Source organism: Starkeya nomas, from assembly GCF_902703545.1.
GTDB classification, from domain to species: domain Bacteria; phylum Pseudomonadota; class Alphaproteobacteria; order Rhizobiales; family Xanthobacteraceae; genus Ancylobacter; species Ancylobacter moscoviensis.
Map to the genome: position 1 here is coordinate 3,147,420 of NZ_CACSAS010000001.1, position 114,345 is coordinate 3,261,764.

Sequence of the window (114,345 nt, forward strand, 5' to 3'; positions counted from 1 at the left end):
TGCGCGAGCTCCACGAAGAAACCGGGATCGAAGCGGACGCGCCGCGCCTCATCACCGTGCTCGATTTCATCCAGCACGATTCGGCCGGCGTGCTCGCCCATCATTTCGCGATGATCGCCGTTCTCTGCCGCTGGCGCTCCGGCGAGGCGGTGGCTGCGGACGACGCGCTGGAGGCGCGCTGGTTCGATCGCCCGGCTCTGGCCGCGCTCGGCGCGAGGGCCAGCCTGAAGGTCGAGTATCTCGCCGAACTGGCGCTCGCCATGGCGCCGGAGCCAGATTCGACGGCCGACGCCTGATCCGCTCCACGCGCACGAAAAAGGGGCCCCGAAGGGCCCCCAAGTCGAGAAGGTATCCTGTCCGGAAGGCCGCTTGAGCCTTCCGTGCCGGTGGCCGCTTCGGACCGCCGGCGATCAGGCATGCGCCGAGGCGGTCTTCTGCTCCGTCGGCGAGGTCGCCGAATTCGCGACGCCCGAGCGGGCCACGTGGGCCGAGAGCACCCTCGGCAGGAGCGTGATCGCGAGGAACGCCGCGAACAGGTCCATGGCGGCGACGGTATAGAGAACCGACGACCACGTGCCGGTGGCCTCCATCAGCAGGTTGCCGACCGGCACGAACAGCGCGCCGATGCCCTTCGCGCAGTAGAGCACGCCGTAGATCTTGCCGATGTGCTTGGTGCCGAAGGCGTCGCCCGCCAGCGCCGAGAACAGCGAGTAGACCTCGCCCCAGGCCAGGAACACGACGCCCGAGAGGATGAGGAACGCCCACGGATTATGGCCGAAATAGCCGAGCGCGATGATGCCGAGGCCTTCGAGGGTGAAGGCGATCACCATCGTCTTCTCACGGCCGATATGGTCGGAGATCCAGCCAAACAGCGGACGCGAGATGCCGTTCATGACACGGTCGAGCATCAGCGCGAGCGGCAGGGCGGCCATGGTGAAGAAGTACAGGTCGACCTTGAACTCCTTCACGCCGAGGTCCTGGGCGATGACGCCGAGCTGGGCGACGGCCATCATGCCGCCGGTCACCACGCAGGTGAACATGAGCAGCATCAGCCAGAACAGCTTGGTGTTCAGCGCTTCCTTCAGCGTGTAGTCGCGCCGGCTCTGGCTGAGCTTGTCGGACGCCTTCACTTCGCCGGTCTTCGGCGCGCGCAGGAACCAGGCCGCGAGGAAGGCGAGGCCACCCTGCAGCAGGCCGAAGAAGAAGAAGGTCTGCTGGAAGCCCGACGTCTCGATCATCGAGGCGATCGGCAGGATGGTGAGGGCCGAGCCCGCGCCGAAGCCGCCCGCCGTGAGGCCGACGGCGAGGCCGCGGCGATCGGGGAACCACTTGAGGGCGTTGTTGATGCAGGTGGCGTAGATGCAGCCCACGCCGATGCCGCCGACGGCCGCGCCGACATAGAAGCCCGTCAGGCTGACGGCCTGCGAGTTGAGAACCCAGGCCGTGCCGATCATCAGCGCGCCGAAGGCGACCATGATGCGGGGACCGAACTTGTCGATGAAGTAGCCTTCAATCGGCGCAAGCCAGGTCTGAACGAGCACGAAGATGGTGAACGCGATCTGGATCGACGCGCGTTCCCAGCCGAAGGTCTGCTGGATTTCCGGAACGAACAGCGTCCAGGCGTACTGGATGTTCGCCGTTGCCACCATACAGACGATGCCGACGATCAGCTGCAGCCAGCGGCGGCTTTCCGAAAAATCCTGTCCCGGCCCGACGGCCGCAATAGTCTTGGACGTACTCAAGGGGCGATCTCCTCTCCCAAATCGATCTTTGCCGCGGATCGGCTTTTTATGGCGGTCGCTCCTTGCCCCTGGCTGGGGGCGGGCGCCGGCTTTTCGTTGATCACGGGCCGCTCTCCCTGCGTCCCGTGACGACCGCTCCTGCGGCGTATGCTTCCCAATAGGCTGTGCGGCTTCCGCTCCCCTGGCGCCCGTACCGGTCGCTTTGATCCATGTCTGACGCAGGGTTGCGGAACCGACCCGCTGAGTAAGGATCATAATCGACAATATTATGTATGCCAATTGGCATTTATGACTCGAGAACCTCTCCGTAAGCGTCAAGACGACGTACACTTTCGACTTAACAAACGGACCTGAACAGAAAGATGTCATATCGCTGACATCCCATTCCCCTGCGATAGCTTAAATCCTTTCGGCAGATGACAAACAGGAACCCTGAGGAAGGTAAACTCTGGAACGTCCATAAATAGGAGGCGAACATCCCGAATCCGGGCGCACCTTCTCCATCCACGCACCCAAGGGAGACCCGCCATTACATCGGAAATGCTGGACGACTAAAGTCGCAGATCATTGCGAATATTCGGTATTCTAATACCTCTCATCGGTAAAAGAAAAAGGGCGCGCCCGAAGACGCGCCCTGAACAGAGCCGGTGAAAGCCCAGGCGGACTATTCGGCGGCGACGGCCTTGGCGGCCCCTGCGGCCTCGGCCGAGCGGCGGCCATGGGCGGCAGCCAGCGGCTTCAACACCAGCAGCGCCATGACGGCGGCAACGATGTTGAGTACCGCGGCCGAGATGAATACCGCATGCCAGCTCCCCGTCGCGGTGGTCAGAATGCTGGTGAACGGCACGATCAGCGCCGCCGTGCCCTTGGCGGTGTAGAGCAGGCCCGCATTGGTGGTTGCGAACCTCGAGCCGAAGGCGTCGCCGCACATCGCCGGGAACAGCGAGTAGATCTCGCCCCAGGCGAAGAAGACGAGGCCGGTCAGGATCACGAACAGCACCGGGTTGGAGCCGAACACGCTCAGCGCGTAGATGCCGACGCCCTCGATGGCGAAGGCCAAGAACATGGTGTTCTCGCGGCCGATCTGGTCCGACACCCAACCGAAGAACGGACGGGTAAGGCCGTTCAGCACGCGGTCGATCGCGGCGGCGAAGGTGAGCGCCGGCAGGGTGATGCCGATCAGGCTCACCGGCACGTCGGCGATGCCGAAGTCCTTGGCGATGGGGCCGAGCTGGGCGGTCGCCATCAGGCCGCCGGCGGCCATCATGACGAACATCGCGTACATGACCCAGAACAGCGGCGTGGAGAGCATCTCCTTCGGCGAGAAGTCGCGGGCCGACTGGGCGACCTTGGCGACCACGTTCTTGGCGAAGGCCGCGATCTGCTCCTTCTTGGGGGCCATCAGGAAGAGCGCGATCACGCTGATGACGATGCCCTGCCCGACGCCGAAGTAGAAGAACGCCGCCTCGTAGCCCTGGTTCTTGATCATGTTCTGGATCGGGATGACGGTCAGCGCCGAGCCCGCGCCGAAGCCCGCGGCGGTGATGCCGGCGGCCAGGCCGCGACGATCCGGGAACCACTTCAGCGAATTGCCCACGCAGGTGCCATACACGGCGCCCGCGCCGATGCCGCCCAGCGCCGCGCCGATGTAGAGCGTGGTGAGCGTGGTCGCGTAGGAGTTCAGCACCCAGGCGAGGCCGCACAGGATACCGCCGAACAGCACCACGACGCGCGGGCCGTACTTGTCGACGAACCAACCCTCGACCGGCACCAGCCAGGTCTCGGTGACGATGAAGATGGAGAACGCCACCTGGATCGCCGCGCGATCCCAGCCATGGGCCTCCTGCATCGGATTCACGAAGAACGTCCAGCCATACTGCATGTTGGCGATCATGCACATGCAGATCACGCCGAACACGAGCTGGAGCCAGCGCGTCCTGTTCAGAGATGACGTTGCGTCAGTTGTCATTGTATCCTCGAACGTTTCCCAACGTAAAGAGCGCGATTAACTTCTGCTTTTCTTATTGAATGCGCCGTGGCCGCGCCGGATTCGCAGGGGCAGCGACCAGCCATTGCCGACACCATACTATGATTTTTCAGTTATGCAAAATTTTGCATACCAGAGAAACAGGCTATGTAACAGAAACATGTCTTCCCTAGCGTCACATTACGATAGGGAATATTTGACGAATATTACCTAACGTCACGAGCCGATGCCGGAGGAGCGCCGAGCTCCCCGCGAGGCATCCGGACGGGCAGCGAAAGGCGCCGTACCGGCCTTTCCGCGGGCCTCCGGGACCGGTTGCCGCCTAGCCATGGGGCGCATGGACATTCGGTATGTGATATACGATCCTCTTTCGGCCTGTTTCCCGAAGAGAATCGCCAATGATCGGGTGAGCGGGCCCGTAATCGTCCGGGCGACCGGGCGCCTCGCGTCTGTCGCGCGGGGGCAACCAACAAGAACAACAGCCTTGACGAACTGACGAGGAAGCCACCCGTGGAAAGCGCCGACACCCAGACAAGACTGAACATCGCTCCGCTGGCCGCGAATACCAGCCTTCGAACCTTGGCCTACGACGCCATCAAGAAGGCGATTACCGAAATGGACATGTACGGCCAGGAGAGCGAGATCCGTCTCGACGAGCGCCAGCTCTCGCACGACCTCGGCGTCAGCCGCACACCCATCCGCGAGGCCCTGACCGTCCTCGAACAGGAAGGCTTCGTGCGCTCGGTGCCGCGCCGGGGCATCTTCGTGGTGCGCAAGTCCAAGCGCGAGATCATCGACATGATCATCGTCTGGGCGGCGCTGGAGAGCATGGCCGCCCGCCTCGCCGCCTCCCGCGCGAGCGACCGCGACCTCGCCGAGCTGCGCGACATGTTCCACGACTTCGAGGAAGAAGCGCCGTCCGAGCACATGAACGAGTACTCGAACGCCAACATCCGCTTCCACCAGACGATCATCCGGCTGGGCGGCTGCGAGATGATCGCCGAAATGACGGCCAATCTCTTCATTCATATCCGCGGCATCCGCGCCGTGTCGGTCCGGCAGGAGAACCGCTCCCAGCGCTCGCTGCAGGAGCACCGCGCGATCATCGCCGCGCTCGTCGCGCGCGACGCCGACCTTGCCGAGCGCCTGGTGCGCGAGCACACGCTGGGCCTCGCCGCCCATGTGGAGAAGCACGGCAGGTTTCCGTCCTGAGGTTTCGAGCCCCGGTACAGTGCCGTGCCGCCGTTCGGCGGCTGCAAGAATCTGCCCGGCGTCGCCTCGACGGCATCAGATGAAGCGCCGCCTCGCCCAACGGGGCTCTCCAACCGGCCCTCGGGCGCTTCCGGGCGAATCGGGGGCACCGTCGCTCCCGAGCCGTCACGAGAATCCGGGCCTCGGTAGACCGGATCACTCCCGCCGCCCATGACAACCCGCCGCCCGGACCGCTCGTCACCGGAACCGGCAGGCGCACACGTCCAGCCCGTTTTCGCCCCACCTTCGGCCCTTCCCGCCGAACGTCGACGGAGCGCCAGCCCGCCCTCTCCGGCAGCATAAACCGCCACGCCGGCACTGTTCCGTCGCGCCGCGCCCGCCCCGTCAGGCGAGCCATGCCCGAACTTTTGCTCACAGGCCGCCGCTATCTGTTCAGTTGGTCTCGCCAACCCGCTTTCGTCTGTGGTATATTGCATACGCAAGTTCGGCGAACAGCTCGCAAAGCCTCCAGGAGAGAGGCGCGGCGCCGACAGTGACGAAAGGGAATGAGGAGCGCCGTGGCCCCGGGATCGGGGACATCCGAATTGACATGTTGGTATTTGGTATGCCAATTTTTCGGAAATCCCCGGCGGATTTTCCGCAGAGGACACTTCCGTGAGCAGCAAGGCAGTTGTGAGCAAGCGCTGGCAAAGCGGTGACAATGGCCTGACCATCGAACGCCTGCCGGCCAAGGAGAGCTTCAAGAGCAAGGCCTACGCCGCTCTCAAGGAAGCCATTACCCACATGAATATCTACGGCTCGAGCGAGCCGTTGCTGCTCGACGAGCGGGACATTTCGGAGCGTCTCGGCGCAAGCCGGACGCCCATCCGCGAGGCGGTCGCGATGCTGGAGCAGGAAGGCCTGCTCCGCGCCGTACCCCGGCGGGGCATTATGGTGGTACGCCGTTCGAAGGCCGAGATCATCGAGATGATCGAGGCCTGGGCGGCGCTGGAAAGCATGGCGGCCCGCCTCGCCACGCAGCGCGCAAGCGACGAGGCGATCGCCGGGCTGAGGACTTTGTTCAAGGAGTTCGATCTCACCCGGATCGAGCGTGACCGGTGCGACGAGTATTCGACGGCGAATATCGCGTTTCACCAGGCGTTGATCCGGTTGAGCGGCTCCAGGCTGCTCGCAGCGATGACGGAAAACCTGTTCTTCCACGTACGGGCCATCCGCCATCGCACGATCTTCGAAATGGACCGGGCGCAGCGTTCGGCGTCCGACCATAAGGAGATCATCCTTGCTCTCGAGGCGCGGGACGCGGACCGCGCCGAGCGTCTGGTGCGAGACCATACGCTCCGGCTCGCGCGGCACGTCGAGAGCCACGTAGACCTAGATTAAGGCGGCAGAACCCGCCGAAGGACGTTTTGGGAGGGAATACGGGATGTCCGCAGTCGCACAGGTAATTGACGTAAACGCGGCCGTTGAAGCCGAGCAGGAGCTCACCGACGGCTTCCACCTCGTCATCGATGCGCTGAAACTCAACGGTATCGAGACCATCTACGGCGTGCCGGGGATTCCGATCACGGATCTCGGCCGCATGGCGCAGGCCGAAGGCATCCGCGTCGTGTCGTTCCGCCACGAGCAGAACGCCGGCAACGCCGCCGCCATCGCCGGCTTCCTCACCAAGAAGCCGGGCGTGTGCCTCACCGTTTCCGCGCCGGGCTTCCTCAACGGCCTGACGGCGCTGGCCAACGCCACCACCAACTGTTTCCCGATGATCCTCATCTCGGGCTCCTCGGAGCGTGAGATCGTCGACCTGCAGCAGGGCGACTATGAGGAGATGGACCAGCTCGCCATCGCCAAGCCGCTCTGCAAGGCGGCCTTCCGCGTGCTGCACGCGGCCGATATCGGCATCGGCGTCGCCCGCGCCATCCGCGCGGCCGTGTCTGGCCGTCCCGGCGGCGTCTATCTCGACCTGCCGGCCAAGCTGTTCTCCCAGGTGATGGACGCGGCCGAAGGCGAGAAGTCGCTGGTCAAGGTCATCGACGCCGCCCCCGAGCAGCTCCCGTCCCCGGCCGCGATCAAGCGCGCCCTCGACGTGCTGAAGTCGGCCAAGAAGCCGCTCATCATCCTAGGCAAGGGCGCGGCCTACGCGCAGGCCGACGAGGAGATCCGCTCCCTCATCGAGACCTCCGGCATTCCGTTCCTGCCGATGTCGATGGCCAAGGGCATCCTGCCCGACACCCATCCGCTCTCGGCCGGCGCCGCCCGCTCGACGGTGCTGAAGGATTCGGACGTCGTCCTGCTGATCGGCGCGCGCCTCAACTGGCTGCTGTCGCACGGCAAGGGCAAGACCTGGGGCGACGCCCCGAAGAAGTTCATCCAGGTCGACATCGAGCCGAAGGAGATGGACTCCAACGTCGAGATCGCCGCGCCGCTGGTCGGCGACATCGGTTCGGTCGTCGCGGCCCTGAACCAGGGCATCAAGTCCGGCTGGCAGGCGCCCCCGTCCGAGTGGACCGAGGCGATCAACGCCCGCAAGGAAGTCAACATCTCGAAGATGGCCCAGCGCCTGCTCAAGAACTCCTCGCCGATGGACTTCCATTCGGCGCTCGGCGCTCTCAAGCAGGTCATCAAGGAGCGTCCGGACGCGATCCTCGTCAACGAGGGCGCCAATACGCTCGACCTCGCCCGCGGCGTCATCGACATGTACCAGCCGCGCAAGCGCCTGGACGTCGGCACCTGGGGCGTGATGGGCATCGGCATGGGCTTCGCCGTCGGCGCGGCTGTCGAGACCGGCAAGCCGGTGCTGGCGGTCGAGGGCGACTCGGCCTTCGGCTTCTCCGGCATGGAGGTCGAGACGATCTGCCGCTACAACCTGCCGGTCACGGTCGTCATCTTCAACAATAACGGCATCTATCGCGGCACCGACACCGACCCGACCGGCCGCGATCCCGGCACCACCGTGTTCGTCCCGGACAGCCGTTACGACAAGATGATGGAAGCCTTCGGCGGCGTTGGCTACCACGTCACGACCCCGGACGAGCTCAAGCGCGCCGTGGACGAGGCGATGGACAGCGGCAAGCCCACCCTCATCAACGCTGTGATCGATCCGGCGGCCGGCAGCGAGAGCGGCAATATCGGCAGCCTCAACCCGCAGAGCGTTGTGAAGAAGAAGTAAGTCGAGCCGAGACGGGCGGGGTTTCCCCACCCCGCCCGTCTCATTCCGTATCAACGATATAACGGCGTAAAAACGCCGAGCTTAACCTCGAGAGGAACCCCATGGGAAAGGCTTTGGACGGCGTTCGCGTCCTCGATTTCACCCATGTTCAGTCCGGCCCCACCTGCACGCAGCTTCTGGCGTGGTTCGGTGCCGACGTGATCAAGGTAGAGCGTCCCGGCGAGGGCGACGTCACCCGCGGCCAGCTGCGCGACGTCCCCAATGCGGACAGCCTCTACTTCACCATGCTGAACTCCAACAAGCGCTCCATCACGCTCGACACCAAGAACCCCGAGGGCAAGAAGGTCCTCGAGGAGCTGGTGAAGATCTGCGACGTGATGGTGGAGAATTTCGCTCCCGGCGCGCTGGACCGCATGGGCTTCACCTGGGAACGCATCCAGGAGCTGAATCCGCGCATCATCCTCGCCTCGGTGAAGGGCTTCGGCCCCGGCCCGTTCGAGGACTGCAAGGTCTATGAGAACGTCGCCCAGTGCACCGGCGGCTCGGCCTCGACCACCGGCTTCCGCGACGGCCTTCCTCTCGTCACCGCCGCGCAGATCGGCGATTCCGGCACCGGCCTGCATCTGGCGCTCGGCATCGTCACCGCGCTCTACCAGCGCACGCTCACCGGCCGCGGCCAGAAGGTGCTCTGCGCCATGCAGGACGCGGTGCTGAACTTCTGCCGCGTGAAGATGCGCGACCAGCAGCGCCTCGATCGCGGCCCGCTGCGCGAGTACAGCCAGTTCGGTGAGGGCCTGCCCTTCGGCGACACGGTTCCGCGCGCCGGCAACGATTCCGGCGGCGGCCAGCCGGGCCGCATCCTGAAGTGCAAGGGCTGGGAGACCGATCCCAACGCCTACATCTACTTCATCACGCAGGCACCGGTCTGGGCCAAGATCTGCGACGTGATCGGCGAGCCCGAGTGGAAGACCGATCCGAACTACGCCACGCCGGCGGCGCGCCTGCCGCACCTCAACGAGATCTTCACCCGCATCGAGGCGTGGACCATGGCCCACACCAAGTTCGAGGCGATGGAGATCCTCAACGGTCTCGACATTCCCTGCGGGCCGGTGCTCTCCATGAAGGAGATCGCCGCCGACGAGTCGCTCTACGCGACCGGCACGCTGGTGGAGCTCGATCACCCGACGCGCGGCAAGTACCTGACCGTCGGCAACCCCATCAAGCTCTCCGACAACGACGTCGAGGTCGAGCGTTCGCCGCTGCTCGGCGAGCACACCGAGGAGATCCTCGCCGAGGTGCTCGGTCTGAGCGGCGACGAAATCGAGCGCATCAAGACCTCGGGCGCCGTCGGCGAGACGGTCCGCCTCGCAGCCGAGTGACGGCAAAGCATCCGCCCTTCGCGACGCGCGCGGCAGCGCGACGACAGGATGCATGAAGGATACGGCCCGCCACGCGGCGGACCGGGACGAGACGGTTCGCCGGGCTGCGCATGTCGCGTGCGCCCGGCGGATTGTGACACCAGGGTGAGCGAGAAGAAGTCGCAAGTATTTTCGAAGTCGATCACCACCTGGGAGTTGCTCGCGCTTTCTTCGTGAAGCGGAGCATGGGGAGAAGGAAAGCTTTTCCATTCAGAACGGATGGAAAATCTCATTGCGGCGGCAGGGTGAGCCTCCGTCGAATGGTTAACGCTTAAAAGGGAAGTCGACCACGATGTCTAAGCCCCTCGAAGGTATTAAGATCATCGATTTCACGCACGTTCAGGCTGGTCCGGCCTGCACGCAGCTCCTCGCCTGGTTCGGCGCCGACGTCATCAAGGTCGAGCGCCCCGGCGCGGGCGACGTCACGCGCTCGCAGCTGCGTCACGTCAAGGACGCCGACGCGCTGTACTTCACCATGCTGAACTCCAACAAGCGCTCGCTGACGCTGGACACCAAGACGGCGCAGGGCAAGGAAGTCCTGACCAAGCTCATCAAAGAGTCGGACGTCATGGTCGAGAATTTCGGCCCCGGCGCTCTGGACCGCATGGGCTTCACCTGGGAGCACATCCAGTCGCTCAACCCGGGCATGATCCTCGCCTCGGTGAAGGGCTTCTCGGAAGGCCACGCCTATGAGGACCTGAAGGTCTACGAGAACGTCGCGCAGTGCGCGGGCGGCGCCGCCTCCACCACCGGCTTCTGGGACGGCCCGCCGACCGTGTCGGCTGCCGCGCTCGGTGACAGCAACACCGGCATGCACCTCGCCATCGGCATCCTCACGGCGCTGCACCAGAAGATCAAGACCGGCAAGGGCCAGAAGGTCGCCGTGTCGATGCAGGACTCGGTGCTCAACCTCTGCCGCGTCAAGCTGCGCGACCAGCAGCGTCTCGACGCCCTCGGCTATCTCGAGGAGTACCCCCAGTATCCGCATGGCGAGTTCTCGGACGTGGTGCCGCGCGGCGGCAACGCGGGCGGCGGCGGCCAACCGGGTTGGGTGCTGAAGTGCAAGGGCTGGGAAACCGACCCGAACGCCTACATCTACTTCACCATCCAGGGCCATGCCTGGGCGCCGATCTGCAAGGCGCTGGGCAAGCCGGAGTGGATCGACGACCCGGCCTACAACACCGCCGAGGCCCGTCAGGACAAGATCTTCGACATCTTCGCCTTCATCGAGAGCTGGCTCGCCGACAAGACGAAGTTCGAAGCCATCGACATCCTGCGCAAGTTCGACATCCCCTGCGCCCCGGTGCTGTCGATGAAGGAGATCGCCAACGACCCGTCGCTGCGCAAGAGCGGCACCGTGGTCGAGGTCGATCACCCCAAGCTTGGCAAGTACCTGACCGTCGGCTCGCCGATCAAGTTCTCGGACGTCGAGGTCGAGGTGACCGCCTCACCGCTACTCGGCCAGCACACCAACGAGGTGCTCGCCCAGCTCGGCTACTCGCAGGAAGAAATCGCTGCGATGCACGACGCGAAGGCGGTCTGATCGACCGTCCCGCCGGGCGGCGCCCTGCGCGCCGCCCTCCCCTCCGCGGGGGCAAGCGCGGAACGATCGGCCCCCGCTTCAAGGCTGCGCGGCATATCCGCGGCGGACGGGCGGGCCACAGAGCCTCCCGGAGCGGAACGAAGGGTTTGCCCGACGTTCGGTTCCTCCTAGGCGACTGGTGCCGGCGCGGCTTCGCGCCGGCATTTTTTTATGCGGTGAAAAAAGCTCGGGGGCTCATCGCCCCGAATATTGCGTCGTCAGCCGCCGCGCCGCCTCGCGCACCCGCGCGCCGAGATCGGCGATGCGCTCGGGCGGCATGCGGACCGTCGGCGCCGAGATCGAGATCGCGCCCACCGGCTCGCGCCATTCGTCGAGCACCGCCGCCGCCACGCAGCGCATGCCGGGCGTGTGCTCCTCGTCGTCGATGGAATAGCCGCGCTCGGCGATCTCCGCGAGATCGGACTGCAGCGCCCGCCGGCTCACATGGGTGTGCTCGGTGAAGCGCTGGAGCTGGTCGCCGCCGAGCCAGGCGCGCCGGGCCTCCGGGTTCATCCCTGCCAGGATCGCCTTGCCGCCGCCGGAGGCATGGATCGGCAGGTCGCCGCCGATGCGGAAGAAGGCGCGCACCGCCGCGTGGCTCTCCACCTGCGCGACGCAGATGAGATGAGGCCCCTCGATCAGCGACAGGTTTACCGTCTCGTTCACCCCGTGCGACAGCTCGCGCAGCAGGGAGCGCGCGATCTCCGGCAGCTTGCGGATGCGCAGGTAAGCCGAGCCGACGCGGAAGAGCCCGATGCCCACCATCCACTGCCCCGTCGCGGGGTCGTGGCCGACGAGACCGCGCCGCTCCAGCGTGGTGAGCAGGCGGTGCACGGTGGAGGTCGGCAGCTCGGCCGCCCGCGCCACCTCGCTCAGCGTCAGGCCGTCCTCGCGCGCCAGCACCTCGAGCAGCGCGATGGCGCGGTCGAGCGACTGGACTTCCCCGCCGCCCTCCGCCCCGCCCGTCGAGGAAGGGCGGCCGCGACGGCGCACGGTCGGGACAGCCTGGTTCATCTGCAACTCACCTCCGAAGTCGGGCAGCGGGAACGGGATACCCGATCCCGGCGCCACCCGCCGTCTGCCGATCTTATGCCATCGGTCGGCACGTACCCTTCCTAGCATAAAGGCGCATTCGTCTAATTTTCGCAAATCAGAAATATATCCCGTATTGCGGAAATGGGGGTGACGTGGCATGTTTTCCGCGATTTCGGAAATTCATCCCGCAACGCGGGAAGAATCATGCCGCTCCGCAGCATGGCGCCCGGTTGATGAAACCCCGGCGCCGCGCGCCTCGGCGGCCACCGGAACCGGAGATTTTGAACAGAGTTCGAAAGCCGGCCGAGCGCCGCCAGCCCTGCGATCCAGGGCGACGCTCCGCCGGCGACAACGACGCCAGGAGGAGTTGCCATGGCCAAGATGCGTGCTGTCGATGCCGCAATCCGGGTTCTCGCCAAGGAAGGGGTGACCACCGCTTTCGGCGTGCCCGGCGCCGCGATCAATCCGCTCTATTCCGCGATGCGGGCCCATGGGCAGACGCGCCACGTGCTGGCGCGCCATGTCGAGGCAGCCTCGCACATGGCGGAAGGCTACACCCGCGCCAAGGCCGGCAATATCGGCGTGTGCATCGGCACCTCGGGCCCGGCGGGCACCGACATGATCACCGGCCTCTACTCGGCTGCCGCCGATTCGATCCCGATCCTGTGCATCACCGGCCAGGCGCCGCGCGCGCGTCTCTACAAGGAAGACTTCCAGGCGATCGACATCGAATCGATCGCCAAGCCGGTCGCCAAGTGGGCGGTGATGGTGCGTGAGCCGGCGCTGGTGCCGATGGTGTTCCAGCAGGCGTTCCACGTCATGCGCTCGGGCCGCCCTGGCCCGGTGCTGATCGACCTGCCGATCGACGTCCAGCTCGCCGAGATCGAGTTCGATGAGGACACCTACGCCCCGCTGGAAGTCTACAAGCCCAAGGCGACCCGCAAGCAGGCCGAAAAGGCCATCGCCATGCTGAACGAGGCCGAGCGCCCGCTCATCGTCTCCGGCGGCGGCATCATCAATGCGGACGCCTCCGACAAGCTGGTCGCGTTCGCCGAACTCACCGGCGTGCCGGTCATCCCGACCCTCATGGGCTGGGGCACGATCCCGGACGACCACGACCTGATGGCCGGCATGTGCGGCCTGCAGACGTCGCACCGCTACGGCAACGCCAACATGCTCGCCTCGGACTTCGTGTTCGGCATCGGCAATCGCTGGGCGAACCGCCACACCGGCTCGGTCGAGGTCTACACCAAGGACCGCAAGTTCATTCACGTCGACATCGAGCCGACGCAGATCGGCCGTGTCTTCGGCCCCGATCTCGGCATCGTCTCGGACGCCGGCGCGGCGCTCGACCTCTTCATCGAGGTGGCGAAGGAATACAAGGCCGCCGGCAAGCTGAAGGACCGCTCGGCCTGGGCCAAGGAATGCCTCGACCGCAAGAAGACCATGCTGCGCAAGACGCACTTCGACAACGTGCCGCTGAAGCCGCAGCGCGTCTATGAGGAGATGAACGAGGCGTTCGGCCGCGACACCCGCTATGTCTCGACCATCGGCCTCAGCCAGATCGCGGGCGCGCAGATGCTCCACGTCTACAAGCCGCGCAACTGGATCAACTGCGGCCAGGCCGGCCCGCTGGGCTGGACCCTGCCAGCGGCGCTCGGCGTGCGCGCGGCAGATCCCGATGCCGAGATCGTGGCCCTGTCGGGCGACTACGACTTCCAGTTCCTCATCGAGGAGCTCGCGGTCGGCGCCCAGCACAAGCTGCCCTACATCCATGTGGTCGTGAACAACTCCTATCTGGGCCTGATCCGTCAGGCGCAGCGCGGCTTCAACATGGACTTCGAGGTCTCGCTCGCCTTCGACAACATCAATGCCGACGAGAATGCCGGCTACGGCGTCGACCACGTGGCCGTCGCGGAAGGCCTCGGCTGCAAGGCGGTGCGCGTTTCCTCGCCCAACGAGTTCAAGGACGCCTTCGTGCGCGCCAAGGCCCTGATGAAGGAACATCAGGTTCCGGTGGTGATGGAGTTCATCCTCGAGCGCGTCACCAACATCGCCATGGGCACCGAGATCGACGCGGTCAACGAGTTCGAGGAAGTGCTCGACCTCCCGCTGGAAGGCGTCACGGAAAAGGCCTGATCGCGCGGGGTGGCGCGCAGCCCGGCAGTGGCCGGCCGCCGCCCCGTCCGTACTTCGGCGGAAGCCGCGTACTTCCGCCTTGCGCGCTTTCATGCCATCGAGGCGGCGCGCCCATACCGTCGGGGCATGGCCTTCACCGGCCCTGCCCCGCGTCAAACAAACCTGTCCCTGCCTAGGAGCGGTCCATGCCCCGTTTTGCCGCCAATCTCACCATGCTGTTCAACGAGGTGCCCTTCCTCGACCGGTTCGAGAAGGCCGCCGCCGCCGGCTTCACCGGCGTCGAGTACCTCTTCCCCTATGACTTCCCGGTCGAGGAGCTGGTGGCCCGCCTGAAGGCCAACGGCCTCAGTCAGGTGCTGCACAACCTGCCGGCCGGCAACTGGGGCGGCGGCGAGCGCGGCATCGCCATCCTGCCCGACCGCGTGGAGGAATTCCGCGCGGGCGTCGGCAAGGCGATCACCTACGCCACCGCGCTCGGCTGCCCGCAGGTCAACATCCTCGCCGGCATCGTGCCCGCCGGGGTGGACCGCGCCGTGCTGCACAAGACCTTCGTGGAAAACCTGAAATACGCCGCGCCGCGCATCAAGGATGCCGGCCTCAAGCTGCTGATCGAGCCGATCAACACGCGCGACATCCCGGGCTTCTTCCTGAACTACACGAAGCAGGCCAAGGACATCATCGAGGAAGTCGGTTCCGACAACCTCTTCATCCAGTACGACATCTATCACATGCAGATCATGGAAGGGGATCTCGCCCGCACCATCGAGGCGAACCTGCCACTGATCGCGCATATCCAGCTCGCCGACAATCCCGGCCGCAACGAGCCGGGCACGGGCGAGATCAACTACGAGTTCCTGTTCCGCTACCTCGACTCCATCGGCTACGCCGGCTGGGTCGGGTGCGAGTACAAGCCGAAGGGCGACACCGAGGCGGGCCTCGGCTGGCTCAAGGCGCTCACCGGCGCGGCCTGAGCCACGTCCGGTCAAGAAACGACATTCAAGAATACCGTCTGGGAAAACGAGGAAAAGACGATGGCGAAGGTTGGATTTGTCGGTCTGGGCATCATGGGCGCGCCCATGGCCGGTCACCTCATCGACGCGGGCCACACGCTCTATCTCTATGACGTCAAGCCGGTGTCGGCCGAGCTGACGGGCAAGGGCGGCATCGCCTGCGCCAGCGGCGCCGAGGTCGCCAAGAACGCCGACATCATCATCACCATGGTGCCGGACACCCCGCATGTGAACGCCGCCCTCTTCGGTGAGAACGGCATTGCGTCGGGTCTTTCGGCGGGCAAGATCGTGGTGGACATGTCGTCGATCGCGCCGGTGGAGACGAAGGAGTTCGCCGCGAAGATCAACGCGCTGGGCTGCGACTATCTCGACGCGCCGGTGTCGGGCGGCGAGGTCGGCGCCAAGGCGGCCTCGCTGACCATCATGGTCGGCGGGCCGGAGGCGGCGTTCGCGACGGTGAAGCCGCTGTTCGAGAAGATGGGCAAGAACATCACGCTGGTGGGCGGCAATGGCGACGGGCAGACCACCAAGGTGGCGAACCAGATCATTGTGGCGCTGACCATCCAGGCGGTGGGCGAGGCGCTGTTGTTCGCCTCCAAGGCGGGCGCCGACCCGGCGAAGGTGCGCGAGGCGCTGATGGGCGGCTTCGCCAATTCGCGCATCCTCGAGGTGCATGGGGAGCGGATGGTGAAGCGGACCTTCAACCCGGGCTTCCGGATCGAGCTGCACCAGAAGGACCTGAACCTCGCTCTGACGGGGGCGCGGCAGCTTCAGATGGCGCTTCCGGCGACGGCGCTGGCGCAGCAGCTTTTCAGCGCCTGCGCGGCGAATGGCGGGGCGGCGTGGGACCATTCGGCGCTGGTGAAGGCGCTGGAGATGCTCGCCAACCACACCGTCGCTCCCGATGCCTGACGGGAAGTGAATTCATAATTCAGAACACCTTTCGGGGGCGCTCAGGCGCCCCCGATCTGTTTCTGCCAGAATAAGTAAGGATTGCTGCCCCGGTAGTGGAACCCCGCTGCCGGGGTAGTCTTTTGCGTAGTCAGACAGACAATTGTTCTGGCCTATACACCGTGGACAAGCCGGCATTCGCCGAAGTAACTTATAAGACACGTCGCAAACACGCCCCGCAGGACACGCGAAGCGGCACAACATGCGCGACGTATTATCACGCCCTTGAATTCGCCCTTGACGAGGGACCTGTCGTCCCCAATCATGGCATACAAAATACCAAACAAGTTCCGGGCACCGCGGGGGTAGCCCGGACGCAGGAGGGAGTCCCATGAAGGTCTGCATCTACGGTGCCGGCGCGATCGGCGGCTATGTCGGCGTCCAGCTCAAGCGGGCGGGTGTCGACGTGAGCCTCGTCGCCCGCGGTGCCCATCTCGAAGCGATGAAGCGCAACGGCCTCAAGCTGCTCATCGACGACGAGGAGCGTGTCGAGCACATTCCCTGCTCCGACAACCCGGCCGACCTCGGCCCGCAGGATTACGTCATCGTGGCGCTCAAGGCCCATTCGGTGCCGGGCGTCGTCGACGCCATGCAGCCGCTGCTGGGCAACGACACCGCTGTCGTCACCGCGGTGAACGGCGTGCCGTACTGGTACTACTACAAGCACGGCGACCAGCTCGAAGGCCGCACGCTGGAGAGCGTCGATCCGGGCGGCAAGCAGTGGAACGGCCTGCGCCCCGAGCGCGCCATCGGCTGCATCGTCTATCCCGCGACCGAAGTGATCGAGCCGGGCGTCATCAAGCACGTCTACGGCGACAAGTTCCCGCTGGGCGAGCCCTCCGGGGAGATCACCGAGCGCGCCACCAAGCTGTCCGAGGCCTTCGCCGCCGGCGGCATGCGCGCGCCGGTACTGCCGAACATCCGCGACGAACTGTGGCTGAAGCTGTGGGGCAATCTCTGCTTCAACCCGATCAGCGCGCTCACCCACGCCACCCTCGACGTGATCGCCTCCGATCCGGGCACCCGCGCGGTCGCCAAGGCGATGATGCTCGAGGCGCAGGAGATCGCCGTCCAGTCCGGCGTGAACTTCCGCGTCGGCGTCGAGCGGCGCATCGACGGTGCCGGTGCGGTCGGCGCGCACAAGACCTCCATGCTGCAGGACCTGGAGCGTTCGCGCGCCATGGAGATCGACCCGCTCGTCACCGTGGTGCAGGAGATGGGCCGTCTCGCGGGCATCCCGACCCCGACCATCGACGTCGTGCTCAGCCTGGTCCGCCAGCGCGCGCAGATCGCCGGCTGCTACAACTGAGTTCGACGAAAAATGGCACATTGGGTTCGTTTCCAGCGCTCGGGCGCGGCCGGCTTCGGCACGCTCGAGGGCGACACCATCACCGTTCACAGCGGCAACATGTTCAACGGCGCGACGCCGACCGGGGAGCGCGTCGCGCTCGCCGAGGTCGAGTTGCTCAGCCCCACCGAACCGACCAAGGTCATCGCGCTGTGGAACAATTTCCACGCCCTCGCCGCGAAGCTCAATTCGCCGGTGCCGGCCGATCCGCTCTATCTGCTGAAGGCCGGCTCCAGCCTCACCAGCCCCGGCGCCACCGTACGCCGGCCGGCCTCCTATGACGGCAAAATCGTCTATGAGGGCGAGCTGGGCATCGTGATCGGCCGCAAGGCGACCGCGGTGTCCGAGGAGGAAGCCGGCGACTACATCTTCGGCTACACCTGCGTGAACGACATCACCGCCGCCGACATCATCAACAAGGACGCCACCTTCGCGCAGTGGGTGCGGGCCAAGAGCTTCGACGGCTTCGGCCCCTTCGGCCCGGTGGTGGCGACCGATGTCGACCCCGCCAGCCTCGTCGTGCGCACCGTGCTCAACGGCGAAGAGCGCCAGCGCTACCCGATCAGCGACATGGTATTTCCCGCGCAGCGGCTGGTCAGCCGCATCTCGCACGACATGACGCTCAACCCCGGCGACATCATCTGCTGCGGCACGTCGATCGGCGTCGGCACCATGAAGGCCCCGAGCAACACGGTTGAAATCGTGATCGAGGGCATCGGGACGCTCAGCAACACTTTCGTGCAGTAGCGCCCCGGCGCGCGAGCGCCTATAGGGAAATAGGATACGCCAATCGACGGGAAGGCCAAGGGCTTCGCGCCATGCGCTTCAGGCCCTATGCCCTCCCGGCCGTCCGGTTGTGGAGGAGCGGATTTAATGAATATCCATGAATACCAGGCCAAGGGGGTGCTCCGCGAATTCGGGGTCCCGGTGCCGAACGGCGTTGCCATTCTTGCGGCGGTCGAAGCCGAGGCCGCGGCGGCCAAGATTCCCGGTCCGGTGTGGGTGGTGAAGAGCCAGATCCACGCCGGCGGACGCGGCAAGGGCAAGTTCAAGGAAGCCGACGCGGGCGAGAAGGGCGGCGTGCGCGTCGTCAAGTCCGCCGCCGAAGCCGCCGCCAATGCCAAGCAGATCCTCGGCAAGACGCTGGTGACCATCCAGACCGGCCCCGCCGGCAAGCAGGTCAACCGCGTCTACATCGAGGAAGGCTCCGACATCGACAAGGAGTTCTACCTCTCCGCCCTCGTCGACCGCGCCACCTCGCGCGTTGCCTTCGTCGTCTCCACGGAAGGCGGCATGGACATCGAGGAAGTCGCCCACTCGACCCCCGAGAAGATCCACACCTTCTCGGTCGATCCGGCCACCGGCGTCATGCCCCATCACGGGCGCACCGTCGCGCAGGCGCTCGGCCTCACCGGCGATCTCGCCAAGCAGGCGGGCGATCTCGTGACCAAGCTCTATGCCGCCTTCGTCGGCAAGGACATGGCGATGCTCGAGATCAATCCGCTGGTCGTCACCAAGGACGGCAAGCTGAAGTGCCTCGACGCCAAGATCTCCTTCGATTCGAACTCGCTCTACCGTCACCCGGACGTCGTCGCCCTGCGCGATGAGACCGAGGAGGACGCCAAGGAGATCGAGGCCTCGAAGTACGACCTCGCCTATATCGCCCTCGACGGCACCATCGGCTGCATGGTGAATGGCGCCGGCCTCGCCATGGCCACGCTCGACATCATCAAGCTCTACGGCGAAAGCCCGGCGAACTTCCTCGACGTGGGCGGCGGCGCCACCGAGGAGAAGGTGACGGCGGCGTTCAAGATCATCACCGCCGACCCGAACGTGAAGGGCATCCTCGTCAACATCTTCGGCGGCATCATGAAGTGCGACGTCATCGCGCGCGGCGTCATCGCCGCGGTGAAGGCGGTCGGCCTCCAGGTTCCGCTGGTCGTCCGCCTCGAAGGAACAAATGTCGAGGAAGGCAAACAGATCATCCGCGACTCGGGACTGAACGTCATCCCGGCGGACGATCTCGACGACGCCGCCCAGAAGATCGTCAAGGCCGTGAAGGAGGCTGCGTGATGTCGGTTCTGCTGACCAAGGAAACCAAGATCATCACCCAGGGCTTCACCGGCAAGAACGGCACCTTCCACTCTGAGCAGGCACTCGCCTATGGCTCGAAGGTGGTCGGCGGCACCTCGCCGGGCAAGGGCGGCACCACCCATCTCGGCCTGCCGGTGTTCGACACCGTCGCCGAGGCGCGTGAGAAGACCGGCGCCGACGCCTCGGTCATCTACGTGCCGCCCCCGGGCGCGGCCGATGCCATCTGCGAGGCGATCGCGGCGGAGATCCCGCTCATCGTCTGCATCACCGAGGGCATTCCGGTGCTCGACATGGTGAAGGTGCGCCGCGCGTTGGACGGCTCGAAGTCGCGCCTCGTCGGCCCGAACTGCCCCGGCATCGTCACCGCTGGCGAATCGAAGATCGGCATCATGCCGGCCAACATCTTCAAGAAGGGCTCGGTCGGCGTGGTCTCGCGCTCGGGCACGCTGACCTATGAGGCGGTGTTCCAGACCTCGCAGGAAGGCCTCGGCCAGACCACCGCGGTCGGCATCGGCGGCGATCCGGTCAAGGGCACCGAGTTCATCGACGTGCTGGAGCTGTTCCTCGCGGACGACGCCACCGAGTCGATCGTCATGATCGGCGAAATCGGCGGCTCGGCCGAGGAAGAAGCGGCCCAGTTCCTCAAGGACGAGGCCAAGCGCGGCCGCAAGAAGCCGATGGTCGGCTTCATCGCCGGCCGCACCGCTCCTCCCGGCCGCCGCATGGGCCATGCCGGCGCCATCATCTCCGGCGGCAAGGGCGGCGCCGAGGACAAGATCGCGGCGATGGAAGAGGCAGGCATCGTGGTCTCCCCCTCCCCGGCCCGTCTCGGCAAGACGCTGGTCGACGTGCTCAACAAGCGCGTCGCGGCCTGACGCCGCGGCCTCCAGGCCGACACCACCAACAGAAAGCCCCGCGGCAGCGATGCCGCGGGGCTTTTCGTTTCAGGCCGGGTAGCATTCCGGTGGAAGGCCTGCGGTCTCTTCGTTCTCAAGCGTTTCGGCGATCAGGATCGTCATCCACGCATGGCAAACGATGAGCAGCGGCAGGACGGGAAACACCGTCTCGAACATGCGCTTTCTCCGATCATCCGTCTGTTGCAGCGCAACATAACGGAGGCCTCGGGTATCTGGTATACCTAATGCCAGATGGTGCCCCTGCGCGTCGCGCATGGCAAAGGACATGAAGCGGGGCTGAATCTCGCAAGCGTCGACGGCGCCAAACGACGCCGCACGGAGCGTCAGTTGTTTTCCTGCTCCGGCGGCACGGCAAGCCCCCACTCGGTGAAGGCCTTGCGGAAGGCGGCGTTGCCCGCGGCCCCCTTCTCCAGCACCAGAATGGCGCGGCGCCCGTTCTCGAACACGATCGGCAGGTCGAGCCAGTTCCGCGTGATCAGGAAGGCAAGGTTGCGCTGGATATCCGCATCGAGCGCCGAAAGACCGATCAGGAAGAAGCCCGGCGCCACCCGCACCGCGAGGCCCACCAGCGGCGCGCCCTGGGCGCCTTCCGAAGCCTTCGCCCGCATGCCCGGCACGTTCGACACATTGCCGAGGTCGAAGTTCTGCGGCAGGCGGAACTGCACCTCGATGATGTGCGACGCCGGAATGCTGGGATCCTGGTTGCGCCGCAGCGTCAGCGTCACCGCGATGTCGCGGGCCGGAATGGTGATGTCGCCACGAATGCCGATATCCGGCGCCTGCCCGTTGCTCGCGGGGCTGGTCTCGGTGCTCCACTTCACCGTGCCGACATATTGCTGCAGCCCCTGCTCGCCGCCGCCCGGGCTCTCCTCGAACAGCACCGCGCGCTGCGGCGCGTTGATGTCCTGCTCGCTGGGGGCATTGCCGGGGGCACTCGTCGCGGGACGCGACGAGTCGGGCGCCTGCGTGATGCGGTCGGTCGACTTCTGCGTCTCGGGCGTAGCCGGGCGCGCCGGCGCCTGCGCGGCCGGCCGCGGCGCCGTCTGGCCGCCGACGAGCGCGAGGATGGTCTCGCGCTGCGTGTAGCCGACCGCGCCAGCCGCAATCAGCAGCAACAGGAAGGCGAGAAGCGCGACCAGCTTGCCGCGACCGCCGCGGGCGGGCGCCGCTTCTTCCTGCTGAGGCTCGCCGATGTCGTTCTCGGCTACCTCGGTTTCATCGGCGTATTCCGTTGCGCTGGCCTCGCGGGCGCGCACCATGCGCGCCGCGTCGCTGCGCCAGTCATGGCGCCCGGCCGCCCCGACCTCTGGCGCCTCTGCGCCTTCCGGAGCGGGCTTCGCGGCGGAGACCTCGGGCGCCGGCCGCGACACCGGTGGAACCGGAGGCACGACGGGCGAGGAAACCGTTTCCCCGCTGCCGGCATGTTCCGCCTCCAGCCGACCGATGGCATTCTCCAGCGCCTGCTGCTCGCGATGGACATCGTCCTCCGGCAGCGGCGGATCGACCGCGCGGAGCTGGGCGAGCAGCGCCCGGCGCGCCCGCTCATAAACGGCCTTGCGCGCCTCCCCGGATTTGTCGGGAAGGCCGCCGATGGCGCGTGCAAGAAGCGGGTAATAGTCGGCCATAATGCAATCAGCTGGCGGGGATCAGGGAGCGATCACGATTCGAAGGGATTCTGTACCAGGATCGTATCATCACGCTCCGGGCTGGTTGACAACAACGCCACCGGGCAACCGATCAGTTCCTCGATGCGGCGCACATATTTGATAGCCTCGGCCGGCAGGTCGACCCACGAACGGGCGCCGGCGGTGGATTCGGTCCAGCCTTCGAGCGTCTCGTAGACCGGCTCGACCCGTGCCTGCGCATCCTGGCCGGCAGGGAAGTAGTCGATCTCCTGGCCGTCGAGCCGGTAGCGCGTGCACACTTTCAGCTCCTTGAAGCCGTCGAGCACGTCGAGCTTGGTCAGCGCGATGCCGTTGATGCCGGAAGTGCGCACGGTCTGGCGCACCAGCGTGGCGTCGAACCAGCCGCAACGGCGCGGACGGCCGGTGACGGTGCCGAACTCGTGGCCCCGCTCGCCGATCCGGCGGCCGGTGTCGTCGTGCAGCTCGGTCGGGAACGGCCCTTCGCCGACACGGGTCGTGTAGGCCTTGGTGATGCCCAGCACGTAGCCGATCGCGCCCGGCCCGAGGCCCGAGCCCGTCGCCGCCTGCGCCGCCACCGTGTTGGAAGAGGTCACGAAGGGATAGGTGCCGTGATCGACATCGAGCAGCGCGCCCTGCGCGCCCTCGAACAGGATCTTGGAGCCGTGCCGGCGCTCATCGTCGAGCAGCGCCCACACCCGGTCCATGAAGGGCAGCACCTTGGGCGCCACTTCCAGCAGCTCGGCGCGCAGCCGCACCCCGTCCACCTCATCGATACCAAGCCCGCGCCGCAATGCGTTGTGGTGCGCCAGCAGCCGCTCGATCTTGGCATCCAGCGAATCGGGGAAGGCGAGGTCCATCAGGCGGATGGCGCGCCGGCCGACCTTATCCTCATAGGCGGGACCGATGCCGCGCTTGGTGGTGCCGATCTTGGTGCCGGCGCTCGCATTCTCGCGAATCGCGTCGAGCTCGCGGTGCAGCGGCAGGATGAGCGCGACGTTCTCCGCCACGCGCAGCCGCTCGGGGCTCACCTCGACGCCCTGGTTGCGGATGCGGCCGATCTCGTCCACCAGCGCCCACGGGTCGAGCACGACGCCGTTGCCGATCACCGAGAGCCGCGCGCCACGCACGAGGCCCGACGGCAGAAGGGAAAGCTTGTAGGTGGTATTGCCCACCACGAGCGTATGCCCGGCATTATGGCCGCCCTGGAAGCGAACGACGACGTCCGCCTGTTCGCTGAGCCAATCGACGATCTTGCCCTTACCCTCGTCGCCCCACTGGGAACCGACGACGACCACATTCGCCACGAGCCACGCTCCTGATTGCGAGCCGGGGGCCGGCATGGTGCCGTGCCCGCCGCACAGACAAAACCCCGGCGAAACGGTCCGACCGGGGCTGCATCGTCTTAAGGGATGACTCCGGGTCAGGCAAGGACAGCCCATCCGCGACGGCAGGCCGCAACCGGGAGATCAACCGGGTCGGCAGGTATGACAGGAGGCAATTGCACCCGCGCAAGCGGAGGACGATTGCGCACGGGCCCGTCCCGCACAACTTTATGCAAACGGCGGAACTTCCGCCGGAAGGAGCCGTCATGACCACCATCACCGCCGATGCCGGAATCGTCGCGCCCCTCGCCGAGGCGCCCTCCCTGCCTGCCACCCTGCACATGGGTGCCGTGCGCCTGCGGGTGCGTGATGCCGCGCGCTCCATCGCCTTCTACACCGGCACGGTCGGCCTCACCCTTCTCGGTAGGACCGCCGAGGGCATCGTGCGCCTCGGCGCCGGCGACGAGGTCGTCGTCGAACTCGAGGAGGCGCCCGAGGCGCGTCCGCGTCCGCGCGGCACCACCGGCCTGTTCCACGTCGCCATTCTCGTGCCGGACCGCCCGTCCCTCGCCGTCGTCCTCAATCGCCTGATCGTGCAGGGCGTGCGTATCGGCGCATCCGACCATCTGGTCAGCGAGGCGCTCTATTTCGACGATCCGGACGGCAACGGCATCGAGATCTACCGCGATCGCCCGGCCGGCGAATGGAACTGGGACGGCCGCACGGTCGAGATGGCGACCTACCCGCTCGACCTGCGCGGCCTGCTCGCCGATCTCCCTGCCACGGCGACTGTCGGGACACCCATGCCCGCCGGCACCCGTGTCGGTCATGTCCATCTGCAGGTCGGCGAGATCGCCCGTGCCCGTCATTTCTATGTCGACCTCCTCGGCTTCGAGCTGACGACCGATCGCTATCCGGGCGCGCTGTTCGTCAGCGCCGGCCATTACCACCACCATCTCGGCCTCAACATCTGGCAGAGCCGGGGCGGCGGGCCGGCTCCCGCCGGCAGCGTCGGTCTCGTTCATTTCGAGGTGGTTCTTCCCGATGCCGCGGCGGTCGAGGCGCTGCGCGCGCGCATCCTCGCGGCCGGAGAGAGCGTCGTGCCGGTGGAAGGCGGCTTCGCCATCGCCGATCCCTGGGGCACCCGCCTGCATGTGCTGAGCCGCGTCTGAAACCGGGCGCGTGCGGCGCGTCATAAGCCGCCCGCGCCGGGCAATCAGATTAATTCATGGATCGGCCGGTGCCACAGAACGTGGAAATGCTCTAGAGCATTTGCGCGCCAACGACCTCGCACCCGGTCCCGCCATGTTCCGCCGCCTGCTGGACGCGCCTTACTTGCTGCTCACCCTGGTACCGCTGTTCTGGGCGGGCAACATCGTGCTCGGCCGGCACATCGCCGGGCATGTGCCGCCGGCGACGCTCGCCTGGCTGCGCTGGGTGCTGGCCGTGCTCATCCTGCTGCCCTTCGCCTGGCGGGCGATGCGCACGGAATGGCCGCTGGTGCGCCGTCACTGGCTGCTGGTCGGCGTGCTGTCCTTCACCGGCATCACGCTGTTCAACACCATGCAGTATCACGCGCTAGAGTTCACCCCGGCGCTCAACGCGCTGCTCATCCAGTCCACCGGACCGCTGCTCATCGCCTTCTGGGCGCTGGTGCTGAACGGCGATCGGCTCTCGGCCGGACAGGCCGCCGGCATCGGCCTGTCCCTGCTGGGCGTGCTCACCATCATCTGCCGGGGCGATCCGGCGGTGCTGGCGAACATCGAGTTCAACCAGGGTGACCTGTGGATGATCGCGGCGATGATCATCTACGGCATCTATTCCGCGCTGCTGGCCCGCCGCCCCGGTTTTTCCCAGCTCGGCTTCCTCGGCTACAGCCTCGCCATCGGCGCGCTGCTGCTCACCCCGCTTTTCGTCGCCGAACGCATGGTCAGCCCGCCCGTCACCTTCGACGCGCAGGCGATCGCCGCCATCGTGTACGTCGCCATCTTCCCCTCGGTGCTGGCCTATCTGTTCTTCATCCGCGGCATCCAGCTCGTCGGGCCGAACCGGGCCGCGCCGTTCTTCCACCTCATGCCGGTGTTCGGCTCGGCGCTGGCGATCGTGTTCCTAGGGGAGCAGCCCTTTCTCTACCACGCGGTCGGCTATGCGCTCGTGCTCCTCGGCGTGGTGATCGCCACCCTCTGGTCACCCAGGCGCGTCAGCCCAGCTCGAAACTCGTGACGCCGTAGAGCTTCTCCAGCGCCACCGGCCGGACAGCGCCCCTGTACATCCGTGCCGTCTCGAAGACCGGAGCAAGACCGTGGCGCCGGGCCAGTGCCAGGGCCGCCGGGTTGGGCTCGGGCACGTCGAGCACGATGTCGTCGGAACCCGCCGCCGCCCGCAGCGCGCGAAACACCGCCTCGGCCGCCGCCTCGTCCTCGGCGACCAGCGGCCCGATCTTCCGGCCCGCCGGCGCCGGACGCACCACGCCCCAGCCCGCGAGCCTGTCGCCCCGCAGCAGCCCGCGTCCGATATGCCCCGGCGCCGAAAGCCACGCCTTCAGGAAGGCGGCGCGCGGCGCCGGAAAGATCTCGCCGTCGCTCGCCTCGATGAGGCCGAAGGGCAGGTCCGCGAGATCGACCGTATCCCCTGCCTCGCCGGTGGCCGGGTTCCCGGCGAAGCGTATGTTGCGGTAGGCGAGCGCGAAGCCCTGCTTCGCATAGTTCGCCTGCTGCGCCGGCACGCCGTCGAGCCCGACGCTGCGCCCGCCCGCGTGGGCGAGGCCCGCCTGCCAGAGCTTCCAGCCGATGCCGCGCCCGCGCAGGTCCGGACGCACGATATAGAAGCCGAGAAAGGCGAAGCGCGCGTCGTAGTTCACCACCGAGATGGTCGCCGCGGGTTCGCCGTCGAGCTCGGCGAGAAGGAAGCCCTCGGGGTCGACCACGCCGAAGCAGGCCGCGTCGGCGAGACCGGGATTCCACCCCTCCTGCGCCGCCCAGTCGACGGCGAGGCATATTTCGTTCGCCCCGAGAGGCCGGATAGTGATCGTGCCGGTCATGGCGCGCGCCGCCGATTCGTTATGGGAGCACCATCATGCTGAATGAAATGATCGTCGGCATCGTCATGAATCTTCTGGTGATGCTCGTGCACCTCAGCGCCACCATCCTGCTGATTCTGATGGTCACTCCCTTCGAGAAATGGCTGGTGAAACGCCCCTATCTGCGCCTCATGGTGGCGCTGATCATCGTCAACATCGTGCTTCTCGCGGCCCATATGGTGGAGGTCGGCCTCTGGGCCGCCGTCTATGCCATTCGCGATCTCGTCGCCGATCCGGCCGATGCCTACTACTCCGCCTTCGTCAACTACACGACGCTCGGCTACGGCGACGTGCTGCAGGGCACCCGCACGCGCCTGCTCGGCCCCATGACCGCCGGCAGCGGCATCCTCATGTTCGGCTGGTCGACGGCGCTGCTCATCTATGTGCTGCAGGGCCACCTGCCGCGCATCGCCCACAGCCGGATCGACAGCAAGAGCGACAATGAGACCTGAGAGCTCCCGGCGTCTCAGCCTCACTCCGGCTTGTGGTGGGCATGCCAGTGCCGGGCGATGTCGATGCGGCGCGGCACCCAAACCCGGTCGTGCTTCTCGATATGGTCGAGGAAGCGCTGCAGGCCGACGATCCTTCCCGGCCGCCCGACGAGCCGCCCGTGCAGACCGATGCTCAGCATCTTCGGCGCCTCCGCCCCCTCGGCATAGAGCGCGTCGAAGCTGTCGCGCAGATAGGCGAAGAACTGGTCGCCGGAATTGAAGCCCTGCGGCGTGGCGAAGCGCATGTCGTTGGTGTCGAGCGTGTAGGGGATGGAGAGATGCGGCCCGCGCGGCCCCTCGACCCAGAACGGCAGGTCGTCGGAATAGATGTCGGAATCATAGAGGAAGCCCCCCTCCTCCATCACCAGAAGCCGCGAATGCTCGGAGGTGCGCCCGGTGTACCAGCCGAGCGGCCGCTCGCCGACGAGTTCGGTGTGCAGGCGGATCGCCGTCTCGAAATCCGCCTTCTCCGCCGCGTGGGAATGGTTGCGGTAGTCGATCCATTTCAGCCCGTGGCTGGAAATCTCCCAGTCCGCTTCCTTCATCGCCGCCACCGCTTCCGGGTTGCGGGCCAAAGCGGTGGCGACGCCGTAGACCGTCACCGGCAAGCCGCGCGCGGTGAACAGCCGCCACAGCCGCCAGAAGCCGGCGCGCGAGCCGTACTCGTAGATCGACTCCATGTTCATGTGCCGCTGGCCCGGCCAGGGCTGGGCGCCGACGATCTCCGAAAGGAACGCCTCCGAGGCCGCGTCGCCATGTAGGATGCAGTTCTCGCCGCCTTCCTCGTAATTGACCACGAACTGCACCGCGATCCGCGCGCCGCCCGGCCATTTCGGGTCCGGCGGATTGCGGCCATAGCCGATCATGTCGCGGGGATAGGCGGAATCGATCTTGAACATGCGAAGCGTACTCGGCGGGTGGAAGCGGAACGAACGTCGTCCGTCCGTCAGGCTAATGCGTTACAGGCAAGGGCGGAACATTATCCCGCCCTTGTCGCATAAATCTTGCTTGGTCCTCTCGACAAGCCGGCTCCCGGTGGTCTTGATGGGCCGGAACAGTCACCAAGGTGCCCGATGTCGCTTCCCGATCCCAGCTTTCTCCTCGCCCGCGCCCCGGTCGTTCCCGTCGTCACCGTCCCCAGCGTGGCGACTGGCGTCAAGCTCGCCCGGGCGCTGACGGAAGGCGGCCTGCCGCTGATCGAGGTCACGCTGCGCACACCGGCGGCGCTCGAAGCCATCGCCGCCATCGCCGCCGAGGTGCCGGACGCCATCGTCGGCGCCGGCACGGTGACGCGGCCGGAGCTGATCCAGAAATCCATCGACGCCGGCGCGCGCTTCCTCGTCAGCCCCGGCTGCCCGACCGCGCTGGCCGAGGCGCTGGCCGAGGCGCCGGTGCCGGTCATGCCCGGCTGCGCCACCGCCACCGAGGCGATGACATTGCATGCCCTGGGCTTCCCGGTGCTCAAGCTCTTCCCGGCCGAATCGGTCGGCGGCGTCGGCCTCATCAAGTCCCTCGCCGGCCCGCTGCCGGACCTGCGCTTCTGCCCGACCGGCGGCATCGGCCCGTCCAATGTCGGCTCCTACCTCGCCCAGCCCAACATCCTCGCCGTCGGCGGCTCGTGGGTAGCGCCGAGCGAGGCGGTGAACATGGGCGACTGGGAGCAGATCGTGGCGCTGGCCAAGGCGGCCTCGAAGCTGCACCGGGCCTCCTTCCCGCTCTGACCGCTTCCGACCCCTTCGCAAACGAAAAGCCCAGCTGCGCGTACACGCGGCCGGGCTTTTTCTCTGGCTTCCACGGTCATCGCCCCGGGGAGACCCGCGGCCATGACCGTCCGGCACGCCGGCGTTCTCAGAACACCAGCGGCTTGGCCTGCTTGACCGAGGGGATCTGCTGCACCTTGTCGAGCAGTTCCGCCGGCACCTTGCCGTCCACCTCGACCAGCGCGATGGCGTCGCCGCCCTGGCGGTCGCGGCCGAGCGCGAAGGTGGCGATGTTGATGCCGGCGTCGCCCAGCAGGCTGGCGAAGCGGCCGACGAAGCCCGGCCGGTCCTCGTTGGTGACGTAGAGCATGGACGGCGCGAACTCGGCGTCGACCTTGATGCCCTTGATGTCGACGATGCGCGGGCGCCCGTCGGCGAACACCGTGCCGGAGATTGAGCGCTCCATCTTCTCGGTCACCACCGTCAGCGTCACCAGGCTCTCATAGTCGCCGGCGATCTCGCGGGTGGTCTCCTCCACCACGATGCCGCGCTCCTTGGCGATGCTCGGGGCGGAGACGACGTTCACGTCCTGCAGCGCCGGGCGCAGCAGGCCGGCCACCGCCGCCGAGGTCAGCGCCTTGATCTTCAGCCCCGCCACCGCGCCGTCATAGGTGATGCGCACGGTCTTGATATCGGTGTCGGTGAGCTGGCCCGCGAACGAGCCGAGCTTCTCGGCGAGCTCGATGAAGGGCTTCAGCTTCGGGGCTTCCTCGGCGGTGATCGACGGGAAGTTCACCGCGTTGGAAATCGCCCCGCGCAGCAGGTAGTCGCTCATCTGCTCGGCGACCTGCAGCGCCACGTTCTCCTGCGCCTCGGTGGTCGAGGCGCCAAGATGCGGAGTGCAGATCACGTTGGGGTGGCCGAACAGCACGTTCTCGGTCGCCGGCTCGGCGGAGAACACGTCGAAGGCCGCGCCCGCGACCTGGCCGGAATCGAGTGCCGCCGCCAGCGCCGCCTCGTCGACGAGGCCGCCGCGCGCGCAGTTGATGATGCGCACGCCCTTCTTGGTCTTGGCGAGCGCCTCGGCGGAGAGGACGTTCCGGGTCTTGTCGGTCAGCGGCGTGTGCAGCGTGATGATGTCGGCGCGGGCCAGCAGGTCGTCGAGCTCGACCTTCTCCACGCCGATGTCGAGCGCGCGCTCGGGCGAGAGGAACGGGTCGAAGGCGATGACCTTCATCTTCAGCCCGACGGCGCGGTCGGCGACGATGGAGCCGATATTGCCGCAGCCGATGACGCCGAGCGTCTTGGCGGTCAGCTCGACGCCCATGAAGCGGTTCTTCTCCCACTTGCCGGCCTGGGTGGAGGCGTCGGCGGCGGGGATCTCGCGGGCCAGCGCGAACATCATCGCGATGGCGTGCTCGGCAGTGGTGATGGAGTTGCCGAACGGCGTGTTCATCACGATCACGCCCTTGGCGGTGGCGGCCGGGATATCGACATTGTCGACGCCGATGCCGGCGCGGCCGACCACCTTCAGGCGCGTGGCGTTCTCGAGGATCTTCGGCGTCACCTTGGTCGCCGAGCGGATCGCGAGGCCGTCATAATTGCCGATGATCTCGGCGAGCTTGTCCTTGTCCTTGCCGAGGGCCGGCTGGAAATCCACCTCGATGCCGCGATCCTTGAAGATCTGCACGGCGGCGGGCGAAAGGGCATCGGAAATCAGAACGCGGGGAGCCATGATTTTCGTCCAGTCAGACGGTTGATGTCGACCCGCCTCTGGCGGGAGGGCAAAGGGTCCCGCCGCTGGCGGGAGGGGACGACGAAGCGTTCGTCGGGCGCATGCTCGGAAAAAGGTTCGACGGCGAGACGCGGCCGGGAGGAGAGAGCCAATTCGCCGTCGAGCCGGAAGCGGCCCCTTCGCCGTCCCCTCGCGTCAGCGGCGGGGGAACGCGCGGAAAGGATCAGGCGGCCTGCTTGAGGCCCGCCTTGGCGCTGGCGAAGGCCCAGTCGAGCCAGGGCAGCAGCGTTTCCAGGTCGGACGTCTCGACCGTGGCGCCGGCCCAGATGCGCAGGCCCGCCGGAGCGTCGCGATAGGCGCCGACGTCATAGGCGACGCCCGCCTTCTCCAGCGCGGAGGCCAGCGACTTGGCGAAGGCCGCCTGCGCGTCGGCGGCGAGCGCCTTCACCTCGGGGTCGGCGACGACGAGGCACACGCTGGTGTTGGAGCGCGTCGCCGCGTCCTTGGCCAGGAAGTCGATCCAGGGCGTCTTCGCCACATAGTCGGCGAGCACCTTGAAGTTCGCGTCGGAGCGCGCGCGCAGGCCCTTCAGCCCGCCGATCCGCTTCGCCCAGTTCAGCGCGTCGATGTAGTCCTCGACGCAGAGCATGGACGGGGTGTTGATCGTCTCGCCCTCGAAGATGCCTTCGATCAGCTTGCCACCCTTGGTCATGCGGAAGATCTTCGGCAGCGGCCACGCCGGCACGTAGCTCTCCAGGCGCTCCACGGCGCGCGGCGAGAGGATGAGCATGCCGTGCGCCGCCTCGCCGCCCAGCACCTTCTGCCAGGAGAAGGTCACGACATCGAGCTTGGCCCAGTCGAGATCCTGCGCGAAGGCCGCCGAGGTGGCGTCGCAGATGGTCAGGCCCTTGCGGTCCGCCGGAATGAAGTCCGCGTTCGGCACGCGCACGCCGGAGGTGGTGCCGTTCCAGGTGAACACCACATCGTGGTCGAAATTCACCTCGTTCAGGTCCGGCAGATCGCCATAGGGCGCCTTCAGGACGCGGGCGTCCTTGAGCTTGAGCTGCTTGACGACGTCCGTCACCCAGCCTTCGCCGAAGCTTTCCCAGGCGAGCATGTCGACCGGGCGGGCGCCGAGCAGCAACCACAGCGCCATCTCGACCGCGCCGGTGTCGGACGCGGGAACGATGCCGATGCGGTAGTCGGCGGGAATTTCGAGGATTTCGCGGGTGAGGTCGATGGCGAGCTTCAGCTTCGCCTTGCCGACCTTGGCACGGTGCGAGCGGCCGAGCGGAGCATCGCTCAAGGCCTCCAGCGTCCAGCCGGGACGCTTGGCGCAGGGACCAGAAGAAAAATTGGGATTCGCCGGCTTCGCCGCCGGCAGAGCGATATTCGTCATTTTAGCCATCCTTCCAGATGGGTGCCCCTCGGTGGGGAGGGGTAGCCCGAGCGGGGATGTACTCCCGTCCCGAACCGAACGCAAGGGGCTTCGGAATTGTCCGGACCTCCAGATAATACCTGGCGCGAGGTACAGTATTCCTCAGTGGAACGTATCGGATCGCAAAGTCGTTCTCCCATGTCGTTGCAAAAACGGGAGAGTGTCATGAAGATGACCGCAATCGTTCTGGGAACGGCCTTCGCCGGCGTCGCGAGCGTCGCCTGGGCCGGTCCGTGCACCGAACGCATCACTACGTTGGAGAAATCGCTGTCGACCAGCGATGCCGGCTCCGGCCCGACCCGCTCGACCGACATGCCAACCACGGCGCCGAACGAGAGCGTGCCGAGGGCCGGCGAAACGCCCGGCACGGGCGGCACCGCCGGCATGAACGCCACGGTCGGCAACCGCGCGACCTCGCCCGCCGACGTCCGCGCGCAGACCAGCGGCTCCGGCACGGCGGCGCAGGGCGGCGCCTCGGCCGCGATGCAGCTCAGCGATGCTTTGAAGCGGGCGAAGACCGCCGATCAGGCCGGCGACAGCGCCACCTGCATGCGCGCCCTCGACGAGGCCGAGCAGTTGCTGAAGGGCTGACCCGGCGCGGCGGCCTCCCCCGGCCGTCGCCGTTCAGTCGATCAGGTAGCGAAGGCCTATGCGCACCTCATGGGCGCTCTGGCCGAAATCGAACCGGCCGCCGCCCGCTTCTTCGAGGTTGATGTAGCGGTAGCCGACATCGACCTGCCAGTTCGGCGCCACGGTCACCGCGGCGCCCGCCGTCAGTGCCCAGGCAAGGCCCCAGCCGCTGCTGTCGCCGGCGGGAAGACCAAGCAGCCGGATGTCGCTGGCGGAAACGTAGCCGCCGCCGATTCCCGCGCCGACATAGGGCGTGATGCCGTGCCAGGTGCCGAGGTCGGCATAGACATTGGCGAGCACGGTGGTGGCGCTGAAGTCGGCGGTCACGCCGGTCGCCGCATAGTCGGCGCTGGTGCGGTAGTCCGCCGTCACGTCGACGCGGAACATGTCGTTCAGCCGAACGCCGGCGCCGATGCCGACCAGCCAGGCGTCGTCGAGGGAAGAATCCCGCAACCCGAAGCCGGGGCGCAGGCCGTCGGGCGTCTCGTTGAAGACGTAGCCGACATCGCCGCGCAGATACCAGCCGCTGGTGTCCTCGATCTTCGGCGCCTTCGCCAGCAGATCGTCGTCGTCCATCGAGAGGCCCGCCTCGTCCGCCCGCGCGGAATGACCCGCGAGAAGGCTGGCGCCCAGGAGCCCCGTCATCAGGGCGAACGCCCCGTAGCGGGAAGACTTACGACAAGACGCGACGCGACGCATGGACCCGGCTTTCAGACATGCCGGGAGAGAGTCCCGGCAATCCTCGATCGCCGGGACCTTAGCCGCGAGTGCTTAAGGCGAGCTTAACCTTAACGATTAACCACGTTTGACTGTCGCCGCATGGCCTGCCCGAGCACGTCGGGCAGGCAAACCTCGGTACGGCTGGCGTCAGACCTGCCGTGCCGCATGCGCGGCGGCTTCAAGATGCGGCAGCAGCGCCGGATCGAGCTTCAGCGCCGTCGCCAGGCGGGCGAGGAAGGCCCGCTCGGCGGTGTTGTCGGCGTCGATGGCGAGCAGCGCGGCGATGTAGACCTCCGCCGCCGCCTCGGGGGCGGTGACCTCGCTCGCGATCTCCTCCACCGTCGCCGGGTTGGCCAGTTCCCCGCTCAGGAAGCGCTCGGCCGCGTCGAGCTGGGCACCGTCCTCGCTGAGCTTGGCGCCGATCGCCGCGCGCTCGACATCGTCGACATGCCCGTCCGCCAGCGCCGCCGCGATCATGGTGCGCAGGATCACGACCGGCAGCTCGGTCTGGCTGGCCTGGGCCGGGTGGAACGGCGACTGGGGCGGGGGAAGCTGCGCCGGCTCAGGCGGGGTCGCCACGTCCTGCGGCGCCTGCCCGCGCTGATAGTTCTGGTAGGCCTTGTAGGCGAGCGTGCCGACCAGCGCGATGCCCCCCAGCGCCACCGCGTTCGTGGCCAGCTTGCGTCCACCCTTGCTGCCGAGCACCAGCGTCGCCAGCGAGCCGGCCGCCGCACCACCCGCAAGCACGCCGCCATTGCGGGAGAGATAGTCCTTGATGGCGTTCACCACATCGGGATTGCCTGCGATCTCGCTCGTCAGCCCGGTGGGCGCGCCGCCGCCGAAATCGCCGAGCTGCGCCGGGGTCTGGCCACGGCGCCCGGCCAGCGCGTCGGCCGCGAAATCGCCGAGCGAATCGTCGCCCGAGCCCCGCGGCGCGCGTCCGCCACCGGCCGCGCCGCCACCGCCGAGGATGCCGCCCAGAAGGTCTTCCAGAGAGATGCCGCCGGGCAGCCCGCCACCACCGCCCGAAGGCGCGCCGCCGGACGCGGAGCCGCCGCCCGGCTGCGGCGCGCGTCCGGCCCCGCCCCCGAGAAGGCCGCCCAGCAGGTCCTCCAGCGAGATGCCGCCGGGCAACCCACCGCCGCCGCCCGAAGGCGCGCCGCCGGCGGAAGGCGCGGCGTTGCCCGGCTGCGACACGCGGCCACCGGCCGCGCCGCCGCCAAGAATCCCACCCAGAAGGTCTTCCAGCGAAATCCCGCCGGGCTGACCACCCGAGGGCGCGCCGCCCGAGGGAAGCGAGGCATCGCTCGGCTGGGCCACGCGGCCACCGGCACCGCCGCCGAGAATCCCGCCGAGCAGGTCCTGCAGCGAAATCCCTCCTGGCTGGCCGCCAGCCGGAGCGCCGCCCGCCGACGCCCCACCCTGCCGCGCACCACCGCCCAGGATACCGCCGAGAAGGTCGCCGAGCGGATTGTTGCCCGCGCCACCGCCGCCCGACCTCATGCCGAGCAGCTGGTCGACGAGCTGCCCTGCGTCGAAATTGCGTCCGTTGCTCATCGCTGCACTCCGCTCCTTGTCGCCGAGGCTCGCTGTCCCCGTTCCCAGGGAGTAAACGGCCCGATCATGTCCGGCGCAAGTCAGCGCACGCAGATGTCAGCGCGCAACGCGCTCCACATCACTGTCGCTTTTCATGTCGCATCCGTACAACGCCAGCGCCGAAACAGTGCTCGCTTCCATGGTGCCGCCGCGCAAGCATGCGACATCACGAAAGCGGGGCGCATCCCCGTCGGAGGCGAAGGTGCAGAAATTCTCCGGCTTCGAGCTGTTTCGCCGGGCTCTCGGCGGCCACAAGAGCTGGCAGCCGCAATGGCGCAGTCCCGAGCCCAAGGCCGAGTACGACGTGATCATCGTCGGCGCCGGCGGGCACGGCCTCGCCGCGGCCTATTATCTCGCCAAGGAACACGGCATCACCAATGTCGCGGTGATCGAACGCGGCTGGCTGGGCGGCGGCAACACCGGCCGCAACACCACCATCGTGCGCTCGAACTACCTGTTCGACGAGAGCGCCGCGCTCTACGAGCACGCGGTCAAGCTCTGGGAAGGCCTGTCCGCCGACCTCAACTACAACGTGATGTACTCGGCGCGCGGTGTGCTCATGCTGGCGCACAATCATCACGACGAGATCAGTTTCAAGCGCCACGTCCATTCCAACCGCCTCAACGGCGTCGACAATGAATGGCTGACCGCCGAGCAGGTGAAGGAATTCTGCCCGCCGCTCAACATCACCTCGATGCGCTACCCGATCATCGGCGGCGCGCTGCAGCGGCGCGGCGGCACGGCCCGCCACGACGCGGTGGCCTGGGGCTTCGCCCGCGCCGCCGACGCGCGCGGCGTCGACATCATCCAGAACTGCGAGGTGAAGGCCATCCGCCGCGGCCCCTCCGGCGCGGTCGAGGGCGTCGAGACGACGAAGGGCTTCATCCGCGCGAAGAAGATCGGCGTCTCCGCCGCCGGCCACACCTCGGTGGTCATGGCCATGGCGGGCCTGCGCATGCCGCTGGAAAGCTACCCGCTGCAGGCGCTCGTATCGGAGCCGGTGAAGCCGGCCTTCCCGACCGTGGTGATGTCCAACACCATCCACGCCTATATCTCGCAGTCCGACAAGGGCGAGATGGTCATCGGCGCCGGCACCGACGCCTACACCTCCTATTCCCAGCGCGGCGCGCTGCACATCACCACCCACACGCTCGACGCCATCTGCGAGCTGGTTCCGCAGTTCCGGCGCCTGCGCATGCTGCGCAACTGGGGCGGCATCGTCGACGTGACGCCCGACCGCTCGCCGATCATCGCGAAAACCCCTGTCCCCGGCCTCTATGTGAACTGCGGCTGGGGCACCGGCGGCTTCAAGGCGACGCCGGGCTCGGGCAACGTCTTCGCCCACACCATCGCCCGCGACGCCCCGCACCCGATCAACGCGCCCTTCACGCTGGAGCGCTTCCGCGACGGGTTCCTGATCGACGAGGCGGCGGCCGCCGCCGTCGCACACTGAGGAGGGCGATCCATGCTCATCATCGACTGCCCCTGGTGCGGCAAGCGGCCCGAGATCGAATTCCGCTACAGCGGCGAGGCGCACATCGCCCGCCCGGCCGACCCCTCCGCCCTTTCGGACGAGGAATGGGCGGAGTTCCTCTACAACCGCACCAACCCCAAGGGTCTGCACGCCGAGCGCTGGCGCCACATCCATGGCTGCGGCCGCTACTTCAACGCCGTGCGCGACACGGTAAGCGACTTCTTCGTCGTCACCTACAAGGCCGGCGAGCAGAGACCCGAAAACCTCGGCCCGGATGTCGATGGCGCCAGCATCGGCGGGGACAAGTGAGATGACCAACCGCTTCCGCACCCCCTCCGGCGGTCGCATCGACCGCGCCGCGCCGGTCTCCTTCCGCTTCGACGGCAAGACCTTCACCGGCTATCGCGGCGACACGCTGGCCTCGGCGCTCATCGCCAACGGCGTGCATCTCGTCGGCCGCTCCTTCAAGTATCACCGCCCGCGCGGCTTCATCTCCGCCGGCTCGGACGAGCCGAACGCGCTGGTGAACGTGGTGCGCGACGGCGCCCGTCAGGCGCCGAACCTGCGCGCCACCCAGGTCGAGATCTATGAGGGTCTGAAGGCGGAGAGCCAGAACCGCTGGCCCTCACTCGGCTTCGACGCCGGCGCGGTGAACGACCTGTTCTCGCCCTTCCTGCCGTCCGGCTTCTACTACAAGACCTTCATGTGGCCGGCGGGCGCGTGGAAGCGCTTCTACGAGCCGAAGATCCGCGCCATGGCGGGCCTCGGCGTCGCTCCCACCCTTCCGGACCCGGACCGCTACACCCAGAACTATGCCCATTGCGACGTGCTCGTCGTCGGCGCCGGCCCGGCCGGCCTCGCGGCGGCGCTGGCGGCGGCTTCGAGCGGCGCGAAGGTCATCCTCGTCGACGAGCAGGCCGAATTCGGCGGCTCGCTGCTCTCCGAGACCACTGCCATCATCGAAGGCAAGCCCACTGCGGACTGGCTCGCGGACACGCTGGCGAATCTCGCCGCGAAGGACAATGTGACGCTCCTGCCGCGCACCACGGCCTTCGGCTATTTCCCGCACAACCTTATCGCGCTCGCCGAGCGCGTGACCGATCATCTCGCCGCCCCCGGCGCCGACCTGCCGCGCGAGCGGCTGTGGCAGGTGCGGGCGAAGGAGGTCGTGCTCGCCACCGGCGCGCTGGAACGCCCGCTGGTGTTCCCGGAAAACGACCGGCCGGGTGTGCTGCTCGCCGATTCCGGCCGCACCTATCTCAACCGCTACGGCGTCCGGCCCGGCGAGCGCGCGGTCATCTTCACCGCCTGTGACGCCGGCTACCGCGCCGCGCTCGATCTCAAGGCCGGCGGCGTCGCCATCGCCGCCATCGCCGATCTGCGCTCCGAGCTGACGGGTGAATTGCCCGCCCATGCGCTCAAGGCCGGCATCGACGTGCGCCCCTCCACGGTCGTCACCGGCACGTCGGGCCGCCTGCGCGTCAGCGGCGCCAGCCTCGCCAAGGTGAAGCACGGCACTGTCGGCCCGTCCGAGAGCATCGCCTGCGACGTCGTGCTGATGTCCGGCGGCTTCACGCCGAGCGTGCACCTGTTCTCGCAGTCGCGCGGCAATCTGGTCTGGGACGGCGCGGCCGGCGCCTATCTGCCGGGCACCTCGGTCGAGCGCGAGCGTTCGGCCGGCGCCTCGCGCGGCCTCTCGGGCCTGCAGCGCGTGCTCGAAGACGGCTATGCGCAGGGCGAGGCGGCAGCGAAGGCGGCACGCAATTTCACCTCCCCGGCGCGCGGCCAGACGCCCGCTCCGGCTGAATCCTCGCGCAGCATCCCTGCCAGCGCCGAGGACCTCGGCACGGACGGCTTCATCGGCGCCACCCCGCACAGCCGCAACCCGGCCTTCGTGAAGGCCTTCGTCGACTGGCAGAACGACGTCACCGCCAAGGACATCAAGCTCGCCACCCGCGAAGGCTTCCGCTCCATCGAGCATGTGAAGCGCTACACCACCACGGGCATGGCGACCGACCAGGGCAAGACGTCGAACATGAACGCCCTCGGCATCGTCTCCGAGGCGCTCGACACGCCGGTGCCGCAGATCGGGCTCACCACCTTCCGCCCGCCCTTCACGCCGACCACCTTCGGCATCTTCGCCGGCGAGGCGCGCGGCAACCTGTTCGATCCGCTGCGCAAGACCGCGATCCACTACTGGGCCGCCGAGCACGGCGCCGCCTTCGAGGACGTCTCCCTCTGGAAGCGCGCCCACTACTTCCCCAGGGCCGGCGAGGACATGCATGCGGCCGTGGCGCGCGAGTGCAAGGCGGTCAGGGCCTCGGTCGGCCTGTTCGACGCCTCCACCCTCGGCAAGATCGAGGTGGTCGGGCCGGACGCCGCCGAGTTCATGAACCGCATCTACACCAATGCGTGGGCGAAGCTGGAGCCCGGCCGGTTGCGCTACGGCGTGATGCTGCGCGAGGACGGCTTCGTCATGGATGACGGCGTCGTCGGCCGCCTCGCGCCCGATCGCTTCCACGTCACCACCACCACCGGCGGCGCCCCGCGCGTGCTGGCTCATATGGAGGACTACCTCCAGACCGAGTGGCCGGACCTCGACGTGTGGCTGACCTCGACCACCGAGCAATGGGCGGTCATCGCCGTGCAGGGTCCGAAGGCCCGCGAGGTCATCGCCCCGCTTATCGAGGGCATCGACCTCTCGAAGGAGGCGTTCCCCCATATGAGCGTACGCGAGGGCCGCATCTGCGGGGTCCCCACGCGCCTGTTCAGCGTCTCCTTCACCGGCGAGCTGGGCTTCGAGATCAACGTGCCGGCCGAATATGGCCGCTCGGTCTGGGAAGCCGTCTATGCCGCCGGCGAGAGGTTCGGCATCACGCCCTACGGCACCGAAACCATGCACGTGCTGCGCGCCGAGAAGGGCTACATCATCGTCGGCCAGGAAACCGACGGCACCGCGACACCGGACGATGTCGGCCTCGGCTGGGCGGTCGGCAAGGCGAAGAAGGATTTCGTCGGCAAGCGTTCGCTCGCCCGCGCCGCCTTCTCCGCGCCCGACCGCAAGCAGCTCGTCGGCCTGCGAACCACCGATCCCAGGGTCGTGCTGGAGGAAGGCGCGCAGATCGTCACCGATCCTTCCGCGCCGATCCCGGTGCCGATGCTCGGCTTCGTGACCTCGTCCTACAACAGCGCCGTGCTCGGCCGCTCCATTGCCCTCGCCATGATCAAGGGCGGTCGGGCACGCATCGGCCAGAAGCTGACCGTGCCGATGGAGACCCACGCCATCGAGGTCGAGGTGGTGGAACCCATCTTCTACGATCCGAAGGGAGAGCGTCTCAATGGATGAGATCGCTTCGATCACCGCCCCCGCCACCACGGCTGCCGCCGTTTCGGTCAATCCGCTGCACGCGCTCGCCGCCGCGTCGCATGACGTCGCAGCTGCGCGACTTGTCCCGCTCGGCCCAGCCGCGCGCCTCGCCTTCCGGGGCCGCGAGGCGGCCATCGGCCCGGTCGGAGAGGCTTTCGGCGTCGCCCTTCCGCGCGAGGCCTGCCGGCGCGCTGAGGCGAACGGGCGCGCGGCGCTTTGGCTCGGCCCGGACGAGTGGATCCTGTTCGCTCCCGGCGCTGATCCCGCGCCGCTCTTCGCGGCGATCGACAGCGCCGCCGCCGGTCTGCCGCATTCGCTGGTGGACGTGTCCTCGCGCAGCGTGGGGATCGAGACCTCCGGTCCCCGGGCCGCCTTCGTGCTCAATCAGGGCAACCCGCTCGACCTGTCCCTTGAGAGCTTCCCGGTCGGCATGTGCACGCGCACCGTCTTCCACAAGGCCGAGATCGTGCTCTCGCGTGTCGCGCCGGAGACCTTCCACATCGACGTCTGGCGCTCCTTCGCGCCCTATGTCTGGGAACTGCTGGAAGAGGGCCGGCGCGAGCTGGCCTGAGATTTGCCGTCCCCCGGTGCCAGACCGGGGGACGTGCCAGACATGCGACAAGAAGAAGGGGCCGCAAAGGTCCTGCCAGAGGAACCGTCCGGCCGCACGCCTCACCCGCCTGCGCGACCGAGGGAATGTGATGCGCCCATGATCAGCGCGTTCGAGCTTTTCAAGATCGGCATCGGCCCCTCCTCGTCGCACACCGTCGGGCCGATGGTGGCCGCCGCCACCTTCGTCGACGAGCTGGCCGCGCGGGAGCTGCTGCCCCGCGTCGCCCGCGTCGAGACCGTGCTCTACGGCTCGCTCGCCTGGACCGGCAAGGGCCACGGCACCGACAAGGCGGTCGTCCTCGGCCTCGCCGGGCAGCGCCCGCAGACCATCGATCCCGACCGCGCCGACGCCCTCGTCGCCGAGGCCGCGCAGGATCGCCGCCTCTCGCTCGGCGGCCGTCACGGCGTGCGCTTCGAGCCGGAGCGCGACATCGTCTTCGACGGCGTCTCCCCCACCCCCGCGCACCCCAACACCCTCGCCTTCCGCGCCTTCGCCGCCGATGGCGAACCGCTCGCCGAAGCCCGCTGGTGCTCCATCGGCGGCGGCTTCGTCGTGCCGGAGGCGGAGGTCGGCCAGCCGGCGCGGGCCGATGACAGCGCCGTGCCCTACCCGTTCCGCAACGCGCGCGAACTGCTCGCGCTGGCCGAGGCGGCGGGCCTCACCATCGCCGAGCTGGTCGCCGCCAACGAGCGGGCCCGCCGGCCCGCCGCCGAGGTCGACGCCCATCTCGACCGCGTCGTCGACGCCATGATGGCCTGCGTCGACCGCGGCATCGCCACCTCCGGCGAGCTGCCCGGTGGGCTGAAGGTGCGCCGCCGCGCGAGGGCGATCCGCGAAAGCCTACTGGCACGCAACGCCCGCACCCCGCACGAGATCATGGACTGGGTGAGCCTCTACGCCATCGCGGTGAACGAGGAGAACGCGGCCGGCGGACGGGTCGTCACCGCCCCCACCAACGGCGCCGCCGGTGTCGTTCCCGCGACGCTGCGCTACTATCGCGACCACTGCCCCGGCGCCACCGCCGCCGGCATGCGGCTTTTCCTGCTCACCGCCACCGCCATCGGCGCGCTGTTCAAGATGAACGCCTCGATCTCCGGCGCCGAGGTCGGCTGCCAGGGCGAGGTGGGCGTCGCCTGCTCCATGGCGGCGGGCGGGCTCGCGGCGGCGCTGGGTGGCACCAACGCGCAGGTCGAGAACGCTGCCGAGATCGGCATGGAGCATCATCTCGGCATGACCTGCGACCCCATTGGCGGGCTCGTGCAGGTGCCCTGTATCGAGCGCAATGCCTTCGGCGCGATCAGCGCCGTCAACGCCGCCTCGCTGGCGCTCTATGGCGACGGCACGCACATCGTCTCCCTCGACAAGGTGATCGCCACCATGCGCGAGACCGGGCGAGACATGGCCTCGAAATACAAGGAAACCTCGCTCGGCGGCCTCGCGGTGAACCTGCCCGAATGCTGAACCGAAGGCCGATACGAGGACGTGACCCACGGGAACGGCATCATCCTTGCTACCGGAAGCGGCAAATTTGCTATGCTGCCCGTCGGAGCACGCCATGAACCAGCAGCGTCCTATACCCGCCGGACCCTCGCCCCTCGGCTCGCCAGCCTCCGGCAACGCGGCCGCCGCCGCGCCGGTGCTGAATGTCGGCTTCATCCTCGCCGACAATTTCACCCTCTCGGCTTTCTCGCTGATCGTCGATCAGCTGCGCCTCGCCGCCGATGACGGCGACCGCTCGCGGCCGATCCTCGCCCGCTGGCAGGTCATGTCCTCTCGGCCCGAACCGATCCGCGCGAGCTGCGGCGTCACCGTCTCGCCCTCCGGCCCGCTCGCCGACCCCTCGAACTTCCACTACATCGTCGTCGTGGGCGGCCTGCTGCATGGCGGCCAGCAGCTCGACGAGGAAAGCGTCGCCTATCTCAAGCGCGCGGCGAAGGTCGGCGTGTCGCTGGTCGGCGTGTGCACCGGCAGCTTCGTGCTCGCCCGCGCCGGGCTGATGACCGGCCGGCGCTGCTGCGTCTCCTGGTACCACTACCAGGACTTCCTCGAGGAATTCCCGCACCACACGCCTGTGGCTGACCGGCTCTATGTCATCGACGGCGACCGCATCACCTGCGCGGGCGGCGGCGGCGCGGCGGACCTCGCCACCGCGCTGGTGGAGAAGTTCCTCGGCCGCTCCATCGCCCAGAAGAGCCGCCACGTCTTGCTGCTCGACCGCCAGCGCCCGGGCACCGAATCCCAGCCGCACCCGCCCATCGCCGATCTGGTGGCGGACGACCGCGTGCGCCGCGCCCTGCTCATGATGGAGCAGCATCTCGCCGATCCGCTGCCCATCGCCGACATCGCCCGACGGCTGCAGCTTTCCACCCGCCAGCTCGAACGGCTTTTCCAGACCATCATGGGCCAGCGCCCGGCGGAATTCTATCGGCGGCTGCGGCTGCGCTACGCCCGCTTCCTGCTCGACACGACCGGCCGTTCCGTGACCGACATCGCGCTGGAGGCCGGCTTCTCGGACTGCGCGCATTTCTCCCGCCAGTTCAAGGCCCAGCACGGCTTCACGCCGTCCGACGCGCGCGCCCGTGCCCCCGGCCCGGCCGCCCAGAGCGTCGCCGGCCACCGCCTGTTCGAATAGGCGGTCCGGGGAAGCGGCGAATGTCGCTTCCAGCAAACTTCCTGTCGCTTCGGTGAAAGTCGGCGGAACGCTTCCGTCGAACAATTCCAGACGACAAGCGGGCCGGGACCCGCGAGGGAGAACAGACCCATGCTGGACACCACCGATACGCCGCTCAAGGCGCTGCTTCGCCGTCGCAAGCCGGGCTACAGCCTCGAAGCCCCGTTCTACACCAGCCCCGAGATCTTCGACGCCGACATGGAGGTCATCTTCGGCCGGCACTGGATTTTCGTCGGCGTCGATCCCGACATTCCCGAGCCGGGCGACGCGATGAGCCTCGACATCGGCAAGAACGCCATCATCGTCGTGCGCGACGACGACAACGAGGTCCGCGCCTTCCACAATGTCTGCCGCCACCGCGGTGCGCGGCTCGTGCTCGACTACAAGACCACGGTCGGCAACCTCGTCTGCCGCTATCACTCCTGGACCTACGGCCTCGACGGCAAGCTGCTCTTCGCCGAGCACATGGGCGAGGGCTTCAACGCCGCCTGCCACGGCCTCAAGCCCGTGCATGTGCGCTCGCTGGAAGGGCTGATCTTCGTCTGCCTGTCCGACGATCCGCCGGCCGACTTCGACGTCATGGCGGCGAAGATGGCGCCCTATCTCGCCCCGCACGACCTGAAGAACGCCAAGGTCGCCTTCGAGAAGGACATCATCGAGCCGGGCAACTGGAAGCTCACCATGGAGAACAACCGCGAGTGCTATCACTGCGCGGGCAACCATCCCGAGCTCACCGTGCCGCTCTTCGCCTATGGCTTCGGCTTCGCCCCCGAGGAGCTGGACGAGCATGAGCGCGCCGAAGCCGAGAGCTACGACAAGCTGCTCAAGGCCAGCCACCGCGAATGGGAAAGCTGCGGCTTCCCCTCGGAGATGATCGAGCATCTCGACGACATGGTGACCGGCTTCCGTACCGAGCGCCTGCCGCTGGCCGGCGACGGCGAGAGCCACACCTCGGACACCAGGGCGGCGTGCCGCAAGCTGCTCGGCCGGATCAACGATCCCAAGCACGGCGCGCTGCATTTCTGGACGCAGCCTAACTCCTGGCACCACTTCATGTCCGACCACGCGGTCGTCTTCTCGGTGCTGCCGCTCGACGCCGAGCGCTCGCTGCTGCGTACCAAGTGGCTGGTGCACAAGGACGCGGTCGAAGGCGTCGACTACGACGTCGAGAACCTCGTCGCCGTGTGGGACGCCACCAACGATCAGGATTCGACCCTCGTCGGCTATTGCCAGGAAGGCGCCCGCTCGCCCGCCTACGAGCCCGGCCCCTACTCGCCGCACACCGAGATGCTCGTGGACAAGTTCTGCAACTGGTACGTCGGCCGCATGGCCGAGCATCTCGGCCGCTGACGATGGACGCGTTGAGCCCGATGGCATCGCCCGATCCCGCCGCCCTGCGCCTGTCCGGCGCCCTGCCGGAATGGAACCCGGAGGCGGATGACGCCCTCATCGTCCGCGAGATCCGCGACGAGACGGCCGACGTGAAGACCTTCGTCCTGGCGCCGAAGCAGCCTTGCGTCTTCCGCTACCAGCCGGGCCAGTTCCTGACGCTGGATCTCGACATCGGCGGCGAGAGCATCAACCGCTGCTACACCATCGCCTCCACGCCGGCACGCCCCCACACACTCTCCATCACGGTGAAGCGCGTGCCCGGCGGCCCGGTGTCGAATTTCCTCCACGATCAGGTGAAGGTCGGCTCGGTGCTGCACGCCATCGGGCCGATGGGCGATTTCTCCTGCTTCATGCAGGGCGCGCCCAGCCCGAATCCCGCTTCGGCGCCGAAATACCTGTTCCTGTCCGGCGGCAGCGGCATCACCCCGCTGATGTCGATGGCCCGCACCTTCCACGACCTCGGCGAACCGCGCGACATCGTGTTCGTCCACGCCGCGCGCTCGCCGGCCGACATCATCTTCCGCGGCGAGCTGGAACTCATGGCGCGCAACCAGCCCGCCAGCTTCCGCTTCGCGCCGGTCTGCGAGGCGGACAGCCCGCGCGAGCCCTGGCACGGGCTGCGCGGACGGCTCAATCTCGGCGTGCTCAACCACATCGCGCCGGACTTCAAGCAGCGCGAGGTCTTCGTCTGCGGCCCCGCCCCCTTCATGGCGGCGGTGCGCGAGATGCTGAAGGGCGCCGGCTTCGACATGAGCCGGCATCACGAGGAGAGCTTCGATTTCGCCGAGCTGGCCCGGGCGGAGCCCGAGGTCGCGGCCGAGGTCGAGCTGGCGGAAGGCGTGCAGGCGGTTCAGGAGGCGGTCGCCGCTCCGGAGGTCGCGACCTACACCATCGAATTCGCCAAGCAGAAGCGCACCATCGAGTGCCGCTCCGACACCTTCGTGCTCGACGCCGCCCGCCGCGCCGGCGTGCGCCTGCCCTCCTCCTGCTCGAAGGGTCTGTGCGGCACCTGCAAGTCGAAGCTCATCGAGGGTACGGTCGACATGAAGCACGGCGGCGGCATCCGCCAGCGCGAAATCGACGCTGGCATGGCGCTGCTGTGCTGCTCGAAGCCGACGAGCAACCTGGTCGTCGACCGCTGAGGCACAGGCGGAGTCAGCGCAGGAAGTCGATCGCGCCGCTCGCCGCCTGCTTCATCGTATCGTAGGTGGCGCTGGCGCCTTGCACCGTGCGGTCGACGATCTCGCCCGCCGACGGCAGGGAGGGCAGGCCGAGGAAGCTCTCGTCCTCCTCCGCCCGCGCCTGCGGAGCCGTAGGCGCCGGGGTGCCGGACGCCGGAGCGCTCGCCGCCGGAGCGGGAGCCGAGGTCGACACCAGCACCGGATAGGAGCTGTGCGTGATCATCGGATCGCGCGTGTCGCAATTGCCCTCGCAGCGGTCGAAGCGCTCCACGCCGACCGGCAGCGACACCGGCGTCGCCACGGCGACCGTGCCGGCGGGCCTGGCCGGCTTCGCCGCGGCCTTCTCGGTCGGGCGATAGACGGCGCTGGGCTCGATGGCGCGGATCATCTTCGGAATATCGAGCTGGTCGCCCTTCTCGGTCGGCTCGGCGTCGAGCTCGATCGGCTGGGCGACGAGGCGGGCGAGGTTCTTGACGCTCTCCTGCGCGTTGGCCTGGTCGGTCTTGCCGCGCTGGTAACCCTCGCTCTCGGCCACCATATAGGTGCCGGCGGCGAGGATGAGGGCGAAGCCGACCGGCAGCATGACGCGGCCGGGCAGTGAGCCGCGAAAGCCGGAAAGCAAGGTCGTACGGGACCGCATGGAAGGATACCTCTCTGTTTCGAGGTCATTTCCCCCTGTTCCGGCGACAAATTTGCGGCACCATTCGCGCTGGCCCGTGACAAAGGCTAGGTATTTCTGCGCGATGTTGTCCGAAGATGGACCGTCGCAACATTCGGCAACGCAACAGTCTTCGGCTCCATCGTGCTCGATCTCGCCTCGCTCACGCGCATCGGCTTCCTGACCTTGCCGAACCACTCGATGATCGCCTGCGCCAACGCGCTGGAGGCGCTGCGCATGGCGAACTATGTGGCGGAGGCCGAGATCTATTCCTGGCGCATCCTCACGCTGGACGGCGCCCCCGCCGCCGCCTCCAACGGCCTCACCCTCTCGCCCACACTCGCCCTGAACGAGGCGGGGCCGCTCGACCTGCTGCTGGTCTGCGGCGGCATCGACGTGCGCCACGCCGCCACCCCGCCCATCGAGGACGCGCTGCGCCGGCTCTCCCGGCGCGGCGTTGCGCTCGGCGCGCTGTGCACCGGCAGCTTCGTGCTCGCCGACGCCGGCCTGCTCGACTTCTACCGCTGCGCCGTGCACTGGGAGAACCTCTCCGCCATCCGCGAGGAATTCCCCGACATCTCCTTCGTCGAGGAAGCCTTCGTCATCGACCGCGACCGCCTCACCTGCACCGGCGGCGTGGCGCCGCTGGAGATGATGCTGGCGCTGGTCGAGGCACGCGGCGGGCGCGCGCTGGCCGACAAGGTGTCGGAACAGTTCATCGTTGACCGCGCCCGCCCGCCGCACGCCAAGGTCGAAGCCCGCCCGCGCCCGGCGCTGCCCGATCCGACGCTCGCCCGCGCGGTGAAGATGATGCAGGCCGCCATCGAGCAGCCGCCCGGCATCGCCGCCATCGCCCGCCGCCTCGACGTCTCGCCCCGGCATCTGGAGCGGCTGTTCCGGCGCCATCTCGGGGTCACGCCCGCCGCCTACCATCTGGCGCTGCGGCTGGAGCGGGCGCGCGAACTGCTGCGCCTGTCGCCGCTGCCGGTCACCGATGTCGGCCTTGCCTGCGGCTTCCAGTCGGCGGCGCATTTCTCCACCGCCTATGCCCGCCATTTCGGCCGCCCGCCGAGCCGCGAGCGGGCGGCGTCCTCCCGCGATGCCGCGAAAGCGTGAAGTGTTCGCATGCCACGTAAGCGTTGTTTATTATGGCGCGACGCAACATCTGGTATTAAATACACACCGTCCGATTGCGTTTTCTGCATATCATACCGCCCGATGGACACGGCCTTCGCCGCGCCACTGACATGAATGCGCCTCTCAAGCCGACCAGCTACCGCCGCCATCTGGCGGAACGCTACACGCACCTGACTGCCGACATGCTGGCGCCCGAGCGCACGCCGCTCGCGGACGCGTGGCTCGGCCTGCCCATGACCTTTGTCGCCGGCGCCACCAATGCCGGCGGCCTGCTGGCGGTCGGCCAGTACACCTCGCACATGTCCGGCATCATCTCGGCGGCGGCGGACAACGCCGTCCTCGGCGCCATGGACCTCGTGCTGGCCGGCGGCGGCGCGCTCGTCGCCTTCGTCCTCGGCGCTGCCACCTCCGCCATCCTCGTCAACTGGGGCCGGCGGCATTATGCGGGCCGCGAATATTCCCTGCCCCTGGCGCTGGAGGCGTGCCTGCTGCTGACCTTCGGCCTGCTCGGCTTCTACACCCACCGCTCCAGCATCGCCCTCGGCATGGAGGTCGCGGTGCTGTGCTTCATCATGGGCCTGCAGAACGCCACCGTGACCAAGCTCTCCGGCGCGAAGATCCGCACCACCCACATGACCGGCATCGTCACCGATATCGGCATCGAGCTCGGCAAGCTGTTCTATTCCAACCGCCGCCGCCGCGGCACCGATGTGCCGCTGGTGCTGGCCGACCGCGAGAAGCTGAAGCTGCTGGCCTATTTCCTGTTCAGCTTCTTCGGCGGCGGCATCGTCGGCGCCATCGGCTTCAATTATGCCGGCTTCGTCTTCGCCGTGCCGCTGTCGCTGCTGGTCTTCGCGCTCGCCGGCCCCTCGGCGCTGCGCATCCTCGCGCGCTGAAACGCCCGCTTTCGCCGGCCCGCCCTCTTTCACCCGGGGGACGGTCGCAAGCCTTCCGGCGCGATGGCGCAAATCTTCTGTTCGGCATAGGCGCGCGCGACCTATCGTGCGACCATCGGGCCGGGAACCGGGCCGGCCCCGGACTCATGGTCGAAGGAGCGCGCGGCCATCATGATCGCCAATGCCGAGGCATTGCTGAAACCCTTGACCATCAAGGGCCTCACCATCCGCAACCGGGTGATGTCGACCTCGCACGCCCCCGGCTACGGCAAGGACGGCAAGCCGCAGGAGCGCTACCAGCTCTACCACATGGAAAAGGCCCGGGGCGGCATCGGGCTCACTATGTTCGGCGGCTCCTCCTCCGTGGCCATCGACAGCCCGGCCGCGCCCTGGGCGCAGATCTCCGTCGCCGACGACAGCGTCATTCCCTATTTCCAGCAATTCGCCGAGCGGGTGCACGCCCACGGCGCGAAGCTGATGATTCAGCTCACCCATATGGGCCGGCGCACGAAGTGGGATACCGAGAACTGGTTCCCCACCCTCTCCTCCTCGCCCCGGCGCGAGCCGGCCTCGCGCACCATCCCCCGCGCGATGGACAGGAACGACATCCGCCGCGTGGTGAAGTCCTTCGCCGAGGCCGCCCGTCGCTGCAAGGAAGGCGGGCTCGACGGCTGCGAAATCTCCGCCGCCCACGGTCATCTCGTCGACCAGTTCTGGTCGCCGTCGGTCAACGAGCGGACCGATGAATATGGCGGCAGCCTCGAGAACCGCATGCGCTTCGGCATCGAGGTGCTCAGCGCCATGCGCGAGGCGGTGGGCGATGATTACGTCATCGGCATGCGCATGTCCGGCGACGAGATGATCGCCGACGGCCTCAGCCACGAGGATTGCGTGGCCATCGCCTCGGAATACGCGAAAGCCGGCCTCGTCGACTTCCTCAACATCATCGGCGGCCAGGCGCGGGACGAGATGTCCCACGCCATTTCCCTGCCGAACATGTCCTTCCCGGTCGCGCCCTTCCTGTTCCTGCCGAGCGCCATCAAGCGCGAGGTGGACGTGCCGATCTTCCACGCCCAACGCGTCACCGACCTCGCCACCGGCGCCCGCGCCGTAGCGGAAGGCCATGTCGACATGATCGCCATGACCCGCGCCCACATCGCCGACCCGCATCTCGTCAGGAAGCTGATGGAAGGCCGCGACGACGACATCCGCCAGTGCGTCGGCGCCGGCTACTGCATCGACCGCATCTATGTCGGCGGCGATGCCCTGTGCATCCAGAACGCGGCCACTGGCCGCGAGGCGACCATGCCGCATGTCATCCCGAAGGCGGAGGTGGCGCGCAAGGTGGTAGTCATCGGCGCTGGTCCCGGCGGGCTGGAGGCGGCCCGCGTCTGCGCCGAGCGCGGCCACAAGGTGGTGCTGTTCGAGAAAGAGCCGGTCGTCGGCGGCCAGATCAACATTGCCGCGAAGGCGACATGGCGCGAGGCGCTGTCCGGCATTCCGCGCTGGCTCTACGCGCAGGCGCAAAAGAAGGGTGTCGACATCCGCCTCCGCCAGGAAGCCACGCAGGAGGACGTGCTGGCGGAAGCACCGGACGTCGTCATCATGGCGACGGGCGGCCTGCCGATCACCGGCCACGCGAAAGGCCACGAGCATGCCGTGACCACCTGGGACGTGCTCTCGGGCAAGGTGGAGCCCACCGGCTCGGTGCTGCTCTATGATGAGATCGGTGGCCACAACGCCGCCTCCACCGCCGAGGTGCTGGCGAAGAAGGGCTGCCTCGTCGAGATGGTGACGCACGATCTTCAGGTCGCGCAGGAAGTGGGCACCACCAACAAGCCGGTGCATCTGCGCGAGCTCTACAAGCTCGGCGTGGTGATGACCCCCAACACCGAGCTGATCGAGATCTACCCCGAGGGCAACCGCCTCGTCGCCGCCCTGCGCAACACCATGACCGACGCCGAGGAGGAGCGTGTGATCGACCGCGTGGTCGTCGATTACGGCACGCTGCCCGTCGACAGCCTGTTCGAGGCGCTGCGCGGTTCGTCGGTGAACGACGGCGAGACGGACCTCGAAGCGCTGGTCGCCGGCCGCCCGCAGCGCTGGACCGGCCAGCCCGGCTTCGCCCTCTACCGCGTCGGCGACGCCTGGACCGGCCGCAACATCCACGCCGCGATCTACGACTCGCTGCGGCTCTGCAAGGATCTGTGAGGCGATCGATCATGAACGCCGTCATCCTGAGGTGCCAGCGGAGCGAGCCTCGGAGGATGCTCGCCTCAAACACGTCATCCCCGCCGAAGCGAAGCGCAGGGCCGGGATCGCTCTCCCGTCCCGCGCACGATCCCGGATCGACCTGCCGGCGGTCCGGGATGACGGCGCCATACGTGAACGCCGTCATCCCCGGGCTCGCCCCGGGGATCCACGACTTCCTTCGCCCGCGAAAGACGTGGATGGCCGGGACAAGCCCGGCCATGACGGCCATCGAACGCGAACCGGCCATCGGACTGGGTTCGTCCATGCACCCTCCCCTCTCCCCGTTGAGGAGAGAGTTTTGGAGAGAACGATCCTTTCTCAACCTCTCCTCGTCGGGGAGAGGTCGGCCCAAAGGGCCGGGTGAGGGGCCGCCCGACGGCGCTCTCCGGGTACGCCCATGACTAACGCCGCGCCCGGCCTCTCGCTCGTCATCCTCGCCCTCGCGCTCATGGCGACGGCGATGATGGTCCGCCGCGCCCGGCTCTGGCGCATCGGCCGTCCGGCCAGCGTCGACTGGCTGGCCGGGCTCATGGCGCTGCCGAAGCGCTATCTCGTCGACGTGCACCATGTCGTCGGCCGTGATCCCTATGCGGCGCGCATGCATGCGCTGGCCGCCGGCGGGCTGCTCGGCGGCTCTGTCCTCGCGCTTCTCGCCCTCGTCCCTCCGCTCGGCGGCCTGCGCCTCGTCTGGGCCATCGTCGCGCTCGCCTTCGCCGTCGCCTTCATTGGCGGCACCATGGTCGGGCGGCGGCGCCTGCCGGTGAAGCCGGCCCGGCTCTCCGGCGGGCGCTTCCAGCGCCTGCCCTTCCTTCTCGCCGCCTATTCGGGCGGCGCCCTGCTCGTCGCCCTCGACGCCACGCTGGGCGGCATCCTTGGCCCCCTCGCCTGGGCCGGGCTGGCGCTGGCGGCGGCAGGCGGCCTCGGCCTCGTGCTGCAGATCGACCGCGGCCCGATGCGCCATGCCTTCGCCGGCGCGGCGCATCTCGTCGCCCATCCCCGCCCCGGCCGCTTTGTCGACGCGAAGATCGCGGGCGAGCGCGCCACCACCCTGCTCCCGCTCGACCTCGACAGCCCACGCCTCGGTGTCGCGACTCCGGCCGACTTCGCCTTCAACCGGCTGATCGGCTTCGATGCCTGCATCCAGTGCGGGCGCTGCGAGGTCGCCTGCCCCGCCTTCGCCGCCGGCCAGCCGCTGAACCCCAAGCGCCTCATTCAGGACCTCGCCGCCAGCCTCCAGCCCGGCGCCACCAACGCCGCCTATGCCGGCAGCCCCTACCCGCATGCGCGCGAGGTGGCGGGCGTGGGCGGACCGGACCGGCCGATCGTCGGCGCGGGCGCGATGATCCATCCGGACACGCTGTGGTCCTGCACCACCTGCCGAGCCTGCGTCGAGGAATGCCCGATGATGATCGAGCATGTCGACGCCATCGTGGAGCTGCGCCGCTTCCAGACGCTGGAGCTCGGCGCCACCCCGCCCAAGGCGGCCGCCCCGCTGATGGAGATGCGCTATGCCGACGAGCCGGGCGGCCGCCCGCTCAAGGCCCGCACTGATTTCGCCGCCGGCCTGACGCTGCCGCTGATCTCCGCCACGGGCAAGGCCGAGGTGCTGCTCTGGCTCGGCGAGGGCGCCTATGAGCTGCGCTACGGCCGCACCCTGCGCGCCCTCGTCACCCTCCTGCAGAAGGCCGGCGTCGACTTCACCGTGCTGGGCGAGGAGGAGCGCGACTGCGGCGACCTCGCCCGCCGGCTGGGCGACGAGGCCACCTTCCAGCGTCTCGCCCGCGAGAACGTCGCGACCCTCGCGCGCTACGCCTTCGGGCGCATCCTCACCGCCGACCCGCACGCCCTCCACGTCCTGCGCAACGAGTACCGCCCCTTCGGCGGCGATTACGAGGTGGTCCACCACGCCGCCTTCCTCGACGAACTGGTGGCCGCCGGCCGGCTTCCCGTCGCCACGCTGCGCGACGTGAGCGCTACCTATCACGACCCCTGCTACCTTGGACGCTACAATGGCGAGACCGACGCCCCCCGCCGCCTCCTCGACCGGCTGGGGCTGCAACGCCTTGAAATGGAACGCTCCGGCAAGCGTTCCATGTGCTGCGGCGGCGGTGGCGGGGCGCCGGTGAGCGACATCGAGGGCGACCATCGCATCCCCGACCTCCGCATGAATCAGGCCGCGGCCACCGGCGCCGCCATCGTAGCGGTCGCCTGTCCGCAGTGCTCGGCCATGCTGGAGGGCGTCACCGGCGAGCGCCCCGCCGTCCACGACATCGCCGAACTGGTGCTGATGGCGGTGGAGACGGCCGCGAGCCGGCAAGCGGAGGCGGTCGCATGAGCCGCATCCGCAAGGATCCGCGCACCGAGCGCGCCGCCCATCGCGTGGAGGGTAGCATCCGTCCGCGCTTCGACCTCGCCGCCGCGACAGGCCGTCCGCGACGCGATCCGCGTGCCGAAGAACGGCTCGCTCTCGTACCCGGCACCGTCCGCCGCCGTCTCGACCGTACCCAGCGCGTCGCGGCCGTCGGTGCCCTCCCCACTCCCACCACGCCGGCGGTGGAGACGCCTCCGAGGCTGCGAACGATCCCCGAGCCGGCCTGTCTCGTCGCCGTGGTACCAGACGCGCCGGGCGGTCGGCTCACCCCGCACGACCGCCAGCTCTTCGGCGCCGCGCGCCTGCTGGCCGATGCCGGCGGCGGAGCGGTGCTCGCGCTCGTCGAGAGCTGGAGCGACGAACTCGCCATCGCCGGCGCCGACCGCGTGCTGCCGCTTCCCGCTTCCGGCTACGATCCCGAGGCGAAGGCCCTCGCCCTCCTCTCCGTGCTCGACGGCCTCGTCGTCCGACACGTCCTGTTTCCCGAAAGCGCCGATGGCGGCGACCTTGCCCGCCGGCTTGCCGCCCTGTCGGGCGAGGCGCTGTTCGCCGGCGCGGAAAGCCTGTCGGCCAAGGCCGTGACCCGGGCTGCGCAGGGCCGGCGGATCGAGCAGCGCCGCGCACCGCCGCGCCTCATCAGCCTCGCCGCCGACGCAGTGGCGCCTCATGCCGGCACTTTGCACGAAGCGCTGCCGGTCGAATTCGCCTTTCCCGAGCCCACGGCCGGGGCCATCCTCTCCGCCGAGTACATTCCGGCCGATCCGGCGAAGGTGTCGCTCGCCGAGGCGGATTTCGTCACCTCCGCCGGCAACGGCGTCACCGATTTCGAGGTCTTCCGCGCTCTCGTGGCGGCGCTCGGTGCGACACCGGGCGCCAGCCGCATGGTGTGCGACGCCGGCCTGATGCCGCGCGCCGCACAGGTCGGCGCCTCCGGCACCGTGCTGGAGGCGCGCTGCTACTTCGCCCTCGGCATCGCCGGCGCCCCGCAGCACCTGCAGGGCGTGGCCCGCTGCGAGCACGTGGTGGCGGTGAACACCGACCTCCACGCGGCGATGATCGAGCGCGCCGGCCTTGCCATCGTCGCCGATGCGCAGGAGGTCATGCCGGCCCTGCTCCGGCTGATCGCGGAGGAAAAGCGCGGATGAGGATCGCTGTTCTCCTCTCAGCCGGCCGCCACCGGGTTTCCGCCCATCCCGCCCCCGTGCCGGTCGAGCTTCAGGCCATCCGCCTCGCCGCCGAGCTCGGCGGCGAGACCTTCGGCCTCCATGCCGGTCCCGCCATCGGGCCGCTTCACGACACACTCGGCCACGGCCTGCCGCGGCTCACGCATCTGCGTCTCGCAGAGAACGACGATCCCGCCCCGAGCCTTGCCGACGCGCTGCGCGAGGGAGCGTTCGACCTCGTGCTCGCCGGGCGGTCGGGCCAGGGCGGCGAGGATGCCGGCCTCCTGCCCTACGCGCTCGCCCGTACGCTCGGGCTGCCCATCGTCGCGGATGCCGTCGCGCTGGCGGAAGGGCCGCAGCCCGGCACGCTGCGTGTCGAGCAGGCGCTGCCGCGCGGCGCCCGCCGCCGGCTCGTCATCCGTCTGCCCGCGCTGGTGACGGTGCATCCGGCTGCGCCCGCCCCCCTGCCTTTCGCCTTCGCCGCCGCGCGGCGGGGCGATGTCGAGACACGGCCCGGCATCGCGGCTGCCTGCGCGCCCTCCGAGATGGAGGAGCGTCCCTATCGCCCCCGCCCGAAGCTCATCGCCAAAGCCGCCGGCGGCGCCTCGGCAGCGGAGCGGCTGAAGGCGGCCACGGAATCGGCGAGCGGCGGGGGAAAGCTGCTGGTCGAGCCCACGCCCGACAACGCCGCGCGTGCGATTCTGGCCCATCTCAGGGAAATCGGCGTCCTCGCCTAGCTCCGCGTCCAGACCCGCAATCCGCTCCCGATTCCGGCCCGCTTGTCAGGAACCCGTCAGGAAGCACGTGCAAGTTTGCCGCCGTGGACGCACGGGCATCCGCAACGCGGAATCTCCCTCCGCGCGGGATCGCGTTGCCCCCACACCCGGCCGATGGAGAGGCACGACGCGATTGGAACGGCGGCAATGAGCGAAGCGATCGGAGCCCCTCCCGAAGCGCTCTCCCCGTCCCATGCCGCGCCGTCGCGCGCCGCCGACATGACGACGGGCTGGCGCCTTCTGCTGCTCATCGCCCTCGTGCTCGCCAGCCTGCTGCCGGGCTTCTTCTCCATCCCGGTCGTCGACCGCGACGAGACCCGCTACGCGCAGGCCTCGCGGCAGATGGTGGAAAGCGGCGATTATGTCGTGCCGCGCCTCGGCGAGGCGAACCGCTTCAAGAAGCCTATCGGCATCTATTGGCTGCAGGTCGCCGCCGTGAAGCTCACGGGGCACGGCGCGGACGCGCCGATCTGGGTGTTCCGCCTGCCCAGCCTCGCCGCCGCCCTCCTCGCCGTGCTGCTCACCTTTGCCATCGGCCGGCGCCTGTTCGACGAGCGGACGGCGTTCTATGCCGCCGCGCTGCTCGGCACCTGCCTCGTTCTGGTAGTGGAAGGCCGGCTCGCCAAGACCGATGCCGCCCAGCTGGCGGCCGCCGTCGCCGGGCAGCTGGCGCTGGCACGCTTCTACCTCGCCGGCGCGCAGGAACGTCTGCGCCTGGGCTGGGTGCTGCTGTTCTGGGGTGCCATGGCCGCCGCCATCCTGATCAAGGGCCCCATCGTGCCGATGCTCGCCGCCCTGACGGCGGTGATGCTGGCGCTCTGGGACCGGCGCGCCGCGTGGCTGAAGCGTCTGCGGCCGGCCATCGGCCTGCCCTTCCTGCTGCTGCTGGTGCTGCCCTGGCTCATCGCCATCGCCGTGCAGGCCGGCCCGACCTTCTTCCATGAATCGGTCGGTGTCGATCTGCTCAGCAAGGTGGCGAAGGGGCAGGAATTCCACGGCGCCCCGCCGGGCGCGCATTTCGCCGCCTTCTGGGTCGCCTTCTGGCCGGGCGCCGCTCTGGTCGCCATCGCCGTGCCATGGGTCTGGGCCAACCGCACCAGCCCGGCCGTGCGCTTCTGCGTCGCCTGGCTGGTGCCGTTCTGGATCGTGTTCGAGCTGATCGCCACCAAGCTGCCGCACTACACGCTGCCGGCCTATCCGGCGCTCGCCCTTCTCGCCGCCGGCGGGCTGACGGCCCCGCGCGCCGGCCGCGATCCGCTCTGGGCCCGCCTGCTGGTTGCCGTGGCCGCCATCGGCGGAGGGCTGACCGCCATCGCCGGACCCGCGCTGCTCTATCTGCTGGAACAGCGCCTCCCGCTTCTGCCGCTGGCCGTGGCGGCACTCGTCGTCCTCATGGCCGGCTATGCCGTCCGGCGGGCCTTCGTCTCCGGCGTGGCGGCCGCCGTTCGTGTCCTGCTCGTCGAGGCGCCCGCCCTCTATCTGCTGCTCTTCGGTCTCGTCGCGCCGCAGGCGGACAGGCTGTGGATCGCCCCGCGCCTCGAAGCCGCCATCGCCCGCGTCGCCTGCCCCGGCCCGCATGTCATGGTCGCCGGCTTCAGCGAGCCGAGCGTCATGTTCGTGCTCGGCCAGGACGCGCAGACCGGCGACGGGGTGAAGGCGGCCGATTTCCTCGCCCAGCCCGGTTGCCGCGTGGTCGTGGTCGCCGACCATCAGCAGCAGCTCTTCGACATCCGCAACCAGGTGCTGGGCCGCTCCCCCACGGTCGCGACGACCACGAACGGCATCAACAGCGCCAATTCCCGGCGCCTGTCGTTCAACGTCTATGTCTCGCCGGAACAGAAAGGCTCCCAGCCATGACGCTCGCCAATGCCGCGCTGGTCAATCTGGGCGCGATCAATCCCTGGCTGGTGCTCGGCTTCGTCGGCCAGGGCCTGTTCACGGCGCGCTTTCTCGCCCAGTGGATCGTCAGCGAGCGGGCCGGACGCAGCGTGGTGCCGTCGACCTTCTGGCTGTTCTCGATGCTCGGCGGTCTGACGCTGCTCGCCTACGCCATCTACCGGCAGGACCCGGTGTTCATCTTCGGTCAGGCGGTGGGCCTGCTCATCTACGGGCGGAACATCTACTTCATCTCCCGCGAACGCGCCGCCCTGCGCGCCGATGACCGGGGCGAGCGATAGTCACAGGATATTTTCGCCAGCCTCCACCCCTTCATTCGGGCGTCATCGATTCATGATTTCTGCTTTCCTGCATTGCAGGCGGGGCAAAGCAGATTAAAATGAACAGGAACGGCAAAATATTTCATAATAAAATGGTTTACATTTCAAATAACCCTATCTCCTATTGCGTTATTTCGACATTCGTTATCTCGGCATTACTCTATCTCTTTCCGTTCATAGATCGATCCTTCTCGCATCTCTTCTACGTCCATGAGCAGGGCTTCCCGGCAGCGCGCATCGATGTCCTGCGCGATTTCCGCACGCTCGCCTCGCACCTGACGGTCGCCCTGCCGATCCTGCTGGCGCTCGCCATCGGCCTGAAGCTGCTCTATCCGGCCAAGCCGAGCCTCGTCTCCCCCCGCTTCTCGCTCTATTTCATCGCCCTGTTCTCCATCGGCCCGGGGCTGATGGTGAACGGCGCGCTGAAGAGCTTCTGGGGCCGACCGCGGCCGGTGAACATCGAGGAGTTCGGCGGCGCCTGGCCATTCCAGCCGGCCTGGGTGATCGGCCCGGAAGGGCTGCTCAACCGCTCCTTCACCTCCGGCGAGGCCGCCACCATCGCCTGCCTTCTGCCGCTCGCCCTGTTCGTGCCGCGCGAATGGCGGGTGCAGGTCGCGGCGATCCTGGGCGTGCTCGTCGCGGCGGTGTCGCTCAATCGCATCGCCTTCGGCGCCCATTTCCTGTCGGACGTGACGATCTCGATCGGGCTGATGCTGACGCTCGCCGCCGCGCTCTATCGGGTGATCTTCGTCGATTATGCCGAGACCTTCGCCGACGCGGCGCTGGAGGCGCGGCTCACCGCGTTCGGCGAGCTTTGGGCGGGTCGCCGCGCGGCCTTCCGGCGTAGCATCCGCGCGAGCCTCGCCGGAGCCGGCGCAGCCGTCCTCGCCCTGCTCGGCGCTCAGCGCGCCATGGCCCGGCGGATCGGCGCCTCGTTCATCGGGGCGGAGGCCGCCAGAGGCATGGGCGCGACGGTGCTGGTGCTCCTCTCCTCGACCACCGGCGGCAGCAGCGTGCGCCGCCTCAGCCAGACCACGCCGAACAGGTCGTAGAGGCCCACCAGCGCCCGGCCAAGATTGGTGTATTTCGACTGCCCCACGCGCCGCGGGCGATCCCCCACCGGCAAATAGGCCGGCTGATGGCCGTAGCTGAGGAACAGCGCCGGCAGGTAGCGGTGCATGGTCGAGAAATAGGGCAGGTCGAGAAAGGCGACGCGGTGGAAGGCCTTCAGACCGCATCCCGTGTCCGGGCAATCGTCGGCCAGCAGCCGGGCGCGCAGGCCGTTGGCGAAGCGCGAGGCCCAGCGGCGCGAGCCGGACGCCCGACGCTTCTGCCGGACGCCGCCGACCAGCGCCGGCTCCTGCCCTTCGGCTCCCAGCCGGGCCGCGAGCGCGGCGATGTCGGCAGGCGGGTTCTGGCCATCGCCGTCCATGGTCACGATGACCGGAAACACCGCCGCCCGCACGCCGGAACGCAGCGCCGCGCTCTGGCCGGCGCGGCGCTGGTGGCGGAGGCAACGCACGCGCGGATCGCCGACCTCCGCCACCTCGGCGGCGGTGGCGTCGGCACTGCAATCGTCGACGACGATGATCTCACCGAGCAGGGATGGCGGGACGACATCCAGCGTCTCGCGAACGAGAGCCCCGATATTGCCGGCCTCGTTATAGGCCGGGATCACAACCGAAACACGCATGGACCGATCCGGGTTCGCCAGCCCATCTGTCGCGTCGTCGGTGACGCACATATGAACCTGACCCGGCATAGAATCCCATGCCTGACAGTTGCCTTGCATCGCCGGCGATTTGGCGGTGCCCGGCGCTCCTAACGCTGCGCCACCTGCCAGTTCGGCGCGACGTAGTAGGGCGCGTTGGACGGGGCGAGCAGCGGCTTGCCGAGGATATGGTCCGCCGCCTTCTCCGCCATCATGATGGTCGGCGCGTTGAGATTGGCGTTGGTGATCGACGGCATGGCGGAGGAATCCACCACGCGCAGCCCCTCCACCCCGATCACCCGCATCTGCGGATCGAGCACCGCCATCGGGTCGGAAGCCGCGCCCATCCTGCAGGTGCAGGAGGGATGATAGGCGCTCTCGACCTTGGCGCGCACGAAGGCGTCGATCGCCGCGTCGTCGGTCACCTCCGCGCCCGGCTGGATCTCCCGCCCGCGATAGGGGTCGAAGGCCTTCTGCGCGAAGATCTCGCGGGTGAGCCGCACGCAGGCACGGAACTCCACCATGTCGTCGGGATGGGTGAGATAGTTGAACTGGATGCGCGGGGGCGCGGCCGGATCGGGCGAGTTGAGCCTCACCCAGCCCCGGCTCTTCGAACGCATCGGCCCGACGTGGGCCTGGAAGCCGTGCTCGCTCGCCAGCCCCTGCCCGTCATAGGTCACGGCCAGCGGCAGAAAATGGTACTGGATGTCCGGCGAGGCGATGCCGGCGCGCGAGCGGATGAAGCCGCAGGCCTCGAAATGGTTGGTCGCCCCGAGCCCCTCGCCGGTGAGCAGCCAGCGGGCGCCGATGAGCCCGCGCGCGAACAGTCCCATCTGCGAATAGAGCGTGATCGGCTGCGTGCAGGCGACCTGGAAGTAGAATTCGAGGTGGTCCTGCAGGTTCTCGCCCACCCCCGGCCGATGGGCGACCACATCGATGCCGAGCGCCTGCAATTCGTCGGCATTGCCGATGCCGGAAAGCTTGAGCAGCTGGGGCGAGTTGATCGGTCCGCCGGAAAGGATGACCTCGCGCGCCGCCCGCACCTCGTGCCTCTCGCTGCCCCGCGACCAGACGACGCCGACGGCGCGGCGCCCCTCGAACAGCACGCGCTCGACCCGCGCATGGGTCTCGACCTTCAGGTTCGCCCGCTTCATCGCCGGCTTGAGATAGGCATTGGCCGCCGACCAGCGCACGCCGTCCCTGACGGTCATGTCCATGCGGCCGAAGCCTTCCTGCTGGTAGCCGTTGACGTCCTCGCTCGCGGGATAGCCGGCCTGGCGCGCCGCCTCGATGAAGGCCTTGTAGAGCGGATTGGCCAGCGTGCCGTAGCGGGTGGCGAGCGGCCCGTCGGCGCCCCGATAGGCGTCTCCCCCGTCGCGGCGCGTCTCCGCCCGGCGGAAATAGGGCAGCACGTCCGCATAGGACCAGCCCTGCGCGCCCTCCTCCTGCCAGCGGTCGAAATCGGCCGGCGCGCCGCGCATATAGACGAGCCCGTTGATGGAGGAGGAGCCGCCGAGCACCTTGCCGCGCGGGCAGTGCATGCGCCGGCCGTCGAGCCCCGGCTCGGGCTCGCTCTCATACATCCAGTTGTATTTCTTCATGTTCATCGGGATGGAGAGCGCGCTCGGCATCTGGATAAACACGGAGCGGTCGGAGCCGCCGAATTCCAGCACCAGGACACGGTTCTTCCCGTCCGCGCTCAGGCGGTCGGCCAGCACGCAGCCGGCGGAACCCGCCCCGACGATCACATAGTCGAAGGCCTCCCCCGCGCCGTTCAGCATCAGTAGGGCGCCTCGACGCGGCCGAGATTGACGTAGACGCTCTTAAGCTGGGTGTAGTGCTCGATCGCCGCCTTGCCGTTCTCACGGCCGAGGCCGGACTGCTTCACCCCGCCGAAGGGCAGTTCGATCGGCGTGATGTTGTAGTGGTTGATCCAGCAGGTGCCGGCTTCGAGCTGTCCAATCACCCGATGGCCGCGCGCCAGATCGCGCGTGAAGACGCCCGCGGCGAGGCCGAACTCGGTGTCGTTGGCGCGGGCGATCACCTCGTCCTCGTCGGTGAAGGACAGCACCGCCATCACCGGGCCGAAGATCTCCTCGCGCACGATGCTCATGCCGTCCACGCAGCCGTCGAACACGGTCGGCGCGACGAAGGTGCCCTTCCCAAGCCCGTTCGCCACCACGCGCTCGCCGCCGACCAGCACCTTGGCGCCCTCGGCCTTGCCCTTGGCGATGTAGGAGAGAACCTTCTCCATGTGGTCGGGCGAAATCAGCGCGCCGACCTGCGTCGCCGGGTCGAGCGGATCGCCCACCACCATCTTCGCCACGCGGGCGACCAACCTGTCGAGGAAGGCCGCGCGCACCTTCTCATGCACGAAGACGCGCGTGCCGTTCGAGCAGACCTCGCCGGCCGAATAGAAATTGCCCAGCATCGCGCCCGAGACGGCGTCGTCGAGGTCGGCGTCGTCGAAGACGATGAGCGGCGACTTACCCCCCAGCTCCAGCGTGACGTATTTCAGCGTTCCCGCCGCATCCGCCATCACTCGTCTGCCGGTGCCGACCTCGCCGGTAAGCGAGACCTTGGCGATGGCGGGATGCCGGGTGAGCAGGCGCCCCGTATCGGCGAAGCCCTGCATCACGCTGAACACGCCCTCCGGCACGCCGGCCTCGACGTAGATTTCCGCCAGCTTGAGCGCGGTGAGCGGGGTCAATTCCGCCGGCTTGAAGATCATGGCGTTGCCGCAGGCAAGCGCCGGGGCCGACTTCCAGCAGGCGATCTGCAGCGGATAGTTCCACGCGCCGATGCCGGCGACGATGCCGAGCGGCTCGCGCCGCGTATAGCCGAAGGCGCTCGGGCCGAGATCGACATGCTCGCCCGACAGCGAGGCGGCAAGGCCGGCATAGTATTCAAGGCAGTCGGCCCCGGAGAGCACGTCGACGACGCTGGTCTCCTGGATCGGCTTGCCAGTGTCGAGCGTCTCCAGCCGCGCCAGCTCATCGTTGCGCGCGCGCAGCAGTTCCGCCGCGCGCTTGAGGATTCGCCCGCGCTCGGCGCCGGTCATCGCGGCCCAGCGCTTCTGCCCCTGCCGCGCCGCCGCGACCGCCGCCTCGACCTCCGGCTCCCCGGCGATCTCGATCTCGGCGAGCACCTCGCCGGTGGCCGGATTGCGGGTCTCGAAAGTCGCGCCGCCGGTCGGGCGGTAGTGTCCGCCGATATGGTTGGCATGGAGCGGGGGACGGCTGGTCATGAAAGGCGATCCATCAGTGGCGGGAGCCGGAGCGGAAAGGGAATCCCGGGCGGCGGTGATCTGGGCGTCGACGAAGAGCGAAGCGACCTGGCGGGCGCTCACGGAATCGGTCTCGCCGGCGGCGGAAAGGCTCGAGCGCAGCCACAGCCCGTCGATGACGGCGGCGATGGTGATGGCGACCCGGTGCACATCGCCGGGCGCGACGAGGCTGCGCAGGTCGTGGCGCAGATTGGCGAGCATGCGCGCCTGATAGATGCGCTGCACCCGCCGCAGCCGCTCGGAATGCAGGACCTGCCCCCAGAAGGCGAGCCAGACGCTGGAGGTGCGCTGGTCGAACTCCTCCGGCGCCAGATTGGCGTCGATCAGCGCCTGCACGCGCCCGCGCGCGTCCCCCGCCATCGCCAGCCGGGCCGCCGTGGCGCGGTAGAGCCGCAGCGAGAGCGAGCGCAGCGTCGCCTCCAGCAGCCCGTCCTTGTCACCGAAATAATGCGCCACGAGGCCGGGAGAGACGCCGGCGCGGCGGGCGATCTGCGCCAGCGTCGAGGCGTTGAAGCCGATCTCGGCGAGGGATTCGATGGTGGCGTCGATCAGCTGCCGCCGCCGGACGTCCTCCGGCTCGCGCCGGCGCGTCTCCTCCTCGTGCAGGGAATCGTCGCCCCGGTCGGAATGGACTTGCGCGTGCGCATTCGCCCTGGCCACCGGCCCCTCCTGATCGACTTATTGAATGAACATACAATACATCGATCCAATCGGGCCGCAAAGAGCCTCCCGCATCCCAACCTCTGACGTCGCAATGCTTCTGGCGCGATGGCGGATTCGGTCAAACTGCACCAAAACGGGACGAGAATTCGCAAATCTGGGCAAAAATTGCGCGTGACAAAATGCCCGATCATGTTTTGAATGACCATTCAAAAGAGCCTTCCAGAGGCCGCATCCGGTATCGGGTGCCATAGCGCGCCGCAGGTGCCGACAGGGTTGAGTACGTCCATCTCCGTCCGGCCCCGCACAGGGTTCCGGGCAGCATCGCTCTCTTTCGGGCGGCGGGCGGGACGTATCCGACTCCGACTTGTCGATTGAGGTCGTGCCGGACTTGGCGTCAGGCCATGCCGGTTCCATGATCCTGCCAGGATGCCAACCGGGAACAGAAACGATGCGCACCTTCAAACTCGCGGCCGCGGCCGCTCTCGGGCTGGCGCTGGCCGCCGCCCCGACGCTCCGCGACACCGCCCGCGCCGCCGAGCCTGCCGCCTGCAAGACGGTGCGGTTCGCCGATGTCGGCTGGACCGACATCACCGCCACCACCGCCATCGCCTCCTCGATCCTCGAAGCCCTCGGCTACACGCCGAAGACACAGGTGCTGTCGGTGCCCGTGACCTACAAGTCGATGCAGACCAAGGACATCGACGTCTTCCTCGGCAACTGGATGCCGACCATGGAAGCCGACCTCAAGCCCTATCGCGAGGACAAGTCGGTCGAGGTCATCGGGGTGAACCTCGAAGGCGCCAAGTACACGCTTGCCGTGCCGACCTATCTCTACGAGGAAGGCCTGAAGTCCTTCGCCGACATCGCCAAGTTCAAGGACAAGCTCGGCGGCAAGATCTACGGCATCGAGCCGGGCAATGACGGCAACCGTCTGATCCTCGACATGATCAAGGACGACAAGTTCGGGCTGAAGGGCTTCGATCTCGTCGAATCCAGCGAACAGGGCATGCTGGCCCAGGTCGAGCGCGCCTCCAAGCGCAAGGAAGCCATCGTCTTCCTCGGCTGGGAGCCGCACCCGATGAACGCCAAGTTCAAGATGAGCTACCTCTCGGGCGGCGACGACGTGTTCGGCCCGAACTACGGCGGCGCGACCATCTACACCAACACCCGCGCCGGCTACGCCACCGACTGCCCGAATGTCGGCACCCTCATCAAGAACCTGAAGTTCTCGCTCGACACCGAGAACGTCGTGATGGGCTACATCCTGCTCGACGGCATGGAGCCGTCCAAGGCGGCCGAGAAGTGGCTCAAGGCCAATCCCACCGTCTGGGAGCCCTGGCTCGCCGGCGTGACCACCATCGACGGCCAGCCGGCGGTGCCGGCGGTCAAGAAGGCCCTCAAGATCTGATGACCGCGCCGGCCTTCCGCCGCATCGGCGGCGGGAGGTCCGGCCGGCAACTTCGCGGCGAGAACCGGCTTTGACCCCGCCACCGCATGGGCGGGGGCCCCACCCGCACATCATCACACATCCACCTGCGCCGTCGGGAGTGCGCCATGTATGACTGGCTGACCGAGCACAAGATCCCGCTGGGGATCTGGCTGCGGGACTTCGTCGACCTGCTCACCACGCACGGTCAGGGGTTCTTCGATTTCGTCTCGCTCGTCCTCGGCGCGCTGATCGGGGGCTTCACCGCCGCCCTCCTCTGGGTGCCCCCGCTCCTGCTCATCGCGCTGTTCGGGCTCGGCGCCTGGCTGATGCACCGCTCGATCGGGCTGGTGGTCTTCATCGTCGGCGCGCTGCTGCTGGTCACCAATCTCGGCTACTGGCAGGCGACGATGGAGACGCTCTCTCTCGTCATCTGCGCCACGCTGGTCTGCGTCATCGTCGGCGTGCCCATCGGTATCGCCGCCGCGCACCGCCCCTGGCTCTACACCGCCATCCGGCCGATCCTCGACCTGATGCAGACCATCCCGACCTTCGTGTACCTGATCCCGACGCTGGTGCTGTTCGGGCTCGGCGCAGTGCCGGGGCTGATCTCAACCGTGATCTTCTCACTCCCCGCCCCGATCCGCCTCACCCATCTCGGCATCTCGTCGGTGCCGCCGGCGCTCTACGAGGCCGGAAAGGCCTTCGGCGCGACCAAGACCCAGCTGCTGTTCAAGGTGGAGCTGCCCTACGCGCTGCCCACCATCATGGCCGGCATCACCCAGTGCATCATGCTCAGCCTGTCCATGGTCGTCATCGCCGCCCTCGTCGGCGCCGACGGGCTCGGCAAGCCGGTGGTGCGCGCGCTGAACTCGGTGAACATCGCCATGGGCTTCGAGGCGGGCCTCGCCATCGTCGTGCTGGCCATCGTCCTCGACCGCGTCTGCAAGCGGCCCGAGCGGCGCTCGCGAAAGGGATAAGCCATGCCCGCCGTTGAATTCCGCAACATCGACATCGTGTTCGGCGCCGACCAGAAGGGCGCGCTGAAGCTGATCGACGAAGGCCGCTCGCGCGAGGAGATCCTCACCGCCACTGGCGCCGTGCTGGGCGCGGCAGGCGTCAGCCTCGCGATCGAGCGCGGCGAGATCTGCGTGCTCATGGGCCTGTCCGGCTCCGGCAAGTCCACCATCCTGCGCGCCATCAACCGGCTCAACGAGGTGGCGCGCGGCGAGGTGCTGGTCGAGCACAAGGGCAGCGCCGTGGACGTCGCCCGCTGCGACGAGGACACGCTGCGCGACATCCGCATGCACACCGTGTCCATGGTGTTCCAGCAGTTCGGCCTGCTGCCCTGGCGCACGGTACGCGACAATGTCGGCTTCGGCCTCGAACTGCGCGGCATGGGAGCCGCCGAGCGCCGGCGCATCGTCGACGAGAAGCTCGCCATGGTCGGCCTCACCAACTGGGCCGAGAAATACACCAACGAGCTTTCCGGCGGCATGCAGCAGCGCGTCGGCCTCGCCCGCGCCTTCGCCACCGATGCCGACATCCTGCTGATGGACGAGCCGTTCTCGGCGCTGGATCCGCTGATCCGCGACAAGCTGCAGGACGAACTGCTCGACCTGCAGCGGCGCATCCACAAGACCATCGTCTTCGTCAGCCACGATCTCGACGAGGCGCTCAAACTCGGCAACAAGATCGCCATCATGGAAGGTGGACGGATCGTGCAGGCCGGAACGGCAGAGGACATCCTGCTGCGCCCCGCCAACGCCTATGTCGCCGAATTCGTGAAGCACATGAACCCGCTCAACGTGCTGCGCGGCACGGCGGTGATGCGCCCGGCCGCGAGTCTGCGGCGCGAGGGCGACGCCGTGGTGCTCGACAAGGGCGGCCGGGTGAAGGTGAAGGTCGATGCCGACGGGCGGCCGGTCAGCCTCGATCTCAACGGCCGCGCCGGGCTGCTGGCGGTCGCCGACGGCGAGGCGGGCAAGATCGACGACAAGCTCGCCAGCGACAGCGACTGCATCGTCGCGCCGGTCGATCTCAAGCTGAAGGCGGCGATCGAGCTCAAGCGGCACACCGATCTGCCGATCCTGCTGGTCGACAATCTCGGCCGCCTCGCCGGCCTGTGCGACGACGACGAAATCTACCGTGGCCTGCTGCGGCGGCTGGACGGCTAGGGCCGCCCACCGACGCACGCGCCACGCACGCCGGATGTGAGCATTTCCCTTGGGATCGGACCTCAACAGTCGATTCGGGAAGTGCTTTCGGGCGCGGAGGGGGTCGCCCGGACCGGTCTCTCCTCACAAAGGAGAGGCCGGCACCCTCCTCGAGGAGAGCGCACGCGCCCGATCAGGCGGCGGCCTGCCCCACCGCCTCGACCACGTCGTTGACCACCGCCTCCACGAGATCGCGGTCATCGCCCTCGCCCATGACCCGGATCACCGGCTCGGTGCCGGAGGGGCGGATCAGCAGGCGCCCGTGGCTGTTGAGCTTCAGCTCCGCCGCGGCGATGGCCTTGAGAACCGCGTCGTTCTCCAGCGGCCGGCCATTCTTGTAGCGCACGTTCTTCAGCACCTGCGGCAGCGCGTCGAAGCGGTGGCAGACCTCAGACACCGGGCGCTGGCGCCGCTGCACCACGGCGAGCAGCTGCAGCGCCGCGACGAGGCCGTCGCCGGTCGTCGAATAGTCGGACAGGATGATATGGCCGGACTGCTCGCCGCCGACATTGAAGCCGTTGGCCCGCATATGCTCCAGCACGTAGCGGTCGCCGACCGGGGTGCGGTCGAGCGTCAGGCCGATCGAGCCGAGATAGCGCTCCAGGCCCAGATTGGACATGACGGTGGCGACGATGCCGCCGCGCGACAGCCGCCCGTCTTCCTTGAAGCTCTCGGCGACCACCGCCATCAGCTGGTCTCCGTCGACCAGATGGCCCTTTTCGTCCACGATCAGCACGCGGTCGGCGTCTCCATCGAGCGCGATGCCGATGTCGGCGCGCACTTCGCGCACCTTGGCCATCAGTGCTTCCGGCGCGGTCGAGCCGACCTCGCGGTTGATGTTGAAGCCGTCCGGCTTGTCGCCGATGGTGATGACCTCGCAGCCCAGCTCCCACAACGCTTCCGGCGCGACGCGATAGGCCGCGCCGTTGGCGCAGTCGACGACGACGCGCAGGCCGTCGAAGGACTGGTTGCGCGGCAGCGTGCCCTTGGCGAACTCGATATAGCGGGCGTGCACGCTCTCGATGCGCTTGGCACGGCCCATCTGGGAGGGGTCGGCCAGCTTGCCGGCCACGTCGCCGACGATCAGCGCCTCGATCCGGCTCTCCAGCTCGTCCGAGAGCTTGTAGCCATCCGGGCCGAACAGCTTGATGCCGTTGTCGTCGTAAGGGTTGTGCGAAGCGGAGATCATGACGCCGAGATCGGCGCGCATGGAATGCGCCAGCATGGCGACGGCCGGCGTCGGCATCGGGCCGAGCAGCAGCACGTCCATGCCCACCGAGGTGAAACCGGCGACCAGCGCGTTCTCGATCATGTAGCCGGACAGCCGCGTGTCCTTGCCGATCACCACGCGGTGGCGATGGTCGCCGCGCTGGAAGACCAATCCCGCCGCCATGCCGACGCGCAGCGCCAGCTCGGGGGTGATCGTGCCGTTGGCACGGCCGCGAATGCCGTCCGTACCGAAGAATTTACGTGCCATGACCTGCCTCATGCAGATGCCGCCGGACGCCCGTGGCGAATCCGGCGGCATGGATATCCCGCTCGCGTTGCGATCTCTCTACCATTCAGCATGCACGCGAGGGTTTCACAAAGTGTAAGCGTTCCTTTCGTCCGCATCCGGACGGGCGGTCAACCTACCGCCCCTCCCAGACGCGCGAAATGCGCGCGAATACGACGCTCGCGGCGAAGACGGAATCCGTTGAACGGGCCCTTCTTCCAGCCGGCCGGCCGCAACAGCCCGCCGAGCGGCCCCGGCACCCGGTCCGACATGCCGATCACCCCGAGGCCATGCCCGTGGTGGAACTCGAAATGCGGATACCGTTCGGAAAGCTCGGCGAAGAGCTGGTAGACGCCGAAGCCGGGGTGGAACTCGTAGCTGTCGTGGAACAGAACGACGGCATTCGGGCCAAGCTTGGGCCGCCAGCTCTCGAAATCGTGCCGTACGGCCTCATAGCTGTGGAAACCGTCGATGTGCAGGAGATCGATCGAGCCATCGGCGAAGGTCGGCAGCGCCTCGTCGAAGGTCATGCGCAACAGCGTCGAGAAACCATCGAACTCGGCCGTGTTGAAGGCCAGCAGATCGGCGTGGATGTCCTCGCCGTAGAAGCCGGCCTGCTCGTCCCCCTGCCACGTGTCGATGGCAAAGGCCCGGCTGTCGAGCCCCAGCTCCCGGATCGCCTGGCAGAATGCCGCGTAGGAAGCGCCACTATGGGCGCCGAGCTCCACGAAGAGCCTGGGCCTCAGCGCGCCGACGAGCCAGAAGGCGAAGGGAATGTGGCCGATCCATTCGGACCCCCTGGGGCGCCGCAAAGGCACCGTGCGCACCAGAGGTGCGTTCATGCCGAGCTGGCCGACAACAGCGCCCGGATCGATGGACCAGACGAAGGAGCGGGCGGCGGATGGGGGCATTGGCGGTCCTCGACCGTCATCTGACTACCGGAACGCCCAGCTAACACGAAGAACGTTACCTTGCGGAAATAAAAAGGGAGACCCGTGTGGGTCTCCCTTTCGTAAGAGCTGGTTCGCCCGGCTTACGCCTGCGGCTGCGGCTCCATGCCGGCGTCGGGACGCGGCGGACGGTTCTTGCCGGCGCTCGGCACCACCGAACCGCGCGTGTTGGCAGGCTCGATGGTGGTGTCGCGGACCGGCGGCTGGCCGTCGAGCAGGTTGACGATCTCGTCGCCCGACAGGGTCTCGTATTCCAGCAGGCCGCGGGCCAGCGTCTCGAGCTGATCCTTGTTCTCGGTCAGGATGCGTGTCGCCTCGGCATAGCCTTCGTCGACCAGCCGGCGCACCTCGCTGTCGATGGTCTGCGCCGTCGCCTCGGAGACGTTCTGCTGGCGCTGCATCGACATGCCGAGGAACACCTCGTCATTGTTCTCGCCATAGGCGACCTGGCCGAGCTTGTCCGAGAAGCCCCAGCGCGTGACCATCATGCGGGCGAGGCGGGTGGCCTGCTCGATGTCGGAAGCGGCGCCGGAGGTGACCTTGTCGTGGCCGAAGATCAGCTCCTCGGCGACGCGGCCGCCCATCATGATGGCGAGGCGCGAGGTCATCTGCTCGTAGCTCATCGAGAGCTTATCGCGCTCGGGGAGCTGCATGACCATGCCGAGCGCGCGGCCGCGCGGAATGATGGTGGCCTTGTGCACCGGGTCGGTCGCCGGAACCTTGAGCGCGACGATGGCATGGCCGCCTTCATGGTAGGCGGTCAGCATCTTCTCGTCCTCGGTCATGACGAGCGAGCGGCGTTCCGCGCCCATCATCACCTTGTCCTTGGCGTCCTCGAAGTCGCTCATCGTGACCATGCGCTTGTTGCGGCGCGCAGCCATGAGGGCAGCTTCGTTGCACAGGTTTGCGAGGTCCGCACCGGAGAAGCCAGGGGTGCCGCGGGCGATGACCTTCAGGTTCACATCGGGTGCCACCGGCACCTTGCGGGCGTGGACCTTCAGGATCTGCTCGCGGCCCACCACGTCCGGGTTCGGCACGATTACCTGACGGTCGAAGCGGCCGGGACGCAGCAGCGCCGGATCGAGCACATCCGGGCGGTTGGTCGCGGCGATGAGGATGATGCCCTCATTCGCCTCGAAGCCGTCCATCTCGACGAGGAGCTGGTTCAGCGTCTGCTCGCGCTCGTCATTGCCGCCGCCGAGACCGGCGCCGCGGTGGCGGCCCACCGCGTCGATCTCGTCGATGAAGATGATGCACGGCGCGTTCTTCTTCGCCTGCTCGAACATGTCGCGCACGCGGCTCGCGCCGACGCCGACGAACATCTCGACGAAGTCGGAGCCCGAGATGGTGAAGAACGGCACGTTCGCCTCGCCGGCGATGGCGCGGGCGAGCAGCGTCTTGCCGGTACCGGGCGGGCCGACGAGCAGCACGCCGCGCGGGATGCGGCCGCCGAGGCGCTGGAACTTCTGCGGGTCGCGCAGGAACTCCACGATCTCGGTGAGGTCGCTCTTGGCCTCGTCGATGCCGGCCACGTCCTCAAAGGTGACGCGCCCGTGCGCCTCCGTCAGCAGCTTGGCGCGGCTCTTGCCGAAGCCCATCGCCTTGCCTGCGCCCCCCTGCATCTGGCGCGACAGGAAAATCCACACGCCGATCAGCGCGATGAAGGGCAGCCAGGAAATCAGCAGGCTGATGAACCACGGTACGTTGTCGGTCAGCGGCTTGGCGGTGATCGACACGCCCTTGCCGTAGAGGCGCTGCACCAGCGAGGGATCGTTGGGCGAATAGGTCTGGAAGGCGCGCCCGTCGGTGAAGGTGCCGGTGATCTCCGGCCCCTGGATCACCACGTCGCGCACGCGGCCCTGATCGACCTCGCTGAGCAGCTGCGAGAAGCTGATGTCGTTCGTCGCCTGACGCTGCGCCGGATTCTGGAACAGCGAGAAAAGCGCCAGAAGCAGAAGAACGATGATCACCCAGAGGGCGAAATTCCGAATATTGGCGTTCATCACGTTCCTTTCGGCGTCGGGCTCGACCGACGCGCGGGTACCGCCGGCGCTGGCGGGCCCTCCCTTATCGCACCGTAATTTAGGTCCGGCATTGATCCTTGCCAAGATGGCGGGGCCAAGGCGTGCGGTCCGGAAGGTGCAAATTGACGTCAGCGTGAACGCTGCGGCAACCGCCGCGCCGGGGCCGGCCCGACGAGAAGGGCCCGCCGGTTCACCCGCACCACCGCCCCGGCGAGCGTGCGCGCGCCATGGCCTTCCGCCCCGAGCGCGGCGATCCAGCCGTACAGCGCCTCCAGCTTGCCGAGCTCGACGACGCCCTCCCCGGCGGCTGAAACCGCGCGGCCCAGCAGGCGCAGCCCGATCTCGTCGGGCAGTTCGGCGAAGGCGTCGCGGCGGATGTGGAAGGGTTCGCCCGCCGGCCAGAGCCGCGCCTGCGCGCCGTCCGTCGCCGCCTCCAGCGCCGCCTCGGCGCGCGCCATGCGCTGCGCCAGCCGGGCGAGCGACGGCGCGTCGAGGCCCTCGGCGGCAAGCTCCGGCAGCAGCGCGCGCAGGCGCACCCGGGCGAAGCGCGGATTCCGGTTCGACGGGTCCTCCACGAAGGCGACGCCCGCCTGCCGGCACACACCGACGAGCATCGCCTTCGGCAGGCCGAGGAGCGGACGCAGCAGCCGGATGTCCGCCAGCTCCCGCTCCGCCGCCATGCCCGCCAGCCCGGCGATGCCCGAGCCGCGGATCAGCCGGAACAGCACGGTCTCGGCCTGGTCGTCGAGGGTATGAGCGGTCGCCACCGCGCCGGCTCCGAGCGCGCGGGCATGGGAGACGAGCGCCTCGTAGCGTGCGTCGCGGGCGGCTTCCTGCAGCCGCGCCTTCGGCAAGGGAGCGGGCAGGGTCAGGACGGCGTGGGGCAAGCCCAGCCGGGCCGCCAGCGCGCCCACCGCCTCGGCTTCCGCGCGCGATTCGGCGCGCAGCCCATGATCGACGGTGGCGACATGGAGCTCCGTCGCGGCGCCGGCGGCAAGGCCCCAGCGCCGGGCCAGCAGCAGCAGCGCCGTCGAGTCGGGGCCGCCGGAGACGGCAAGAAGCACCCGCGCATGGCGGGCGAAGGGCGCGAAGAAGGTGGCGAGGTCGGCCTCGCTCAGGCGATGGAGATCCGGTGCGGGCTCAGCACCCGGCACGCTTCTGCTCCTGCACCACCCCCTGCTTGATGGTGGCGGAGGCGCGCGGGTACTTGTTGTTCACCGCGTTCAGCGTCGCGCAAGCGGCATCCTTCTCGCCGATGGCGGCGAGCGACTGGCCGAGCCGCAGCAGCGCATCCGGCGCCTTCACCGCGTTCGGATAGTCCGTCGAGACCTTGAGGAAGTTCTGCGCCGCCTCCTTGTAGGTCTTGCGCTGGAACTGCGTCTCGCCGAGCCAATAATAGGCATCGGGCGCCGCGCGATCGTTCGGATAGAGCTTGAGGAAACGCTCGAAGCTCTGGGCGGACTGCGCGTAGTCCTGCCGCAGCATGTAGCCATAGGCGAGGTCGTAGAGGTCCTTGGGGCTGTTGGTCGGCGGCTGGGTGGACGCGCCCTCCCCCGCCACCGCCCCGGACAGGGCGCCGAGGTCCATCGGCGCGCCGGCCGCGCCGCCGGAAGGCGCGGTGGTGCCGAGCGGGCGCGGCGCGCCCGGCGCCGCCGCCTGCGACGACGGATCGAAGGCGTCCGAACGCCGTCCGGTCGCGGGATCGGCGGCCGGCGCCGGCGTAGCGGGCGCGGTCGTCGCGGGGCCCGGGCGCGGCGGCGTTCCCGCGCTCCCGCCGGCACCGCCGCCAACGCGGAAGTCGATCTCGCCCTGCAGCTGGCGCAGTTGCTGCTCCAGCTGCTGGTTGCGGTACTGCAGCTGTTCGATCTGGCCGGTCATCTGCCGGAGCTGGTTCTCCAGCCGGTCGATGCGGGTGGTGACGCTGCCGGCATCGTCGGTCTCGACCGGCTGCCCGCCCCCCGCCTGTCCGCCGGAGCGCACCTGCCCGGGTGGCTTGAACAGATTGCCGAAGAAGTTGTTGTCGGCCTGGGCCCGCGCCGGCTCGACGGGCAGCAGCGGCGCCACGAGGGCAGCGGACAGGACGAGGACGGCAAGGCGGGGCAGGCAGGCGGTCAAGCGAACGGTCATGATGACGATGAACTGGTGGGGGCTGTGCGACGCACCGGTCAGGCCGGCGGATATCATTTGAACATACGAAGCCGATCGCGTCCAAAGTGTGACCCAGCGTCAGAAGCCGAGCTCACAAAAGCGAAGCCCGGCCCGCTTGCGGCGGACCGGGCTCCGGACGCTCCCGAAGGCGACGCGGTCAGGAACCGGTGCCGTTCAGCACGGTGACGGCGCGACGGTTCTGCGACCAGCAGGAGATGTCGTTGCAGACCGCGACCGGGCGCTCCTTGCCGTAGGAGATCGTGCGCATGCGGTTCGCCGCGACGCCGCGCTGGACGAGGTAGTCGCGCACGCTCTGGGCGCGGCGGGCGCCGAGGGCGATGTTGTATTCGCGCGTCCCGCGCTCGTCGGCGTGGCCTTCGATGGTGAAGCTGTACTTGCCGTAGTTGTTCAGCCACTGCGCCTGCTTGTCGAGCGTGGCCTGGGCCTGTGGCGTCAGGCTGGTCTGGTCGCTCTCGAAGAACACGCGGTCGCCGACCGAAACGACGAACTCCTGCGGGCTGCCGGGAGGGGCCGAACCCAGCGCCTGGCCGGCGGCGCCGTCCATCGGGTTCTTGGCACAGGCGGCCGCGAGCATCGCGAAGCCGATGATGAGGGCGGCGCGCGCACCGCCCAGCTGACGCAACATACGGATCATAACCGCTGACTCCCAAATTCCCCGACCGGGCGCCCCGATCTGCGTGATTGCATTCATCAATGTTCCGTCGTGCTTTACGGAACCTTGCTCAATTGCGTCGATTTGGCGGCTGCGACTTAAACCGCCATTTATGGTTAATCATTCCCTAGCGTGACGCCCTGGGCCGCACGCCTCACGAACGCAGCGGCGACCATGCCGGATCCGAGGCATAGCTCGGGGTCGGCACGCGCTGCTCATTGTATCCGGTGATGTCGACCGTATAGAGCTGCGGCCCGCCGCCGCCGCCCGGATCGCGGAAGAACATCAGCACGCGGCCGTTCGGCGCGAAGGTCGGGCCCTCATTGTGGTAGCCCTCGGTCAGGATGCGCTCGCCCGAGCCGTCCGGCCGCATCAGGCCGATGGCGAAACGCCCCTGCGCCTGCTTGGTGAAGGCGATGGCGTCGCCGCGCGGCGACCAGACCGGGGTCGAATAGCGCCCGTCGCCGAAGGAGATGCGGTGCTGGTTCGAACCGTCCGGGTTCATCACGTAGATCTGCGAACCGCCGCCGCGGTCGCTCTCGAAGCAGATCTGCGCGCCGTCCGGGGAATAGCAGGGCGCGGTGTCGATCGCCGCCGTGTCGGTGAGGCGGGTGGTCGCCTTGGAACGCAGGTCCATGACGAAGATGTTGGAATTGCCGCCCTGCTGGAGCGACAGGATCACCCGCTGCCCGTCCGGCGCGAAGCGCGGCGAGAAGCTCATATTCGGGAAGTTGCCGACCACCTCGCGCTGGCCGTTCTCGATGTTGAGCAGATAGACGCGCGGCTCGCCGCGGCCATAGCTCATATAGGTGATTTCCTGGCTGGTCGGCGAGAAGCGCGGGGTCAGCACGAGGTCGTCGCCGCGCGTGAGATAGGTCACGTTGGCGCCGTCCTGGTCCATGATGGCGAGGCGCTTGACGCGCTTCTCCTTCGAACCGCTCTCGTCGACGAAGACGATGCGGGTGTCGAAATAGCCCTTTTCACCGGTCAGGCGCTCATAGATGGCGTCGGCGATGATGTGGGCGACGCGGCGCCAGTTATCCGGCTGGGTAAAGTACTGCTGGCCGATCAGCTGCTGGCCGGCAAACACGTCCCACAGGCGGAATTCGGCCTTCACCCGCCCGTCCGGCTGGCGCGTCATGCGGCCGGTGACGAGCGCCTGGGCGTTGATCACGCGCCAGTCCTGGAAGCGCGGCGAAGCGTCGGGGTTGCTGATCTTCTCGACGAAGGCGGCCGGATCGATCGGCGCGAACAGGCCCGAACGACGCAGATCCGCCGAGATGATCTGCGTCACGCCCTTGCCGGCCTCGGCGTCCTGCGGGCTGCCGCCGCCGACGAACTCGGTGATGGCGATCGGCAGCGGCTGCGGCGTGCCGGACGTCACGTCCAGCTTCAGCACCGCATGCGCCGGGCGGGTCAGGAGCCCGGCGCCAGCCAGCGCGCCGGCACCGGTGATAAGGCCGCGGCGACCGATGAGAGGGCCCGAAAAAGCAAGGCGGGTCGAATGCGTCATGATCAATACTCGAGGGAGCAAATCAGGGGGCCGGTCAGCCCCGTACCATTTCGCGCGGATCGAACGTCACTTCGATGTCCTTCCACGCGTCATATTTTGCGGGTGAGAGCATATCGAACGGCTGACCGCGGAAAATCGCGCGGATCGCGCTGTCGCGCGCCGTCAGGAAGAACGGGCTGGAACCGGAGGTCACGACCATGGGCGGCCCGGAAAGCGTGCCGTCGACATTGAGGCGGATGCGGACCGTGACGATCAGCTCCTCCGGATTCGAGGCGCCGGCCGGCGGGTTCCACAGCTGCATCAGCCGCGCGCGCAGCGCGTCGATCTCGGTCTGCGAGAGCGTGGCGGCGGTGCCGACGCGCGTGCCGAGCGAGGCGGTGTTGTTGATCGTGTCGCCGACCGCCGCCTGACGCGAGGCGGTGCGCTTGTCGAGCAGCGCCGCGATCTCGTTCGGCTTGAACTCGGTCTGCTCCTTCGGCGGCGCCTGCACGACCTTCGGCGGTGGCGGCTTCTTGGGCGGGCGCGGCGCGGGCGGCGTCGCCTGGGCCTGCTGCTCCGGCTTGGGCTGGTCGGGCTTCGCCTCCTGCGGCTTGGCGGCGAGCGACTCCGCCTCCTTCGGCGGCGCCGGCTCGGGCTTGGCCTGCGCCTGTGCGGCCGGCGGCTTGGGCTCTGGCGGCTTGTTCTCGGGCGGCGGAGGCGGCGGGGCGGCGGCCTCGTTTGCGGCCTTCACCTCGGGCTTCTTGTCGTCGACCTTGGCCTCGAGCTGCTCGGTCGGCTTGGGCGTGTCGACCTTCTCGACCACCGGCTTGGGGGCCTCGGCCTTCGGTGCGTCCTTCTTGCCCGCCATCATCTGCGACAGCTCGGCGTCGGAAACGATGTCGATCGGCATGGCCTCGGTCGGCGACGCGTCGAAGGGCGACGGCGACGCGAAGGAGATCACCATGAAACCGATGATGCCGGCGTGAAGGGCGGCCGAGGACATGAGACCCGCGCGCATACCGCTCAGCTCCCCTGCTCGACTTCGGAAACCAGCGCGACGCGCTTGAAGCCGGCACCCGACAGGCGGCCCATGACCTTCATGACCGCGCCGTAGTCGACCGACTTGTCGCCGCGCACGAAGATGCGCTCGTCATAGCCCGCCTTGGCGATGGCCTGCAGCTTGGGCACGAGTTCGTCGACCTGGATCTCGGTGTCCTGCAGGAACACCTGTCCCTGCGTGTTGATCGAGATGACCAGCGGCTCGTGGTCCTGCGAGACCGCCTGGGCCTGCGTCTGCGGCAGGTCGAGCGGCACGCCGACGGTGAGCATCGGCGCGGCGACCATGAAGATGATGAGCAGCACGAGCATCACGTCGACCATCGGCGTGACGTTGATCTCGGACATGACGGCACCGCCGCCGCGACGGCGTGAGCGCCGCGACGTCCAGCCGCCTCCGCTGCCTCCTGCGGACATCCCCATTCGATCAGCCCCGTTCGTCGATCTGGCGGGACAGGATGGCCGAGAACTCGTCGGCGAAGCCTTCGAGCCGGGCTGCCTGCCGGTTCACCTGGGAAACGAACTTGTTATAGAAAATCGTCGCCGGAATGGCGGCGATGAGGCCGATTGCCGTCGCGAAAAGGGCTTCCGCGATGCCCGGCGCCACCACCGCGAGGCTGGTGTTCTTCGACGCGGCGATCGACTGGAACGAGGTCATGATGCCCCACACCGTGCCGAACAGGCCGATGAAGGGGCCGGCCGAGCCGACCGTCGCCAGCACCAGCAGGCGGCTCTCCAGCCGCTCGACCTCGCGGGCGATGGTGACGTCCATCACCTTTTCGAGACGCTGCGTCAGCCCGGCGAAGGAACGGGCGCCGCCCTCGTAGGAGCGCTTCCACTCGCGCATCGCGGCGACGAAGATCGCCGCCATCGCGTGGTTGGGCCGGGACGACAGCGAACGGTACAGCTCCTCCAGGCTCTGGCCCGACCAGAAGGTCGCCTCGAAGCGGTCCATCTGGCTCTTCATGCGGCGGAAGAGAATCGTCTTGTCGATGATGATCGCCCACACCCACACGGAGGCAATGATCAGCCCCGCCATGACGATCTTCACAACCAGGTGGGCCTGAAGGAACAGCCCGATCAGCGACAAGTCGGCGCTCGGGGCTGCCATGGCCGTCTGTGCCACATCGGCAGGATTCATTGGATCACAAACCTCAGTACAGGACCGGCCTTCGCCCGGACGGGCAGCCGGAACTCACGACGCGACGACGCCCTTGAAGCAGGTCCGGCAGGCCGGACGCCGGAAACACTCCGGCGGATCGTCCAGCAATTAACCTGTTGCCCCTGTTCGACGGGGAATCCGACGAAACTAGGGCGTGCAAGGGCTTGCGCCGCACCCATTAAACCTCTGCTAGGGTTAATAGCGGGTTAGCGTTGCCGCATCGCAACAGATTGCACGGTAAGGGGAAACCGCTTTCGGCGCTCAGCCCTGCGGCGCTTCGTCCTGCGCCGCCTTCATGGCCTTGCGCAGCGCGTCAGGTATGCGCCGGGCGCGCCCCTGCGCGACGAAGGCGACCTTCACCTTGCCCTCGACCAGCACCTCGCCGGCGCGCATCACCCTCTGCGCCAGCGTGATCGAGGCGCCGGCGACCTCGACCGGGCTGGTATGGACCTCCAGCACGTCGTCGATTCGCGCCGGGCGCAGGAACTGCAGGTCCATCGAGCGCACGACGAAGGCGAAGCCCGGCGCCTCGGCCAGCGCCTCCCCGAACAGTTCGCCCTGCACCACCCCGATGAGCCGGAGATGGTCGGAACGGGCGCGCTCCATGAACTTCAGGTAGTTGGCGTGATAGACGATGCCGGAGAAATCCGTGTCCTCGTAATAGACCCGCACCGGCAGCACATGGCCGCCCGGCACCAGCTTTCCGGCGAGATGCAGGAAAGGGTCGGCCTTCAGGGTCTCGGGAGAGAGGGGATCGGGGCGCTCGTTCATGGCGCTCCTCATAAACGAGAGCACGCGGCAAAAAAAGAACCGCGCCCTTCTCGACGAAGGGCGCGGCCCGAAAGCAATGCGATGACGATCAGCTCTGCGGCTCGGCCGGCTCCGGAGCGGGCGCCGGGCGGTTGCGGCGATCGGCCATGAACTGGTCGAACTCGGCCTTGTCCTTGGCCTGCCGCAGGCGGTCGAGGAAGGACCGGAAATCCTTCTGCTCTTCCTCGAGGCGACGCAGCGTCTCCTCGCGATATTCGTCGAAGGCGCGATTGCCGCTCGACTGGAAGCCGCGACCGAAGCGGCCGCCGAAGCTGCGGAAGGCTTCCGCGCCTTCCTCCTGCCAGCGGCCGAAGCCGCGCCTGCCACTGCAGAACATCCGTCCACTCCCTATCGAATAGGCCAGGATCGCCAGACCCAGCGGCCACCAGGCCATGAAGCCAAGGACCGTAAGCGCGATCCAGGCCGGCTTGCCGTAACTATCGAGCTTTTGCGCGAGCTCCATTGGCGTCCGCTCCTGGGTCAGACCACGCGGCTTGAAGCCCCGCGGTTAATGTTAATCACATTTACATAGGTATGAGCGCAACCCCGGCTTGTCAAGAAGAACGCGTTGGATTTTGCGGGCGCCGCCACCGGCCGGATGCCCGGATACCCCCGACCGACGTCATGGCCGGGCTTGTCCGGCCATCCACGTCTTCATCGGCCAAGGACGCCATCGGTCAGAACGTGGATCCTCGGATCAAGCCTGGGGATGACGGTGCCTTGCCGTCGTCCGGCTCAACTCGTCGGCGCGCCGAGGCCCTTCAGATAGACGAGGAATGCGGCCTCAAGGAGGTCTTCCGGCGTCATCGGCAGCTTCCGGCGGGAGCCGTCCGAACGGCCGAACAGCGAGGCGACGCCATGCGCCAGCGCCCAGGTGTGCAGCGCCACCATCAGCGCCGGCGGGCGTCCCTCCGCCGGCATGGAAGCGACGAGCACGTCCGCCGCCTCGCGCAGCACGCCGAAAGCGCGCTGGCCGGCCTGGTCGAGCACCGGGTGCGCCTCGGGCGGCAGGCCGGATTCGAACATGGCGACATATTCGGCCGGATGCTGGCGGGCGAAGTCGAGATAGGCCCGCCCCATGCGCTCATAGGCTTCCGCCGCCGTCGGCCGCCCGTCGTTCCAGCCGGCCTGCAGCGCCTTGGCGAAACGCTCGAACCCTTCCGCCGCCACGGCGGCGAGAAGCTCGTCCCGGTCCCGGAAGTGCCGGTACGGCGCGGCCGGGCTCACGCCGGCGCGCCGCGCCGCCTCGGCGAAGGTGGCGCCGGCGGTGCCCTTCTCCGCGATCAGGTCGAGCGCCGCCTTCATCAGGGCTTCCCGCAGGTTGCCGTGATGGTAGCCGCGCGACTCTCCGCCGTTTCGGGACCAGCTCATGTGAAGGGGACTTACATCAGGCGCGGACGCGCGTCGATGGCGCTGTGGGCAAGGGGCTAATCCTCGCCCTCGTCGAAGAGCGGCATCTGGTTGACGCTCGTCGGGGCGGCAAGGCCGAGATGCTTGAAGGCGTGCGCCGTCAGCACCCGGCCGCGCGGGGTGCGCTGGAGGAAGCCTTGCTGCACCAGATAGGGCTCGATGATCTCCTCGATCGCGTCGCGCGGCTCGGAGAGCGCGGCGGCGATGGTCTCGACGCCCACCGGCCCGCCGCCATAGTTCATCGCGATGACCGAGAGATAGCGCCGGTCCATCTGGTCGAGCCCGGCGCCGTCGACCTCCAGATGCGACAACGCATGGTCCGCCGCCCCCCGGTCGATGATCTCCTTGCCTGCCACCAGCGCGAAGTCGCGCACCCGGCGCAGCAGCCGCCCGGCGATGCGCGGCGTGCCGCGCGCCCGGCGGGCGATCTCGCGCGCGCCGTCCTTGGAGATCGGGATGCCCAGCACCCGCGCGCCGCGTGTGACGACCAGTTCCAGCTCGTCGACGGTGTAGAAATTCAGCCGGATCGGAATGCCGAAGCGATCGCGCAGCGGCGTCGTCAGCAGGCCCGAGCGCGTGGTCGCGCCCACCAGCGTGAACTTCGACAGCGAGATCTTCACCGAGCGCGCCGCCGGCCCTTCGCCGATGATGAGGTCGAGCTCGTAATCCTCCATCGCCGGGTAGAGGATTTCCTCCACCGCCGGATTGAGCCGGTGGATCTCGTCGATGAAGAGCACGTCGCGCTCCTCGAGGTTCGTCAGCAGCGCGGCGAGATCGCCGGCCTTGGCGATGACGGGGCCGGAGGTGGCGCGGAAGCCGACGCCCAGCTCGCGCGCCACGATCTGCGCCAGCGTGGTCTTGCCCAGCCCCGGCGGACCGACGAACAGCACATGATCGAGCGCCTCGCCGCGCGTCTTCGCCGCCCTGATGAAGACGTCGAGATTGGCGCGCGCCTGCTCCTGCCCGACGAATTCAGCGAGATTCTGCGGGCGCAGGGAGGCTTCGGTGAGATCCTCCTCGCGCTTGTCGGGCGTGATGAGGCGCTTGGTGTTCATCGCGCCAGTTCCTTAAGCCCGAGCCGGATGAGCTTGGCGGTATCGGCCTCCTCGCCCCCCTCGCGCAGCGCCGCCGCCACGGCGGCGCTCGCCTGGATCTGCGCATAGCCGAGATTGACCAGCGCCGAGACCGCGTCGGCCACCGGGGCGGGCGCCCGCTTCTCGTCGAGCGAGGCGGCAAGCCCCGCCACCGCCGGATCGACATCGGCGAAGCCCGGCGCCTTGTCCTTCAGCTCGGCGACGATGCGGGCGGCGACCTTCGGGCCGACGCCGTTGGCGCGCGCCACCATGGCCCGATCGCCAAGCGCCACGGCGTTGGCGAGCTCGGAAGGGGAGAGGGTGGAGAGCACGCTCAGCGCCACCTTGGAGCCGACGCCCTGCACGTTCTGAAGCAGAAGGAACCACGACTTCTCGGCCTGCGAGACGAAGCCGTAGAGACGGATCATGTCCTCGCGCACGAAGGTCTCGATGAACAACGTCGCCGCCTCCCCGACCGAGGGCAGCGCCTGCAGCGTGCGGGCCGAGCAGTGCACGAGGTAGCCGACCCCCTGCACGTCGAGGATCACGTGGTCGTCGCCATAGCTGTCGACGAGACCCTTGAGCTTCCCGATCATCGCGCCGCCACCCTGCTCGCCAGCTTGTCCGCCATCGCCGCCTTCATCGCCGCCATCCCGCGATGCTGCGCATGGGTCACGGCGACGGCAAGCGCGTCCGCCGCGTCGTCGGTCTCGAAGTCCGCCTGCGGCAGCAGCACCTTCATCATCATGCGTATCTGCGTCTTGTCGGCCCGGCCGGCACCCACCACGGTCTTCTTGACCAGCAGCGCCGCGTATTCGGCGACCGGCACGCCCGCCAGCGCCGGGGTGAGCATCACCACGCCGCGCGCCTGCCCCAGCTTCAGCGTCGAGGCCGGGTTCATGTTGACGAAGGTCTCCTCCACCGCCGCCTCGTCGGGCACGAAATTCCGCAGCACGGCGGCCAGCTCGGTGTGGAGATGGGCGAGCCGCATCGCCAGCTCCCCGTCCTCGGGCGGCATCACCGTGCCGCAGGCGATGAAGGAGAGCCGCGTTCCCACGGCCTCGATCACCCCCCAGCCGGTGCGGCGGAGGCCCGGATCGAGCCCGAGAATGCGAATCGGATGCGGCGCCATACGCACAGTGCGTAGCCGAACAAATGACGAACGCCTAGTACCGAGGACCTCCGCCATCGCCGCGACTTCGCCACGGAAAGGGAACATGGTGAACGCGGGATTAAGGGGCTCTCACCCCGGAGAAACGCCATGAGCACTCTTCTCGCCCGCCCGAGCCTCAGCCGCCAACGCCTCGCGCGCGGCGCCGGCACCGCCGCCGGTCTTCTCCTGCTCGGCATGTCCACCCTGGTGCCCGCCCAGGCCGCCGGCCTGCTCACCGCCCCCAACGGCATGACGCTCTACATCTTCGATTCCGACGCCGGCGGCATGCCCAGCTGCTACGATTCCTGCGCCGCCAACTGGCCGCCCTATCTCGGCAAGGAAGGCGCGAAGATGAAGAGCGGCTGGACCCTCGTCCCCCGCAAGGATGGCGCGCAGCAATGGGCCTATGACGGCAAGCCAGTCTATTTCTTCGCCGGCGACAAGAAGAAGGGCGACAAGCTGGGCGACGGGCGCGGCGGCGTCTGGCACGCCGTCAACGACTAGGCGGCCACCCTCCTCCGGCTTCAGCGGCTGGCGCGCGGCGCTCCGAAAGCGCCGCTCGCCAGCGCCACGCCCACGCCCGTCGCCGCCACGCCGATCATCGCCGCCGCGTCCGGGTGCTCGCCGAGCACCGGCACGGCGATCAGCGCCGCGAGCGCCGGCACCAGCCCGGTGAAGGCGGCCGCGCGCGAGGAGCCGAGCCGTTCGATGGCGATGCCGAAGGCCACCAGCGCCACGACGCCGGACAGCAGCCCCTGGATGAGCAGCTGGACCAGCACCTCCATGCCGTAGCCGCTCGACACCGCGTCGATCACCCCCGGCAGGCCGTAGGGCGTCAGGATGAGCGTCGACCACAGCCCGACCAGCCCGACGATCTCCGTCGCCTTCATGCCGGTGCGGCGGAAAGCCAGCGTGTAGCCCGCCCACATCGCCGCGCCGCTCAGCAGCAGCAGGTGCCCGCGCCAGGCGCCGTCCTCCGGGAACAGCAGTCCCCGCCCGCCGAGCGTCAGCACGCCAAGGGCGATGCACAGGAAGCCGAGCGCCCGCAGGCGGCCCAGCCGCTCGCGCAGGAACAGCACCGAGATCGCCGCCACGATCAGCGGCATGGTGCCGGGCAGCAGCGGGCCGACATCGGCGGCCGGCACGAAGCGCATCGCGTTGGCGACGACGAGGAAGAAGATTCCCCCGGCTCCGAAAAAACAGAGCACGAAGGGAACCAGCCCGCTCTTCGGCCACAGCCCGACCCGTATCCAGGCCGGTGCGAGCACGGTCGCGGGAACGATGAAGCGCAGCCATCCCACCGTCGCCGGCGGCAGGTGGCCGTGCACGGCATGGCGGGTGGACACGATCCAGCCGCCCCAGATGGCGATGGCGAGCAGCGCGCAGCCGATGCCGACGAAGCGGTCGGAAAGGGGTGGATCGGCCGCGGCGCGGGTCGCCGCGGGAGCCAGGGGCTTTTCCATGTTCAAGGTCCGGCCGCCGAGGCGGCGATGGGGGCCGCGAGGCGGCAGGTTGCCGCGAATGTGCCGCGCGCGATCCTTTCCGGCAAACGAGTTTTCCGAATAGGCACGTTCAGCAAACGCGATGGGAGGGCGAAAGCGACAAAGCAGCAAACGCGATGGAACGGCCGCAACCATCGATTTCCGCGTTGACGGGCCGGAGGCGCCGGATTAGGTCTCGCCGGCACGCTCTCGCGCGGCGCGTTCGGGCCCGGTTTCCTTCCATGTCGTTCGATCCGGCCCTCTCCTGGGCCTTCCTCACGGCGCTCGTCGCCGGCGTCACGCGCGGCTTTTCCGGCTTCGGCGGCGCGCTCATTTACGTGCCGCTGGTGAGCGCCGCCTTCGGGCCGCAGGTGGCCGCGCCCTCCCTGCTCGTCATCGACACCGTGCTGACCCTGCCCTTCCTGGTGCCGGCGCTGCGCGCCTGCCTCTGGCGGCAGGTGGCGCCGCTCGCGGTCGGCGCCGTGGTCATGGTGCCGCTGGGCGTGTGGGTGCTGAAGCATCTCGACCCGCTGCTGCTGCGCTGGTCGCTGGCGGCGCTCAGCCTCGGCCTGCTCGCGCTGCTGGTGTCGGGCTGGCGCCATTCCGGCCGGCAGAACCTGCCGACGACGCTGTCGGTCGGCGCCGTCGCCGGCTTCTTCGGCGGCGCCGCGCAGATGTCCGGGCCCGCCGTCGTCGCCTACTGGCTCGGCAGCGGCCAGCCCTCGGCGCTCGTGCGGGCGAACCTGTTCGGCTTCTTCGCGCTGGTCACGCTCGCCAGCGGCACGACCTACATCGCCAACGGCATGATGACCGCCGAGGTCGGGCGGCTGGTGCTGCTGCTGGGCCCGGCCTATGCGATCGGCCTCTATGCCGGGGCGCGCGCCTTTCGCGGCGCGTCCGACCGTGCCTACCGCATCGCCGCCTACTGGGTCATCGCCGCCGCCGCGCTGCTCAGCCTGCCGCTGTTCGACGTCCTGCTCGGCCGGTAATCACTGCCATTCCATGCAGCGTCATGGCCGGGCCTGGCCCGGCCATCCACGATTTCGCCCTGTCCCGAAGACGCGAATGCCCGGCACGAGGCCGGGCATGACGGTGTTCCATCCGGGATGACGACTGTCGCGTGAGCCCTCAGTCGCTCATCTTCGCCAGCATCGCCTCGGACACTTCGAAATTGGCGTAGACGTTCTGCACGTCGTCATTGTCGTTCAGCGTGTCGACGAGCCGGATCAGCTTCTCCGCCGTCTCGTCGTCCACGGCGATGGTGTTCTGCGGGCGCCAGACGAGGCCGGACTTGCGCGGCTCGCCGAACTTGGCTTCGAGCGCGCGGGCCACCTCGTGCAGGTTCTCCACCGAGCAGACGATCTCGTGGCCGTCCTCGTCAGAGGACACATCGTCCGCACCGGCGTCGATGGCGGCTTCCAGCATGTCGTCGCCCGAAGCCTTGGCGGCGTCGAACTCGACGACGCCGATGCGGTCGAACATGAAGGACACCGCGCCCGTCTCGGCCAGCGAGCCGCCAGACTTGGTGAAATAGGAGCGCACTTCCGAGGCGGTGCGGTTGCGGTTGTCGGTCAGCGCCTCGACGATGACGGCGACACCGCCGGGGCCGTAGCCCTCGTAGCGGATCTCGTCATAGTTCTCCGCGTCGCCACCGGCCGCCTTCTTGATCGCGCGGTCGATATTGTCCTTCGGCATGTTTTCCGCGCGGGCCGCGAGAATGGCGGCGCGCAGGCGCGGATTCATGTTCGGGTCGGGCATGCCCATCTTGGCGGCGACGGTGATTTCACGCGCCAGCTTGGAGAACAGCTTGGAACGCACCGCGTCCTGCTTGCCCTTGCGGTGCATGATGTTCTTGAATTGCGAATGCCCGGCCATCGCCGCCTCCACGTCGTCCCGGACGGACTTGCCGCCCGGCCGCATTGAAGTCCTGAAAAATTGGGTGCGCGGCTTATAGGCGAGAGGGCATGCGCACGTAAAGCGGGAGCCTTCTACCAGAAGGAGGGCACCGTCTCTTCCAGCGCGCCACCGATCCGCACCGGCGCGACCCGGACGGCAAGGCCGGCATCGGTCTCCACCGCGAGGCCTGAAAGCGTCCCCGCCCCGCCCGCCGGCTCGAAGCGCGTCGCGCCGATCTTGCGGGTGAAGCGGCGCAGCGGCTCCTCCTTGTCCATGCCGATCACCCCGTCATAGGAGCCGCACATGCCGACATCGGTCATGTAGGCGGTGCCACCGGGCAGGATGCGGTAGTCGGCGGTGGGCACATGGGTGTGCGTGCCGAGGACGAGGCTGGCGCGCCCGTCGCACCAGTGCCCAAAGGCCTGCTTCTCGCTGGTGGTCTCCGCATGGAAATCGACGATGGTCGCATCCGCCACCTGCCCGAGCGGCGCGGCGTCGAGCTCGCGGTCGATGGCGGCGAAGGGGTCGTCCAGCGGGTCCATGAAGACCCGACCCATGATGTTGACGACGAGCACCTGCGCGCCGTTGCGCGCCTCCACCAGCGCCGCCCCGCGACCCGGCGTGCCGGGCGGGAAATTGGCCGGACGCACCAGCCGCGGCGCGCGCTCGATAAAGACCAGCGCCTCGCGCTGGTCGAAGGCATGGTTGCCGAGCGTCACCGCGTCGGCGCCGGCTTCAAGGAATTCCTCGTAGATCGCCTCGGTGATGCCGAAGCCGCCGGCGGCGTTCTCGCCGTTCACCACGACGAAATCGAGTTCCCAGCGCTCGCGCAGGCGCGGCAGGTGTTCGAGCACGACCTGCCGGCCGGGGCGCCCGACCACGTCGCCGAGAAAGAGTAGGCGCATTCGTTCAGTCCTCCGCCGGGCGCACGATGCCGGCATCCGTGGCGATGGCGTCCAGCCGCTCGTCATGCGGTTCGGCGGGCACGGCGGCAAGCTCCTGCACGGCGAAGGCATAGCCGACCGCCTCGATGCGCTTGGCGCCGCGCAGCAGGGCCAGCGTGCGGTCGTAGAAGCCCGCGCCGTAGCCGAGCCGGTTGCCGCGCGCGTCGAAGGCGGCGAGCGGCACCACCAGCACGTCCGGCACGACGGCGGGCGCCGTCTCCGGCGGGGCGGGAATGACGATCCGGCCGGGGCCCTTGGAGGCCACCAGTTCCACGCCCGCTTCCCACTGGCGGAAGATCAGCGGCTTGCCGTTCTCCACCACCACCGGCAGGGCGACGGCGGCACCGCCCTCGCGCAGGCGCCGGATGAGCGGCCCGGTGCCGATCTCGGTGCCGATGGGCGTGAAGACGGAGACGACCTCCCCGCGCACGTCTCCAAGCCACGCCAGCGCGTTGGCGGCGGCGGCTTCGGCGGCGGCCTCGCGGGCATTCGGATGAAGCGCCGCACGCCGTGCGAGCGCCTCCGAGCGGAGGCTGGCCTTATCGAATTGCGCGTCGGGCGAGTAAGGCATGATGAAACAGGTGCGGAGCCACAATGGCCGTTGGAGGATCGATCCCGGGAACCTACAACGTAGGTGGGCGCCGTTTGTCCGAACCCAGGGGTTCGGTCAGGGACAGCTCCCTTGGAGATCGATAAGGCCCCGGGGAATATGTTCTCCTGACGAGCCTTGCAGCCCCGCATGACAAATTTAGGATGCGATGGGAAATATTGCCAGAGGGAGCCGGAAACGGCGAACAGCTTTCCGCGATAGGGGCCTTTCGTTCGTCATTCCCGCCGCGGCGGAGCGGAGAGCAGGGATCGCGTTCCAGCAGACAGGTCGCGAAATTGCGGAAGAGTCTGGCGCTGGGTCCCCGGATCGACGCTGCAAGGCGTGCAGCTTGTCCGGGAAACAGGAAGCCAAGATACCTCCCGTATCCCGGACCAGCAGAGGCGAAGCCGAAGCGCCGATCCGGGATCCCACACAGGCCTCTTCGGCAAAACCCTCGGCGAAGCCCCTCACCCCACCTTCAGCATGATCTTGCCGATATGGGCGCTGGTCTCCATGCGCGCATGCGCCTCGCTCGCCTTCTCCAGCGGGAAGGTCTGGTCGAGCACCGGCTTCACCTTGCCGGCCTCGATCAGCGGCCAGACCTTTTCCTTCAGCGAAGCGGCGATGACGGACTTCTCCGCCTTCGGCCGCGAGCGCAGCGTCGAGCCCATATGCGAGAGCCGCTTCAGCATCAGGCGCATGAAGTCGATCTGCACCTTGGAGCCTTCCATGAAGGCGATCTGCACGATGCGCCCCTGCGGCGCGGCCGCCTCGTAGTTGCGGCCGATATAGGAGCCGCCGACCATGTCGAGGATGACGTTCACGCCCTTGCCGGTCTTCGCCTTCACCGCCGCGACGAAATCCTCGGCCTTGTAGTCGATGGCGAGATCGGCGCCGAGCGAGCGGCAGACCTTGCATTTCTCGGGGCTGCCGGCGGTCGTCAGCACCGTGGCGCCGAACGCCTTGGCGAGCTGGATCGCCGTCGTGCCGATGCCCGAGGTGCCGCCATGCACGAGGAAGCTCTCGCCCGCCTTCAGCCCGGCGAGGTCGAACACGTTGGTCCACACGGTGAAGAAGGTCTCGGGCAGCGCCGCCGCCTCGACCATGGAAAGCCCCGCCGGAACCGGCAGCGCCGCGCCCTCGTCCGCGAGGCAGTACTCGGCATAGCCGCCGCCGGAGACGAGCGCACACACCTTGTCGCCGATCTTCCACGAGGTGACGCCCGCGCCGAGCGCCGCCACCTCGCCGGCGATCTCCAGGCCGGGGATGTCGGAAGCGCCGGGCGGCGGGGGATAGAGCCCCTTGCGCTGCATCACGTCCGGCCGGTTGACGCCCGCCGCCGCGACCTTGACCAGGATCTCCCCCGCGCCGGGCACGGGCACCGGGCGCTGCTCGGGAACCAGCGCTTCCGGGCCGCCGGGGGTCGGCAGGCCAACGGCCGTCATGGTGGCGGGCAGATGGGCGGGCAAGCCAACGGGCAGGTCGGTCACGGCGTCTTCCTCATCCTGTCGCGATTGTTGTCCCGTCCTAGGTCAAGCCGCCCCGGCTGGCAACCGGCGCCGGCAGGGGCTAGATTGGGACAGGCGTGCTGGACCTGAAAAGGAGTGACGCCATGGCGATCGAAGACGACCTCTTCCTCTCGGCCCCCGCGGTGAAGGCACCCGGGCACGAGATCGGCACCGATCTCTCGGCACTGTCCGAGACCGAGATCGAGGAGCGCATCGGCCAGCTCACCGGCGAGATCGAGCGGCTGAAGGGCGCCCTCCAGAAGAAGCGCGCCTCGCGCGAGGCGGCGGAAACCTTCTTCAAGCGCTGAACCCGCTGGCGGGGGCTTAACCCCGCATTAAGCTTTCCGAACTATTACTGGCAGCGGTCCAGTTTTGACCGCGAGTGGCCTCTGTCCACTCTGTTTGACGCATCCCTGTCTAGACTTATCGAGCCGCCCCACCGGGCGGCTCTTTTTTCATCCCCGCAATCCCACGCCCTCATCCGCCGGGACGACTGGACAGCGCGCCCGCGCTGGGCGACAGGCATGTGGGCGCGCGCCGCGCGGCCACGGATGCAGCGGACCCAGGGCGATGAACGACGATCGGGACGATTCCGGCACCGGCGATTCCGGCACGGACGAGGCCGCCCGCGGCGAGATGATCCGCCTCGCCGAGCGCCGCCTCGCCTCCCCCGCCTTCGCCGCGCTGTTCCAGCAGGGCATGGCGCTGGTCGACGAGACCGCCGCCTATCTCGACGGCGAGGGCCGCACCGCGAGCCGCGCCCTCTCCCGCGCCGCCCTCGCCGCCTACGCCCAGCAGAGCATGCGGCTCTCCACCCGGCTGATGCAGCTCGCCTCCTGGCTGCTGCTGCGGCGCGCCGTGGCGGAGGGCGAGATGAGCGGGGAGACCGCCCGGCGCGAGGCGGCGAAGATCGACCTCAAGGGCCCGCTGCGCGACATGGACCAGGAATCGCTGCTGCCGGAGCCGCTCGTCGACCTTATCCTGCGCGGCTACGAGCTGCAGCGGCAGATCGTCCAGCTCGACGACACCCTCTCCGCCCCCTCGTCGACGCCCGACGAGCTACGGCCGAACGCCGTCGCCGGCCAGATCGGCCGCCTGCGCCGCGCCTTCGAGCGCGGCTGACGACGAGCCGCCGATCCCCGCGCGGACGCCCGGCCACGCCCCCCGACTCCGGACCGGTGCGCAAACGAAAACCCTCGCGCGGGGCATCGCCCGGCGCGAGGGTCGGTATCGTCGGATCGCGAGGCTGGTTCCGGAAGGCCGATCAGGCCTTGAGGAAGCCCGCGAACTTCTTCTGGAACTTGGACACGCGGCCGGCGCGGTCGAGCAGCTGCTGCGAGCCGCCGGTCCAGGCCGGGTGCGAGGTCGGATCGATATCGAGCTGGAGGACGTCGCCCTCCTTGCCCCAGGTCGTCCGGGTCGTGTACTCGGTGCCGTCCGTCATCACCACCTTGACGATGTGGTAGTCGGGATGGATGTCGCTCTTCATGGGTAGCATCCTCAGCCGCCGCACGGCCGGCCCCTCGCGGGAGCCACGCGGCGATCTACAAAACGATCCTGCCGGAAATCCGAGCGGCTCTATAACCGAGACATGCCTGTGACACAAGCCGCCTCCCTTCCTTCCGAGACCACGCCGACCGCCCCCGTCCCGCGCCGCCCCCGGCTGAAGCCCCTGCGGGCGCTCTGGCCGCACATCCTGCGCTATCGCGGCCGCGCCGCGGCGGCGCTGGTGGCGCTGGTGGTCGCCGCCATCGCCACGCTGGTGGTGCCGATCGCCGTCCGGCGAATGATCGATCTCGGCTTCGACGAGAGCCATGCCGGCTTCATCGACCGCTATTTCGGCGTGATGATCGGCGTCGTGGCGGTGCTCGCCATCGCCTCGGCTGCGCGCTACTACCTCGTCATGACGCTCGGCGAGCGCATCGTGGCGGACCTGCGCGCCCAGCTCTTCGCCCATGTGCTCACCCTCGACGGCGGCTTCTACGACAGCGCCCGGTCGGGCGAGCTGATCTCGCGGCTCACCGCCGACACCACCCAGATCAAGTCGGCGGTCGGCGCCTCCGCCTCCATCGCGCTGCGCAACCTCGTGCTGTTCTTCGGCGCGGCGGTGATGATGGTGGTCACGAGCCCCTGGCTCTCGGCGACGCTGCTCATCGCCATTCCCGTCATCGTCGCCGTGCTGCTCGGCGCCGGGCGCGGCGTGCGCAAGCGCTCGCGCAACGCGCAGGACACGCTGGCCGAAGCCTCCGCCTATGCCGCCGAGGCCATCGGCGCCGTGCGCAGCCTGCAGGCCAACACGGCGGAAGCGAGCGCCGCCCGCCATTTCGCCGGCGAGGTCGAACAGGCGTTCAACGCGGCGAGCGACGCCGTCCGCGCCCGCGCCTGGCTCACCGGCTTCGCGATCCTGCTCATCTTCGCCAGCGTGGTCGGCATCCTCTGGGCCGGCGCCAACGCCGTGCTCGCCGGCACCATGACCGCCGGCACGCTCGGCCAGTTCGTCCTCTATGCCGTGCTGGCGGCCAGTGGCCTCGGCCAGCTCGGCGAGGTCTGGGGCGAAATCTCGCAGGCGGCCGGCGCCACCGAGCGCATCGCCGAGCTGCTGGCCGAGCAGCCGAAGGTCTCCCGCCCCGCCGTGCCGGAAGCGCTGCCGGAGCCGGCGCGCGGGGCCGTCGCCTTCGACAACGTCGCCTTCGCCTATCCGACGCGGCCGGACCTGCCGGCCCTTTCCGGGGTCAGCTTCGCCGTGCGGCCGGGCGAGCGCGTCGCCGTCGTCGGCCCGTCCGGCGCCGGCAAGAGCACGCTGTTCCAGCTTCTCCTGCGCTTCTACGATCCGGCCTCCGGGCGGGTGGAGGTGGATGGCGTCGACATTGCCAGGGCCGATCCGGAGGCGGTGCGCGCGCGCATCGCGCTGGTGCCGCAGGACGTCGCCATCTTCGCCACCTCGATCCGCGAGAACATCCGCCTCGGCCGGCCGGACGCCACCGATGCCGAGGTCGAGGAGGCCGGGCGCCTCGCCCGCGCCGACGAATTCGTCACCCGCCTGCCGGAAGGCTGGGAGACGGCGGTGGGCGAGCGCGGCGTCACTCTCTCCGGCGGCCAGCGCCAGCGCATCGCCATCGCCCGCGCGATCCTGCGCCGGGCGCCGATCCTGCTGCTGGACGAGGCGACCTCCGCCCTCGACGCCGAAAGCGAGACGCTGGTGCAGCAGGCGCTCGATCGCTCGATGGAAGGGCGCACCACGCTCGTCATCGCGCACCGGCTCGCCACCGTGCTCTCCGCCGACCGCATCCTGGTGATGGAAGGCGGGCGCGTGGTGGAGGAAGGCAACCATGCCAGCCTCGTCGCGCAGGGCGGCCTCTATGCCCGCCTCGCGGCGCTGCAGTTCGGCGAGGGCAATGGGGGCAAGTAGGCGGGGTTCGCCGTCATCGCAGATAAGCCGTCATCCCAGATGAGCCGTCATCGCGGATGGGATGCAGAGCGGCAGTTCACCCGCTCTTTTGCTCCATCCGCAGCGTCGGGCGGCCGGAGGTGGGGTTGACGCCGCGCCCGGTCGCCACGAAGCCGGCCTTCTCGTAGAAGCGCACGGCCCGCTCGTTCTCCTCGTTCACGTCGAGCGAGAGCCGCCCGTGCGAACGCGCGGCGGCGGCCGCGACCAGCCGGCTGGCCACCCCCTCCCCCCAATGGTCGGGATGGACGACGAGCTGGTCGACATAGCCGGTGCGCGGATGCACCGAGACGAAACCCAGCAGCCGCGCCGGCGCCGCCTCCCCGCGCGTCTCCAGCGCCAGCTCGATGACCGCGCCTTCCTCGATCAGCGTGCCGATGCGGTGGCACAGCCAGCCGCGCCGCGCCTCGAAGTCGATCTCCGGCATCGCCTCCTGCCACGCCTCCACCCACAGATCGGTCATGGCCGGCATGCGGTTCCAGTCGAACTGTGCGAGCGTGGCGGATGGGCCGGATGTCATCGCCGTTCGGTCATCTCTCGGTGAGTTTCAGTTCGATGCGGCGGTTGCGGGCACGCGCCTCGTCGCTGCTGCCGGTATCGATCGGCTGGTATTCGCCGAAGCCGGCGGCGACGAGGTGCTGCGGCGACACGCCCTTGCTGGCGAGATACTGCACCACGGCGATGGAGCGCGCCGCCGAGAGTTCCCAGTTGGACGGGAACTGCGGCGTCGCGATGGGACGGTCGTCGGTGTGGCCGTCGACCCGCAGCACCCAGCCGAGATCGGGGGGGATCTCCTTCTCCAGCTGCACCAGAGCGGCGGCGAGCTGGTCGAGGGCGGGGACCGCGTCGGTGCGGATCTCCGCCGATGCGCGGTCGAAGAAGATTTCCGACTGGAAGACGAAGCGGTCGCCGACGATGCGCACGTCCGGGCGGTCGCCGAGAATCGTACGCAGCCGGCCGAAGAATTCCGAACGGTAGCGCGTCAACTCCTGCACGCGCTGGGCGAGGGCGACGTTGAGCCGGCGGCCGAGGTCGGCGAGGCGCGACTGGCTTTCCTTGTCCTTCTGGTCGGCGATGTCCAGCGCCTGTTCCAGTGCCGCGATCTGCCGGCGCAGCGCGGCGATCTGCTGGTTGAGGATGGCGATCTGCGAGGCGGCCTGCGCCGCCGCGTCCTTCTCCTGGCCGAGCTGGCGGGCGAGGTCGTCGCCCCGGTTCTGCGCCGCCGCGATCTCCTCCGGCGTGGCGACGGCTGTCGCGGCCTCCTGCAGCGCGTCGCGCTCCTGCTCCATCCGCAGCAGGCTGGCGCGCAGCGCGCCCATCTGGCTTTCCGCCTCGGCGTCGTTGGTCCGCTCCAGCGCCAGCAGGTCGGTCAGCTCGCGAATCTGCGCCTGCAGCCGCGCCATGGCGTCGTCCTTGCTGCCGATCTCCTGCGTCAGCACGAACTGGGCGAGCACGAAGACCGAGAGCAGGAAGACGAAGACCAGCAGCAGCGTCGACAGCGCGTCGACGAAGCCGGGCCAGTAGTCGATGTGGCGTTCGCCGCGGCGGGCGCGTCCCAGGGCCATCAGGCGCTCTCGCGATCCGACTGCTTCTCGGCGATGCGCTCCAGCAGCCGCTTGATGTCGCGCTGCTGCTCCGCCTGGGCCTCCACCCAGTCGCGCACCATCTGCTGCTCGCTGCGCATGTGCTGGACCAGTCCCTGAAGGCTCTCAGCCAGATGCGCCATGGCGGTGGTCACGCGCTGCGAGCCCGCTTCCGTCATGGTGCGATCGAGCTTGGCGATCGCGTCGGTGAGGTTGCCGAAGTCGGCCGCCGGCGGCACCGCCGCCGCGGACACGGCCGCGCCGGGCACCGTGCCGGCGGCCGTCGCCGGCGCGCGCGCCGGCCGCTCGCGGGCGGCCTCCACGCCAAGGTCCTCGACCGTCGTGGACAGCCAGTCCTCGAGGTCGGTGTAGAAGCGGTTCTGCGCCTGCCCGGCCTGAAGATCGAGGAAGCCCAGCACGAGCGAGCCGGCCAGACCGAACAGGGAGGACGAGAAGGCGATGCCCATGCCGCCGAGCGGCGCGGCGAGGCCGGTCTTCATCGCGTCGAGCACCGAGGCCGATTCCGGCCCCACGTCCAGCGAGCCGATCACCCGGCCGATCGAGCTCACCGTTTCCAGAAGGCCCCAGAAGGTGCCGAGCAGGCCGAGGAAGACCAGCAGGCCGGTGAGGTAGCGCAAGAGGTCGCGCGCCTCGTCGAGGCGGGTGCCGATCGACTCCAGGATGCCGCGCATCGTCGCCTGCGAAATCGACATGCGCCCCACGCGGTCGCCGAGCAGCGAGGCCATCGGCGCCAGCAGGACGGGGGCGCGCGCGACTTCGAGGCCGGGGTCGGCGATGCGGAAGCTGTTCACCCACGCCACCTCGGGCAGCAGGCGCACCACCTGCCGGAAGGCGAAGACGATGCCGATGAACAGCACGCCGAAGATGACGCCGTTCAGCCCGGGATTGTTGAGGAAGGCCCGCCAGATCGGCTGGTAGAGGACGGAGGCCAGCGCCACGCAGAGCAGCACGAAGACGAACATCCGCACCAGGAAGATGCGGGGCGAAGAAAGCTGATGAAACGAATCCGTCGCGTTCATGAAAGTGGCCGTCCTGCGGGCGGGGGCAATCGCCGGAGAAAAGCTTCCGGACAAAACCGCCTCTCGCGCCGGACTATGCCACAGCCGGACGGAAATGGAACGCGCGACGGCCTTCCCGCGCGCCCCTATCTTCGCACCGGCTACGCCTTGCGCAGCAGCCCCAGCAGGTCGCGGCGAACGGTTTCGTTGCCGACGATGATGTCGCCCTTGGCGAGCATCTTGTCGCCGTCGTCGAGATCGGAGACATAGCCGCCGGCCTCGCGCACCAGCACGATGCCCGCCGCCATGTCCCACGGGCTGAGCCCGCGCTCCCAGAAACCGTCGAAGCGGCCGGCCGCCACCCAGGCGAGGTCGAGCGCCGCCGAGCCGGTGCGACGCATGCCCGCGACCTTCGGCGCGATGGCGCCGTATTCGCGGGCAAACCGGCCGAAATCGCCGCGCCCCATATGCGGCATGCCGCAGCAGACCACGGCATCGGCCAGATTGCGCCGGGCGGCGACGCGGACGCGCCGATCATTCACGAAGGCGCCGGCGCCCTTCTCGGCGATGAAGAGTTCATCGGTGATGGGGTTGTAGATCACCCCGGCCACCGGCACGCCGTCGCGGGCAAGGCCCAGCGAAACGGCGAACAGCGGAATGCCGTGCAGGAAGTTGGTGGTGCCGTCGAGCGGGTCGATTATCCAGCGATGGCTCTCGTCGGAGCCGTCGACCTCGCCGCCCTCCTCCATGATGAAGCCGTAGCTGGGGCGTGCCTTGGAGAGTTCCTCCTGCAGGATGCGCTCGGCCTTGCGGTCCGCATTGGACACGAAATTGGCCGGCCCCTTCAGCGAGACCTGCAGATTTTCCACCTCGCCGAAATCGCGAACCAGGGAGCGGCCGGCCTTGCGGACGGCCTGGACCATGACGGTCATCAGGGGGGAGCGGATCATGTCGACTTCCAGATACGGCACGGGCGGGATAAGGGGCGGAGTGCTCCTCTGCGCCCGACGCCCTGCCGCGTCAAGTACGCCTCGCAGTCATAGAGGTCAGCCGAGGATCGGCTCACCCCATGCCCACCCCGCCGGACGGGCTCGGCCCCAGCTCGCGGGCAAGGCGTTCCAGCCTTTCGGCGGCGGAGATCACGGTGCCGGCAAGCTGCGCCTCGGTCTGGTCGAGGCGCTGGCTCGCCGCTCCGCGGGCAGCGCGCTCGCTGGCGGCCTCCTGCTCGAGGGCTCGGATGCGCCGGCGCGCCTCGCTCAGCTCGTCCGCGATCGTGATCGCGGCCATGACGCTGAGCCGTTGGTCGCCGATCTCGCCAAAGGCGGCGCGAAGCTGGTCGATGCGCGCGTCGACCTCCTCGCCGAGGCCGACGAGATGCTCCTCCTGCCCGTCATCGCAGGCCATCCGGTAAGCGCGTCCGCCGATGGTGACGGTGACGTGGGCCATGGTCGTTCCTCCGTCCCGCCTCAGCGCTCATGCGCGGCCAGCACCGCGCGGATCGTCTCCATCGCGCTGCCGAGACGCCGGGAGACCTCGTCATTGGCGTTCTCCAGCCGGTCGGCCCGCGCCTGCGCGCCGTCGAGCGCGTCGGCAAGACGCGAACGATCGGCGCCGAGCACGTGAAGCTGCTGGGCGAGCGCCGCCTCCTGTCGCTCGACCTCCAGCCGACGCTCGATCGCCGCTTCCAACGCATCGACAGCGCCGCTGAAGCGCCGGAGCGCCGCCTCCAGTACGGTCGGCTCGCTCCCTCCCGGCACGCTCATGCTTTCTCCGCCCGTTCCCGCCCGATTCGGGAAGCGATATCGCCAAGTGATTCCGGCGATATTGAGCCTGTGCCGGCCGGGAGCGTCAACCGCGGCCCGCCCGGCCGCGAACGTCCCCGCCTTTGACAGGGCGCCGGGTGATGCTATCACTCGGCCGCCCTTTACCCGCACGCTGAAAAGGCCAGCCTGGGAGCATCCGCCGCTCGGCGAGCGGCCATTCTCAAGGCATCGCGCCGAACACCCTCAACGCGTCCCCTCGGAGACATCCGTCCTCATGTCGAACCGCGAAAAGCACGATCGCATGGCCAATGCCATCCGGGCCCTGACCATGGATGCCGTCGAAGCCGCCAAGTCCGGCCATCCCGGCATGCCGATGGGCATGGCCGACGTCGCCACCGTTCTTTTCGGCAAGGTATTGAAGTTCGATCCGACCGACCCGCACTGGCCGGACCGCGACCGCTTCATCCTGTCGGCCGGCCACGGCTCGATGCTCATCTACTCGCTGCTCTACCTCGTCGGCTACGAGGGCATGACGCTCGACGACATCAAGAACTTCCGCCAGCTCGGCTCGCGCACGCCGGGCCACCCGGAGTTCGGCCACACCACCGGCATCGAGACCACCACCGGCCCGCTCGGCCAGGGCCTTGCCAACTCCGTCGGCTTCGCGCTCGCCGAGCGCATGCTGGCCGCGCAGTTCGGCTCGGATCTCGTCGACCATCACACCTATGTCATCGCCGGCGACGGCTGCCTGATGGAAGGCCTCTCGGAGGAGGCGATCGAGATCGCCGGCCGCCAGAAGCTGAACAAGCTGATAGTCCTGTGGGACGACAACCACATCACCATCGACGGCTCGACCGCCCTGTCGGTCGCCACCGACCAGCTCGCCCGCTTCGAGGCTTCCGGCTGGAACGCCACCCGCATCGACGGCCATGACCCGGACGCCATTCTCGCCGCCATCGAGCGCGCCAAGACCAGCGACAAGCCTTCGCTGATCGCCTGCCGCACCACGATCGGCTTCGGCGCGCCCAACAAGGGCGGCACCAATGGCGTGCACGGCGCCCCGCTCGGCGCCGCCGAGATCGCGGCGGCCCGCGCCTTCCTCAACTGGGAATACGATCCCTTCGTCATCCCGAGCGATGTGCTCGATGCGTGGCGCCTCGCCGGCCTGCGCTCGCGCCAGGCACACAAGAACTGGACCCAGCGCCTCAAGGACACCGACGCCACGCTGCGCGGCGAGTTCGAGCGCCGGGTGCGCGGCGACCTGCCGTCGAAGACCGGCGAAGTGGTCGCCGGCGTGATCGCCAAGGCGCGCGCCGACGGGGGCGCCGTCGCCACCCGCAAGTCCTCCGAGATCGCGCTGGAAGCGCTGACCGAGGCGCTGCCGGAGATGGTGGGCGGCTCGGCCGACCTCACCCATTCCAACAACACCAAGACCAAGGCGACCTCGGTCTATGTCGAGCCGCCGAAATATGACGGCCGCTACGTGAACTGGGGCATCCGCGAGCACGGCATGGCGGCGGCGATGAACGGCATCGCCCTGCATGGCGGCTTCATCCCCTATGGCGGCACCTTCCTCGTCTTCTCCGACTATTGCCGCCCCTCGATCCGCCTCTCGGCGCTGATGGGCGTGCGGGTGGTCTACGTCTTCACCCACGATTCGATCGGCGTCGGCGAGGACGGCCCTACCCACCAGCCGGTGGAGCACCTCGCCGCCCTGCGCGCCATTCCGAACCTGCTCGTCTTCCGCCCGTGCGACACGGTCGAGACGGCGGAGGCCTGGAAACTCGCGCTCGAGCACAAGACCGGCCCGAGCGTGATGGCGCTGACCCGCCAGAACCTGCCGCTGCTGCGTACCGACGACACCGAGCGCTGCCTGACCGCGCGCGGCGCCTATGAGCTGGCCTCGGCCTCCGACGAGGCGCAGGTCTCGCTCTTCGCCTCCGGCTCGGAAGTCTCGCTCGCCATGAAGGCCCGCGAGAGCCTCGAGGCGCAGGGCGTGCCGACCCGCGTCGTCTCGGTGCCGTGCTTCGAGCTGTTCCTGAACCAGCCCGAGGAAAGCCGCCGCCAGGTCGTCGGCAAGGCGCCGGTGAAGATCGCCATCGAGGCGGCCATCCGCCAGGGCTGGGACCAGATCGTCGGCTCGGACGCCGCCTTCGTCGGCATGACCGGCTTCGGCGCCTCCGGCCCCGCGCCCGAGGTCTTCGCCCATTTCGGCATCACCCCGGAAGGCGTGGTGGCGACGGCGCTCAGCCGCCTGAAGCGCTGAAACGACCCGCCACGGGCCGCCGGCTGCACCAGCCGGCGGAACGGATTACCGGACAAGCCATGCGGCTAGCGCATGCAGATTGCGCTAGCCCTGCCCTGAGGTCGCAGCGTCAAAAGTGCGACTGGTGTCGCAACGTCCTCCGCGCTATGAGGCCCTCGCGCGGACGTGATGAGACGCTTACCTGGGGAATAAACGCATGACGCTCAAGGTTGCCATCAACGGCTTCGGACGCATCGGTCGCAACGTGCTGCGGGCCATCATCGAGTCGGGCCGCACCGATATCGAAGTCGTCGCCATCAACGATCTCGGCCCGGTCGAGACCAACGCGCACCTGTTCCGCTTCGACAGCGTTCACGGCCGCTTTCCCGGCACGGTGAAGGTCGACGGCGACACCATCGACGTCGGTCGCGGGCCGATCAAGGTGACCGCGGTGCGCAATCCCGCCGAGCTTCCGCATGCGGCGCTGGGCGTCGACATCGCGCTGGAATGCACCGGCATCTTCACCGCCAGGGACAAGGCCTCCGCGCACCTGACCGCCGGCGCCAAGCGCGTGCTGGTCTCGGCTCCGGCCGAAGGCGCCGACCTCACGGTCGTCTACGGCGTGAACCACGACAAGCTGACGAAGGATCACCTCGTCGTCTCCAACGCCTCCTGCACCACCAACTGCCTCGCGCCGGTGGCCAAGGTGCTGAACGACGCCGTCGGCATCGACCACGGCTTCATGACGACGATCCATTCCTATACGGGCGACCAGCCGACGCTGGACACCATGCACAAGGACCTCTACCGCGCCCGCGCCGCGGCGCTGTCGATGATCCCGACCACGACGGGCGCGGCCAAGGCCGTCGGCCTCGTGCTGCCCGAACTCGCCGGTCGCCTGGACGGCACCTCCATCCGCGTGCCGACCCCGAACGTCTCGGTCGTCGACTTCAAGTTCGTCGCCAAGAAGAAGGTGACGAAGGAGGAGATCAACGAGGCAATCAAGGCCGCCGCCGCCGGCCCGCTCAAGGGCATCCTCGGCACGACCGACCAGCCCAATGTGTCCACCGACTTCAACCACGACCCGCACTCCTCCATCTTCCACCTCGACCAGACCAAGGTGCTGGAGGGCAACTTCGTTCGCGTGCTGTCGTGGTACGATAACGAATGGGGCTTCTCGAACCGCATGTCCGACACGGCGGTCGCCCTCGGCAAGCTGATCTGATCTCCGGCCCGGCCGGGCCTTCCGCCAAGAAGGCCCGGCCGTTTCGCATCAAGATCAACACATCGAGGGAGAATACCCATGAGCGAGGCTTCCGCCTTTCGTACGCTCGATGACGCCGACGTCGCGAACAAGCGCGTGCTGGTGCGTGTCGACCTCAACGTGCCGGTCGACAACGGCAAGGTGACGGACGACACCCGCATCCAGGCCGTGCTGCCCACTATCCGCGAGATTTCCGAAAAGGGCGGCAAGGTGATCCTGCTGGCCCATTTCGGCCGCCCCAAGGGCGAGGACCCGACGCTGTCGCTGGCCCCCATTGCCGGCGAGGTCGCCTCCCGGCTCGGCAAGCCGGTCGCCTTCGCGCCGGCCACCATCGGCCCCGTCGCCGAGGCGGCGGTCGCGAAGCTCCAGCCCGGCGACGTGCTGCTTCTGGAGAATACCCGCTTCGACAAGCGGGAAGAGAAGAACGATTCCGACTTCGTGGCCGCGCTGGCCGGCCTCGGCGACCTCTATGTCAACGACGCCTTCGCCACCGCCCATCGCGCCCACGCCTCCACCGAAGGCCTCGCGCACAAGCTGCCCGCCTATGCCGGCCGCTGCATGCAGGAAGAGATCGAGGCACTCGCCAAGGCGCTGGAGAAGCCGGAGCGCCCGGTGCTCGCCGTCGTCGGCGGCGCCAAGGTGTCCTCCAAGCTCGAGCTGCTCGGCAACCTCGTCGCCAAGGTCGATATCCTCGTCATCGGCGGCGGCATGGCCAACACCTTCCTTGCGGCGCAGGGCAAGGATGTCGGCAAGTCGCTGTGCGAGCACGACCTCGCCGGCACGGCCCGCGAGATCCTCGAAAAGGCCAAGGCCGCCGGCTGCGAGGTGGTGCTGCCGGTCGACGCGCTGGCGGCGACCGAATTCAAGGCCAACGCACCCCATCGCGTCGCCTCGGTCGACGACATCAAGGCCGACGAGATGATGCTCGACGCCGGCCCGGCGTCGGCGGCGAATGTCGTCGCCAAGCTGAAAACCGCCCGGACGGTGGTGTGGAACGGCCCGTTCGGCGCCTTCGAGCTGCCGCCCTTCGACACGGCCACCGTCGCGGTCGCCAAGGCGGCGGCGGAACTCACCGATGCCGGCAAGCTTCTGTCGGTCGCCGGCGGCGGCGACACGGTGGCGGCCCTCAACCATGCCGGCGTGGCCGACCATTTCACCTATGTGTCGACGGCAGGCGGCGCCTTCCTCGAATGGCTGGAAGGCAAGGCCCTACCGGGGGTCGAGGCCCTGAGACGCTGAGCTGGGCGCCCGGCGGCAAATTGTCCCGCGGTTCGGGACTTTGCTCCCGGGTGCTATAAATCTGACCGGTCCGGCCCCGCGTTCGATCCGGCCGCGGGGCCGGACCGGTCTGTTTCGCGCGGGAGAGAGAAATGACGGCTAGCCTCGAAGAGGTTGCGTACAAGCTAGCGGCAGGCGGCAAGGGAATCCTTGCGGCCGACGAGAGTGCCAGCACCATCAAGAAGCGCTTCGACGCCATCGGTGTCGAATCCACCTTCGAGAACCGGCGCGATTATCGCGAGATGCTGTTCCGGTCCGAAGAGGCGATGTCGCAGTATATTTCCGGCGTCATCCTGTTCGACGAGACGATCCGCCAGAACGCCAAGGACGGCACGCCGCTGGTCAAGCTCATCGAGCAGGCCGGCTCCATCCCCGGCATCAAGGTCGACCTCGGCGCCAGGCCGCAGCCCGGCTGCCCCGGCGAGACCATCACCGAAGGCCTCGACGGTCTCGGCGAGCGCTTCAAGGAATATTACGAGCTCGGCGCCCGCTTCGCGAAGTGGCGCGCGGTGATCGACATCGGCGCGCACATTCCCAGCTACACCTCCATCCTCGCCAATGCCCAGGCGCTCGCCCGCTACGCGGCGCTGGCCCAGGCCGCCGGCATCGTGCCGATCGTCGAGCCGGAAGTGCTGATGGACGGCGACCACGGCATCGACCGCTGCTACGAGGTCACCGAGTGGGTGCTGAAGGAAGTGTTCCAGCAGCTCTTCTACGGCCGCGTGAAGCTCGAAGGCACGGTGCTGAAGCCGAACATGGTCATCGCCGGCAAGAAGTCGGCGAAGCAGGCCTCGGTCGAGGAAGTCGCCGAGAAGACCGTGCGCTGCCTGAAGAACTGCGTGCCGACGGCGATCCCGAGCATCGCTTTCCTTTCCGGCGGCCAGTCGGACGAGGAGGCCACCGCCCATCTCGACGCCATGATCCGTGGCAGCGGCCTGCCGTGGAACCTCACCTTCTCCTACGGCCGCGCCCTGCAGGCGGCGCCGCAGAAGGCGTGGTCGGGCAAGGTCGAGAACATCGCGGCCGGCCAGGCGGCGTTCACCCATCGTGCCAAGATGAACTATCTCGCGGCGCTGGGGCAGTGGACCACCGAGGTCGAGCGCAAGAAGGCCGCCTGACGGAAGATCACAAGGAAGGCGGCGCGGGCCGTCTTCCTTCCGTCGCCGGAAACGAGAACGCCGCCCCGAGGGGCGGCGTTTTTGTTATCGGGATCAGCGCCGGAAGCCGCCGCCAAAGCCGCCACCGCCGAAACCGCCGTGGAAGCCACCGAAACCGCCTCCACCGAAGCCCCCGCCGCCGAAACCGCCGCCTCCAAAGCCGTCGTGGAAGCCGCCGCCGCCGAAGTTGCCCCCGAACCGGTCGCCGCCACCGAAACCGCCGCCGCCGAAGCCGCCATAACCGCCGGCGCGGGCGAAGTTGTCGACGCGCTGGTTGCCGAGGTCCTGGAACTGCCGCTGCTGGTCGAGCCGGCCGATCTGGTCGGCATTGCTGTCCTGGTTCCAGCCGTTGATGGTCTGGTGCTGCCAGCCATTATTGGGATCGTATTGATGAATGCTGCCGTCGTGGTCGGTGTAGATGTTGCCGTTGTTCCAGCCGACCGCGTTGCCGGTCCGCACATTGCCGGCGATGCCGCGGCTGTCGGCGCTGATATGGCCGTTCTGGTCGGTGATGCCGGTCTCCGAGGCATGGCCGATGCCCGTCGTCGGGTTGAACCCCGCCGACTGCCGGCCGGCAGCGAAGTTGCCGGTATAGGCATTGCCGACGGCGCCCGCCCGCGCCGCGCCTTCCGCCCCGGTATAGGGATTGAAGAAGGCGGCGGAGCGCCCCGCGGCGAAATTGCCGGTCCACGGGTTGAAGGCCGCGCCGGAACGCCCGGCAAAGCCAGCGCCCCAAGGGGTCACGCCGTGCACGGCATTGGCCGTCCAGCCCGTGCCCCACGGACCGGCGCCCCAGGCATGATCCCAGGCCGCCGCCGCGCCCCAGGCACCATAGATGTTGACCTGGTTGATGTTCACGCCCGCCCAGGGGCCGTACCACGGGCCGACGCCCCAATAGGGACCCCACCAGGGAGACATCGCGCCCCAGCCGAAGTCAGCATCATAGCCGAAGCCGAAACCGTCGGCCCAGGCGAAGGAGGCGTCATAGCCATAGGTCCACGGGCAGCCGTACCAGAAGGTACCGACATAGCCGACGCAATTGTAGCCCGTGCCATAGACGACCGTTCCGCCCGGCTCGATCACCACGCCCAGATAGCCCGGCGTGTAGCCGACCGTCACCGCGTCGGCGGTCGAGGCGTAGACCCGCACATAGGTCACATAATGCAGGGGGGAGGACACCGGGATGGTGTAGATCGCCGCCGGAACCACGTCGGTGACGAGCCACGGCCCGGTCGGCGTGCTGGAGACAAACCATGCCCCCTTGAACAGGGCGTAGTAGCGCGTCGGGTCGAGCTGGATGACGGGCGTGCGGGTGTTCACCGCATAGCTGAGGATGGTGCCCTTGATCGGCTCGAACTTCGGCGTGCCGCCGTCATACTGGATGGTGAGCTGGGTATCGCGCTTGATGGTGGCGGTCTGCGGCACCGTGGCGGCGATGGCCGCCTCCTTCGCCTGCGGCGTGCCCGGCACGGCGACAAGCGCGTTGGAGGCCGGATCGGTCGGCGAGATCTTGGCGAAGCCGGCAGGCAGGCCGGTGCCTGGGACGAAGCTCCACGGCCCCTCGAAGCCCGGCCCACGGAACCAGCGGCCGGAGACCAGCACGTAGTACTGGTTGTTCGACGGATCGAGCAGGATCGCGTGGTCGGCATTGCTCACGCGCAGCAGCGAAGTGCCGCCCACTGGCACCATCTGCGCCGCGCCGGCGGTGATCACCAGCTCGGTGGGCGTGGTCGAGGAGAGGATCGCCGGCGGGGTATCGGGCTTCTGGCCGTTCGCCGGCATCATCGACTGGGCCGGCTCCACCGAGGTTGCCATCGTGCCGGCCGCCTGCAGCGCGGGGCTCGGCTGCGCGGTGACCGTCCACGGCCCCTCCACGGCCGGAGCCTGGTACCAGGTGCCGGCCGCCTGGAGATGATAGGTGCCCGAACCCTCGACCAGCATCAGCACCGGCGTGTTGACGATGCGCTGAAAGCCGGTCACGCCGTCGATCGGACGCGGCACGGGCTGGCCGGCGACCAGCACGAGAAGCGTCGGCTTGTCGGCGAAAACGATGCGCGGCGGCGTGTTGTCCACCGGCTGCGTCATCTCCTTGTCGAGTTGCTTGGTCGCCGCGTAGCTGGTCAGCAGGTTGTCGAGCGCGAAGGTCATGCCCTGCGGGGAGATGCGCGACTGTAGCGCGCTGAGCAGGGCGGTGTTCTGCGACGGATCGGTCGGCACGTCGACGGAGGTGATGACGACATTGCTGAGCTGCGCGAGCTTCGACGGCTTGTCGACCGCCACCCGTGCGGTGAAGCGGGCGATGCCGTAGGTCGGCGCGGCGGAAGGTGTCGTGGAAGACGTCGTGGAGGCACCCTCGGCAGGCTTCGGCCCGATGGCGATGGCGGCGCGTCCGGAAAGCTGGTCGCCGTTCCACTGCTCGATCAGCGGCTGATAGACCTCGAGCCGCTTGTCGCCGAGATCGAAATTGCGCGGCCAGGCCAGAGCTTGCGGAATGGCCGACGCCGGCGCGGCCGTCTGGCCAGCCGGGGCCGCCGGCTGTTGGCTGAGGGCCGGAGTGGCGACGATCGCGGCCGCGGCGGCCATGAGAACGAAGCGGTTGGAACGAAGGCGCATATTTCCCCCACAGGCGGCGACGCCCGGCGACAGACCGGTCCGCTCGGCACCGGGCACATCAATATCACCGGCATTTCCCCGCGATAAGACGCCAGCCGTTCGCGAAAACGCGAAGTTGTCGCGGCACGACCGCCAGCCTAAACGTACCGGCTGGGCCGCTCATCATCCGGCGTGCAGGAGCATTTCCCGGCCGAACGGTTCCATCTCCGGGGAAAGGGCTCTAGACAGGTGCGGCATGCCGCGCTTTCGCCGCCATCCTGCGGAATGGCTCGTCTAGTCCCGTCACATGGCTTGTCATCGATGGCTCGTTCCCCGGCCCGACACGATCCCGAACCCGCACGGCCGGCTCCCCGGCTCTATGTGCTGGTGTCTCTCCCGGAGGCCCCCGCCGACGTCGCCGCGCGTGCCGAGGTGCTGCGTGCCGCAGGGCAGCTTGCCGACATCGCTGCCGTGCTGATCCGCCCCGGCGCCGCCGCCCAAGGCGACAACGCAGTGGCAACGCTGCAGCCGCTCGTCGCCGCGAGCCACGCGATCGGCGCGGCCTGCCTGGTGGAAGGCAACGCCGCTCTTGCCGGCGCGGCCGAAGCGGATGGCGCGCATCTCGACGGCATCGCCGCGCTGAAGAGTGCGATTCCCGCCTTGCGGCCCCACGGCATCGCCGGGGCCGGCGGGCTGCGCACCAAGCATGACGCCATGACGGCGGCGGAAAGCGGCGCCGACTATGTGATGTTCGGCGAACCCGACGCCGCCGGCCGCCGGCAACCCTTCGAGGCGACACTGGAGCGCATCGAATGGTGGGCGCAGCTCTTCGAGCCGCCCTGCGTCGGCTACGCCCGGACGCTGGAGGAGGTCGACGCGCTGGTCGAGGCCGGTGCCGACTTCATCGCCGTCGACACCCTTCTGCTCGACGCCCCGCAGGACGGCGCCCACGCGCTGGCCGAGCGCCTCACCGCCGGCGGAGAGACGTGATGGGCTACCGGCGCGCCACCAAAGCAGCCGTCGGCACGCGGGAAGGCCGCCGCGCGCTGCTGGCCGCCGCGCTGCTGACAGCTCTCGCCCTGCCTGCCGCCGCACAGTCGCCGGCACCGGCGAAGCCCGACGCGGCCAAGCCGACAAGCCCCGCCAAACCGGCAGCTCCCGCCAAGCCTGCGGCTCAGGCCAAACCGGCAGCCGGATTCAGGCCCGCGCAGGCCGCCAAGCCCGCCGCTCCTGCCCCGGACCCCGCTTACGCCGCCTACCAGCTCGGCCACTACCGGACCGCGCTCGACCTTGCCGTGGAACGCGCCAACAAGCAGGGCGACCCGGTCTCCATGGTGCTGGCCGGCGAATTGCTGTCGCAGGGCTATGGCGTCCGGCAGGACGCGGCAGCGGCGCAGAAATGGTACGAGGCCGCGGCGGCGAAGGGTAATCCCGACGCCCTGTTCACCCTCGCCTCCATCCTGATGACCTCCGCCTCGGTGACCAACAAGGACGAGGCGGTCGGCATGTTCCGCAAGGCGGCGGAAGCCGGCAGCTCGCGCGCCGCCTACAATCTCGGCCTCATCTATCTTCAGGGACAGGTCGCGCCCCGGGAGCCGGCCATCGCCGCCGACTGGTTCCGGCGCGCCGCCGACGAGGACCAGCCGGACGCGCTCTACGCGCTGGCGACGCTCTATCGCGACGGCAACGGCCTGCCCAAGGACCCCATCGAGGCCGCGCGGCTGTTGCAGCGGGCGAGCGAGCTGGGCAATCCGGTCGCCACCACCGAGCTCGCCATCATCATCTTCAACGGCACCGGCGTGCCCAAGGACGAGGAGCGCGCCGCCGAGCTGTTCCGCAAGGCGGCGCTGGGAGGCAACGCCATCGCCCAGAACCGCTATGCCCGCATCCTTTCCGCTGGCCGCGGCGTGCCGAAGGACATTATTGCGGCCGCCGCGTGGCACCTCGCCGCCAAGGCCCAGAAGCTCGATGATTCCATGCTCGACAAGCTCGTCGCCGATCTCACGCCCGAGGAGCGCGCGCAAGCGCAGGCCCGGCTCAAAATCTGGTCGCCTGGACAGTTGCTGTAGCCGCCGCCGGTATGGTCCAAATAACGACCCAATTTCAGTCGATTAGCATCACGGTATCCGCGGCGGGAAAAATCGGCGTTCATTGACGATAGACGCCACGCCTTGCTCCGGCCGCGTCCCGCCGTTACTCATCGTGGCCGCGTCGCCGTGGGGGAGCCGGTGGTGCGGCCTTCCAGGCAGTATCTGAGGAATTCGCTTGGCCATCGTCCGTCCAGTATCGTCGTGGAATCTGCCGCGTCCCGCGTCCTGCCGGCTGGCCCCGGCCCGGCTTTTCGCGGTGATGGCGACCCTGCTGTTCGCGACGCTGCTGCTCGGCGCCCCGCGCGCCATGGCGCTGGAAGCGGTGGCCATCCGGCTCGACGCGCTGGTCGTCGACCTCGCCCCGGCGCTGGAGCGGCGCACCAGCGAGACCGACCGCATTCAGGTTTCCACCGTGCCCGGCGCGGACGGCATCGTCCGCCGCATCGAGGTGCGCTCCGTCGCCCCCGGGCCGGATGGCAGCAAATGGGCGATCTTCGCCCTCGCCAACAACACCGACGAGCAGGTCGACCGGCTGATCGTGGCGCCGCACTACCGCATGGTCGGCTCCGGCGTGTTCTGGCCCGACCTCGGCAACCGACGCATCCTCAACGTCACGGCAAGCCAGGGCTTCCGCCCGGAGCGGCAGAACGCCCCCGACGCCGACGTGTTCCTGATCACCCTCGACCCCGGCACCACCGTGACGCTGGTGGCCGAACTCGGCGACGGCGGCCTGCCGCAGCTCTATCTGTGGGAGCCCGAAGCCTACAAGGACAAGGTCAACTCCTTCACGCTCTACAACGGCATCGTCATCGGCATCGCCGGCCTGCTGGCGCTGTTCCTCACCATCCTGTTCGTGGTGAAGGGCAGCGCGATGTTCCCGGCGGCGGCAGCGCTCGCCTGGGCGGTGCTCGGCTATATCGGCCTCGATTTCGGCTTCTGGTCGAAGGTGTTCGGCATCTCGCCGCTGGCCCAGCAATTCTGGCGCGCGGCGGGCGAGGCGATCCTCGCCGCGACGCTGGTGGTGTTCCTCTTCGCCTATCTCAACCTCAACCGATGGCACGTGCGCTACGCGCATGTCACCGCCGGCTGGCTGGTCTTCCTCGCCGCCATCGTCGGCCTCGCGCTGCTCGACCCTTCGGCGGCGGCCGGCATCGCCCGCCCCTCCCTGCTCGTCGTCTCCTTTATGGGCTTCGGCGTGGTGATGTGGCTCGCGCTGCACCGCTACGACCGCGCCGTGCTGATCATCCCGACCCTGTTCCTGCTGGTCGTGTGGGTGATCACGGCCGGCATGGCGGTCTCCGGCCGCATCGGCAACGATCTCGTGGCCCCCGCCCTGCTCGGCGGCCTCGTGCTCATCGTCATGCTGATCGGCTTCACCGTCATGCAGCACGCCTTCGCCGGCATCGGCTCGGTGGCCGGCAGCGCGCAGGAACTGGAGCGCCGGGCGCTCGCCGTCGCCGGTTCCGGCGATATCGTGTGGGACTGGGACGTCGACACCGACCGCATCCATGTCAGCCCCGAGGCCGAGCACATGCTGGGCCTCAAGCAGGGCACGCTGGAGACCGAGGCGGCCGGCTGGCTCGACATCATCCATCCCGGCGACCGTGACCGCTTCCGCGCCACGCTGGACGGGCTGCTCGACCAGCGGCGCGGGCGCATCGACCAGGATTTCCGCCTGCGCGCGCATGACGGCCACTATCTGTGGTTCAACCTGCGTGCCCGGCCGGTGGTCGGCACCGATGGCGAGGTGGTGCGTTGCATCGGCACGCTGTCGGACGTCACCGACACCCGTACCGCCGAAGAGCGCATGCTGCACGACGCCGTGCACGACAACCTCACCGGCCTGCCCAACCGCGAGCTGTTCCTCGACCGCCTCTCCGCCGCCAACGGGCTCGCGCGCACCGACGAGCAGATCCGCCCGACGGTGATGCTGATCGATCTCGACCGCTTCAAGCAGGTCAACGCCAGCCTCGGCATGCCGGCCGGCGACTCCATCCTGCTCACCGTCGCCCGGCGCCTGATGCGCCTCGTCAAGCAGCAGGACACGCTCGCTCGCCTGGGCAGCGACCATTTCGCGCTGATCCTGCTCTCCGAGCGCGACCCCGAGCGCATCACCGCCTTCGCCGATACGCTGCGCCGGACCCTGCGCGCGCCCATCACCTTCGGCGACCGCGAGATCTTCATCACCGCCTCCATCGGCCTGCTGCTCGCCGACGGGCAGAAGCGCACGCCGTCCGAGATGCTGAAGGACGCGGAACTGGCGATGTATTTCGCCAAGCGCGTCGGCGGCGACCGCATCGAGGTGTTCCGGCCGTCGATGCGCACCCACAAGCTCGACCGCCTCACCATGGAGACGGACCTGCGTCAGGCGCTGGAGCGCAACGAAATCAGCGTCGTCTACCAGCCGGTGGTCGATCTGACCTCGCGCAACATCGCCGGCTTCGAGGCCATGGTGCGCTGGCAGCATCCGACCCTCGGCCTGCTCGGCCCCGACGATTTCATCGGCATCGCCGAGGACACCGGCCTCACCGTCGATATCGGCCTCTTCGTGCTCGACACCGCCGCCCGCCAGCTCGGCGTGTGGCAGCGCAGCCTGCGCGGCGATCCGATCTTCGTCTCGGTCAACATCTCCTCGCGACACATGCTGCGCCACGACCTGCTGCAGGACCTCAAGGCGGTCCTCGCCCGCAATGTCGTGGCCCCCGGCACGCTCAAGCTCGAGCTTTCCGAGACGCTCGCCATGGAGAACCCGGAATACGCCTCGCAGATCCTCCTGCGCATGCGCGAGCTCGGCGCCGGGCTGACGCTGGACGATTTCGGCACCGGCTATTCCTCGCTGGCCTATCTCCAGCGCTTCCCGTTCGACAGCATCAAGGTCGACCGCACCTTCATGAAGGCGCTCGGCCGCGCCGGCAACAAGACCCAGCGTCCGATCATCCTGCGCACCATCATCAACATGGCGCATGACCTCGGCATGGACATCATCGCCGAGGGCATCGAGACCGAACAGGTTGCCGCCGCGCTCGCCAAGCTCGGCTGCCGTTACGGGCAGGGGCGGCTGTTCGGCGAACCGATGAGCGCCGACGATGCGCGCAAGCGCCTCCAGCCCGAGCAGGCCCCCGCCTCGCTGCTGGAACGCGGACGTCAGCTGTCGCGCGGTGCACGGGCCGTCGCCGGCCTCGGCGCATCGAAGCCGGCCGAGAACGCCGCCGCGCCGCGCGAGAAGGCGGCTGCGGCAACCGAGGGCTCCGAAGCGGCACAGACTGCCGGCACGCAGAGCGCGGCCGCGCCGGCCGCGCAGCCGCAAAGGCTGGCCCGGCAGGCCTCGCAGACCGCTGCCGGCAAACCGGCGGCGAGCGCGGAAGCGCCGACGGCGCGGACCCCCACCGCCAAGCCGGCCGCAACGCCGGCGGCGGACACCGCCGCCTCGAGCCCCGTGTCGTCCAGCTGACCGGATTTTCCGCCTGATCCTGGGCGGAGGGCATCCCCGAACCGCCGGCCCCACCCCTCAGGCGTGGCCGGCATCCGAGGACAGCATGCCCGGATCGATGCCGATCTTGCGCAAGGCAAGATCGTATTTCGCCCCCGCCTCGGCGTCGAACACCAGCCCGCGGTCGGCCGGGCAATGCAGCCAGCCATTCTGCTGGATTTCATTCTCCAGCTGCCCCGGCGCCCATCCCGCATAGCCGAGCGCCAGCACCGCGCTGGCGGGGCCGCCGCCGGTGGCGATGGCCTTGAGGATGTCGAGCGTCGCCGTCAGGCAGATGCCGTCATCGATCGGCAGGGTCGAATCCTGGATGAAGAAATCGGCGCTGTGCAGCACGAAGCCGCGTCCGGTCTCCACCGGGCCGCCGCGCAGCACTTTCACACCCTCCGCGCTGTGCGGCAGGCTGATGCGCTCGTCCTGCGGGATGACGTCGAGCTGCACCAGGAGGTCGGTGAAATTGATGTGATTCGCCGGCTGGTTGACGATGATGCCCATCGCCCCTTCCGCCGAATGCGCGCACAGATAGATGACCGCGCGGGCAAACCGCTCGTCGCGCATGCCGGGCATGGCGACCAGCATCTGCCCATCGAGAAAGGTCCCGCCCGAATTGCCGCCGGAACCCGTGCGGCGCTCTCGTCCGATCCACATACAAGGAAGCGTAAACCCCATCGGCGCATTTTCAAGCCCGCTTCCGGCGTAGGCGGACAACCGTATGGAGGCCCTCACATGAAAGTGCGCCGCCGCCGCTTTCGCAATGCAACGGGAAACGCTACGGCATTGGGCATGATTTCGGATCTGCGTTCGGACCTGCGCCTCGCCGCCTTCTGCGCCCTCGCCGCTGTTCCGTTTCTCGGGGCGGGAGCGGCGCGCGCCGAATTGATGTCGGACTGGTCCTCGCCGGTCGGCACGGCGGTCAGGCTCGTTGCCGGCGCGCCCGACGGCAAGGCCGTGACCGGCGGCGTCGAAATCCGCCTCACGCCCGGCTGGAAGACCTACTGGCGCTATCCCGGCGACAGCGGCGTACCGCCGCATTTCGACTGGAGCGGCTCGCAGAACGTCGAGAACATCGAGGTTTTGTGGCCGGCGCCGGTGCGCTTCGACGACGGCGGCTCCTTCTCCATCGGCTACAAGAGGGACGTGGTGATCCCGTTCCGCGTCATCCCGCGCGACGCGGGCAAGCCGGTCGAGTTGCGGCTGAACCTCGACTTCGCCGTCTGCGAGAAGATCTGCCAGCCGGCCAGCGCCTCACTGACCCTCGACGTGCCGTCGGACGGCGCGGCCCCCTCACCGCCGATGCTGGTCAATGCCCTCGCCACGGTCCCGCGCACGACGCAGATCGGCGCCGCCGGCGAGCCGGCAATCGCCTCCGCGGAGCTGCGCGAAGGCGGGGACGGCCCTTCGATCCACATCGAGGCCCACGTGGCCGACGCCGCGAAGGCCGATCTTTTCGTCGAGGGCCCGAACGAGGACTGGGCCCTGCCGCTGCCGAGCCGCGAGACCGGGCCGGACGGGCGCACGGTCTTCGTGCTGCCGGTGGACGGCGTGCCGAAAGGTGCCGACATCGCCGCGACCAAGCTGCGTTTCACCCTGGTCGACGGCAACCGCGCCGTCGAGGTGGACGCCCCTCTTTCCGCACGCTGAAGCCGCTTCCCGACACGCGGGAAATGACTATTCTACCCCGCGACCGGGCCCGCCGGTCGCGGCGGGCTCCGTGCGCGCGAGCTGGCGGCGGGCACCGTTCCCAACCGCTTTCCCGCGTATGAAAGGAAATGCCCATGACGATCAAGGTCGGCGACCAGCTGCCGAGCGCCACCTTCCGCGTCGCCACCGCGGACGGCCCGGTGCCGAAGACCACCGAAGACATCTTCACCGGCAAGAAGGTCGTCCTGTTCGCCGTGCCGGGCGCCTTTACGCCCACCTGCCACAAGAACCATCTGCCGAGCTTCATCGCCCGCGCCGATGAGATCCTCGCCAAGGGCGTCAGCACCATCGCGGTGACGGCGGTCAACGATCCCTTCGTCATGGAAGCCTGGCAGAAGGCCTCGAACGCCGGCGACAAGATCCTCTTCCTGTCGGACGGCAACGGCGAGTTCGCCAAGGCCATCGGCCTCGACCTCGACGCTTCCGGCGCCGGTCTCGGCCTGCGCTCCAAGCGTTACTCGATGCTGATCGAGGACGGCGAGGTGAAGGTCCTCAATGTCGAGGACGTGCCGAGCAAGGCCGACAAGACCAACGCCGACGTGCTGCTCACGCAGTTCTGAGTGGATTGCCACGGCTCCCGGCGCCCGCGCCGGGAGCTTCCCATCGCCCTGTCAGGCGATGATGTCGGGGCAGATCTGATCCTCGATATAGCCGATGCGGTCCTTCAGCATCAGCTTGCGCTTCTTGAAGCGCGCGAGCTGCAACTGGTCGTTACCCGGCATTTCCTGCAGCGTCTCGATCGCCACATCCAGATCGCGATGTTCCTGCCGCAGGCGCTCAAGTAGCGCCAGGAGCTCGCGTTCCTCATCTGCCGTCATGTGCCAAACGCTCGACCCAAACCCCGACTCGCCCCGGCTTGCGCGGGAGCAGGGACGGAGTATCGCCGTCCTCGCGACCGGCTGCAACAGCGCCCGCCGACACCTGGTCTGCAGCCCTGCCGTGACGCGCCAGGACGCCCCGCTGCCATGCTGCACTGCAGCGCATCGATTCGTCGACAGCCCGATCTACCCGTGACAGACTGATGACGTTCACTTCGAAAGACAGGGAGATACTGTCCATGTCCATGCAGGCGCATGTTGCGGAGTTGGAACGACGTCACCAGGCATTGGAGAAGGAACTACGGGAAGAGGTTGCTCGTCCCGCGGCCGACGATTCACGCATCGCCGACCTCAAGCGGCGCAAGCTGCATCTCAAGGACGAGATCACACGTTTGAAGGACGCGACCCTCCATTAGGAGAGTCATGATGCGGGTTCGACGGCCCGCATCCCCGCAACAGGCTCCGACCGAGCGTCGGGGATCATCGCTCGGCCGCCGGCTCCACGCCGGCGGTTCGCATTTCGGGCCCCGCATCCCGCGCCTCGCCGCGTTTCCCAGCCCTCCGCCCGGACACTCGACGAAGGGCGTAAGCAATTGAGCGTTCTTGTCACGCAAAGAGAGACACCGGAATGTGCCGGTAACAAGAACGATACCCGTGGGAGGCTCCCGAAATGACCGGCTCCGCCAGCCGCTATCCTGACGTTTATGCGCAGTCCATCCGCGATCCGGAGGGCTTCTGGCGCGAGGCGGCCCGTGGCATCGACTGGTTCGAGGAGCCGCGCCGGGCCTTCGATCCGGCGCTCGGCATCTACGGGCGCTGGTTCCCCGGCGGCGTCACCAATGTCTGCCACAACGCCGTGGATCGCCATGTCGCGAACGGGCGCGCCGCGCAGCCGGCCATTTTCTACGACAGCCCCGTGGCCGGGGCGAAGCGCACCGTCACCTATGGCGAGTTGCAGACCGAGGTGAGTGTGCTTGCCGGGGTGCTGCGCGAGCTTGGCGTCGGCAAGGGCGACCGCGTCGTCATCTACATGCCGATGATTCCGGAAGCAGTGTTCGCCATGCTCGCCTGCGCCCGCATCGGCGCGATCCATTCGGTGGTGTTCGGCGGCTTCGCGGCGGCGGAACTGGCGAGCCGCATCGAGGACGCCCAGCCCAAGGTCGTGCTCTCGGCCTCCTGCGGCATCGAGCCCTCGCGCATCGTCACCTACAAGCCCCTGCTCGACCTCGCCCTCACCATGGCGAAGCACCAGCCGGAAGCCTGCGTGGTCTTCCAGCGTCCGCAGGTGGAGGCCAAGCTCCAGCCCGGCCGGGACCATGACTGGGCGGCGCTGCGCGAGAAGGCGATCGCCGGCGGCATGGCGGCCGAATGCGTGCCGGTCGAGGCGACCGACCCGCTTTATATCCTCTACACGTCCGGAACGACCGGGAAGCCGAAAGGGGTCGTGCGCGACAGCGGCGGCTATATCGTGGCGCTGCGGTGGTCGATGGAGGGGCTCTACGGCGTCGAGCCGGGCGAGGTCTTCTGGTCGGCCTCCGACATCGGCTGGGTCGTCGGCCATTCCTACATCATCTACGCACCGCTGCTCACCGGTTGCACCACCGTGCTCTACGA

At 68.4% G+C, this 114,345-nt stretch carries 100 protein-coding genes, 1 other RNA gene and 1 pseudogene (2 of these 102 running past the window's edge); 54 read left to right on the top strand and 48 right to left on the bottom strand.

What is annotated here, in order from left to right; translation table 11 throughout:
* Positions 1–296: the 3' portion of an NUDIX hydrolase gene (locus tag STARVERO_RS15050; RefSeq protein ID WP_159599748.1), read on the top strand. It extends 163 nt beyond the left edge of the window; 296 of the gene's 459 nt are visible here — the last part of the coding sequence; its start codon lies off the left edge, out of view; the stop codon is at positions 294–296.
* 114 nt (positions 297–410) lie between these two features.
* Here STARVERO_RS15050 and oxlT (STARVERO_RS15055) read toward each other — a convergent pair whose 3' ends face one another.
* On the bottom strand, positions 411–1,649 hold the full coding sequence (gene oxlT, locus STARVERO_RS15055) for an oxalate/formate MFS antiporter (protein ID WP_244616917.1): 1,239 nt from the start codon (positions 1,647–1,649) through the stop codon (positions 411–413).
* 757 nt (positions 1,650–2,406) lie between these two features.
* Complete coding sequence (gene oxlT / locus STARVERO_RS15060) at positions 2,407–3,711, bottom strand: oxalate/formate MFS antiporter (RefSeq protein ID WP_159599750.1); 1,305 nt, start codon at positions 3,709–3,711, stop codon at positions 2,407–2,409.
* 528 nt (positions 3,712–4,239) lie between these two features.
* Between oxlT (STARVERO_RS15060) and STARVERO_RS15065 the strand changes: the two genes are divergently transcribed.
* The 5 genes from STARVERO_RS15065 to frc (STARVERO_RS15085) all read left to right on the top strand — a co-directional run bounded on the left by STARVERO_RS15065 (position 4,240) and on the right by frc (STARVERO_RS15085) (position 11,065).
* A complete protein-coding gene (locus STARVERO_RS15065; protein WP_144344258.1) occupies positions 4,240–4,941 on the top strand; it encodes a GntR family transcriptional regulator in 702 nt (233 codons plus the stop codon).
* 654 nt (positions 4,942–5,595) lie between these two features.
* Positions 5,596–6,321, top strand: coding sequence for a GntR family transcriptional regulator (locus STARVERO_RS15070; RefSeq protein ID WP_144344257.1), 726 nt, complete (start codon positions 5,596–5,598; stop codon positions 6,319–6,321).
* Between the two features lie 43 nt (positions 6,322–6,364).
* The gene (gene oxc / locus STARVERO_RS15075; RefSeq protein ID WP_159599752.1) at positions 6,365–8,104 is read left to right on the top strand and encodes an oxalyl-CoA decarboxylase; all 1,740 of its coding nucleotides are present in this window, start codon (positions 6,365–6,367) and stop codon (positions 8,102–8,104) included.
* Positions 8,105–8,205: 101 nt separating this feature from the next.
* Positions 8,206–9,483, top strand: a complete 1,278-nt coding sequence (gene frc / locus STARVERO_RS15080) for a formyl-CoA transferase (protein ID WP_159599754.1) — start codon at positions 8,206–8,208, stop codon at positions 9,481–9,483.
* Positions 9,484–9,814: 331 nt separating this feature from the next.
* Positions 9,815–11,065 (top strand): formyl-CoA transferase, encoded by a 1,251-nt coding sequence (frc, locus tag STARVERO_RS15085; protein ID WP_144344254.1) that lies wholly within the window; start codon positions 9,815–9,817, stop codon positions 11,063–11,065.
* 234 nt (positions 11,066–11,299) lie between these two features.
* Here frc (STARVERO_RS15085) and STARVERO_RS15090 read toward each other — a convergent pair whose 3' ends face one another.
* Complete coding sequence (locus STARVERO_RS15090; RefSeq protein WP_144344253.1) at positions 11,300–12,118, bottom strand: IclR family transcriptional regulator; 819 nt, start codon at positions 12,116–12,118, stop codon at positions 11,300–11,302.
* Positions 12,119–12,511: 393 nt separating this feature from the next.
* Between STARVERO_RS15090 and gcl the strand changes: the two genes are divergently transcribed.
* The 7 genes from gcl to sucD all read left to right on the top strand — a co-directional run bounded on the left by gcl (position 12,512) and on the right by sucD (position 20,556).
* Positions 12,512–14,278, top strand: coding sequence for a glyoxylate carboligase (gene gcl, locus STARVERO_RS15095; protein WP_144344252.1), 1,767 nt, complete (start codon positions 12,512–12,514; stop codon positions 14,276–14,278).
* Positions 14,279–14,463: 185 nt separating this feature from the next.
* Complete coding sequence (hyi, locus tag STARVERO_RS15100; RefSeq protein ID WP_159599756.1) at positions 14,464–15,249, top strand: hydroxypyruvate isomerase; 786 nt, start codon at positions 14,464–14,466, stop codon at positions 15,247–15,249.
* Between the two features lie 60 nt (positions 15,250–15,309).
* A complete protein-coding gene (locus STARVERO_RS15105; protein ID WP_144344250.1) occupies positions 15,310–16,200 on the top strand; it encodes a 2-hydroxy-3-oxopropionate reductase in 891 nt (296 codons plus the stop codon).
* 370 nt (positions 16,201–16,570) lie between these two features.
* Positions 16,571–17,548 (top strand): 2-dehydropantoate 2-reductase, encoded by a 978-nt coding sequence (locus STARVERO_RS15110; RefSeq protein WP_144344249.1) that lies wholly within the window; start codon positions 16,571–16,573, stop codon positions 17,546–17,548.
* 12 nt (positions 17,549–17,560) lie between these two features.
* Positions 17,561–18,334: a fumarylacetoacetate hydrolase family protein gene (locus tag STARVERO_RS15115; protein ID WP_159599758.1), complete on the top strand. Its 774-nt coding sequence runs from the start codon at positions 17,561–17,563 to the stop codon at positions 18,332–18,334.
* 126 nt (positions 18,335–18,460) lie between these two features.
* A complete protein-coding gene (sucC, locus tag STARVERO_RS15120; RefSeq protein ID WP_159599760.1) occupies positions 18,461–19,660 on the top strand; it encodes an ADP-forming succinate--CoA ligase subunit beta in 1,200 nt (399 codons plus the stop codon).
* Entirely contained in the window at positions 19,660–20,556 is an 897-nt protein-coding gene (gene sucD, locus STARVERO_RS15125) for a succinate--CoA ligase subunit alpha (RefSeq protein ID WP_144344246.1), read from the top strand. Before sucC ends, sucD begins: the two co-directional genes overlap by 1 nt.
* A gap of 69 nt (positions 20,557–20,625) precedes the next feature.
* Here sucD and STARVERO_RS23710 read toward each other — a convergent pair whose 3' ends face one another.
* The 3 genes from STARVERO_RS23710 to STARVERO_RS15135 all read right to left on the bottom strand — a co-directional run bounded on the left by STARVERO_RS23710 (position 20,626) and on the right by STARVERO_RS15135 (position 23,548).
* Positions 20,626–20,754: a hypothetical protein gene (locus STARVERO_RS23710; protein WP_272482981.1), complete on the bottom strand. Its 129-nt coding sequence runs from the start codon at positions 20,752–20,754 to the stop codon at positions 20,626–20,628.
* Between the two features lie 167 nt (positions 20,755–20,921).
* Entirely contained in the window at positions 20,922–22,223 is a 1,302-nt protein-coding gene (locus tag STARVERO_RS15130; protein ID WP_159599762.1) for a hypothetical protein, read from the bottom strand.
* Positions 22,224–22,255: 32 nt separating this feature from the next.
* On the bottom strand, positions 22,256–23,548 hold the full coding sequence (locus STARVERO_RS15135) for an adenylosuccinate synthase (RefSeq protein ID WP_144344244.1): 1,293 nt from the start codon (positions 23,546–23,548) through the stop codon (positions 22,256–22,258).
* Between the two features lie 284 nt (positions 23,549–23,832).
* Here STARVERO_RS15135 and STARVERO_RS15140 point away from each other — a divergent pair, with 284 nt between their 5' ends.
* Entirely contained in the window at positions 23,833–24,738 is a 906-nt protein-coding gene (locus tag STARVERO_RS15140; RefSeq protein ID WP_200837823.1) for a VOC family protein, read from the top strand.
* Positions 24,739–24,838: 100 nt separating this feature from the next.
* Entirely contained in the window at positions 24,839–25,789 is a 951-nt protein-coding gene (locus STARVERO_RS15145; RefSeq protein ID WP_308677795.1) for a DMT family transporter, read from the top strand.
* On the opposite strand, the gene STARVERO_RS15150 is transcribed toward STARVERO_RS15145, so the two are convergent.
* Entirely contained in the window at positions 25,767–26,606 is an 840-nt protein-coding gene (locus tag STARVERO_RS15150; protein WP_159599766.1) for a GNAT family N-acetyltransferase, read from the bottom strand. The two genes, STARVERO_RS15145 and STARVERO_RS15150, sit on opposite strands and share 23 nt — an antisense overlap.
* 35 nt (positions 26,607–26,641) lie before the next feature.
* Between STARVERO_RS15150 and STARVERO_RS15155 the strand changes: the two genes are divergently transcribed.
* Complete coding sequence (locus STARVERO_RS15155; protein ID WP_159599768.1) at positions 26,642–27,097, top strand: ion channel; 456 nt, start codon at positions 26,642–26,644, stop codon at positions 27,095–27,097.
* Between the two features lie 20 nt (positions 27,098–27,117).
* Here the strand turns inward: STARVERO_RS15155 and puuE are convergent, their stop codons facing one another.
* On the bottom strand, positions 27,118–28,035 hold the full coding sequence (gene puuE / locus STARVERO_RS15160) for an allantoinase PuuE (protein WP_144344240.1): 918 nt from the start codon (positions 28,033–28,035) through the stop codon (positions 27,118–27,120).
* Positions 28,036–28,209: 174 nt separating this feature from the next.
* Between puuE and eda the strand changes: the two genes are divergently transcribed.
* A complete protein-coding gene (gene eda / locus STARVERO_RS15165; protein ID WP_144344239.1) occupies positions 28,210–28,857 on the top strand; it encodes a bifunctional 4-hydroxy-2-oxoglutarate aldolase/2-dehydro-3-deoxy-phosphogluconate aldolase in 648 nt (215 codons plus the stop codon).
* A 127-nt stretch (positions 28,858–28,984) separates the two neighbouring features.
* On the opposite strand, the gene serA is transcribed toward eda, so the two are convergent.
* Both serA and STARVERO_RS15175 read right to left on the bottom strand, forming a co-directional pair.
* A complete protein-coding gene (gene serA / locus STARVERO_RS15170; protein WP_200837916.1) occupies positions 28,985–30,574 on the bottom strand; it encodes a phosphoglycerate dehydrogenase in 1,590 nt (529 codons plus the stop codon).
* Between the two features lie 220 nt (positions 30,575–30,794).
* Positions 30,795–31,970, bottom strand: a complete 1,176-nt coding sequence (locus STARVERO_RS15175; protein WP_159599772.1) for a phosphoserine transaminase — start codon at positions 31,968–31,970, stop codon at positions 30,795–30,797.
* 204 nt (positions 31,971–32,174) lie between these two features.
* On the opposite strand from STARVERO_RS15175, the gene STARVERO_RS15180 reads away from it, so the two are divergent.
* Positions 32,175–32,600 (top strand): hypothetical protein, encoded by a 426-nt coding sequence (locus tag STARVERO_RS15180; protein ID WP_244616779.1) that lies wholly within the window; start codon positions 32,175–32,177, stop codon positions 32,598–32,600.
* Positions 32,601–32,633: 33 nt separating this feature from the next.
* Here STARVERO_RS15180 and STARVERO_RS15185 read toward each other — a convergent pair whose 3' ends face one another.
* Positions 32,634–33,284, bottom strand: a complete 651-nt coding sequence (locus STARVERO_RS15185; RefSeq protein ID WP_159599775.1) for an outer membrane protein — start codon at positions 33,282–33,284, stop codon at positions 32,634–32,636.
* A gap of 222 nt (positions 33,285–33,506) precedes the next feature.
* Complete coding sequence (locus STARVERO_RS15190; protein WP_244616780.1) at positions 33,507–34,916, bottom strand: tellurite resistance TerB family protein; 1,410 nt, start codon at positions 34,914–34,916, stop codon at positions 33,507–33,509.
* Between the two features lie 133 nt (positions 34,917–35,049).
* On the opposite strand from STARVERO_RS15190, the gene STARVERO_RS15195 reads away from it, so the two are divergent.
* The 8 genes from STARVERO_RS15195 (at position 35,050) to STARVERO_RS15230 (ending at position 45,614) form a co-directional block, all read left to right on the top strand.
* Complete coding sequence (locus tag STARVERO_RS15195; protein ID WP_418655063.1) at positions 35,050–36,408, top strand: sarcosine oxidase subunit beta family protein; 1,359 nt, start codon at positions 35,050–35,052, stop codon at positions 36,406–36,408.
* A 12-nt stretch (positions 36,409–36,420) separates the two neighbouring features.
* Positions 36,421–36,738, top strand: coding sequence for a sarcosine oxidase subunit delta (locus STARVERO_RS15200; RefSeq protein ID WP_159599777.1), 318 nt, complete (start codon positions 36,421–36,423; stop codon positions 36,736–36,738).
* 1 nt (position 36,739) lies between these two features.
* Positions 36,740–39,775 carry a sarcosine oxidase subunit alpha gene (locus tag STARVERO_RS15205; RefSeq protein WP_159599779.1) on the top strand — a complete coding sequence of 1,012 codons (3,036 nt, stop codon included), beginning with the start codon at positions 36,740–36,742 and terminating at the stop codon, positions 39,773–39,775.
* Positions 39,768–40,367 carry a sarcosine oxidase subunit gamma gene (locus tag STARVERO_RS15210; protein WP_159599781.1) on the top strand — a complete coding sequence of 200 codons (600 nt, stop codon included), beginning with the start codon at positions 39,768–39,770 and terminating at the stop codon, positions 40,365–40,367. Before STARVERO_RS15205 ends, STARVERO_RS15210 begins: the two co-directional genes overlap by 8 nt.
* A 138-nt stretch (positions 40,368–40,505) precedes the next feature.
* Positions 40,506–41,870 carry an L-serine ammonia-lyase gene (locus STARVERO_RS15215; RefSeq protein ID WP_159599783.1) on the top strand — a complete coding sequence of 455 codons (1,365 nt, stop codon included), beginning with the start codon at positions 40,506–40,508 and terminating at the stop codon, positions 41,868–41,870.
* A 94-nt stretch (positions 41,871–41,964) separates the two neighbouring features.
* Positions 41,965–43,041 (top strand): GlxA family transcriptional regulator, encoded by a 1,077-nt coding sequence (locus tag STARVERO_RS15220; protein ID WP_144344216.1) that lies wholly within the window; start codon positions 41,965–41,967, stop codon positions 43,039–43,041.
* 129 nt (positions 43,042–43,170) lie between these two features.
* A complete protein-coding gene (locus STARVERO_RS15225; RefSeq protein ID WP_144344215.1) occupies positions 43,171–44,430 on the top strand; it encodes an aromatic ring-hydroxylating oxygenase subunit alpha in 1,260 nt (419 codons plus the stop codon).
* Positions 44,431–44,432: 2 nt separating this feature from the next.
* Positions 44,433–45,614, top strand: coding sequence for an FAD-binding oxidoreductase (locus STARVERO_RS15230; RefSeq protein ID WP_159599785.1), 1,182 nt, complete (start codon positions 44,433–44,435; stop codon positions 45,612–45,614).
* Positions 45,615–45,627: 13 nt separating this feature from the next.
* Here STARVERO_RS15230 and STARVERO_RS15235 read toward each other — a convergent pair whose 3' ends face one another.
* On the bottom strand, positions 45,628–46,293 hold the full coding sequence (locus tag STARVERO_RS15235; protein WP_159599787.1) for a hypothetical protein: 666 nt from the start codon (positions 46,291–46,293) through the stop codon (positions 45,628–45,630).
* 162 nt (positions 46,294–46,455) lie between these two features.
* Between STARVERO_RS15235 and STARVERO_RS15240 the strand changes: the two genes are divergently transcribed.
* From STARVERO_RS15240 to STARVERO_RS23715, 9 genes and pseudogenes are all read left to right on the top strand, one after another.
* Positions 46,456–47,427: a GlxA family transcriptional regulator gene (locus STARVERO_RS15240; RefSeq protein ID WP_159599789.1), complete on the top strand. Its 972-nt coding sequence runs from the start codon at positions 46,456–46,458 to the stop codon at positions 47,425–47,427.
* A gap of 131 nt (positions 47,428–47,558) precedes the next feature.
* The gene (locus STARVERO_RS15245; protein ID WP_159599791.1) at positions 47,559–48,344 is read left to right on the top strand and encodes a YoaK family protein; all 786 of its coding nucleotides are present in this window, start codon (positions 47,559–47,561) and stop codon (positions 48,342–48,344) included.
* A gap of 171 nt (positions 48,345–48,515) precedes the next feature.
* Positions 48,516–50,555, top strand: coding sequence for an NADH:flavin oxidoreductase (locus tag STARVERO_RS15250; RefSeq protein WP_159599793.1), 2,040 nt, complete (start codon positions 48,516–48,518; stop codon positions 50,553–50,555).
* Positions 50,556–50,994: 439 nt separating this feature from the next.
* Positions 50,995–52,932 (top strand): DUF3483 domain-containing protein, encoded by a 1,938-nt coding sequence (locus STARVERO_RS15255; RefSeq protein ID WP_159599795.1) that lies wholly within the window; start codon positions 50,995–50,997, stop codon positions 52,930–52,932.
* Complete coding sequence (locus tag STARVERO_RS15260; protein WP_159599797.1) at positions 52,929–54,113, top strand: electron transfer flavoprotein subunit alpha/FixB family protein; 1,185 nt, start codon at positions 52,929–52,931, stop codon at positions 54,111–54,113. Before STARVERO_RS15255 ends, STARVERO_RS15260 begins: the two co-directional genes overlap by 4 nt.
* Positions 54,110–54,868, top strand: coding sequence for an adenine nucleotide alpha hydrolase family protein (locus STARVERO_RS15265; protein ID WP_159599799.1), 759 nt, complete (start codon positions 54,110–54,112; stop codon positions 54,866–54,868). The genes STARVERO_RS15260 and STARVERO_RS15265 overlap by 4 nt, the downstream gene beginning before the upstream one ends.
* 186 nt (positions 54,869–55,054) lie before the next feature.
* Positions 55,055–56,764, top strand: coding sequence for an ArnT family glycosyltransferase (locus STARVERO_RS15270; RefSeq protein WP_159599801.1), 1,710 nt, complete (start codon positions 55,055–55,057; stop codon positions 56,762–56,764).
* Positions 56,761–57,084, top strand: coding sequence for a lipid-A-disaccharide synthase N-terminal domain-containing protein (locus STARVERO_RS15275; protein ID WP_144344205.1), 324 nt, complete (start codon positions 56,761–56,763; stop codon positions 57,082–57,084). The genes STARVERO_RS15270 and STARVERO_RS15275 overlap by 4 nt, the downstream gene beginning before the upstream one ends.
* Positions 57,085–57,215: 131 nt before the next feature.
* Positions 57,216–57,860, top strand: a pseudogene (locus STARVERO_RS23715) (phosphatase PAP2 family protein); the annotation flags it as partial.
* A gap of 164 nt (positions 57,861–58,024) precedes the next feature.
* Here the strand turns inward: STARVERO_RS23715 and STARVERO_RS15285 are convergent.
* The 3 genes from STARVERO_RS15285 to betB all read right to left on the bottom strand — a co-directional run bounded on the left by STARVERO_RS15285 (position 58,025) and on the right by betB (position 62,780).
* Positions 58,025–58,816, bottom strand: a complete 792-nt coding sequence (locus STARVERO_RS15285) for a glycosyltransferase family 2 protein (protein ID WP_159599805.1) — start codon at positions 58,814–58,816, stop codon at positions 58,025–58,027.
* Positions 58,817–58,944: 128 nt separating this feature from the next.
* Positions 58,945–60,615 carry a choline dehydrogenase gene (betA, locus tag STARVERO_RS15290; RefSeq protein WP_159599807.1) on the bottom strand — a complete coding sequence of 557 codons (1,671 nt, stop codon included), beginning with the start codon at positions 60,613–60,615 and terminating at the stop codon, positions 58,945–58,947.
* Entirely contained in the window at positions 60,615–62,780 is a 2,166-nt protein-coding gene (betB, locus tag STARVERO_RS15295) for a betaine-aldehyde dehydrogenase (RefSeq protein ID WP_200837826.1), read from the bottom strand. The genes betA and betB overlap by 1 nt, the downstream gene beginning before the upstream one ends.
* 451 nt (positions 62,781–63,231) lie before the next feature.
* On the opposite strand from betB, the gene STARVERO_RS15300 reads away from it, so the two are divergent.
* From STARVERO_RS15300 to choV, 3 genes are all read left to right on the top strand, one after another.
* Positions 63,232–64,191 carry a choline ABC transporter substrate-binding protein gene (locus tag STARVERO_RS15300; RefSeq protein ID WP_159599809.1) on the top strand — a complete coding sequence of 320 codons (960 nt, stop codon included), beginning with the start codon at positions 63,232–63,234 and terminating at the stop codon, positions 64,189–64,191.
* Between the two features lie 146 nt (positions 64,192–64,337).
* Positions 64,338–65,189, top strand: a complete 852-nt coding sequence (gene choW, locus STARVERO_RS15305; protein WP_144344200.1) for a choline ABC transporter permease subunit — start codon at positions 64,338–64,340, stop codon at positions 65,187–65,189.
* A gap of 3 nt (positions 65,190–65,192) precedes the next feature.
* Positions 65,193–66,386 (top strand): choline ABC transporter ATP-binding protein, encoded by a 1,194-nt coding sequence (gene choV / locus STARVERO_RS15310; RefSeq protein WP_159599811.1) that lies wholly within the window; start codon positions 65,193–65,195, stop codon positions 66,384–66,386.
* 172 nt (positions 66,387–66,558) lie between these two features.
* On the opposite strand, the gene glmM is transcribed toward choV, so the two are convergent.
* The 16 genes from glmM to ruvC form a co-directional block, all read right to left on the bottom strand.
* Positions 66,559–67,902: a phosphoglucosamine mutase gene (glmM, locus tag STARVERO_RS15315; RefSeq protein ID WP_144344198.1), complete on the bottom strand. Its 1,344-nt coding sequence runs from the start codon at positions 67,900–67,902 to the stop codon at positions 66,559–66,561.
* A 149-nt stretch (positions 67,903–68,051) separates the two neighbouring features.
* Positions 68,052–68,831, bottom strand: coding sequence for a class I SAM-dependent methyltransferase (locus STARVERO_RS15320; RefSeq protein ID WP_159599813.1), 780 nt, complete (start codon positions 68,829–68,831; stop codon positions 68,052–68,054).
* A gap of 122 nt (positions 68,832–68,953) precedes the next feature.
* Positions 68,954–70,873, bottom strand: a complete 1,920-nt coding sequence (ftsH, locus tag STARVERO_RS15325; protein ID WP_144344196.1) for an ATP-dependent zinc metalloprotease FtsH — start codon at positions 70,871–70,873, stop codon at positions 68,954–68,956.
* A 149-nt stretch (positions 70,874–71,022) separates the two neighbouring features.
* Positions 71,023–72,048, bottom strand: a complete 1,026-nt coding sequence (gene tilS / locus STARVERO_RS15330) for a tRNA lysidine(34) synthetase TilS (protein ID WP_159599815.1) — start codon at positions 72,046–72,048, stop codon at positions 71,023–71,025.
* On the bottom strand, positions 72,035–73,078 hold the full coding sequence (ybgF, locus tag STARVERO_RS15335) for a tol-pal system protein YbgF (protein ID WP_244616781.1): 1,044 nt from the start codon (positions 73,076–73,078) through the stop codon (positions 72,035–72,037). The genes tilS and ybgF overlap by 14 nt, the downstream gene beginning before the upstream one ends.
* Positions 73,079–73,199: 121 nt before the next feature.
* On the bottom strand, positions 73,200–73,688 hold the full coding sequence (pal, locus tag STARVERO_RS15340; RefSeq protein ID WP_418655066.1) for a peptidoglycan-associated lipoprotein Pal: 489 nt from the start codon (positions 73,686–73,688) through the stop codon (positions 73,200–73,202).
* Between the two features lie 181 nt (positions 73,689–73,869).
* Positions 73,870–75,228, bottom strand: a complete 1,359-nt coding sequence (tolB, locus tag STARVERO_RS15345; RefSeq protein WP_144344192.1) for a Tol-Pal system beta propeller repeat protein TolB — start codon at positions 75,226–75,228, stop codon at positions 73,870–73,872.
* 34 nt (positions 75,229–75,262) lie between these two features.
* Positions 75,263–76,225: a cell envelope integrity protein TolA gene (gene tolA, locus STARVERO_RS15350; protein ID WP_144344191.1), complete on the bottom strand. Its 963-nt coding sequence runs from the start codon at positions 76,223–76,225 to the stop codon at positions 75,263–75,265.
* A 5-nt stretch (positions 76,226–76,230) separates the two neighbouring features.
* Positions 76,231–76,686 (bottom strand): protein TolR, encoded by a 456-nt coding sequence (gene tolR / locus STARVERO_RS15355; protein ID WP_144344190.1) that lies wholly within the window; start codon positions 76,684–76,686, stop codon positions 76,231–76,233.
* Positions 76,687–76,690: 4 nt separating this feature from the next.
* The gene (tolQ, locus tag STARVERO_RS15360) at positions 76,691–77,404 is read right to left on the bottom strand and encodes a protein TolQ (RefSeq protein WP_144344189.1); all 714 of its coding nucleotides are present in this window, start codon (positions 77,402–77,404) and stop codon (positions 76,691–76,693) included.
* A 282-nt stretch (positions 77,405–77,686) separates the two neighbouring features.
* Positions 77,687–78,196, bottom strand: a complete 510-nt coding sequence (ybgC, locus tag STARVERO_RS15365; RefSeq protein ID WP_159599817.1) for a tol-pal system-associated acyl-CoA thioesterase — start codon at positions 78,194–78,196, stop codon at positions 77,687–77,689.
* Positions 78,197–78,284: 88 nt separating this feature from the next.
* The gene (locus STARVERO_RS15370) at positions 78,285–78,698 is read right to left on the bottom strand and encodes a DUF2852 domain-containing protein (RefSeq protein WP_159599819.1); all 414 of its coding nucleotides are present in this window, start codon (positions 78,696–78,698) and stop codon (positions 78,285–78,287) included.
* A gap of 272 nt (positions 78,699–78,970) precedes the next feature.
* Positions 78,971–79,606: a TetR/AcrR family transcriptional regulator gene (locus tag STARVERO_RS15375; RefSeq protein ID WP_159599821.1), complete on the bottom strand. Its 636-nt coding sequence runs from the start codon at positions 79,604–79,606 to the stop codon at positions 78,971–78,973.
* Between the two features lie 56 nt (positions 79,607–79,662).
* Positions 79,663–80,700, bottom strand: a complete 1,038-nt coding sequence (gene ruvB / locus STARVERO_RS15380) for a Holliday junction branch migration DNA helicase RuvB (RefSeq protein WP_159599823.1) — start codon at positions 80,698–80,700, stop codon at positions 79,663–79,665.
* Entirely contained in the window at positions 80,697–81,314 is a 618-nt protein-coding gene (ruvA, locus tag STARVERO_RS15385) for a Holliday junction branch migration protein RuvA (protein ID WP_159599825.1), read from the bottom strand. Before ruvA ends, ruvB begins: the two co-directional genes overlap by 4 nt.
* Positions 81,311–81,850 (bottom strand): crossover junction endodeoxyribonuclease RuvC, encoded by a 540-nt coding sequence (gene ruvC / locus STARVERO_RS15390; RefSeq protein ID WP_159599827.1) that lies wholly within the window; start codon positions 81,848–81,850, stop codon positions 81,311–81,313. The genes ruvA and ruvC overlap by 4 nt, the downstream gene beginning before the upstream one ends.
* Positions 81,851–81,979: 129 nt before the next feature.
* On the opposite strand from ruvC, the gene STARVERO_RS15395 reads away from it, so the two are divergent.
* Positions 81,980–82,375 carry a COG4315 family predicted lipoprotein gene (locus STARVERO_RS15395; RefSeq protein ID WP_159599829.1) on the top strand — a complete coding sequence of 132 codons (396 nt, stop codon included), beginning with the start codon at positions 81,980–81,982 and terminating at the stop codon, positions 82,373–82,375.
* A 20-nt stretch (positions 82,376–82,395) separates the two neighbouring features.
* Here STARVERO_RS15395 and STARVERO_RS15400 read toward each other — a convergent pair whose 3' ends face one another.
* Complete coding sequence (locus STARVERO_RS15400) at positions 82,396–83,334, bottom strand: DMT family transporter (protein ID WP_159599831.1); 939 nt, start codon at positions 83,332–83,334, stop codon at positions 82,396–82,398.
* A 260-nt stretch (positions 83,335–83,594) separates the two neighbouring features.
* Here STARVERO_RS15400 and STARVERO_RS15405 point away from each other — a divergent pair, with 260 nt between their 5' ends.
* Positions 83,595–84,341 (top strand): sulfite exporter TauE/SafE family protein, encoded by a 747-nt coding sequence (locus tag STARVERO_RS15405; protein WP_144344180.1) that lies wholly within the window; start codon positions 83,595–83,597, stop codon positions 84,339–84,341.
* A 139-nt stretch (positions 84,342–84,480) separates the two neighbouring features.
* Here the strand turns inward: STARVERO_RS15405 and STARVERO_RS15410 are convergent, their stop codons facing one another.
* The 5 genes from STARVERO_RS15410 to STARVERO_RS15430 form a co-directional block, all read right to left on the bottom strand.
* Positions 84,481–85,227 (bottom strand): YebC/PmpR family DNA-binding transcriptional regulator, encoded by a 747-nt coding sequence (locus tag STARVERO_RS15410; protein ID WP_159599833.1) that lies wholly within the window; start codon positions 85,225–85,227, stop codon positions 84,481–84,483.
* Positions 85,228–85,340: 113 nt separating this feature from the next.
* Positions 85,341–86,153: a TIGR00282 family metallophosphoesterase gene (locus STARVERO_RS15415; RefSeq protein WP_159599835.1), complete on the bottom strand. Its 813-nt coding sequence runs from the start codon at positions 86,151–86,153 to the stop codon at positions 85,341–85,343.
* 4 nt (positions 86,154–86,157) lie between these two features.
* Complete coding sequence (locus tag STARVERO_RS15420) at positions 86,158–86,763, bottom strand: 5-formyltetrahydrofolate cyclo-ligase (protein ID WP_159599837.1); 606 nt, start codon at positions 86,761–86,763, stop codon at positions 86,158–86,160.
* Between the two features lie 11 nt (positions 86,764–86,774).
* A non-coding RNA gene (gene ssrS, locus STARVERO_RS15425) (6S RNA) lies at positions 86,775–86,931 on the bottom strand.
* A gap of 317 nt (positions 86,932–87,248) precedes the next feature.
* Positions 87,249–88,226, bottom strand: coding sequence for an NAD(P)H-quinone oxidoreductase (locus tag STARVERO_RS15430; RefSeq protein WP_159601817.1), 978 nt, complete (start codon positions 88,224–88,226; stop codon positions 87,249–87,251).
* Between the two features lie 167 nt (positions 88,227–88,393).
* On the opposite strand from STARVERO_RS15430, the gene STARVERO_RS15435 reads away from it, so the two are divergent.
* Complete coding sequence (locus STARVERO_RS15435; protein ID WP_144344176.1) at positions 88,394–88,597, top strand: DUF1192 domain-containing protein; 204 nt, start codon at positions 88,394–88,396, stop codon at positions 88,595–88,597.
* A gap of 262 nt (positions 88,598–88,859) precedes the next feature.
* The gene (locus STARVERO_RS15440) at positions 88,860–89,411 is read left to right on the top strand and encodes a DUF1465 family protein (RefSeq protein ID WP_159599839.1); all 552 of its coding nucleotides are present in this window, start codon (positions 88,860–88,862) and stop codon (positions 89,409–89,411) included.
* Positions 89,412–89,553: 142 nt separating this feature from the next.
* Here the strand turns inward: STARVERO_RS15440 and rpmE are convergent, their stop codons facing one another.
* The gene (rpmE, locus tag STARVERO_RS15445; protein WP_144344174.1) at positions 89,554–89,778 is read right to left on the bottom strand and encodes a 50S ribosomal protein L31; all 225 of its coding nucleotides are present in this window, start codon (positions 89,776–89,778) and stop codon (positions 89,554–89,556) included.
* A gap of 102 nt (positions 89,779–89,880) precedes the next feature.
* On the opposite strand from rpmE, the gene STARVERO_RS15450 reads away from it, so the two are divergent.
* The gene (locus tag STARVERO_RS15450; RefSeq protein ID WP_159599841.1) at positions 89,881–91,698 is read left to right on the top strand and encodes an ABC transporter transmembrane domain-containing protein; all 1,818 of its coding nucleotides are present in this window, start codon (positions 89,881–89,883) and stop codon (positions 91,696–91,698) included.
* Between the two features lie 76 nt (positions 91,699–91,774).
* On the opposite strand, the gene STARVERO_RS15455 is transcribed toward STARVERO_RS15450, so the two are convergent.
* The 6 genes from STARVERO_RS15455 to STARVERO_RS15480 form a co-directional block, all read right to left on the bottom strand.
* A complete protein-coding gene (locus STARVERO_RS15455; protein WP_144344172.1) occupies positions 91,775–92,254 on the bottom strand; it encodes a GNAT family N-acetyltransferase in 480 nt (159 codons plus the stop codon).
* 10 nt (positions 92,255–92,264) lie between these two features.
* Positions 92,265–93,299, bottom strand: coding sequence for a peptidoglycan -binding protein (locus STARVERO_RS15460; RefSeq protein WP_144344171.1), 1,035 nt, complete (start codon positions 93,297–93,299; stop codon positions 92,265–92,267).
* A complete protein-coding gene (locus STARVERO_RS15465) occupies positions 93,299–94,357 on the bottom strand; it encodes a flagellar motor protein MotA (protein ID WP_159599843.1) in 1,059 nt (352 codons plus the stop codon). The genes STARVERO_RS15460 and STARVERO_RS15465 overlap by 1 nt, the downstream gene beginning before the upstream one ends.
* A 140-nt stretch (positions 94,358–94,497) precedes the next feature.
* Complete coding sequence (locus STARVERO_RS15470) at positions 94,498–95,286, bottom strand: inositol monophosphatase family protein (RefSeq protein WP_200837828.1); 789 nt, start codon at positions 95,284–95,286, stop codon at positions 94,498–94,500.
* 112 nt (positions 95,287–95,398) lie between these two features.
* The gene (locus STARVERO_RS15475) at positions 95,399–95,782 is read right to left on the bottom strand and encodes a cell division protein ZapA (RefSeq protein ID WP_144344169.1); all 384 of its coding nucleotides are present in this window, start codon (positions 95,780–95,782) and stop codon (positions 95,399–95,401) included.
* Between the two features lie 20 nt (positions 95,783–95,802).
* Positions 95,803–96,099, bottom strand: coding sequence for a DUF4164 domain-containing protein (locus tag STARVERO_RS15480; protein WP_144344168.1), 297 nt, complete (start codon positions 96,097–96,099; stop codon positions 95,803–95,805).
* Between the two features lie 274 nt (positions 96,100–96,373).
* On the opposite strand from STARVERO_RS15480, the gene tkt reads away from it, so the two are divergent.
* The 4 genes from tkt (at position 96,374) to STARVERO_RS15500 (ending at position 102,004) form a co-directional block, all read left to right on the top strand.
* Positions 96,374–98,365: a transketolase gene (gene tkt / locus STARVERO_RS15485; protein ID WP_159599845.1), complete on the top strand. Its 1,992-nt coding sequence runs from the start codon at positions 96,374–96,376 to the stop codon at positions 98,363–98,365.
* Positions 98,366–98,561: 196 nt separating this feature from the next.
* Positions 98,562–99,569: a type I glyceraldehyde-3-phosphate dehydrogenase gene (gap, locus tag STARVERO_RS15490; protein WP_144344166.1), complete on the top strand. Its 1,008-nt coding sequence runs from the start codon at positions 98,562–98,564 to the stop codon at positions 99,567–99,569.
* Between the two features lie 78 nt (positions 99,570–99,647).
* Entirely contained in the window at positions 99,648–100,847 is a 1,200-nt protein-coding gene (locus STARVERO_RS15495) for a phosphoglycerate kinase (RefSeq protein WP_159599847.1), read from the top strand.
* Positions 100,848–100,978: 131 nt separating this feature from the next.
* Entirely contained in the window at positions 100,979–102,004 is a 1,026-nt protein-coding gene (locus STARVERO_RS15500) for a class I fructose-bisphosphate aldolase (RefSeq protein WP_159599849.1), read from the top strand.
* Positions 102,005–102,097: 93 nt separating this feature from the next.
* On the opposite strand, the gene STARVERO_RS23395 is transcribed toward STARVERO_RS15500, so the two are convergent.
* A complete protein-coding gene (locus tag STARVERO_RS23395) occupies positions 102,098–104,656 on the bottom strand; it encodes a carbohydrate-binding family V/XII (RefSeq protein ID WP_200837830.1) in 2,559 nt (852 codons plus the stop codon).
* 300 nt (positions 104,657–104,956) lie between these two features.
* On the opposite strand from STARVERO_RS23395, the gene STARVERO_RS15510 reads away from it, so the two are divergent.
* From STARVERO_RS15510 to STARVERO_RS15520, 3 genes are all read left to right on the top strand, one after another.
* Positions 104,957–105,625, top strand: coding sequence for a thiamine phosphate synthase (locus STARVERO_RS15510; protein WP_159599852.1), 669 nt, complete (start codon positions 104,957–104,959; stop codon positions 105,623–105,625).
* Positions 105,625–106,704: a tetratricopeptide repeat protein gene (locus STARVERO_RS15515; protein ID WP_159599854.1), complete on the top strand. Its 1,080-nt coding sequence runs from the start codon at positions 105,625–105,627 to the stop codon at positions 106,702–106,704. Before STARVERO_RS15510 ends, STARVERO_RS15515 begins: the two co-directional genes overlap by 1 nt.
* A gap of 280 nt (positions 106,705–106,984) precedes the next feature.
* Positions 106,985–110,176, top strand: a complete 3,192-nt coding sequence (locus STARVERO_RS15520; RefSeq protein WP_244616918.1) for an EAL domain-containing protein — start codon at positions 106,985–106,987, stop codon at positions 110,174–110,176.
* Between the two features lie 57 nt (positions 110,177–110,233).
* Here the strand turns inward: STARVERO_RS15520 and STARVERO_RS15525 are convergent, their stop codons facing one another.
* Positions 110,234–110,860, bottom strand: coding sequence for a YqgE/AlgH family protein (locus STARVERO_RS15525; RefSeq protein WP_159599858.1), 627 nt, complete (start codon positions 110,858–110,860; stop codon positions 110,234–110,236).
* A gap of 135 nt (positions 110,861–110,995) precedes the next feature.
* Between STARVERO_RS15525 and STARVERO_RS15530 the strand changes: the two genes are divergently transcribed.
* Together STARVERO_RS15530 and STARVERO_RS15535 are read left to right on the top strand one after the other, a co-directional pair.
* Entirely contained in the window at positions 110,996–111,853 is an 858-nt protein-coding gene (locus tag STARVERO_RS15530) for a protein-disulfide reductase DsbD domain-containing protein (protein ID WP_159599860.1), read from the top strand.
* A 134-nt stretch (positions 111,854–111,987) separates the two neighbouring features.
* The gene (locus STARVERO_RS15535) at positions 111,988–112,473 is read left to right on the top strand and encodes a peroxiredoxin (protein WP_159599862.1); all 486 of its coding nucleotides are present in this window, start codon (positions 111,988–111,990) and stop codon (positions 112,471–112,473) included.
* 51 nt (positions 112,474–112,524) lie between these two features.
* Here STARVERO_RS15535 and STARVERO_RS15540 read toward each other — a convergent pair whose 3' ends face one another.
* Complete coding sequence (locus tag STARVERO_RS15540) at positions 112,525–112,731, bottom strand: YdcH family protein (protein WP_144344157.1); 207 nt, start codon at positions 112,729–112,731, stop codon at positions 112,525–112,527.
* 239 nt (positions 112,732–112,970) lie between these two features.
* On the opposite strand from STARVERO_RS15540, the gene STARVERO_RS15545 reads away from it, so the two are divergent.
* Together STARVERO_RS15545 and STARVERO_RS15550 are read left to right on the top strand one after the other, a co-directional pair.
* Complete coding sequence (locus STARVERO_RS15545; protein ID WP_144344156.1) at positions 112,971–113,147, top strand: YdcH family protein; 177 nt, start codon at positions 112,971–112,973, stop codon at positions 113,145–113,147.
* 254 nt (positions 113,148–113,401) lie between these two features.
* Positions 113,402–114,345 carry the 5' portion of a propionyl-CoA synthetase gene (locus tag STARVERO_RS15550; RefSeq protein WP_159599864.1) on the top strand. The gene runs 985 nt beyond the window's last position, so the window shows 944 of its 1,929 coding nt (coding positions 1–944); it begins with the start codon at positions 113,402–113,404; the stop codon falls past the right edge of the window.

Coding starts and splice junctions, on each gene's coding strand:
- STARVERO_RS15540 (WP_144344157.1), bottom strand. CDS start 112,731: ATGACGGCAGATGAGGAACGCGAGCTCCTGGCGCTACTTGAGCGCCTG.
- STARVERO_RS15260 (WP_159599797.1), top strand. CDS start 52,929: ATGAGCCGCATCCGCAAGGATCCGCGCACCGAGCGCGCCGCCCATCGC.
- sucD (WP_144344246.1), top strand. CDS start 19,660: ATGTCGGTTCTGCTGACCAAGGAAACCAAGATCATCACCCAGGGCTTC.
- ruvA (WP_159599825.1), bottom strand. CDS start 81,314: ATGATCGGGAAGCTCAAGGGTCTCGTCGACAGCTATGGCGACGACCAC.
- STARVERO_RS15535 (WP_159599862.1), top strand. CDS start 111,988: ATGACGATCAAGGTCGGCGACCAGCTGCCGAGCGCCACCTTCCGCGTC.
- STARVERO_RS15495 (WP_159599847.1), top strand. CDS start 99,648: ATGAGCGAGGCTTCCGCCTTTCGTACGCTCGATGACGCCGACGTCGCG.
- STARVERO_RS15265 (WP_159599799.1), top strand. CDS start 54,110: ATGAGGATCGCTGTTCTCCTCTCAGCCGGCCGCCACCGGGTTTCCGCC.
- eda (WP_144344239.1), top strand. CDS start 28,210: ATGTCGCTTCCCGATCCCAGCTTTCTCCTCGCCCGCGCCCCGGTCGTT.
- STARVERO_RS15220 (WP_144344216.1), top strand. CDS start 41,965: ATGAACCAGCAGCGTCCTATACCCGCCGGACCCTCGCCCCTCGGCTCG.
- STARVERO_RS15205 (WP_159599779.1), top strand. CDS start 36,740: ATGACCAACCGCTTCCGCACCCCCTCCGGCGGTCGCATCGACCGCGCC.
- STARVERO_RS15510 (WP_159599852.1), top strand. CDS start 104,957: ATGGCTCGTTCCCCGGCCCGACACGATCCCGAACCCGCACGGCCGGCT.
- STARVERO_RS15210 (WP_159599781.1), top strand. CDS start 39,768: ATGGATGAGATCGCTTCGATCACCGCCCCCGCCACCACGGCTGCCGCC.
- choV (WP_159599811.1), top strand. CDS start 65,193: ATGCCCGCCGTTGAATTCCGCAACATCGACATCGTGTTCGGCGCCGAC.
- STARVERO_RS15500 (WP_159599849.1), top strand. CDS start 100,979: ATGACGGCTAGCCTCGAAGAGGTTGCGTACAAGCTAGCGGCAGGCGGC.
- STARVERO_RS15115 (WP_159599758.1), top strand. CDS start 17,561: ATGGCACATTGGGTTCGTTTCCAGCGCTCGGGCGCGGCCGGCTTCGGC.
- STARVERO_RS15175 (WP_159599772.1), bottom strand. CDS start 31,970: ATGACGAATATCGCTCTGCCGGCGGCGAAGCCGGCGAATCCCAATTTT.
- STARVERO_RS15475 (WP_144344169.1), bottom strand. CDS start 95,782: ATGGCCCACGTCACCGTCACCATCGGCGGACGCGCTTACCGGATGGCC.
- STARVERO_RS15250 (WP_159599793.1), top strand. CDS start 48,516: ATGATCGCCAATGCCGAGGCATTGCTGAAACCCTTGACCATCAAGGGC.
- STARVERO_RS15395 (WP_159599829.1), top strand. CDS start 81,980: ATGAGCACTCTTCTCGCCCGCCCGAGCCTCAGCCGCCAACGCCTCGCG.
- STARVERO_RS15415 (WP_159599835.1), bottom strand. CDS start 86,153: ATGCGCCTACTCTTTCTCGGCGACGTGGTCGGGCGCCCCGGCCGGCAG.
- ybgC (WP_159599817.1), bottom strand. CDS start 78,196: ATGAACGAGCGCCCCGATCCCCTCTCTCCCGAGACCCTGAAGGCCGAC.
- STARVERO_RS15195 (WP_418655063.1), top strand. CDS start 35,050: ATGTCGCATCCGTACAACGCCAGCGCCGAAACAGTGCTCGCTTCCATG.
- STARVERO_RS23395 (WP_200837830.1), bottom strand. CDS start 104,656: ATGCGCCTTCGTTCCAACCGCTTCGTTCTCATGGCCGCCGCGGCCGCG.
- STARVERO_RS15470 (WP_200837828.1), bottom strand. CDS start 95,286: ATGATCCGCTCCCCCCTGATGACCGTCATGGTCCAGGCCGTCCGCAAG.
- STARVERO_RS15430 (WP_159601817.1), bottom strand. CDS start 88,226: ATGACGGCCGTTGGCCTGCCGACCCCCGGCGGCCCGGAAGCGCTGGTT.
- STARVERO_RS15450 (WP_159599841.1), top strand. CDS start 89,881: ATGCCTGTGACACAAGCCGCCTCCCTTCCTTCCGAGACCACGCCGACC.
- STARVERO_RS15545 (WP_144344156.1), top strand. CDS start 112,971: ATGTCCATGCAGGCGCATGTTGCGGAGTTGGAACGACGTCACCAGGCA.
- sucC (WP_159599760.1), top strand. CDS start 18,461: ATGAATATCCATGAATACCAGGCCAAGGGGGTGCTCCGCGAATTCGGG.
- STARVERO_RS15400 (WP_159599831.1), bottom strand. CDS start 83,334: ATGGAAAAGCCCCTGGCTCCCGCGGCGACCCGCGCCGCGGCCGATCCA.
- STARVERO_RS15530 (WP_159599860.1), top strand. CDS start 110,996: ATGATTTCGGATCTGCGTTCGGACCTGCGCCTCGCCGCCTTCTGCGCC.
- tolR (WP_144344190.1), bottom strand. CDS start 76,686: ATGGGGATGTCCGCAGGAGGCAGCGGAGGCGGCTGGACGTCGCGGCGC.
- STARVERO_RS15200 (WP_159599777.1), top strand. CDS start 36,421: ATGCTCATCATCGACTGCCCCTGGTGCGGCAAGCGGCCCGAGATCGAA.
- STARVERO_RS15465 (WP_159599843.1), bottom strand. CDS start 94,357: ATGAACGCGACGGATTCGTTTCATCAGCTTTCTTCGCCCCGCATCTTC.
- tolB (WP_144344192.1), bottom strand. CDS start 75,228: ATGACGCATTCGACCCGCCTTGCTTTTTCGGGCCCTCTCATCGGTCGC.
- STARVERO_RS15180 (WP_244616779.1), top strand. CDS start 32,175: ATGAAGATGACCGCAATCGTTCTGGGAACGGCCTTCGCCGGCGTCGCG.
- STARVERO_RS23710 (WP_272482981.1), bottom strand. CDS start 20,754: ATGTTCGAGACGGTGTTTCCCGTCCTGCCGCTGCTCATCGTTTGCCAT.
- rpmE (WP_144344174.1), bottom strand. CDS start 89,778: ATGAAGAGCGACATCCATCCCGACTACCACATCGTCAAGGTGGTGATG.
- STARVERO_RS15410 (WP_159599833.1), bottom strand. CDS start 85,227: ATGGCCGGGCATTCGCAATTCAAGAACATCATGCACCGCAAGGGCAAG.
- STARVERO_RS15150 (WP_159599766.1), bottom strand. CDS start 26,606: ATGACCGGCACGATCACTATCCGGCCTCTCGGGGCGAACGAAATATGC.
- STARVERO_RS15370 (WP_159599819.1), bottom strand. CDS start 78,698: ATGGAGCTCGCGCAAAAGCTCGATAGTTACGGCAAGCCGGCCTGGATC.
- STARVERO_RS15190 (WP_244616780.1), bottom strand. CDS start 34,916: ATGAGCAACGGACGCAATTTCGACGCAGGGCAGCTCGTCGACCAGCTG.
- ruvC (WP_159599827.1), bottom strand. CDS start 81,850: ATGGCGCCGCATCCGATTCGCATTCTCGGGCTCGATCCGGGCCTCCGC.
- betA (WP_159599807.1), bottom strand. CDS start 60,615: ATGCTGAACGGCGCGGGGGAGGCCTTCGACTATGTGATCGTCGGGGCG.
- gcl (WP_144344252.1), top strand. CDS start 12,512: ATGGCCAAGATGCGTGCTGTCGATGCCGCAATCCGGGTTCTCGCCAAG.
- STARVERO_RS15105 (WP_144344250.1), top strand. CDS start 15,310: ATGGCGAAGGTTGGATTTGTCGGTCTGGGCATCATGGGCGCGCCCATG.
- frc (WP_159599754.1), top strand. CDS start 8,206: ATGGGAAAGGCTTTGGACGGCGTTCGCGTCCTCGATTTCACCCATGTT.
- frc (WP_144344254.1), top strand. CDS start 9,815: ATGTCTAAGCCCCTCGAAGGTATTAAGATCATCGATTTCACGCACGTT.
- tolQ (WP_144344189.1), bottom strand. CDS start 77,404: ATGAATCCTGCCGATGTGGCACAGACGGCCATGGCAGCCCCGAGCGCC.
- STARVERO_RS15185 (WP_159599775.1), bottom strand. CDS start 33,284: ATGACGGGGCTCCTGGGCGCCAGCCTTCTCGCGGGTCATTCCGCGCGG.
- gap (WP_144344166.1), top strand. CDS start 98,562: ATGACGCTCAAGGTTGCCATCAACGGCTTCGGACGCATCGGTCGCAAC.
- oxlT (WP_244616917.1), bottom strand. CDS start 1,649: ATGGTGGCAACGGCGAACATCCAGTACGCCTGGACGCTGTTCGTTCCG.
- STARVERO_RS15090 (WP_144344253.1), bottom strand. CDS start 12,118: ATGAACCAGGCTGTCCCGACCGTGCGCCGTCGCGGCCGCCCTTCCTCG.
- STARVERO_RS15215 (WP_159599783.1), top strand. CDS start 40,506: ATGATCAGCGCGTTCGAGCTTTTCAAGATCGGCATCGGCCCCTCCTCG.
- STARVERO_RS15480 (WP_144344168.1), bottom strand. CDS start 96,099: ATGAGCGTGCCGGGAGGGAGCGAGCCGACCGTACTGGAGGCGGCGCTC.
- puuE (WP_144344240.1), bottom strand. CDS start 28,035: ATGTTCAAGATCGATTCCGCCTATCCCCGCGACATGATCGGCTATGGC.
- STARVERO_RS15235 (WP_159599787.1), bottom strand. CDS start 46,293: ATGCGGTCCCGTACGACCTTGCTTTCCGGCTTTCGCGGCTCACTGCCC.
- choW (WP_144344200.1), top strand. CDS start 64,338: ATGTATGACTGGCTGACCGAGCACAAGATCCCGCTGGGGATCTGGCTG.
- oxc (WP_159599752.1), top strand. CDS start 6,365: ATGTCCGCAGTCGCACAGGTAATTGACGTAAACGCGGCCGTTGAAGCC.
- STARVERO_RS15255 (WP_159599795.1), top strand. CDS start 50,995: ATGACTAACGCCGCGCCCGGCCTCTCGCTCGTCATCCTCGCCCTCGCG.
- STARVERO_RS15420 (WP_159599837.1), bottom strand. CDS start 86,763: ATGCCTTACTCGCCCGACGCGCAATTCGATAAGGCCAGCCTCCGCTCG.
- STARVERO_RS15285 (WP_159599805.1), bottom strand. CDS start 58,816: ATGCGTGTTTCGGTTGTGATCCCGGCCTATAACGAGGCCGGCAATATC.
- STARVERO_RS15515 (WP_159599854.1), top strand. CDS start 105,625: ATGGGCTACCGGCGCGCCACCAAAGCAGCCGTCGGCACGCGGGAAGGC.
- STARVERO_RS15405 (WP_144344180.1), top strand. CDS start 83,595: ATGTCGTTCGATCCGGCCCTCTCCTGGGCCTTCCTCACGGCGCTCGTC.
- STARVERO_RS15225 (WP_144344215.1), top strand. CDS start 43,171: ATGCTGGACACCACCGATACGCCGCTCAAGGCGCTGCTTCGCCGTCGC.
- STARVERO_RS15300 (WP_159599809.1), top strand. CDS start 63,232: ATGCGCACCTTCAAACTCGCGGCCGCGGCCGCTCTCGGGCTGGCGCTG.
- STARVERO_RS15520 (WP_244616918.1), top strand. CDS start 106,985: ATGGCGACCCTGCTGTTCGCGACGCTGCTGCTCGGCGCCCCGCGCGCC.
- STARVERO_RS15155 (WP_159599768.1), top strand. CDS start 26,642: ATGCTGAATGAAATGATCGTCGGCATCGTCATGAATCTTCTGGTGATG.
- oxlT (WP_159599750.1), bottom strand. CDS start 3,711: ATGACAACTGACGCAACGTCATCTCTGAACAGGACGCGCTGGCTCCAG.
- STARVERO_RS15140 (WP_200837823.1), top strand. CDS start 23,833: ATGACCACCATCACCGCCGATGCCGGAATCGTCGCGCCCCTCGCCGAG.
- STARVERO_RS15245 (WP_159599791.1), top strand. CDS start 47,559: ATGAATGCGCCTCTCAAGCCGACCAGCTACCGCCGCCATCTGGCGGAA.
- STARVERO_RS15375 (WP_159599821.1), bottom strand. CDS start 79,606: ATGAGCTGGTCCCGAAACGGCGGAGAGTCGCGCGGCTACCATCACGGC.
- STARVERO_RS15110 (WP_144344249.1), top strand. CDS start 16,571: ATGAAGGTCTGCATCTACGGTGCCGGCGCGATCGGCGGCTATGTCGGC.
- STARVERO_RS15435 (WP_144344176.1), top strand. CDS start 88,394: ATGGCGATCGAAGACGACCTCTTCCTCTCGGCCCCCGCGGTGAAGGCA.
- tolA (WP_144344191.1), bottom strand. CDS start 76,225: ATGCGCGCGGGTCTCATGTCCTCGGCCGCCCTTCACGCCGGCATCATC.
- ruvB (WP_159599823.1), bottom strand. CDS start 80,700: ATGAACACCAAGCGCCTCATCACGCCCGACAAGCGCGAGGAGGATCTC.
- hyi (WP_159599756.1), top strand. CDS start 14,464: ATGCCCCGTTTTGCCGCCAATCTCACCATGCTGTTCAACGAGGTGCCC.
- STARVERO_RS15270 (WP_159599801.1), top strand. CDS start 55,055: ATGAGCGAAGCGATCGGAGCCCCTCCCGAAGCGCTCTCCCCGTCCCAT.
- ybgF (WP_244616781.1), bottom strand. CDS start 73,078: ATGATATCCGCCGGCCTGACCGGTGCGTCGCACAGCCCCCACCAGTTC.
- STARVERO_RS15455 (WP_144344172.1), bottom strand. CDS start 92,254: ATGACATCCGGCCCATCCGCCACGCTCGCACAGTTCGACTGGAACCGC.
- STARVERO_RS15460 (WP_144344171.1), bottom strand. CDS start 93,299: ATGGCCCTGGGACGCGCCCGCCGCGGCGAACGCCACATCGACTACTGG.
- STARVERO_RS15525 (WP_159599858.1), bottom strand. CDS start 110,860: ATGTGGATCGGACGAGAGCGCCGCACGGGTTCCGGCGGCAATTCGGGC.
- STARVERO_RS15320 (WP_159599813.1), bottom strand. CDS start 68,831: ATGCCCCCATCCGCCGCCCGCTCCTTCGTCTGGTCCATCGATCCGGGC.
- tkt (WP_159599845.1), top strand. CDS start 96,374: ATGTCGAACCGCGAAAAGCACGATCGCATGGCCAATGCCATCCGGGCC.
- ftsH (WP_144344196.1), bottom strand. CDS start 70,873: ATGAACGCCAATATTCGGAATTTCGCCCTCTGGGTGATCATCGTTCTT.
- STARVERO_RS15230 (WP_159599785.1), top strand. CDS start 44,433: ATGGACGCGTTGAGCCCGATGGCATCGCCCGATCCCGCCGCCCTGCGC.
- STARVERO_RS15440 (WP_159599839.1), top strand. CDS start 88,860: ATGAACGACGATCGGGACGATTCCGGCACCGGCGATTCCGGCACGGAC.
- STARVERO_RS15275 (WP_144344205.1), top strand. CDS start 56,761: ATGACGCTCGCCAATGCCGCGCTGGTCAATCTGGGCGCGATCAATCCC.
- STARVERO_RS15130 (WP_159599762.1), bottom strand. CDS start 22,223: ATGGCCGACTATTACCCGCTTCTTGCACGCGCCATCGGCGGCCTTCCC.
- glmM (WP_144344198.1), bottom strand. CDS start 67,902: ATGGCACGTAAATTCTTCGGTACGGACGGCATTCGCGGCCGTGCCAAC.
- pal (WP_418655066.1), bottom strand. CDS start 73,688: ATGTTGCGTCAGCTGGGCGGTGCGCGCGCCGCCCTCATCATCGGCTTC.